This is a genomic window from Paenibacillus sp. S28 (assembly GCF_016624415.1).
GTDB lineage: Bacteria > Bacillota > Bacilli > Paenibacillales > Paenibacillaceae > Paenibacillus_AQ > Paenibacillus_AQ favisporus.
Genome location: NZ_JACVTM010000011.1, coordinates 115,343 through 201,466 on the forward strand (window position 1 = coordinate 115,343; position 86,124 = coordinate 201,466).

The 86,124-nt window shown below is 51.5% G+C and carries 69 protein-coding genes and 1 tRNA gene (1 of these 70 running past the window's edge); 11 read left to right on the top strand and 59 right to left on the bottom strand.

What is annotated here, in order from left to right:
* From IAE55_RS23935 to IAE55_RS23970, 8 genes are all read right to left on the bottom strand, one after another.
* Positions 1-2,043, bottom strand: partial view of a DUF7601 domain-containing protein gene (locus IAE55_RS23935; RefSeq protein WP_234489816.1) — the 5' portion only. 4,176 nt of this gene lie to the left of the window's left edge; only the first 2,043 of its 6,219 coding nucleotides appear in the window; the start codon lies at positions 2,041-2,043; its stop codon lies off the left edge, out of view.
* A gap of 478 nt (positions 2,044-2,521) precedes the next feature.
* Positions 2,522-4,645, bottom strand: coding sequence for a bifunctional metallophosphatase/5'-nucleotidase (locus tag IAE55_RS23940; protein WP_200634090.1), 2,124 nt, complete (start codon positions 4,643-4,645; stop codon positions 2,522-2,524).
* 457 nt (positions 4,646-5,102) lie between these two features.
* Entirely contained in the window at positions 5,103-5,339 is a 237-nt protein-coding gene (locus tag IAE55_RS23945; RefSeq protein ID WP_200634091.1) for an SDR family oxidoreductase, read from the bottom strand.
* A gap of 136 nt (positions 5,340-5,475) precedes the next feature.
* Positions 5,476-6,345 carry a deoxyribonuclease IV gene (locus IAE55_RS23950; RefSeq protein WP_200634092.1) on the bottom strand — a complete coding sequence of 290 codons (870 nt, stop codon included), beginning with the start codon at positions 6,343-6,345 and terminating at the stop codon, positions 5,476-5,478.
* 446 nt (positions 6,346-6,791) lie between these two features.
* Positions 6,792-7,274 (bottom strand): DUF2975 domain-containing protein, encoded by a 483-nt coding sequence (locus IAE55_RS23955; protein WP_200634093.1) that lies wholly within the window; start codon positions 7,272-7,274, stop codon positions 6,792-6,794.
* A 658-nt stretch (positions 7,275-7,932) separates the two neighbouring features.
* A complete protein-coding gene (gene rlmH / locus IAE55_RS23960) occupies positions 7,933-8,412 on the bottom strand; it encodes a 23S rRNA (pseudouridine(1915)-N(3))-methyltransferase RlmH (RefSeq protein WP_200634094.1) in 480 nt (159 codons plus the stop codon).
* A gap of 118 nt (positions 8,413-8,530) precedes the next feature.
* On the bottom strand, positions 8,531-8,698 hold the full coding sequence (locus IAE55_RS23965; protein WP_094597789.1) for a CxxH/CxxC protein: 168 nt from the start codon (positions 8,696-8,698) through the stop codon (positions 8,531-8,533).
* Between the two features lie 111 nt (positions 8,699-8,809).
* Entirely contained in the window at positions 8,810-10,063 is a 1,254-nt protein-coding gene (locus tag IAE55_RS23970; RefSeq protein ID WP_200634095.1) for a S1C family serine protease, read from the bottom strand.
* Between the two features lie 704 nt (positions 10,064-10,767).
* On the opposite strand from IAE55_RS23970, the gene IAE55_RS23975 reads away from it, so the two are divergent.
* Positions 10,768-10,974, top strand: a complete 207-nt coding sequence (locus tag IAE55_RS23975; RefSeq protein ID WP_105445384.1) for a hypothetical protein — start codon at positions 10,768-10,770, stop codon at positions 10,972-10,974.
* Here the strand turns inward: IAE55_RS23975 and IAE55_RS23980 are convergent.
* The 34 genes from IAE55_RS23980 to rpsF form a co-directional block, all read right to left on the bottom strand.
* Positions 10,943-11,749 (bottom strand): MBL fold metallo-hydrolase, encoded by an 807-nt coding sequence (locus IAE55_RS23980; RefSeq protein WP_145948223.1) that lies wholly within the window; start codon positions 11,747-11,749, stop codon positions 10,943-10,945. The genes IAE55_RS23975 and IAE55_RS23980 overlap by 32 nt on opposite strands.
* The gene (gene yycI / locus IAE55_RS23985) at positions 11,749-12,552 is read right to left on the bottom strand and encodes a two-component system regulatory protein YycI (RefSeq protein WP_076172427.1); all 804 of its coding nucleotides are present in this window, start codon (positions 12,550-12,552) and stop codon (positions 11,749-11,751) included. Before yycI ends, IAE55_RS23980 begins: the two co-directional genes overlap by 1 nt.
* 274 nt (positions 12,553-12,826) lie before the next feature.
* Positions 12,827-14,113, bottom strand: coding sequence for a YycH family regulatory protein (locus IAE55_RS23990; RefSeq protein WP_200634096.1), 1,287 nt, complete (start codon positions 14,111-14,113; stop codon positions 12,827-12,829).
* Positions 14,110-15,948 (bottom strand): cell wall metabolism sensor histidine kinase WalK, encoded by a 1,839-nt coding sequence (gene walK / locus IAE55_RS23995; RefSeq protein ID WP_145162308.1) that lies wholly within the window; start codon positions 15,946-15,948, stop codon positions 14,110-14,112. The genes IAE55_RS23990 and walK overlap by 4 nt, the downstream gene beginning before the upstream one ends.
* The gene (yycF, locus tag IAE55_RS24000; RefSeq protein WP_145162305.1) at positions 15,949-16,683 is read right to left on the bottom strand and encodes a response regulator YycF; all 735 of its coding nucleotides are present in this window, start codon (positions 16,681-16,683) and stop codon (positions 15,949-15,951) included. It abuts the gene before it with no gap.
* A gap of 254 nt (positions 16,684-16,937) precedes the next feature.
* A complete protein-coding gene (locus tag IAE55_RS24005) occupies positions 16,938-18,509 on the bottom strand; it encodes a peptidoglycan DD-metalloendopeptidase family protein (RefSeq protein ID WP_200634097.1) in 1,572 nt (523 codons plus the stop codon).
* A 246-nt stretch (positions 18,510-18,755) separates the two neighbouring features.
* Positions 18,756-19,496: a hypothetical protein gene (locus tag IAE55_RS24010; RefSeq protein WP_200634098.1), complete on the bottom strand. Its 741-nt coding sequence runs from the start codon at positions 19,494-19,496 to the stop codon at positions 18,756-18,758.
* 525 nt (positions 19,497-20,021) lie between these two features.
* Positions 20,022-21,302: an adenylosuccinate synthase gene (locus IAE55_RS24015; RefSeq protein ID WP_200634099.1), complete on the bottom strand. Its 1,281-nt coding sequence runs from the start codon at positions 21,300-21,302 to the stop codon at positions 20,022-20,024.
* 350 nt (positions 21,303-21,652) lie between these two features.
* Positions 21,653-23,014 carry a replicative DNA helicase gene (gene dnaB / locus IAE55_RS24020; RefSeq protein ID WP_105445379.1) on the bottom strand — a complete coding sequence of 454 codons (1,362 nt, stop codon included), beginning with the start codon at positions 23,012-23,014 and terminating at the stop codon, positions 21,653-21,655.
* 1 nt (position 23,015) lies between these two features.
* Positions 23,016-23,459: a 50S ribosomal protein L9 gene (gene rplI / locus IAE55_RS24025; protein WP_076172443.1), complete on the bottom strand. Its 444-nt coding sequence runs from the start codon at positions 23,457-23,459 to the stop codon at positions 23,016-23,018.
* Positions 23,456-25,459 carry a DHH family phosphoesterase gene (locus tag IAE55_RS24030; RefSeq protein WP_076172445.1) on the bottom strand — a complete coding sequence of 668 codons (2,004 nt, stop codon included), beginning with the start codon at positions 25,457-25,459 and terminating at the stop codon, positions 23,456-23,458. The genes rplI and IAE55_RS24030 overlap by 4 nt, the downstream gene beginning before the upstream one ends.
* Positions 25,460-25,469: 10 nt before the next feature.
* A complete protein-coding gene (locus IAE55_RS24035) occupies positions 25,470-26,381 on the bottom strand; it encodes a DUF2232 domain-containing protein (protein WP_234489821.1) in 912 nt (303 codons plus the stop codon).
* 11 nt (positions 26,382-26,392) lie between these two features.
* Positions 26,393-26,695 (bottom strand): MazG-like family protein, encoded by a 303-nt coding sequence (locus IAE55_RS24040; protein ID WP_076172449.1) that lies wholly within the window; start codon positions 26,693-26,695, stop codon positions 26,393-26,395.
* A 356-nt stretch (positions 26,696-27,051) separates the two neighbouring features.
* Positions 27,052-27,504 carry a CBS domain-containing protein gene (locus IAE55_RS24045; protein ID WP_116233205.1) on the bottom strand — a complete coding sequence of 151 codons (453 nt, stop codon included), beginning with the start codon at positions 27,502-27,504 and terminating at the stop codon, positions 27,052-27,054.
* A gap of 311 nt (positions 27,505-27,815) precedes the next feature.
* On the bottom strand, positions 27,816-28,835 hold the full coding sequence (locus tag IAE55_RS24050; protein ID WP_145162293.1) for an LCP family protein: 1,020 nt from the start codon (positions 28,833-28,835) through the stop codon (positions 27,816-27,818).
* A 364-nt stretch (positions 28,836-29,199) separates the two neighbouring features.
* Positions 29,200-30,204, bottom strand: coding sequence for an ABC transporter ATP-binding protein (locus tag IAE55_RS24055; protein ID WP_089549489.1), 1,005 nt, complete (start codon positions 30,202-30,204; stop codon positions 29,200-29,202).
* Entirely contained in the window at positions 30,197-31,225 is a 1,029-nt protein-coding gene (locus IAE55_RS24060) for an ABC transporter ATP-binding protein (RefSeq protein WP_145027543.1), read from the bottom strand. Before IAE55_RS24060 ends, IAE55_RS24055 begins: the two co-directional genes overlap by 8 nt.
* Positions 31,192-32,184 (bottom strand): ABC transporter permease, encoded by a 993-nt coding sequence (locus tag IAE55_RS24065; protein WP_234489817.1) that lies wholly within the window; start codon positions 32,182-32,184, stop codon positions 31,192-31,194. Before IAE55_RS24065 ends, IAE55_RS24060 begins: the two co-directional genes overlap by 34 nt.
* On the bottom strand, positions 32,181-33,152 hold the full coding sequence (locus tag IAE55_RS24070; protein ID WP_076172462.1) for an ABC transporter permease: 972 nt from the start codon (positions 33,150-33,152) through the stop codon (positions 32,181-32,183). Before IAE55_RS24070 ends, IAE55_RS24065 begins: the two co-directional genes overlap by 4 nt.
* A gap of 124 nt (positions 33,153-33,276) precedes the next feature.
* Positions 33,277-35,013 (bottom strand): peptide-binding protein, encoded by a 1,737-nt coding sequence (locus tag IAE55_RS24075; protein WP_200634100.1) that lies wholly within the window; start codon positions 35,011-35,013, stop codon positions 33,277-33,279.
* Between the two features lie 966 nt (positions 35,014-35,979).
* Positions 35,980-38,724 (bottom strand): alpha-mannosidase, encoded by a 2,745-nt coding sequence (locus IAE55_RS24080; protein ID WP_200634101.1) that lies wholly within the window; start codon positions 38,722-38,724, stop codon positions 35,980-35,982.
* A gap of 401 nt (positions 38,725-39,125) precedes the next feature.
* Entirely contained in the window at positions 39,126-39,335 is a 210-nt protein-coding gene (locus IAE55_RS24085; protein ID WP_200634102.1) for a hypothetical protein, read from the bottom strand.
* Between the two features lie 81 nt (positions 39,336-39,416).
* On the bottom strand, positions 39,417-42,533 hold the full coding sequence (locus tag IAE55_RS24090; RefSeq protein WP_200634103.1) for a beta-galactosidase: 3,117 nt from the start codon (positions 42,531-42,533) through the stop codon (positions 39,417-39,419).
* Complete coding sequence (locus tag IAE55_RS24095; RefSeq protein ID WP_200634104.1) at positions 42,530-43,849, bottom strand: glycoside hydrolase family 125 protein; 1,320 nt, start codon at positions 43,847-43,849, stop codon at positions 42,530-42,532. The genes IAE55_RS24090 and IAE55_RS24095 overlap by 4 nt, the downstream gene beginning before the upstream one ends.
* Positions 43,850-43,948: 99 nt before the next feature.
* The gene (locus IAE55_RS24100; protein ID WP_200634105.1) at positions 43,949-47,050 is read right to left on the bottom strand and encodes an alpha-mannosidase; all 3,102 of its coding nucleotides are present in this window, start codon (positions 47,048-47,050) and stop codon (positions 43,949-43,951) included.
* The gene (locus IAE55_RS24105; RefSeq protein WP_200634106.1) at positions 47,051-49,354 is read right to left on the bottom strand and encodes a glycoside hydrolase family 3 N-terminal domain-containing protein; all 2,304 of its coding nucleotides are present in this window, start codon (positions 49,352-49,354) and stop codon (positions 47,051-47,053) included.
* 39 nt (positions 49,355-49,393) lie between these two features.
* The gene (locus IAE55_RS24110; protein ID WP_076172477.1) at positions 49,394-50,314 is read right to left on the bottom strand and encodes a carbohydrate ABC transporter permease; all 921 of its coding nucleotides are present in this window, start codon (positions 50,312-50,314) and stop codon (positions 49,394-49,396) included.
* Positions 50,315-50,341: 27 nt separating this feature from the next.
* The gene (locus tag IAE55_RS24115; RefSeq protein WP_116233192.1) at positions 50,342-51,271 is read right to left on the bottom strand and encodes an ABC transporter permease; all 930 of its coding nucleotides are present in this window, start codon (positions 51,269-51,271) and stop codon (positions 50,342-50,344) included.
* 91 nt (positions 51,272-51,362) lie between these two features.
* On the bottom strand, positions 51,363-52,853 hold the full coding sequence (locus tag IAE55_RS24120) for an ABC transporter substrate-binding protein (protein ID WP_200634107.1): 1,491 nt from the start codon (positions 52,851-52,853) through the stop codon (positions 51,363-51,365).
* 349 nt (positions 52,854-53,202) lie between these two features.
* Positions 53,203-54,723 carry a response regulator transcription factor gene (locus tag IAE55_RS24125; RefSeq protein ID WP_145162269.1) on the bottom strand — a complete coding sequence of 507 codons (1,521 nt, stop codon included), beginning with the start codon at positions 54,721-54,723 and terminating at the stop codon, positions 53,203-53,205.
* On the bottom strand, positions 54,716-56,551 hold the full coding sequence (locus tag IAE55_RS24130; RefSeq protein ID WP_145162266.1) for a sensor histidine kinase: 1,836 nt from the start codon (positions 56,549-56,551) through the stop codon (positions 54,716-54,718). The genes IAE55_RS24125 and IAE55_RS24130 overlap by 8 nt, the downstream gene beginning before the upstream one ends.
* Before the next feature lie 325 nt (positions 56,552-56,876).
* Positions 56,877-57,149: a 30S ribosomal protein S18 gene (rpsR, locus tag IAE55_RS24135; RefSeq protein ID WP_076172485.1), complete on the bottom strand. Its 273-nt coding sequence runs from the start codon at positions 57,147-57,149 to the stop codon at positions 56,877-56,879.
* 21 nt (positions 57,150-57,170) lie between these two features.
* Positions 57,171-57,650 (bottom strand): single-stranded DNA-binding protein, encoded by a 480-nt coding sequence (ssb, locus tag IAE55_RS24140; RefSeq protein ID WP_145162262.1) that lies wholly within the window; start codon positions 57,648-57,650, stop codon positions 57,171-57,173.
* A gap of 50 nt (positions 57,651-57,700) precedes the next feature.
* Complete coding sequence (gene rpsF, locus IAE55_RS24145) at positions 57,701-57,988, bottom strand: 30S ribosomal protein S6 (RefSeq protein ID WP_200634108.1); 288 nt, start codon at positions 57,986-57,988, stop codon at positions 57,701-57,703.
* Positions 57,989-58,189: 201 nt separating this feature from the next.
* Here rpsF and IAE55_RS24150 point away from each other — a divergent pair, with 201 nt between their 5' ends.
* Positions 58,190-58,384: a YjzC family protein gene (locus IAE55_RS24150; protein ID WP_076172489.1), complete on the top strand. Its 195-nt coding sequence runs from the start codon at positions 58,190-58,192 to the stop codon at positions 58,382-58,384.
* A gap of 436 nt (positions 58,385-58,820) precedes the next feature.
* On the opposite strand, the gene IAE55_RS24155 is transcribed toward IAE55_RS24150, so the two are convergent.
* The 4 genes from IAE55_RS24155 to IAE55_RS24170 all read right to left on the bottom strand — a co-directional run bounded on the left by IAE55_RS24155 (position 58,821) and on the right by IAE55_RS24170 (position 60,396).
* Positions 58,821-58,911, bottom strand: a tRNA-Ser gene (locus IAE55_RS24155).
* Positions 58,912-58,978: 67 nt separating this feature from the next.
* Positions 58,979-59,197, bottom strand: a complete 219-nt coding sequence (locus tag IAE55_RS24160) for a DUF951 domain-containing protein (RefSeq protein ID WP_076172490.1) — start codon at positions 59,195-59,197, stop codon at positions 58,979-58,981.
* 2 nt (positions 59,198-59,199) lie between these two features.
* Positions 59,200-60,129 (bottom strand): mechanosensitive ion channel family protein, encoded by a 930-nt coding sequence (locus IAE55_RS24165; protein WP_438822538.1) that lies wholly within the window; start codon positions 60,127-60,129, stop codon positions 59,200-59,202.
* A 6-nt stretch (positions 60,130-60,135) separates the two neighbouring features.
* Positions 60,136-60,396, bottom strand: coding sequence for a DUF3343 domain-containing protein (locus tag IAE55_RS24170; RefSeq protein WP_105445569.1), 261 nt, complete (start codon positions 60,394-60,396; stop codon positions 60,136-60,138).
* Positions 60,397-60,540: 144 nt separating this feature from the next.
* Between IAE55_RS24170 and yyaC the strand changes: the two genes are divergently transcribed.
* On the top strand, positions 60,541-61,146 hold the full coding sequence (gene yyaC / locus IAE55_RS24175; RefSeq protein ID WP_076172492.1) for a spore protease YyaC: 606 nt from the start codon (positions 60,541-60,543) through the stop codon (positions 61,144-61,146).
* Here the strand turns inward: yyaC and IAE55_RS24180 are convergent.
* The 12 genes from IAE55_RS24180 to rpmH form a co-directional block, all read right to left on the bottom strand.
* Positions 61,121-61,621: a DUF4446 family protein gene (locus IAE55_RS24180; RefSeq protein ID WP_200634120.1), complete on the bottom strand. Its 501-nt coding sequence runs from the start codon at positions 61,619-61,621 to the stop codon at positions 61,121-61,123. The two genes, yyaC and IAE55_RS24180, sit on opposite strands and share 26 nt — an antisense overlap.
* 209 nt (positions 61,622-61,830) lie before the next feature.
* Positions 61,831-62,979, bottom strand: coding sequence for an aminotransferase class V-fold PLP-dependent enzyme (locus IAE55_RS24185; protein ID WP_200634109.1), 1,149 nt, complete (start codon positions 62,977-62,979; stop codon positions 61,831-61,833).
* A gap of 92 nt (positions 62,980-63,071) precedes the next feature.
* Positions 63,072-63,911 (bottom strand): ParB/RepB/Spo0J family partition protein, encoded by an 840-nt coding sequence (locus IAE55_RS24190; RefSeq protein ID WP_105445368.1) that lies wholly within the window; start codon positions 63,909-63,911, stop codon positions 63,072-63,074.
* Positions 63,904-64,665 carry a ParA family protein gene (locus IAE55_RS24195; protein WP_076172495.1) on the bottom strand — a complete coding sequence of 254 codons (762 nt, stop codon included), beginning with the start codon at positions 64,663-64,665 and terminating at the stop codon, positions 63,904-63,906. Before IAE55_RS24195 ends, IAE55_RS24190 begins: the two co-directional genes overlap by 8 nt.
* A 405-nt stretch (positions 64,666-65,070) precedes the next feature.
* Entirely contained in the window at positions 65,071-65,886 is an 816-nt protein-coding gene (noc, locus tag IAE55_RS24200) for a nucleoid occlusion protein (protein WP_145948237.1), read from the bottom strand.
* 744 nt (positions 65,887-66,630) lie between these two features.
* Complete coding sequence (gene rsmG, locus IAE55_RS24205; protein ID WP_200634110.1) at positions 66,631-67,353, bottom strand: 16S rRNA (guanine(527)-N(7))-methyltransferase RsmG; 723 nt, start codon at positions 67,351-67,353, stop codon at positions 66,631-66,633.
* A gap of 3 nt (positions 67,354-67,356) precedes the next feature.
* A complete protein-coding gene (gene mnmG / locus IAE55_RS24210; protein WP_145162243.1) occupies positions 67,357-69,243 on the bottom strand; it encodes a tRNA uridine-5-carboxymethylaminomethyl(34) synthesis enzyme MnmG in 1,887 nt (628 codons plus the stop codon).
* Between the two features lie 59 nt (positions 69,244-69,302).
* Positions 69,303-70,679 (bottom strand): tRNA uridine-5-carboxymethylaminomethyl(34) synthesis GTPase MnmE, encoded by a 1,377-nt coding sequence (mnmE, locus tag IAE55_RS24215; RefSeq protein ID WP_105445365.1) that lies wholly within the window; start codon positions 70,677-70,679, stop codon positions 69,303-69,305.
* 191 nt (positions 70,680-70,870) lie between these two features.
* The gene (gene jag / locus IAE55_RS24220; RefSeq protein WP_105445364.1) at positions 70,871-71,575 is read right to left on the bottom strand and encodes an RNA-binding cell elongation regulator Jag/EloR; all 705 of its coding nucleotides are present in this window, start codon (positions 71,573-71,575) and stop codon (positions 70,871-70,873) included.
* On the bottom strand, positions 71,572-72,465 hold the full coding sequence (locus tag IAE55_RS24225; RefSeq protein ID WP_200634111.1) for a YidC/Oxa1 family membrane protein insertase: 894 nt from the start codon (positions 72,463-72,465) through the stop codon (positions 71,572-71,574). Before IAE55_RS24225 ends, jag begins: the two co-directional genes overlap by 4 nt.
* A gap of 73 nt (positions 72,466-72,538) precedes the next feature.
* The gene (gene rnpA / locus IAE55_RS24230; protein WP_076172607.1) at positions 72,539-72,889 is read right to left on the bottom strand and encodes a ribonuclease P protein component; all 351 of its coding nucleotides are present in this window, start codon (positions 72,887-72,889) and stop codon (positions 72,539-72,541) included.
* Between the two features lie 357 nt (positions 72,890-73,246).
* Entirely contained in the window at positions 73,247-73,381 is a 135-nt protein-coding gene (rpmH, locus tag IAE55_RS24235) for a 50S ribosomal protein L34 (protein WP_068778604.1), read from the bottom strand.
* 847 nt (positions 73,382-74,228) lie between these two features.
* Between rpmH and dnaA the strand changes: the two genes are divergently transcribed.
* From dnaA to gyrB, 6 genes are all read left to right on the top strand, one after another.
* Entirely contained in the window at positions 74,229-75,575 is a 1,347-nt protein-coding gene (gene dnaA, locus IAE55_RS24240) for a chromosomal replication initiator protein DnaA (RefSeq protein ID WP_145162237.1), read from the top strand.
* A 198-nt stretch (positions 75,576-75,773) separates the two neighbouring features.
* On the top strand, positions 75,774-76,916 hold the full coding sequence (dnaN, locus tag IAE55_RS24245; protein ID WP_105445360.1) for a DNA polymerase III subunit beta: 1,143 nt from the start codon (positions 75,774-75,776) through the stop codon (positions 76,914-76,916).
* 31 nt (positions 76,917-76,947) lie between these two features.
* Positions 76,948-77,166: a S4 domain-containing protein YaaA gene (gene yaaA, locus IAE55_RS24250; RefSeq protein ID WP_200634112.1), complete on the top strand. Its 219-nt coding sequence runs from the start codon at positions 76,948-76,950 to the stop codon at positions 77,164-77,166.
* A gap of 56 nt (positions 77,167-77,222) precedes the next feature.
* On the top strand, positions 77,223-78,335 hold the full coding sequence (gene recF / locus IAE55_RS24255; RefSeq protein WP_116233178.1) for a DNA replication/repair protein RecF: 1,113 nt from the start codon (positions 77,223-77,225) through the stop codon (positions 78,333-78,335).
* Positions 78,336-78,351: 16 nt separating this feature from the next.
* Positions 78,352-78,603 carry an extracellular matrix regulator RemB gene (gene remB, locus IAE55_RS24260; protein WP_076172512.1) on the top strand — a complete coding sequence of 84 codons (252 nt, stop codon included), beginning with the start codon at positions 78,352-78,354 and terminating at the stop codon, positions 78,601-78,603.
* Between the two features lie 64 nt (positions 78,604-78,667).
* Positions 78,668-80,578 carry a DNA topoisomerase (ATP-hydrolyzing) subunit B gene (gene gyrB / locus IAE55_RS24265; protein ID WP_145162234.1) on the top strand — a complete coding sequence of 637 codons (1,911 nt, stop codon included), beginning with the start codon at positions 78,668-78,670 and terminating at the stop codon, positions 80,576-80,578.
* 99 nt (positions 80,579-80,677) lie between these two features.
* Here the strand turns inward: gyrB and IAE55_RS24270 are convergent, their stop codons facing one another.
* Positions 80,678-81,508, bottom strand: a complete 831-nt coding sequence (locus IAE55_RS24270; RefSeq protein ID WP_145162231.1) for a YheC/YheD family protein — start codon at positions 81,506-81,508, stop codon at positions 80,678-80,680.
* 578 nt (positions 81,509-82,086) lie between these two features.
* Between IAE55_RS24270 and gyrA the strand changes: the two genes are divergently transcribed.
* Together gyrA and IAE55_RS24280 are read left to right on the top strand one after the other, a co-directional pair.
* Positions 82,087-84,651, top strand: a complete 2,565-nt coding sequence (gene gyrA / locus IAE55_RS24275; RefSeq protein WP_200634113.1) for a DNA gyrase subunit A — start codon at positions 82,087-82,089, stop codon at positions 84,649-84,651.
* Between the two features lie 164 nt (positions 84,652-84,815).
* A complete protein-coding gene (locus tag IAE55_RS24280) occupies positions 84,816-85,919 on the top strand; it encodes an HD-GYP domain-containing protein (protein ID WP_105445357.1) in 1,104 nt (367 codons plus the stop codon).
* The last annotated feature ends 205 nt before the right edge of the window (positions 85,920-86,124 follow it).

Below are 86,124 nucleotides of genomic sequence, written 5' to 3' on the forward strand. Positions count from 1 at the left end.
ATATTGCTTCCAAAGCTGAGCAGTATTAACATTTGCTTTGATTTTTGCGATCGTTTCCGCGCTAACCTCTCCGGTTTCATCCTCAGCCTTGTCCAAAACATTCAAATCTCCGCCATGCACGAGTACATCATACACTACGGCATCCGGCAAAGCATATTGTGGCGTTAGATTGACAGTCCATGTGATGCCGCCGAGGTTGAAATCCTCCATCGAAATAGATCCACTCTTTGTGAAATCATGCGCACCGATCGTAACGATTGCCTCGTCAGTTACTGCGGCAGGTCTTATACCAGTTATCACATCATTGTTCTGAATACCGCCTGGTGTGTCCAAATTCCAGTTGGCACGTGGTTCTATTTTGAAGTTGGAACCGCTTGTTACCTTACTCTTAATCACTAGTTCCACTTTACCATTAATATCCCCAAAGGAATAAACGCTGTTATCATCTGGTGTAATTGGTTGTACCTCAGATGCAGTGCCATCCTCCCATGTCTGCCATGTGGCTGACTCAAACTTCAGCCCAGCAGGTAACACATTTGTGATGGTAAAGTTCTTTAAACCTTTTTTGTTATACTGGTTAACAGTGACTTTCCATGAAATGGTTTCATTCGGATGGTCATACGAGGCGCTGGCTTGAATCCAGTCTGGAGCAAAAGAAATCTCTTGACCTGCACTCACTAAAACAGTGTCATCGACCTCTTTTAATCTCACTAAGCCGTTCATGTCCCGATAGCTGCGCCCAAGATTCCCCGGTGGATTCTTGTATTCGTAATAGTAAGCTTCCTTTGGAATCCAAGTCTTAAACTCAACCTTTGGATCTATACCGGTACCCTTCGGGAAAATGTAGCTCAGTTTACCGTCAGCGTCGATATCCGGCTCTACCGCTATGTCGTTGACTTTGAAGGAGCCAGTCACATAGATACCACGGGCATTACCATTGCCAGTATTATAAGATGCAGGGTCCGTAAAAAACTTCTTCCCATCCAGCGGCAATTTGATTGTTTTATCAAACTGATCGAATGCAGATACGGTTGACTGCCAGGTAACCGCACCCTCAACAAATTGTGCGGGTTGAATTCCGCGATATCCATACTGATCCCACCTGATCATTCCGGGCGAGCTTAAAGTAATGCTATATGCTGCTGTAACATCTGGATTCTTTAACTCATACGCTCCCCCGAAAATCGAGATAGGCTTTGTATCGCCGTATTCAATTCCATTCAAATCCGAATTGGCGGTTGTTTCAAATCCGAAGCTAACCGCCTTTCCAATACCATTAAAAAAGCTGTCGTCACCATTAAATACAATCCTGATGCTATCCGGAGTGAAGGAGGCAATACCAAGCTGTTTCACACCCAATTCAGTTGTTGCCATCAAGGTTTTGGTAGCTGTCGGCAGCACCACTTCCTTGAAGTGGTCTTCTCTTTTTAGCTCAATCCAGTCACCCTTTTGTATGTATTTCTCAGGATCTGCATTAGTTGGATTTGGGTCATCACCATTCACTGGCAATTTTAGACCTTCAGATTTCAGCGTAAACTGCTGCCGGCCCTGAATCGTACCGCCTGGGGCAATGTCAGTTCCTTGCGTCACCTTCAGCGGAAAGGTTGAATTAGCCTCCATGAACACCGCCGTTTTATCCGTCGGAACTGCCGCCATAACTACGGAATTGATCGGCGTCTCAGTTACTGACGGCGGTTCTTCCACGCTAGGTGGTTGATCCGTGCCCGACGGCTCGTCCACGCTCGGCGGTTGGTCCGTGCCCGACGGTTCCTCCACGCTCGGCGGTTGATCCGTGCCCGACGGTTCCTCCACGCTCGGCGAGCCAGATTCACTAACTACTTCCGTTCCGGAATTGCTTGGCGCACTCTCCGCAAATGCGGCAGCAGAGAACACCACCGTCTGCAGGACTAGCATAATTGCCAAGCAGAAAGAGAGTATTGCTTTACCTATGCTGCGTTTTCGTTTCAAGACACTTTTGTCCTCCATTCCCAAAACTACCGAAAATTTTAGCGACTGTGAGATCATCAGTTCAATAACGTTCAAATGAATAGATATCTTCTATTTGCTCGATCCCAGCAGCCCTTTGCATCATCTAATCTTGCAGGCTTCCTCCTTTCCCCTCCTCCACAGATACTGATAGGCCTGTTGGTACATGTAGTTGTGCTCTCTTCTCTTCCTGTTATCTGAGTTTCGCTGTGATCTATCATCACGAAATCTCTTCAGGTGTAGTGCATCAACATATGACCAGCCCATTTAGTTCTGTCTAATTTTGGAGAATAAAGTCGACATGCGATGATTATACTCATTCCTTCTGAATAATTACTGAATATTAACAGAGTACGGATAAGGTGTTAGTCACGTAAGCATGAAAAAACACATCCTCAATTGGGATATAGCATTCTTCTAAATAAACCTACCTCTCCATGAAATGAGAGACTAATTGAGGTTCATCAATAGAAGAAGACTTTTACCAAAGGGATGTGTTTTTCTGTCTTAATATAAGCTATGAATCACTTCTACATTATGAAGCTTTTGCCGCGACAGCCTTTTGAATTAACGCTTTAGCATCGCTATTAGAAAGACCTTGTTTAGGTTGAAGCGTTTTTTTATCCGCTGCACTTAGAATACCTTTATCAATCAGAGTGGCCATAGATTTAATCGCGTAGGCAGAAACGGTTTTGCCATCTTCAAAACCTGCAATGATCGCAGCAGCGTTTTTATCAGAAACAGGATTGTTCAACAATTTAGCAAGAATGGTAGCCGCTTCTTCACGAGTGATGTCACGATCCGGATTGAAGTTACCGCCATAGCCTTGAATAAATCCGGCATGAGCAGCTTCAGCGATGGCATCTGCATAGGCAGCGTCAGCAGCAACATCCTTGAATGCAGGTGCTGTAGCTACTTCGTTTAGCTTCAACATGTCTACTAAAGCACTCACAAATTCAGCACGAGAAATGACATCTGTGGTTACAGGTGTTTCCGGTTGTTCTGTAGATGCACCCAGGTTGGTAATGCGTCCTTCTGTTTTAGCCTGAATAGCGCCACCTTTAAATTTATCTACAATGTACTGATAGAATACATCTAGATCGATCGGACCGGCTAAGGATGATTTAGCATCCACCAGCACTTTATAGTTATCTCCGCCTGCTGCCATAAAGTTGTTAACTACAGCCGTATATGTTTTTCCAGGATCAATCGGTGTACCATCTTCAAGAGTGAGACTAGTCACACGTTCTGCAACTGGCTTGCTGAAATCTGCCGTATACTTTAAGCCAGAGATTTGTAGTGTTTTGGTGTTCGGTGTACCGTCCGCGTTTGTACCCCATTGCTGCTGCAGCAAGGTTTGAATTTGTGCACCAGTCAGCTCCAGTTTCACCAAAGTATTGCCAAAAGGTTGGATTTTAGCAAGATCAGCAAAGGTCACGTCGCCTTGCGGCAGATCCGCACGAATCCCACCAGGATTCATAAATGCAAAGTCAGCAGCGCTGGCTTTATCACCAAAATCTGCTTGACGCATTGCATCTGCAATGAGGTTTCCAAGAGGCGCTTCGTTATTATAAGCATCTGTACGAGTGACTGAACCATCTGTCGTACCTACTGGCTTCGTTAGCTCAGGATGCTTGTCTAGTGATTTTTTAATAATAGCTAAAGATTCAGGGTCTTCTTTGACACCGTCTTGAAAAGTCGTTGTAACTGCAGCTGATTTTTCGGTTACGTCTCCAGTCGTAGGGTCAATCATCAGCTTAATATCTTCAAATGCCGTACCATAAGAATAAGCCTGAACGATCAATTTTCCATTCACTTCACCGTTAGCTAAAGCATGATTGTCACCTGCAACGATAACGTCAACAGGGGAATCGGCAGGCAAAGCTTTGGCCAAATCAGCTGCTTCTCCAGTGGTTACTCCTTCTTTGGTTGTTGCTGGATCATGTGCCAGAACGATGATCGTTTCTACACCTTGATCTTGTAATTCTTTTGCATATTTATTAACGGCTGCAACTTCTTCTTCTGCGCTTAAGAAACGCACGCCTGCTGTACCCGCTGGGGATACTTTAGAAGGTGTCGCTTTCGTCACTAATCCGATAAATCCGATTTTGACTCCGCCCAATTCTTTAACCACATATGGCTTAATCAATGGTTTGCCAGTGGAAGTTTCAATGACGTTTGCATTTACATAATCAAATTTGGCGCCAGCATGGGTTACCTTGCCTTCTTTTGGATCCAAACCACCAAAGATTTGTGCTTTTAATGCAGCGATACCTTGGTCGAATTCATGATTGCCCAAAGAACCTACATCAAAGCCCATCATATTCATCCATTCCATCGTAGGCTCATCACGATCCAAAGATGAGACGGGGGCGGATGCTCCAACAGAGTCTCCATTATGGAAGAGCAGGGAGTTTTCATATTTGGCTTGAGCTTCTTTTAAATATGTTGCTAGAATTGGAGCTGTTCCTACCTTTTTGTCACTAACTATCGATGTGGTGTCCAACTGACCGTGCAGGTCATTGATTCCAATCAAATGTACTTCGACATCGTTGCCTGCAGCAGAGACAGAACCTACTGCGCCAAACATTTGGGAAAGTAATAGAGCAGTCGTAGCCACACGAATGGTGCTTTTACCCAGAACTTTTTTCCATGACATGAGTTATAAAACCCCTCTCCAATTTCTGATCCGGAGATATTTTAACATAAATCAAATCATGGAAGTTGTAGAATATATCAAATCTGTGTAAAAAATTTTGGGAGATTGGTAGAGAAGGAAACATGCCTATATCTGGCCCAACACCAAAGTTAGTGCTTGCTTGAGTTTCGATTTATTCTGGTCGAAATTTCGTACCAAATTGGAAAAATATACGCCAAGGTGTTGTGATCTTTCATTCGTCATATTTCCCTTCCCACTTCAGAGATAAGGACTTCTCCGCTCCTACCAATCAGGTTCATCTACTCCTTTTAGAACCGGGTCAAAGCCAATCCCGTGTGAATCCAATATCTCATAGTCGTGGCCAGCCTCAGCAAGACCTTGAACGAAACGAGCCTTTGATCTCCACAAGGCCCGGCCATCGCTTTAACATCAAATTCTATTAATTTTGTTGCCTTTCTTAAAGATGATCTCCTACGGTGGCATCGATAAATTTCCCCGTGACCCATCTCGCTTCCTCAGATGCTACGAAGATAACTACATCAGCAACGTCTTTAGCGATGCCAATTCTTCCGAAAACAGACGCTGAAGCTGCTGCAGCATTAGCTTCTGAGTTGGCGAGCCAATCCTTGTTCATATCAGTATCCGTAACTCCCGGCCTTGCATATTGTAACGAACCCATTCCGACATCTGACATAACTCCTTCCCAACCGTCTTTTAATATATATGAGGCTAGCAGGGATAAGACGATTGGATGTGGAAGAACCAGAGAATCTGCAGTTCACAGGTTGGCGATTTTATGGCGCAGTAGTGATTATGTTTTGGCATCCTCATTACTTTTCTATTGGTTCTGTTAATTCTCTTCTCAGTAAAGCAATTTCATGTTTATACGGAGGGTTTTTGTATTTAATAGGCCCTATAGATGGTGTTTCAAGCAGTTTGGGGAGATTAGAAAGTTGAGGATGGTGAACAATGTAGTCCAAGGTAAGCAGACCTATAAATCCATGTCCGATATTCTCGTGTCGATCTTTTCGGGAGCCGCGTTCGTTCTTGGAATCATTTATGTGAAGCACCTTTAACCGATTGAGCCCAATGATGCGATCGAATTGATCGAGCACGCCGTCAAAGTCATGGACAATATCGTAACCGGCATCATGAACGTGGCAAGTGTCCAGGCAAATTGAAAGACTCTCATTGTAAGTTACTCCCTCTATAATGCGAGCCAATTCCTCAAAGCGAACGCCACATTCCGTCCCTTTACCGGCCATCGTCTCTAACGAGATTTGCACCTTTTCATTCCGGGTAAGAACTTCATTAAGCCCCTTAATAATCCTGTTAAGCCCTTGGCCTATTCCTTCTCCAACGTGTGATCCAGGATGCATAACAATCTGTTCCGAACCCAATGCTTCCGTCCGATCCATTTCATCGCGCATAAAGGCAATGCTATGACTGAATACTTGATTGTTCATGGAATTTGCCAAATTGACTAGGAAAGGAGCGTGAACAACAATATTGCTGATTCCATGCTCTTTCATATGCGAATGCCCCTCTGAAATCTTGTAATCAGAGATCGGTTTTCTTTTCGTATTTTGTGGAGCGCCGGTGTAAATCAGGAATGTATTCGCTCCATAAGAAGCAGCCTCTTTGCTGGCTTTAAGCAACATCTCCTTGCCGCCCATGGATACGTGACTTCCGATTAGCATGTACTATCCCTCCGAATTCCGTATTTCGTCAAACTGAATATTTTCAGCGTTTACGGGAAGAAAAGATGTTATACATCAAGCAATAAGCAACTGACAAACTGAAACGACAACTTTCGACCCTAATCCAAAACAGCCTATCCGGCTCTCCCCCTGACTTTCACCCTACTTATGGCGGTTCAGCGTATCATCTACAGAGCGAGATCGAAAGGCAGCCGCTTGTGTGCCTTATTCGGAAAGATTCATATTGATTCACACCCGAAGAAGCTCACGTTAGACGACAAGAATCACGTCGGCAGCGTCGAGCTAGCCTTCGACGAGAAAACATTCTGACACCCCTTGAATCCTTTCTTAGTGCACTTGAAAGTAATATTCCTACTGAGTAACTCGAATGAAAATAATATATTCAAATTATATTTCGCCCTACTTATCTTGTATATTTCAAAATGTTAATTGTTTTTAGGCTGTGAATCCAAGACATACTTTATAGGCTTTTGAAGTACGTCCACAATGGCTGCGATGATACTTGTTGCCAAAATGCCCATTAGACCTAGAGATATTGGACCTGCTGCATCATCACCTGTGAATTGTGCACGCACCCTTAAATAAACTATTGCTAACAAAATGAAAAAAATGACAGTAAAAGTGCATTTCTTTATTACCTCCAAAGATTGAAGAGATAACTCAGAGAATGCATTTTTCTTTTCGATGTAGTTTAAAAGTTTAAATACTTGATACAACGCCACAGAAAACGTAATACATATTCCATATGCACATATCAAAAGTGGATATAGCGAATAATCACCCGGACGCTCTATCGCATCTCTTCTGGCTGCTTCAGGCAAAAAAACTATACCCACGGCAAGCACTGCAATTCCAATCAGAAAAATTATTACCTTTAAGAAAGTGCTAGAACCTCGTTTAACATTCATTTTTAAACACCTCATTTATTTACTGACAATACGACTTTAACATAAAATATATCGTTTTGCGATAAATTAATATTGTTTTTTATTATATTATTATTGTTGTTGAAATATCCTTTTAATTTTAAACAAAATAAAAAGCATTCCTCATTACAAAGAAATGCTCTTACTTTAAAATATCAAATTTACAACTGCTTCAACAAAAAAATACCAGGTAAATTAATAATATCCATGCTTTATGCTCTGCTGTGTGCAAGACAAATTTGGTAAGAGCGGATGAAGCTGAAGCCTTCGTCTTCAAGAGAATTGAACAGATTACATCCAATCCAGATCTCTTAGAGAAATTGTAGGCAATGTAAACGGTAAAATTAGAACAGAAAAGTTGGTCTCATTGGAAGTTGAAAAGAAAAAGCTAATCCAGTAGAAGAAGGATAGGGAGTATGAACTCAACAGACCAACTATAAAAGAGGTTTCTTTTGAGCAGGTGCATCAAGTCTTAACAGGCTTCTCAACCTTCATTATGACGGTTGAGCCAGTGAAACAGAAGGACTTGCTTCACTCCATAATAAACAACATCACCGTAAACTCTGGTGATAATCTCGATCAGAGAAGCGCCAAGGACATTGAATTGTCTTTGACGCTTCAATTAACGACGACTTTGTGCTTATTTATGGTACGGTTCCCCCCGATTGATCTTCACCGCACGATAAATCTGCTCCACCAGCACCAGCCGCATCAGCTGGTGCGGCAGGGTCATGCGCCCGAAGCTCAAGCGCTGCTGAGCGCGGCGCAGCACCTGATCGGAGAGCCCGTGGCTCCCTCCGATCACGAACACGACATGGCTCGTCCCGTAGGTGCCGAGCCGGTCGATCTCGGCGGCCAGCTCTTCCGAGCTCCAGAGCTGGCCGCCAATGGCGAGCGCGATCACATGCGCGCTCTCTTTAATGTGCGCGAGGATGCGTTCGCCCTCGCGCTCCTTCACGATCGACACCTCGGCATCGCTCAAGGTGTCGGGGGCCTTCTCGTCCGCGACCTCCACCATCTGAAATTTGATGTAAGGCGTCAACCGCTTGGCGTATTCCTGGATGCCCTGCACCAGATACTTCTCTTTTAGCTTGCCGACGCCGATAATTTGAATCAGCATGAATACCCCTCCACCTATCTTTTTACCCTATCTATTCCCTGAAAGTAAAAAAGAGCGTGTCTCCACGCTCTCCTCATCGCTATTCATCTCTTCATAGCATTTCCTGCTAACCCTGCGGCTACACGACCAGGAACTTGGCCGGCTGATCGCAGTGCGCGCACTGCACGGGCGGGTCCCAATCGGAGAACTCCGTCTCCTTCAGGTCCACGATATCCGGCGCATCCTCGTATTCGTCGACGAACATATCGATCGCGAGCTCCACATGGTCTTTACAAACGACAAACATAAAATGGCATCCCCTTACAATTGCACACAATGTACGTATTTCTGGCTGGTCAATTCCGAAAACCTATGACTCTCATTATATCCGGTTTTGGGCCGGATCACACGTCCTATTTTAGGAATCCGGCTTGTCGGCGAGCTTGACGTCCACGGTCTCCTGCTGGCCTGCACGGTAAAAGGTGACCTTGAGCATGTCGCCGATCTTCACTTTGTCATACAGGTACTTCTTCAGCTCCAGCGTAGTTTTGATCGGGTCCCCGTTGAACTCCGTAATGACGTCGTTCAGCTTGAGCCCCGCATCCTTGGCAGGTCCGATAGCGTCCAGCACGACCACGCCGTCTTTCACGTCCGCCGGAAGCTTCAGCTCCTTGCGCTGGTCTTCATCCAGCGGGGCGTACGGATTGTTCAGGTCCACGGTGTACACGCCCAGGTAAGGACGTGAGATTTTGCCGTATCTCATCAGCTCATCCACTGTCTTCATCACCTGATCGACGGGGATGGCAAAGCCCAGGCCTTCCACACCGGCATCGGAAATCTTCATCGTGTTGATGCCGATCACTTTGCCGTTCAGATCAACCAGCGCGCCGCCGCTGTTGCCTTCATTGATGGCCGCGTCGGTCTGGATCACTTCCTGCTCCCAGTCGTACACGCCGTCCTGGTTCAGCGACACCGGCACGACCCGGTTGGTGTAGCTGATGATGCCGGACGTCAGCGTATCCCCGAGCCCGAGCGGGTTGCCGATGGCAAACACCGTCTCCCCTAGGCGCAGCTTCGTAGAATCGCCCATTTCCGCCACATCGGCAATGTTCTTGTCGTCCACCGACAAGACGGCGATATCCGTCACTTTATCGGTACCGACGAGCGTTGCCTTCTTCATGTCCCCGCCGACCGTCATCACTTCCAGATCCTGTGAGCCTTCAATGACGTGGTTATTGGTGATGACATAAGCTTTGCCGTTCTCCTTCTTGAAAATGACCCCTGATCCGAGCGCCGAATCCTCCAGGTCGGCCGTTCCCTTGTCCGCGTCCTTCGCATCTTTATAGTTCACGATGCTGACGACGGTCGGGCGGACTTTGGCCGCTGCCTGAACGAGCCGGTCGAACGGATCTCCGCTGCCGTCCAGCGGGGTTGAAGTAACCGCACTGACCGCCGCCGTCTCCCTTGTATGGGAAGGAAGGCCGGTGATGAGGCTGAACAGGAGCACCGCCACCACTGCACTGATAACGGAGCTGACCGTCGCCACGAACAGCGTGGACGTCCCCCGGCTGCGCCTGCTTCTGCCCCACACCCGCTGTGCGGGATATACTTTGCGAAGGCTTCGCCGTTTGGAAATTTTGGTCGAATAAAAATCGTCACGAAACAGCCCCATGTGATCCTCTCCCCTTTGTTGTAACGCATCCCGAAAATCTTGTGAGATTCATCCATACAGACGCCTTTGACGAGAAATGAAAAAATCTCCGTCACCAAAGGCCGATCTGTATAACTAATGACGTGGCGGCATGTTCTTATAAGCTTCTAATCGTTCAGGCTGCCTATACTATTAATAACTGCTTCCAGCTTACCAAGGTTGCACGAGGCAGACCCTTTATTTTTTACATCACCACATTGGGCTGAATCTAAGCATCAAATTTGAAGCGTCGAAGTCTCAGTCACTCACATTCGTATGTATGGAATTCGCCCACGTTGACTTCGGATTCTCTTTCTATATAGATTGAACTAAAGCTTTGCATTGAACTTCCTGCTATAACAGCCCAATGGGCGGCCTATAACATTCATTTCTTCAGCCTATTCTATACAGCACATGAGATTTATTTTCATAGAAACAGGAATGTTTCCGGCATATACAGACTAGAATAAAAGTAAAGCCTGATGAAACTATGAAAAAGGCGAAGCATGACCTGCTATGCTGCAGGCTGGACACCAGTCAAACCCGCTGTATGCAAGCCCTCGCGGACATTCATGCGGTATAGTTATTGTAACATAAGTGGAGCGGTTGCCCTAATCTTTTATCGCTTGCGTCATTGGTGGGTTATGGAATTGAAACGATGCTGAAAAACAAGGAGGAACGGACTCATGGAACGATTTCCGTCTTCGATGGACTATGTGAATATGATGGCCAAGCTGGGGGATTTAAAGGACGAGCACTACCGCAATACCCTTGCCTTAAGCACGATCATTGAACTGCTCATTGACAAGGGCATCCTCACCCGTGACGAGGTAGAGAGAAAAGCGGCGGAGCTCGACGCCTTTATGGCTCACTCACCTTATCCCACGGTGTAGGACGGTCGTAGTAGGTGTCGCACAGTTTAAATTCACTGTCTTTATAGAAGCATCCCCGGTCTTCCATCCCGGTACGCACGGTCATTTTGGCCAAATCCATCTGATTATGGTCCCGGCTTAAATGTGCCAGATACGTCCGCTTCAGGTCTCCCGTCAGCAGCTCGCTCATCGCCTCGCCTGCGGCATCGTTGGACAAGTGCCCAAGGTCGCCCAGAATGCGGCGCTTGGTGTTCCACGGATAACGGCCCATCCGCAGCATCTCAATATCGTGATTCGCCTCCAGCACGAGCACGTTCGAGCCGCTGATGGCCTGCTTCACCTTATCGCTCATATAGCCCAGGTCCGTCGCCACGCTCAGCTTCTCGTCCCCGTCGTAGAAGCAGTAGCCCACCGGCTCTGCCGCGTCATGCGATATTTGAAAAGACTCCACCCGCAGCGATCCGAAATCCCGCACTTCGCCGCTGTCCATCACGACACGGTTTTCCTCGGCGATTTTGCCGACGGACTTGTTGATCGCCTCCCATGTCTTCTCGTTGGCATAGATCGGCAGATCGTATTTGCGGGCCACGGCACCGAGCCCTTTAATATGGTCGGAATGCTCATGGGTGACAAGAATCCCGTCAAGTTCCTCTCCCGACAGCTCCCGCTGCTCCATCAGCTCGTCGATCCGCTTAGCGCTAAGCCCGGCATCGATCATCAGCGTCGTCTCTTCGTTTCTTACCACGGTTGCGTTCCCCGTCGATCCGCTCGACAGAACGGTAAAAGATATGCCCATCATCCCTGCTCCTTTCCCTCTTCATCCTTGGGGCTGTTCACGGTCACGTCACCGCTGATCCCCTGTACGTAATAAATTTCTCCGCTCTCCAGCGTGAACCGCCATGATGGCGCAGCCACCTGGCTCTCCGAGTTAAATACCTGGCCGTAATAGCCCAGCTGAATATCCTTTATGGACGAACCTTCCGGGATAAAAGCGTCCACCAACCGTTTTAGTGCCCCGGATGCCGGCAAAATCTTCTGCTCCTGCTCGTCCTCCATCGGGGCGATCTCCACCAGCGACTGGCGGTAGGACACGATTTTCTGCTCGCTGTAGTACAGCTCGAGCTGATCGTTGAACAGCGGCCATTTCCCGTCCACCAGCGTATGCATTACGAATCGGCCGGCGGCGCCGGCAACTTTCACCCGTTCCAGCTCCGCTTCCGTCATCTCCTGACTCGCCTGAGGATCATACCGGTAATTGCCGAACTCGGGAATCTGGTCACCCAAGGCGTCCACAAGGTCGGTACCCATAAAGATCAGCTTGCTCTCGACCGGCTTCTTCAGCGTGACCGGCTTGCCGATGCTTTCCCCGCTCACGTAGTGGTAGGAGATTTTGGGCAGCGCGGGCGTCATGCTCGGAATCGGGCACAGCAGCTGAATCGATTTTTCCTCCATCGCCTTCTGCGTGCTGTCCGCCAGGGAGGCAAAGTCCAGATTGGTATCCGCCTGTTCGCGCACGTCGGCCCACAGCTGGTAACCCAGCACCAGGTTCAGCAGCAAAAAAGCGTAGATCAGCACATTTTTGGCCCGTCCCCAATCCATCCCTTGCCCTCCTTTAACCGAAATTTGATCCCGCATGGTTCCCCATAGCTTCGGCTAACCCATCATTCCCAAGCTTCGACACGCGATCCATCCGATCGTTATGAAAATGGAGCTTTGCTCCTTCTAATCGACCTTTCATGCTAGATGCTGCATCCGTTATTGCCCCTAAATACAGCAGCAAGATATAGATTGGGAGGCAGAATTCCCTGCTACTCCCACCTTACGCCACTCTTTTCCATCGGTCAACCCGCATCATGCCAAGCCTGGCGTCCTTTTAGCGGATCACCGTCACGGCGCCGCTCTCCTGCTTCACCGCCCAGACCGGCGTCAGCTTCAGTCCCGTTCCGGTCTTGGTCAGCTCCGGCAAATACGCCGGATATAGATCCTCGATCGCCGAGTCCTTGTTGATCCGGCTCAGCTTCTCCTTGAGCTCGGCACCGCCCGGCAGCTTCACCATCGTCTTATGCTGCTCTCCGGATTTCATATAGATCAGGGAGCGCTCATAAGCCGACACGGTGCCCTGCTGCAGGTTCAACCGGATCGTGCCGTAATGGAAATTAAGCGTGTCCAGGATCGGATAGGCGCCGTAATACTGCTGGAACACGATTTGGCTGCGTTCCTCTCCGGTACCCGACTGACCGAGCCGGTAGGTTCCGTTCCAGCCGCCATGCTCGTTGACGAAGTCAACGGCGGCCAGCGCATCCTTCCCGTCGCTGCTCTCGCCCGCCGGCGGCGCGGCCGGATCGGTGTAGCTGATCCACTTCTGCTCCTGCCGCACCTGGAGGCTCCGCTTGCTGTCCGTATAAATCTCCGATCCGTCCTTTTCCTGGATGTAACGGGTAATGCCGGGGTCGAAGAAGAGGCTCTGCTGCATCTGTTCCACCGTATATACGCCGATATTGATTTCAGCCTCCACCATCTGGATGGACGACTGCGGCACATAATACTTGCCTCCCGCCTCCGAGGAGTAGGCCGTCCATTCCTTGCCAAAATCGACATGCTGCTGCACGTCCTGCACGGTCAAGTCAACTTTGCCGGCTTCATAGACGACATCGCCTTCCGTACTGAAGAACATCGCATGCGTCTTGGAATCGTTTGGCGATGTGTAAATCCAGATCCGGTTGATCCGCTCGGCTTCAAACAGCGAGTCCGGCGCGATCTGCATGACGCGCTGGAGCAGCGATACCGGGATCCCTGATCCGAAGGTCAGCTCGATCCCGGGATCCTCATTGCGGATCTTGTTCCAGTCCGTGTTCTCCACCGGACGGCGCTGGAAGCTCTCGAAGCTGCGTCCCTTCAGACGCGAGTAGATCAAGTTGTAGAACGTGGAGTTCGGGTAGAAGACCGTATGCTTGCCTTCTCCCATATGAATCTGCATTTTATCTGGATAAATCAGGTTCTCGGCGCTCTCCTCCGGTCCCATGTTGTCCGTCTTGATATAATTGTTTTCCGTTTTGGCGATCGAATCCCCGCCTGGCAGCCGGTAAATCAGGTAATAGCTCTGCACCAGGCTGCCGGCAACGAGCAGCGCCAGCAGGATCGATTTCATCTTCTCCTTCATGAGGCGCTCCCCCCTTCGTCACCCAGAGGCAGCGTAAACGTCACCTTCGTGCCCTGTCCCAGCTCCGACTGAAGGGAGATGGTGCCGCCGTGGGCGAGCACGATCTCGCGGGCGATGGACAGTCCGAGTCCGGTGCCGCCCATGTTGCGGGAACGGGCCTTGTCCACCCGGTAGAAGCGCTCGAAGATCCGGTCCAGGTCCTTCTTTGGAATGCCGATGCCGGAATCCTGCACCGAAATGGCGAGCAGACGGCCTTCGGTCAGCGCTGCTTCCATCGTGATGCTGCCGCCGGAAGGCGTATATTTGAGCGCATTGGATACGAGGTTGTCCAGCACCTGATCGATCTGGTCCCGGTCGAACGGCGCCTTCTGAACCCCTTCCTCCACGCGGACTTCCGCCAGAATGCCCTTCTGCTGCATTTGAAAAGAAAAGCGATCCGACACGTCCTCCAGCATTTCGAGCACATCGGTCGGCTGCTTGCGCAGCAGGGCCTCCTTGTTGTCCAGCCTGGACAGATGGAGCAGGTCCGTCACGAGCCGGATCATCCGCTCCGTTTCGTTCTGGATGACCCCGACAAACCGTGCCGCCAGCGGCGGATCGTCCAGCGCCCCGTCATCCAGCGCTTCGGTGTAGCTCTTGATCGTCGTGAGCGGTGTGCGCAGCTCATGCGACACGTTCGCCACGAACTCACGGCGTGACGCCTCGAGCTTCTCCTGCTCCGTTACGTCCTGCAGCACGGCGATCGTGCCCGTGATGCCGAATTCGCGGCGGTGAATCGGAGTAAAGGTCACGCGCACCATGTAATGGCGCGATTTCTCCTTCTCCTCTTCCGGACTGATCTGCAGCAGCATCGTCACGTACGTTCCTTCCGTGAACGTGTCCGCCTGCTCCGGCGTCAGTCCCAGCACTTGCGCGATATCGCTTCCCGCCAGCTCATCCTCGTCCACGCCCAGGATCGCCCCGGCGCGGCGGTTCATCAGGATGACCTTGCCGGCCTCGTCCGTGGCGATCACGCCGTCGCTCATGTTGGTCAGGATCGAAGCGAGCTTCTCTTTCTCCTCTTCGTTCTGGATCAGCGCTTCGCGCAGCCGCGAAGTCATATAGTTGAACGCCTCGCTGAGCTGGCCGATTTCATCGTTGCCGAATACGGGCATTTTCTGGTCGAAGCTGCCCTCGGCCACCGCGGTGGCGTGGTTGGTCATTTCCTTGATCGGGTGAGTGATCGTATGAGCCAGAATGACGCCGAGCACGCAGGTCATCCCCAGCGCCAGCAGAATCCCGGAAATAAAAATGTTGTTCACCCGGCCCATCGTATCGTACAGCTCCTTCATCGAAGCGACGATGTAGATGGCGCCGACGATTTTCCCGTTGTTCATGACCGGCTTCGCCACGACCTTCTTGCGCACATTGTCTTCATCGATGACGTATTCCTCGTTGTCCTTGATGCCCTGCAGCGCCCGGCTCACGACCGTCTGCGTGTTCTTCTTCCCGACATAGTCGGCATGCGAAGGGTAAGACGTGATCAGCACCTTGCCGCTGGCATCAAGCACCTGGATTTCCGCCCCGTTCAGATTGAACAGGTTGTTGACGATCGCCCCCAGGCTCTCCACCGGGTTATTCTCTCCCGTATCCCCGGTGCCGCCCAGCTTATCCGCCGCAAGCACCGACAGCAGCTCCGCCCGCTCCTGCAGGTCCTTCGTAAAGTTGCTGGTCAGGGAATTTTTCATCGCGCTGACAAAATACACCCCGATCAGCTGCATCGCGATCAGGATAAGCAGCACATAGATGATGATCAGCTTCGCCTGGATCGTGCGGAAAAAGGAGGGCCATTTCATTTACAGGCCCCCGTTTTTGGGACTTCGCATGACGTAGCCAAGCCCCCTCCGGGTAAGGATGTATTCCGGCTTGCTCGGATTCTCCTCAATTTTCTCGCGCAGACGCCGGATCGTCACATCGACGGTGCGGACATCGCCGAAGTATTCAAATCCCCATACCGCCTGCAGCAGATGCTCCCGTGTCATGACTTTGCCCGCATTTTTGGCCAAGTAATACAGCAGCTCGTACTCCCGGTGCGTCAGATCCAGCGCTTCGCCGTCCTTGTACACCAGATACATATCCGTATCGATAAACAGGCCGAACAGCTGCACGCCCTGCTTCGGCGTCTCCGCGGCAGGCGCGGCGGCCGCCTCCGTACCGCTCGGTTTGTTCTGGCGCCGCATCTGCGCCTTGACCCGGGCCAGCAGCTCGCGCGTGCTGAACGGCTTGGTGACATAGTCATCCGCCCCAAGCTCCAGCCCCAGCACCTTGTCGATCTCCTCGTCCTTGGCCGTCAGCATAATGATCGGCAGCTCCATCCCGGCGGCGCGCACCTCGCGGCACACGTCCATGCCATCCTTGCCGGGCAGCATCAGATCCAGCAGCATCAGGTCCGGCTGCGCAGACAAGGCCATTTCCACGGCGCTCACGCCGTCAAAGGTACAGATGACCTCGTATCCCTCTTTTTCCAAATTGAATTTCAAAATATCGGCAATCGGCTGTTCATCATCCACGACCAAAATGGTTCCCTGCATCGGCTGACCCCACCTCTTTTTCTCTCCGTACTTGTTGACACTGTCCTTTTTATTTTACCATACCTGGAAGCCTGTCACATCCCGCAGAGCCGCAGTTTTGACAGTAATCCTTTCCTTTTCATGAAAATTTCTTGCAAACCTCCGCCATCCCATTAAAAAAAGCACGGCCTCCCTCAGGAGACCATGCTTTGAATATAAATATATGATAGCTGTATCCGGTTATGATCTTATGCTAATCCTTACCGCAGACCAACTCAGTTCAAATATTTCATCGGGTTCTGAATCGAACCGTTCTTGTGGATCTCAAAATGCAGATGGGTGCCGGTCGAATGTCCGGTGCTGCCCATGATGCCGATTTTTTCGCCTTGGCTTACTTTTTGACCGCTGTGAACCGAGATGCTGTTCAAATGTCCGTACAGCGTTTCATAGCCGTTGCCATGACTGATGATGATGGCGTTGCCGTAGCCGCTGATTTGGCCCGTAAAGGTTACCGTGCCGTCGTCAGCCGCCATGATCGTCCGGTTGCCGGATACCATGTCGATGCCCTTATGCATTTTGCCCCAGCGGGTCCCATAGGAGCTGGATATGACATGGCCACTCACCGGCCAGGCGAACTGTCCGGAGCCTCTGCCCGGTACCTTCGTTCCCTGCAGGACGACCTCTTTGAGCGAAGACTTCACGACCGTTTGTCCGAGCCACTCCTCGCTGATGACCTTTCCGTTCTCCTTCGTCACCTGATAGGTCATCACCTTCAGGCCCTCCTGTCCGGGCCGAACAACCTTGGTCTTGCCGGCCGGCAGTTCTTTGCTCTTGCGGATTTCGATTTCCGGCGCAGTCGATACCTGCTCGGTCACCTTCTCGACCGTCTTCACCGTAATCGGCGGCTTCGGCACCGTCAGCTTCAGCTGATCGCCGATCTGCAGGTACTTTTCCTTCACACCCGGATTGTTGCTGTAAATCTCCTTCTGGCTGATCTTGAACTGGCTCGCGATCGTGCTGATCGTATCGCCTTCCTCCACCGTGTACACCAGCGGCGCTTCCTGCCCGGTCGTCAGCAGCTTAGCCGCTTCCGCCGCGGACAGCACTTTGTTCGGGTCGGCTTTGACCGGCGCTACCGTCACTTTCTCCTTAATAGACACCTTTTGGACCGAAGCTCCCGGCGCCGACGCGGTTTTCGCAGAGGAAGTGGTAGCTGCCATCTTCTTCAGCTTCGTTTCCGCCTTGTCCTTCCCGCTGGCCGCAGTGACTGCAGCCTTCGGCGCGAACTTCATCTGCGCCTGTTCCAGTGCAGCATCCACCGTGGCCTGGTCCTTCACGATCCCGACGACCTTGCCGTTTACTTTCAGCTCCACACCTTCGGCATATGCCTTAAGCATACCGTCCAGCTTCTTGAGCGTGTTATCCGTATCGGGCTTAGCCTGAAACGCCTTCTCGACCTTCGTCGTGATGCCGTCCGTCTGGAGCACCATCTCCACACCCGGATATTTATCTTGATATTCCTTCTGCTTTTGGCTGAACAGCTTATCGATTTGAGAGGGATCCTTGACCGTCCCGATTTCCTGATTATGTACAAGGACATGATAATACGGGACCATATTGGCATTGACGTACTGATTGCCTGCATACACAAGTCCTGCGATCACGATGACCGCACCGGCCGTACCCGCAATCCATTTCCGTGGAGCGCTCCATTTCCGCCCTTGAGATTCGGTTCCAGGCGTCGCAACGCCCATATGCTGATGTTCATCCTGCTTTCCGGAGAGTTGCGCGGAATTTGTCGAAACTTGATTATTCTCCTTCCAGCGGTTATCCTTAAAACCCTTCATAACTCTCTCCTTGTTTGCTTTGTATGCTTTTTCAAAAATGACGAAAAAGTTAAAATTTTGATACCTTTTTACACAATCTATACTTTAACACAACGTTTACAAACAATTCAACTCTCGGCGCACAGCAAAAAACCCGCGTCCGACGCGGGTTTGTGTTATTTACCTATAAGTGGATTGCGTTGCTTTAATTCATTAAAAGGTTACAACTTCCTCCGTTGGGTTTGATCACCCAGTGTTTCCAGCCGCCTATTGCTCCAGCAGTTTACTAAGCACGGCATATTCTTCCTTCGTCAAATACTTGGAGATCGTGTCTTCTATTGTCGATAATTCTTGCTCGGTCAGGCCGTCCTCCATGGCGGCCGAAATTTTTTGCATTTCCGATTGCGGCAGCTTTTTCATCAAAATGTTAAAAATCTGCTCCTTCTCCGTTGTAGTCAGCTCTTCTTTCTTCTGGATCATTTCGTCCGGGCTGATGACGACCTGCTGATCGGCTGCGGACTGGCCGCCCATGGCTGATTCGCTCAGACCCTGCCCCATAACGGGCAGTGCGTCGTCCGATGCATCCGCGCCCTCGGCGTCTGCAGTTCCTCCCGTCTCCGTACCGGCCGTGCTCCCGCTCCCCGATCCCGCCTCACCAGCGTTGGTTCCAGTCTGGGACCCGGCTCCGGCCGTTTCTCCCGCTCCCTCCGTGCTGCCTGTTCCGGTTTCTGCCGTAGTCGTGCTTCCATCCGTCGACTTGCTGTCGTCCGCCGTATGAGCCGTGCTGGCCGCCTCTTTATCGGGCTCCTTTTCCTTGGTGGTGTTCAAACCCAGCATTCCCTTCATCATGCCACCAAAGCCCGTCGGCTGGCCCTCGAGCTGAATGTTAAAGCTGGCCAGCAGCGATTGGACATACATATTCACGACAGCTCCCGTCGTAAGTACCGTCAGGCCGCTGATCAGCACCACAGTCAGCACCGTTTTAAGCAGCCATTGCGCAATCTTCATGGCGCACCTCCTCCTTTGCCCTTCCCGTCTCATAGCCGGGTTGTTTTCCGGCATTCTAGCCGTTATTCTTTGTGACGACCTGTGACGACCTATCCATGCCAATACGTATGATTGTCTGTTATTAGAGCGTAATCGCTACGGGCCAGGCCGCCCCCATTCTGCACCGTTCCGACTCTATCAAAGTCACGGCCGCCGAACTCTATGAAACGGCGCTGCTCAATAGAATGAACTGAAAACTTTCAGTAAAATTTCAATTCAATCTATATATCTAGCAGTATTGACGGGAAGCGGAGGATTCAATCCTGCGGTACGCAAAATAGCCCCAACAAAGTGGGGCTTATGCTTCGATGCTTATTCCAGTACTTTTACGCAGACTCCACAACAAGGAAGCTGACTCCGCGTGGTTTGTACTTTCATTACATCATCAAAAAAAGGCCACCCTGACGCACTTGGCGTTAAGGTGACCTCATCGATCAAAACGGATATCTATCCGCCTGCTTCCAGGTATTGTACGCTGATTACTGATTAATAGATCGGCAATACCTGATTGGTCTGGTTCCGGTTGCGTCCTACCGAGAAGATGGCAATCGGAATGCCTGTAAGCTCAGATACGCGGTTAACGTAGTTGCGTGTCGTTTCCGGCAGATCGTCCAGCGTCTTCGCGCCGGAAATATCTTCGTGCCAGCCCGGCATTTCTTCGTACACCGCTTCGCATTCGCCCAGCATTTTCAGGCTCGACGGGTAGTGGGTGATAATTTCCCCGCGGTATTCGTATCCGGTGCAGATTTTAACCGTATCGAGACCTGTAAGCACGTCCAGGGAGTTCAGCGATAGTCCTGTCAGGCCGCTGACACGGCGCGCGTGGCGGACCACGACGCTGTCAAACCAGCCAACGCGGCGCGCACGACCGGTTACGGTACCGTACTCATGGCCCTTTTCCCGGATATAATCGCCGATCTCGTTGTTCAGCTCGGTCGGGAATGGTCCGTCACCTACACGGGTCGTGTAGGATTTGGCCACGCCAATAACCTGCTGGATTTTGGACGGCCCTACGCCCGATCCGATACATACGCCGCCCGCGGACGGGTTGGACGAAGTTACATATGGGTACGTGCCTTGGTCGATATCCAGCATGACCCCTTGCGCACCCTCAAACAGCACCTTGCGGTCTTCGTCGATCGCGTCGTTCAGGACGACCGAGGTATCGGTAACGTACTTACGGATTTGCTCCGCATAGTCCAGGTACTGCTTCAGCACTTCCTCGACGTCCAGCGGCTCCCCGCCGTACATTTCGATGACCTGGTTCTTCTCTTTCATCAGATGGCGGAGCTTCAGTTCGAACTCCTCGGGATCCATCAGGTCAGAGATCCGGATGCCGTTACGAGCCGCCTTGTCCATGTAGCATGGGCCGATCCCTTTCCGGGTCGTGCCGATCTTGTTCGGCCCTTTGCGGTCTTCTTCCAGACCGTCCAGCACCATGTGATACGGCATAATGACATGCGCGCGATCGCTGATTCTCAGATTGTCCGTCTTAAATCCGTTGTCGTGAATGTATTGGATCTCTTCGAGCAGTGCCGCCGGGTTGATCACCATCCCGTTGCCGATGACGCAAATTTTATCGGAATAAAATACGCCGGATGGAATCAGGCTGAGCTTATATTTTTTACCGTCAATCAGAATGGTATGACCGGCATTGTTGCCGCCTTGATACCGGGCCACCACATCGGCGCTTTCCGCAAGATAATCCGTAATCTTGCCTTTGCCCTCGTCTCCCCATTGTGTTCCCACAACGACTACTGTTGACATGTTCATTCCCCCGCTTGGTGTGTACCACCGCATTTTAATTACAAGCTTATTTCATTATGTTTACCTGCAAGTATGATTATGCACCATTACAAAACTGCCATTGTCAAAGGGCATGTAAAACCCTCACACGTTCCAGTGTCCCCCTCCATGAGACGAGCGCTGGACTGTGCTAAAGCAGCATTACCAGTGTAACAGTCCCCATTTTTAAAGTCAAATAAAAAACGAACAATTGCACTAACTAAAGTACAATTGTTCGGAAATAAGACAAGCATTCTTAAAAATATGGATAACCATTTATAAGATCGATTGGATCTATCTATCTGTTCTCGCGAACATCATCGCCGGCTTCGCTACATCGCGAATGCGTCGGTGTGCGTCCGCTCGTAATTGACGAACTTATTGAAATTCTTCATGAAGACCAGTTCGACGGTGCCCACCGGACCGTTACGCTGCTTGGCGATAATGATCTCGATGATATTTTTCTTCTCCGTCTCCTGGTTATAGTAGTCGTCGCGGTACAGGAACGCAACGATATCGGCATCCTGCTCGATGGAACCCGACTCACGAAGGTCACTCATCATCGGACGCTTGTCCTGCCGCTGCTCTACGCCCCGGCTGAGCTGGGACAGAGCGATAACCGGTACGCTGAGCTCACGCGCGATCTGTTTCAGTGTACGGGAAATTTCGGATACTTCCTGCTGGCGGTTCTCGCCGGCTTTGCCACGTCCCTGGATCAGCTGCAGGTAGTCGATTACGATCATCCCGAGCCCTTTCTCCTTCTTCAGACGGCGGCACTTGGAGCGGATATCCGCAACGGTAATGCCTGGTGTATCATCGATGTAAATTTCGGCCTCCGCCAGGGAAGCGATCCCCATGGTCAGCTTGGCCCAATCCTCATCGGTCTTGAAATCACCGGTACGCATCAGGTTGGCATCCAGGTTGGCTTCGGCACAGATCATCCGGTTGACGAGCTGGGGCGCTGACATCTCCAGACTGAAGATCGCGACCGTTTCTTTCGCACGCACCGCCACGTTCTGGGCGATGTTCAGGGCAAATGCCGTCTTGCCGACGGAAGGACGGGCGGCCACGATAATCAAGTCGGAACGCTGGAAGCCATTCGTCATCCGGTCCAAATCGACAAAGCCTGTCGGTATGCCGGTGGTGCTTCCGCTCTGCTGGTGCAGCACCTCAACGCGCTCGAACACTTCCATCAGCACGTCGCGGATGGCGACAAAGCCGCTGCCGCTGCGCCGGTTGGAAATCTCCAGGATGCGCCGCTCGGCGTCGCTCAGCATGCCGGATACGTCTTCGCCGCCGGTGTAGCCTTCGCTGACGATCTGCGTCGCTGTGCGGATGAGCCGCCGCAGCATGGATTTCTCTTCGATGATCTGAGCGTAATACTCCACATTGGCCGCTGTCGGCACCGCATGTGCCAGCTTCGCCAGGTAGCTGACGCCCCCGATTTCTTCCAGCTGTCCTTTGTCCTGCAGACGCGAGGTTAAGGTAATGAGATCAATCGGCTGGTTCTCTTCTCCAAGCTGGATCATCGCCTCATAAATCAGCTGATGCGGCACATCGTAGAAATCCTCGGGTGAAACCCGCTCCATCGCGGTGATCATAGCCTCGCTCTGCAGCAGAATCGCACCTAGAACCGCCTGCTCCGCCTCCAGATTTTGCGGGGGAATCCGGTCGAAAAAGAGCTCTCCGCCCATCTTATTCCTCCGTGACCTGGACCTTCAGCGTAGCTTTGACATCCGGATGAAGCTTCACGGTCATCTGCGTCACGCCCAATGTCCGGATCGGCTCATCCAATTCGATCTTTCGTTTGTCGATCTTGATGCCTTGCTGCGAAAGTGCATCCGCGATTTGCTTGCTCGTGATGGCCCCGAACAGCCGTCCGCCTTCCCCGGCTTTCGCTTTAAGCTGTACGGTCATCTCTTCCAATTTTTTGCCGAGAACCTGTGCTTCCTCTTTCTCCTGCTCCTTGCGCTTCTGCTCGGCCGCGTTCTGGTTCTCCAGCGTCTTCATGTTACCCTCGGTTGCCACACGGGCGAGACCGCGCGGAATAAGGAAATTCGTTGCGTAGCCTTCCGATATATCTTTAATGTCCCCTTTTTTGCCTTGACCCTTAACATCCTTGATAAAAATGACTTTCATTCGAACAACCCCTCTTTCTCCTCAATTTGTGCAAGAACTTCGAGCAGCTGGGCCTCCGCTTCCTTGACGGTGCCCTTCAGCTGCACGGCAGCATTGGTCAGATGGCCTCCGCCGCCGAGGCGCTCCATCACGACCTGCACGTTCATCTTCCCGAAGGAACGGGCGCTGATCCCGATCAACCCGTCCGGACGTTCACTGATCACGAAGGAGGCCACCACATCCGTCATGTTCAGCAGCGTATCCGCCACCTGCGCAATGAGCAGCTGCGGGATGACCGTTCCCGGATCCGTTACGGCCAGAGCGATATGATCATATACCATTTTAGCACGCTTAATGATATCTGACTTTGCCAGATATTCCTGCAGGTCTTCCTTCAGCATCCGCTGGATCTGGATCGTATCCGCTCCGCTCCGGCGGAGGAAGCCTGCCGCCTCAAATGTCCGGGAACCGGTATGCAGCGCAAAATGCTTCGTATCCACCGTAATCCCGGCCAGCAGCATGGTCGCTTCCAGCGGCGTGAGCTGGATTTTCTCATGGATATACTGCAGCAGCTCCGTCACCAGCTCACAAGCGGATGAAGCGTACGGCTCCATGTACACGAGCACGGCGTCGTTAATGAATTCTTCGCCGCGGCGGTGATGGTCGACCACGACGACCCGGCTGGCGTGATGAACCAGCTTCGGTTCGATTGTCATGGACGCCTTGTGCGTGTCCACCACGACCAGCAGGCTGTGCGGGCTGATCAGCTGCAGCGCCTGCTCCGGTGAGATGAAGCGCTCGACGAGCTTCTCGTCCTTCTGGACCTGGGTCATCATCCGCTCAATGGACGGGTTCGTGCCCGGGAGCACAATGTACGCTTCCACATTGTACATCTGCGCCGCCTTCAGCACGCCGATGGAGGCTCCGATGACGTCCATATCTGGCATCTTGTGCCCCATAATGAACACCTTGTCGCTCTCCTGCATCAGGTCGCGCAGTGCATGCGCGATGACGCGCGCCCGGACCCGCGTGCGCTTCTCGACGGCGTTGGACTTGCCGCCGTAGAAAGACAGCCGCTGGCCGGCCTTGACGGCCGCCTGGTCGCCGCCGCGCCCGAGCGCCATGTCGAGCGACGACTGCGCCAGCTCGCCCAGCTCGCTGATGCTGTCGGGGCCAAAGCCCAGCCCGATGCTCAGCGTCATCGGTACTTTCAGCTCCGCGGTCATTTCGCGGACCTCGTCAAGAATGACAAAGCGGCTTTTCTCCAGCTCCTGTAGCGATCTATAGTTCAGCATCATTAAATACCGGTCGGACGACAAGCGCCGCAGATACACTTCGTAATGCTTCGCCCATTCCGTGATTTCGCTGGTCACCTTCGCAATGAGCGACGTGCGCTGCTGGTCATCCATGCCCTGGGCCGCTTCGTCCAGGTTATCCATCATAATAATGCCGATCGCCAGCTTCTCGGCCTCGTATTTCTCCCGGAGCACGACCATCTCCGTTACGTCGTACAGATAGATCAGCCGCTCATCGGTGTTCAGGATCAAATGATAGTGCAGCTCGCCCACCTGGATTTCCGTCTCGATCTCCTTGGGCCCGTCCTTATGCGCTTCCCGGCCGCCGTCCCTTTTCTCGGCAAGCAGCGGCATCAGATCAGGAAACAGCTCGGATAGGCTAGCGCCCACAAGCGATTTTTGACCGAACATGGTACAGACGAACCGGTTATTCCATTCAACCACGCGGTCCTCGCTGTACAGCACGATCCCAAAGGGCAGCGTATTGATGGCTTCCCCTTCGACCCGTTTCACCCGGAAGGAGAGGCCGTTGATGTATTCAAGCAGTTTTTTGCGGAAGTCCATTTCCTTCTTCAGCACCGCATAGCAGAGCGCGACGACAAGGCAGAGGCTGACGATTCCCAGCGCCCAGTTATACCGGGTCACAATAATGACCAGAACCAGCATCAGCGCAAACGCCCAGACGGTATAATAGCCGTGCCAGCGTTTCTGTAGAAATTTAGGCATGACACCCACCCTAACGTTTTGATTTGGTCATAAATTGACGAAGCGGAAATGCAAGATCCAGAATGCCGATAATCCGCATCGGCGGGAACAGCAGAATGGGAATCGCGAACAGCAGCGGGATGACGGGATGCCATTTCCGCTTGTGCCCCAAAAAGAAGAAGAAGCCAAACGCTTGAATCATAAAGCAAATATGCAGAAGCGGCAGCAAGTTCGCGGCAATCATGTCGAGAAAGCTGTTCTTTGATCCGCTTGCGAAAATTTCAATAATGACACCAATCAGATAATACCAGATCAGGGATCTCGGCAGCATCCACTCGCGGGCCGGCTTCAGCCTTGGAACAGAGAAGCCCATGCTGTCCATGATCGGACGAGCAAGCGCGTGCGTGATCACCGCCATCATAAAGGAACTGACTATCATGGCAAAAGGAATCATTTGCACCGTGGCGTCGCTTACCATCTGCATCTCCTCGGGAGACCAGGCCATATCCGAAATCAGCGGGTTGCTTCCGCCCACATCACGCAGCGGAGACATCGTCATTTTGACAATGTCATGGACATAGCTGGACAGATCAAAGTGGAAGAACGCCGTTCCGACCAACAGCAGGAGCAGCAGTTCCGCCAGAATGGTACCCGCACCCAGCATTAATGTGCGTATAGCCGGCACCCTTCTCTTGTAAGCCCGCCCCATAATCAGGGCAGGAATCATAAAATAAACGGCGAGCAGCAAATACACCGGATGTACAAGGTAGGCAATCAGCCAAACCGGGAGCACATGCAGTATGAACGATTTGACGTTAAGTGTTGTGAATAGGATTGCGGCCGGCAGGATGAGAAAAAAGACGGTCACAATCGAGAAGGGAGATAGTAAAGATAGCAGCAGGAGCAAATAGACGACACTCCAGACTACCGACGTCCAGCGCATTTTCAATGTGTTCACCTCTTACGCATATGTTCTTCCAGCGCGGAAATATCCTGGTACCAATCTTCAAGCTGGTGACCTTCCTGTTTATGCTTCTTCAATTTGTCGAGCAGCAGATCATCCATGTCCCGGTAGGACATGCCGAGCCTGCGGGCCAGTATGTAAGAGCTCATAATCAAGCTGGCGAGACTGTCACCCACCCGGGTGGTGCTGCCTTCCCACAAGGCTTTGAAAAGACGGGATACGTGGTCTACGACTTCGGTTTTCAGCCATTCAATAACTTTAGCACGTTTGGCTACATCCAAATCCTTTGGCATGCCTCTAGGTCACACTCCCTTAAATAACCCCACGATGTGGGGCTTTATCCTCCGATGCCTATTCGGTTTCTCTTCGGCGGCCCAATATCAGCAAATACGCCTTTTTTTGATGAAAAAGCTTTATTCTCCATTATAGCATAAATAATAGCCTCTCACGAAAAGCCCCCCTGGCCTAAAACGGCGGCAAACATCCAGCAAAGTGGCGTTATTAACCTCTGCCTATGTTCCTGCCTACGAACGGATAAATGAATAAATGATAAGGCAAAAAAGACCTGCCATCCCGTACATCTCAATCCAAGCAGGTCTTTTGCCATTGCTTATTCAAAATCTTTGCCCAGCTTCCTCAAACCAGCGGATTAGCGGGTCTCTATGGATGCCTTGGTCTCCTCCGAAGCTTTGGATTCTCTGGAGACGAACTTCTCGCAGTATTCGATAATCTGGCTTCTGCGCACGATGCCGATAAACCGGTTCATATCATCCACCACCGGCACGAAGTTCTGCACTTTCGCCAAATTAATCAGATCTTCCATATTGGCGTCGATGGACACCGGCTTATTATGCACTTTGAGCGGAACTTCCTTCAGCAGAAATTTGGACGTATTCTCGAACGTCACCTTTCCGCCGGAATTCTTCATATACCAGAGCAGATCGCCTTCCGTGACCGTTCCTGCATATTCCCCGTTCTTCCCGACGATCGGTACGGCCGTATACCTGTGATACTCCATCCGTTCCAGCGTTTGCCGCAGCGTGGAGTCCATGGTAACACTGACCACTTCCTGTTTAGGGAGCAGAAAAAACGCTATATTCATGAAAATTGATCCTCCTCTTACCCTTTTTCAAGGTTCCCCTAACTCCATACGTTTCAAACCGTCCAATGTCTCAGTAGGGACACAAAATCAGCAGCCGAACCTGTGGCTGCCGATCATGCCCCGCATTTCTGATCCCGCAAAGGCACACTGCTGCTTGTTGCGGTTTGGTTTTCTCTATATGCGAGCCAATAGGCACGCTTTTTTGATATAAGATAGCTTAATCTTCGGGGACTCAGCATCCTTATATCGCAATAAAAACTTCCGCTAAATGCGGTCTGGCTTCTTAGAATGTTCGTCGATAAACGTTTTTGTTACTTTACAGCAGTCGTTTCTTCCTTCTTATCCAACATATCCGGCGTCAACAGCTGATCCGAAGGGGTGTCCGGATTCTCCCAGCTGTCGATCAGCTTCTTGGCGTTCTGCACATCCTTCTTGATCGGATCATCATAATAAACGCCGTCAATCTTCATGCCCTCACCCATGATGGTATAGGCAGTCATCTCAGCCTTATCACCGGCCAGCACTTGTTTCGCTAAATTGATAATGAAATTGGGCTGCATATCGGTTTTGAAATTGTCACCCATAATTTCGAGCAGCTCCGGAATTTTGGAAATTTGATTCAGGTTCAGCATCCGGTTGGCCACCGCATCCAAAAAGACCTGCTGGCGCTTCGTCCGGTTAAAATCGCTGTCCTCCCGGTAGCGCACATAGTTGAGCGCTTCTTCACCGCTGTAAATAGGCTTATTGGCTTTGACCGTAAATTTCTCATGATCCTTGCCTTTGTTAACAATATCTTTGCCGATCGGCAGCTCCACGCCGCCCAGTGCGTCAACCGCGTCCTTCAGACCTTTGAAATTGATGGTGGCATAATAATTGATATCGTGGTTCAGGAACGCCTCGACGGTATCCTTGGACATCTGCTGACCTCCAAAGGCATACGCATGGGTAATTTTATCTTTTTTACCTTTGCCGACAATCTCTGTATACGTGTCCCGTGGAATCGAAATGAGCAGCACCTTGGAATCCTTTGGACGTACGACCGAATAAATGATCGTATCCGAACGCGACGGTTCGTTGTCACGCTGGTCGGATCCGAGCAGCAGCACCGAGAACGGCTTGCTTTGGTACGCAATCTTCTCCACCGGCTTGCTCGGCACGTTGTCCTGGGACGTCAACGGCTGATACGATTTCTGCAGCGAGCTTTCCACTTGCTTGGACAGGAACAGGTCAAAGGCCATGACTGCGAGCTGCTTGCGGAAGAGATAAGCCCCTCCGGCCAGAAGCAGCAAAATCACAGTTAACGTTATATATGTTTTTGTTCTCTTTTTCATTAAGGGATTCCTTCTTTAAATTTAGAATAAAAAATGAATTATAGCCAGGTCGCGCCTGTACTTCCATCCCTCCCTTCTATATTTACACGAGGGGCGAAGGCTTGACGCACAAGCTTGCCCGCTGCCATTTGGGTATAAAGTCACAGCCAAACGACATTTACATTGTAAACGCAAACGAAACAAAAGAAAACCTTAAAAAGGTAACAGTGTTACCGGAAAGAGGATATTTCCAAGTTGTTTTCTTCCCTCAAAAAAAGCCCCGCCTCGGCTGAACACCGCAGGCAGGGCTGTATATGGAACGCTCAGAAGGACCCCAATCCATCCTGTATACGCAGCATATGAGCTCTAATCATCGAATACAATATTACTTCAGGCTGTTCAGGTCCGAACCGCCTTCCACGCCGATCGGGAAGTGGCAGGCAACCTGGCGCCCAGGAAGCACTTCCGTCAGGGCCGGTTCCACTTGGCTGCATTTCTCCTGAGCAAACGGGCAGCGCGGATGGAAACGGCAGCCGGACGGTGGATTGGCCGGAGACGGCACATCGCCCTGAAGGACGATCCGGTTGCGTTTCTTCGTTGGCGTCGGCTTCGGAATCGCGGACAGAAGCGCCGCGGTGTAAGGATGAAGCGGGTTGGCGTACAGCGTTTCCGTTTCGCCGACCTCAACCATTTTACCGAGGTACATGACGCCGACGCGGTCGGAAATGTGCCGGACGACGTTCAGGCCGTGGGCGATGAACAGGAACGTCAGGCCCATTTCGCGCTGCAGCTTCATCAGCAGGTTGATGACCTGCGACTGGACCGACACGTCAAGCGCCGATACCGCTTCGTCGGCCACGATGAATTTCGGATTCAGCGCGATAGCGCGAGCGATCCCGATCCGCTGACGCTGACCGCCGGAAAATTCATGCGGATATCGGTTCCGACGGGAAGCGTCCAAACCGACCAGCTCCATCAGCTCAATGACGCGCTTTTCGATCTCCGAAGAAGACATCTTCGTATGGACCTTCAGCGGTTCGCCGATAATATCCTTGACCAGGAAACGAGGGTTCAGGGAACCGAACGGATCCTGAAAAATAATTTGCATTTCCTCGCGCATTTTGTTCAATTCCTTGGAGCCCATGGAATGAATATCGCGCCCGTTAAATTTAACGGCACCAGCAGTAGCGTTCTGCAGCCGTAAAATGACCCGGCCCAGCGTCGACTTGCCGCATCCGGACTCGCCGACGAGTCCGAAGGTTTCGCCTTCGCGGATCGTAATGGACACGTCGTCGACCGCTTTGACATTGCCCACAACGCGGTTCAGCAGTCCTTTATGGATAGGGAAATACTTCTTCACGTGCTCTACTTCGATCAAGTTCTTAGCCATTGGCATTTCCCCCTATTCCACCGCTTACCGAGACTCCGTTACGATCCTTGTCTTCGTACAACCAGCATTTCGTGCTGTGTTCTTCGCCGATCTGAATATCGCCCGGCTCTACCTGACGGCATTTATCCATCACATGCGGACAGCGCGGGTTAAAGCGGCATCCTTTCGGCAGGTTGCCCAGACCAGGGATGGTGCCCTTGATCGTGTACAATTCGTTGCCGCGTTTACCTTCAAATCCCGGAATGGACTGCAGCAGACCAACCGTGTATGGATGGGAAGGGTTCGAGAAAATCTCTTCAACCGTACCCTGCTCGACGATCGAGCCCGCATACATAACGGCAATATGGTCAGCCACCTCGGCAGCCACACCCATATCGTGTGTGATCAGCAGAATCGCCATACCGAGTTCTTCTTTCAGTTTCATAAGCAGTTCCAGAATCTGTGCCTGTACCGTCACGTCCAATGCGGTCGTCGGTTCGTCCGCGATCAAGAGCTCCGGTTTGCAGGCCAGTGCCACCGCGATGACGACGCGCTGACACATACCGCCCGACAGTTCGTGCGGATACTGCTTGGCTCGCATTTCCGGAGCCGGAATACCTACCAGACGAAGCAGTTCGATCGCTTCTTTCCAGGCTTCGCTGTGGCTCTTGTTCTGATGCAGACGCAGGCTCTCCGCGATCTGCTCACCCACGGTAAAGACGGGGTTAAGCGCAGACATCGGGTCCTGAAAAATCATCGCGATCTTGTTGCCGCGGATCGATCTCATCTGGTCCTGCTCTTTAGTTGCAAGGTCGTCGCCATTAAACCGGATGTTACCTTCCAGTATACTGCCCCCTGCATAATCTATCAGACGCATGATGGATAAAGAGGTAACACTTTTTCCGCTGCCGGACTCGCCGACGAGGCAGAGCGTCTGTCCTTTTTCGATATTGAGTGAGATCCGGTCCGTCGCCTTGACGAAACCATTCTCGGACATAAATGCCGTGGTCAGATTCCGGATTTCGAGTAGTTTTTCCGCCATTTGTCCAGCCTCCTCCGGGAAATCTTCTTCTTCTGTCTAGGGTCCATCGCATCGCGGATACCGTCGCCGATGAAGTTGACGGCAAGCACGACCGCCAGGATACAAACCCCTGGATAAATGGCCTGCAACGGGTCAATCAGCATAAACTCTTGCGAGTTGCTCAGCATAAGTCCCCAGCTTGTGGCCGGTGCCTGGATACCCAGACCCAGGTAGGACAATCCGGACTCGGAAAGAATCGCGCCCCCTACCATCAGGGTAGCGTTTACGATAATCGGAAAGCTTGCGTTACGAAGCAAATGCCTGAAAATAATACCTGTCTTGGAAACGCCGATGGCGCGGGCAGCTTCCACGTACTGCATTTCACGAAGCTGCAGGTACGTACCGCGAACGAGTCGGGCCACGCCCATCCAGCTTGTAAAGGCCAATATCATGATCATATATTGGATTTTCGTTCCGAAAATCGCCATAACCAAAATGTTTAGGAACAGCGTCGGTATCGAGTTCATGACGTCAATCAGACGCATGAAGATCGTATCGATCCAGCCGCCGAAGAAGCCGGAAATCGCGCCGACCAATGTTCCGATGATGACGGAAATGGCCGCGACGGAAAAGCCGACCGTCAGAGAAATCTGACCGCTGTGCAGCAGTCTTGAGAAAATATCGCGCCCCAGTTCGTCTGTGCCCAGAAGGTGATCGCCAGTGCCTGGCTTCAAGTTGGAGTTCATCAGATCGATTTTAGCAGGGTCGTAAGGCGAAATAACGTTTGCCAGTACGGATATCACGACAAAAAAGAGCAAAACAATAAGCCCGGTTACGGCATAAGGATTACGAAGGAATTTCTTCACGACCGTCATCCACGGGCCCGGAGGCTTCTTGGAAGGGGGAAGTGGCGCGCTGGCCGGTTCCGGATGCTCAGATGCCTGAACATTGGGAGCTGTCTCGATGTTCATGTCACTCATGCCGATTTTCCTCCTTTACTTCCAAGTTTCACGCGTGGGTCGACGATCTTATACAGAATATCAGCGATAAAGTTACCGGCAACGACGACCACAGCCGTAATGAGCGTAATCGCCATTAACACGGAATACTCACGCGAACGTGCCATTTCGACGAACAACCGTCCCATGCCCGGCCAGTTAAACACGCTTTCCGTCAGCGTCGCACCACCGACCAGAATCGGCAGATCCAGGCCAATGATCGTAATGATCGGAATCAAAGCATTACGCAGCGCATGCCGGAAAATGACCTTGCGCTCAGGCACGCCCTTCGCACGGGCCGTACGGATGTAGTCCTGCTCCAGCACTTCAAGCATACTGGAACGCGCGTATTTGGAGTATGAGGCCAAGAAACCAAGCACCAAGACGGAGCAAGGCAGAATCAAGTGATACAGCAGGTTGCCGAAGTTCCCTTGCTTATCCATGTCGTACATGTCGGACAGCGGGAGCCAGTCTAGCTTTAGGGAAAACAACTCCTGCAGGATGATCCCGAACCAGAACGCAGGCATTGCAAAGCCAATGTAACTGACAAAGTTAGCCGTCTGGTCGGAAATGCCGTACACTTTCGTACTGTTATAAATCCCCCATGGAATGGCGATGAGCAGTGAGATAAACCAAGCGAACGCCATCAGTTTGATCGTGTTGCCAACCGTTGGCCACAACACTTCGCCAACCGGCAGGTTGTTCTTGAACGTGTGACCCAAGTCGCCTTTCAGCATGTTCGTCAACCAAATAACATACTGGGTAGGAACCGGCTTATCCAGACCCAGGTTATGGGCTTGGATCTTTGCGGTTTCGGGTGATACTCCAGGGGCCATCATCATCTGTGTTGGACCGCCTGGCGCAGCGTGAATAAGGCCGAATGCAACCAAAGAGATCAGAAAGAGTACAAGAATGGATTGCAGTAAGCGGCGGATGAAGTATTCAGTCATTGTTGATCCTCCTAGAGATGATACGGACACGGACGCCTAACCATCATCCTTTTTTAAACACAAAAAAGGGTGGAGGGGAAGTTTCCTCCCCCTCTAGCACCGTTGTTACTTCCTATGTTGTCTATTATTTTGCGTCTACCCACCAGTTGATCAGGTGGAAGAAGTATCCGTAAGCCAGGGAGGATTCAGGAGCATCCTCTTCCGCAAATTTCACCTTGCTGCTGTTATACGCGGTTGGCGTACCGTATTGGTACATGAACACGTATGGAAGGTCCGTCGAAATCTCTTGACCGATTTGTTTGTAAATCTCTTTACGCTTCTCTTGGTCTACGACAGCCGTTCCCTCTTCCCACAGCTTGTCGAGTTTTTCGTTCTTATAGAAACCTTGGTTCTGACCAGCCGGCGGGAAGTACTTCGAGCTGAACGTTGTTTCTCCGTCCGGATCCGGGTTGTTCAGGGACCATCCCATCAGGATTGCCGGGTATTTACCTGGAGTCAGGTTTTGGTCAACCCATGCAGCGAAGTCGAGCGCTTTAGGAACAACTTCAATCCCTACATCCTTCAGGTTTTGTTGGATTACGCTCGCCACTTGCTCACGGCGGCTGTTACCCGAGTTGTATTGAAGTTCGAAGGAGAAACGGTGTCCGTCTTTCGTCAGGATGCCGTCGCTGCCTGCAGTCCATCCGTCTTCAGCCAGCAGCTGCTTCGCTTTTTCCGGATCAAAGGCATAGTTGACCGCCGCATCGCCCGGATCTGCCCAGGAACCTGGCAGGAACGGAGCGTTCATCAGCTTGCCTGTACCTTTCAGAACGTTGTCGATCATGCCTTGACGGTTAAGCGCGTAAGCAATCGCTTGTCTTGTTTTTTGTCCAGCCCAAGGAACAAACTTGTCCTTGAAGTTGTCCGGGTTGAAGTTGAATCCGAGGTACTCGTATTGCGGACCTGGCTCCTGGATAACAGTCAAGCCGTCTCTGCTCTTCACGGCGTCGACTTGGGTTACCGGGATACCGCCCAGAAGGTCAACGTCGCCTTTGATAAGGGCTTGAACTTCTGTGTTTTGGTCGGCATAGATTTTATATACGATCTTGTCGATATGAGGTTTAGGACCCCAGTAGTTCGGGTTTCTTTCGAAGGAAAGGTACTGCTTCTGCTTCCACTCTTTCCATACCCAAGGACCGCTGGATACCGTTTTGGCCGGATCGGTTCCGTATACGTTCTTTTGCAGCTCTTCAGGCTTAACGTCCTTCAGGATGTGCTCCGGAACGATTTGGGTAGACAAAACATATTGGAATGGAGCGTAGACTTGTTTCAGCGTAATTTTAACGGTAAGGTCATCCACTTTCTCGATTTTCGTTACCTTGTCAAATCCGGACATTCCAGGGGATCCGACTTTAGGGTCCTTAATCGAATTGAATGTGAAGACGACGTCGTCGGCCGTAATCGCTTCGCCGTCGCTCCATTTCGCCGAATCTTTCAGCTTGATGGTATACGTAAGTCCATCTTCGGAAATCGTCATCGGCTCAGCGGCAATAGACCAAGGCTCGGCTACGACTTCACCTGTACGGTTAATGTCATACAGCTTGGCATACATGAACTCCGCAGCATCACCAGATGCTGTATCTTGAACGAACAGTGGGTTTACGCTAACGATGTCGGAGAAACTTCCGTAAGTCAGCGTTCCGCCGTCCACCGGACCGGTCGCCTCTTTAGTTCCCTCCGTGCCCGTAGTCGCAGACGAATCGGTGTTACCCTCGTCTTTAGGTGTGCTGCTTGCTTCATCCTTGCTGCCGCATCCTACGAACAGCGTGCTGACTACCGATAATGAAACGAGTAATGAGAGCCATTTTTTCTTGCTTGTCATGTACCATTTTCCTCCCCTTTATGATTTGAAAAATAATGGCGTCCCGCATAAGATACGAGAACAACCCAAGACCTCTCCAATGGTCTCAAGCGATCTGGCCGCGAAAACCATTAGGGACTTTACACCTACTTCGGTTACCGTAACCGACCCCCGAATGACGTTGAAACAATTCCCCCTCTTGTAGACCTTTCATATTGCAACAAGACGACGGTAGCAAGGTAAAGCAATATATTAAAAAATAATATATCCAGAAGTAAGGCAGGACCGATGCGGGATCGTGCAGCAATAAAGGACGGTAGATTCCGCGACGTGGACGCGCAGTGCATTATAGCGCAATAAAGCATTAATGCTTTAAATGACCATCGGTCAATTTGAATCAGCAAAAAGGACTATATATGAAATGGTTAAAACTTCCTAATAAATTTAATGTAAATAATACGTGTAAATTAATATCACGTCAATATTTTTTTTGGGCGGTTTTAATATATTTTTTAAAATGGCTCAATATTAGCTGTATCAATGGGATTTTGATGAAAGAGGCGATCCGTTTTCACCAAATTTAAATGTTAAAAACAGGAAGGTTTGACGTCTGGAATATCCAAGTTCTCAAAATGTTCAAAGTATAAACCGCTTACATTGAGAATACATAAAAATGCATGTTAGGTTCTGTGACACAGTAGCGAGGTTTCTTGTAAATTATGGAAGCCACAGGCTAACAGCATAGGAATCTTCCGCGTCATCTCTTGCAAATCAACAATTGATTACGTTCAAATTTACTGGAACATAAATCATCTGTCAATTATAAAAATAGCGGGTAATTCTGGTAAGTAGATGGGAATTGGAATGTTTAAATTGTCAAGGAGCCGGGGTTGCCGGAGGGGGAAAAAAGCCCCCCTCACACCCCTATTATAAATCACTTTTTGAATAAATCTATGAATACTAAATTATTCCATCTAGTTAAACATACTAGCGCTCAATGCCTATCGTCACGATTTCGCAAGGTCCCGCTTCCAGCTCCAAAGACTCAGACAGCTGTTCTACCGAAGCGCCTTCCGTCTCTTCCAGAATGGTCGTTTTATATGCACGGCTCACCGATTGAGGCCATTCTAACCGAAGGCTGGCAGGCTGCTGTTTCATGTTGTACCAGCGAAGCATATGGTCTCCGGAATCCTCGTTAACGGTCCACGCCGAGAAGGCGACTCCCTCACCGCTCCAGGCAAAAGGAGCATGTACCGCAGACAGATCGCCGGTATGAATTCCGGTTTGCACGCTTGTCCACGGAATTTGGAATTGGTAAGCTTCCGCGTAAGCTCCGGACTCCTCCCCGCGGCCGTCATGCGGAATGATTTCAAGCTGAACGGCATGTTCGCCAAGGCATTGAGCCTCCGGCGTCGGGAACCAGCCCCAGTCGCCCAATTCTCCGACCGAACGAAGCAGCGTGACCGCGATAGTATTCCGGCCGTCCCGCAGCACTTCATACTCGTTCAAGCCGAGGTTGGCTACCGCCAGGCCGGCTGTCTCCCCGCTCACATCGACAAAAGCCTGCTGATGCTGGGCGTTGCTCGGATTCTGCCATTCGATCGCGGGCTGATTATCCCGTGTCACGATTTCAAACATGGAGTCCACGCGGTGCCGGCTGGCTTCAATGTCAGTCGGGAACAATGCGCGGACGCGGTGATCCTTCGCCTGGTTGTTAAACGAGGCCTCCACTTTAACGCCCTTGCCATCCTTCTCCAGACGTACCAGGGTACGGATCTTCATCGGCACGGTTTCTTTCACCCGTTGAGCTTTGCGCTCCGGATAGTAGACCACTTCGATCTGCTCCTTCTGAAGAAGCTCATCCGCCGATGCCGGTACCTCCCAGTCATGAACGATTTCGAGCGTAGCGCGGAAAGGCGTATCTTCCACAACCCGGATCGATGCTTGCAGATCGCGCGTCGTCAGCGGAGCTTCACCTTCAGGCTGCTTGTACATGTATTCGTTGCCGATGTCCCCGGTATCCTCGTAAACGAGCAGGTCACGGTATTCGCGTCCGTTTCGCTTGTCGGTTACCGTAAGGCTTCCGTTCGGCTGAGCTGCTACCCGCAGGATGCTATTTTCCATCACGTTGTTCCCGGTGATCAGCGATGCTGAAGCATTGTCCGAGTGCTGCGCCGCTGCCTGGCCAGACACGAGTGCATAGGCCCGGAGCCCGTGCGCCGGAACGGCGTTAGCCTGCAGCGTAATTCGCACGGCACGCGCCATATATGGCTGACGGAACCGGTCATCCGGCAGATCGTAGCCGAAGCGCTGGCCCAGATCCTCGAGCGTAAAAGGCACCGGCTTTCCGCTCGGGTCCAGCACCACACGCTCACCAAGCTCGAGCGCCTGAATCCGGCGGCTGATTTCGTCCAGCGGGATGCCGTCTCGGAAGTAAATCCGCTGTACGTCCAGCTCAACGGATACGGTGCCGGTCCGCTCCCATCCGGTAGTGTTAAACACCACAAACGGCAGCGCATCTTCGCCATACTGCGCGAAGGATGACGTATCCACCGCATCGGCCACCGCCCGCTTGCTGTCTTCAATGATCGATTCCGCCACGTCGCGGCTCTTCGCAAAGCGGGTTACCATCTCGCGGTGAACCTCATCGACGCTGCAGCCGCAGATGCTGTCATGCGGATGGTTCTGCATCAGCGTTTTCCATGCATACGTAAACAGGTGGTGCGGGTAGGCCTGACCGGTCAGGTGGGCATACGCCGCCAGCGGCTCAGCTACCTTTTCCAGCAGCGCCTGGCCATGCTGGTTCATCTGCTTGAGATATACGCGGGCAGACGCCGTGTTCACAAGCGTCCCCCATCCGTCGGTCCGCTGGCTACGAAGCTCGCCGCGCACGACGGACAGCTCGTTCTCTTGATGGCCTTTGACCGATTCCAAATACTGCGGGAAATTCGAGTGAACGAACTCCGTGTCCGGATACAGCTTGCGCGCAGTCTCCAGCGCCTCAGCCAAATCGGTCTGGATCGGCTGGTGGTCGCAGCCGTTCATGAAGAGGAGCTCTGGCGTCGACGCGTACTTCTCCGCGTCCGCCAGCTTCCGGTCCCAGAACGCCTTCGCCTCTTCGGGATCGGCCGGAATTTCGTTGCCGTTGCTGTACCAGTTGGCAAACAGAATGCCGAGCACCTTGGAGCCGTCCGGACCTTCCCAGATGAGCTCCGAGAAGGAAGACTCATACTCAGAGTCGGCAACAGTATTGTTAAAGCCGGTCGGCTTGACGCCGCGGCCGAACAAGGCGTTATCGATGCCGGATTGGCGCATCAGCTGCGGCGCCTGGCCGACGATGCCAAAGGTGTCGGGGAAATATCCCACCTTGGAAATTTGCCCGTAACGGCGGGCGTCCTTATGGCCGATTTGCATGTTGCGGATGTTGGCCTCACCGCTGGTCAGGAACGCATCCTGCAAAATATACCACGGGCCGATAAAAATGCGGCCTTCGCGGATGTATTTTTCATGCCGTTCCTTCTGCTCGGGACGCACCTGAAGGTAATCCTCCAGAATAATCGTTTGCCCGTCCAGGTAAAAGCTCTTGTACTCCGTATCGTTCTCCAATGTATCCATCAGCACGTCCATCAGACGGATGAGACGGACATGATGTTTTTCATAGGGCAAATACCATTCCCGGTCCCAGTGAGTATGGGAGATGATATGCGCCGTTCGTTTCGGCTTGTTTGACATAAAAATCGGGTCTCCTTTCCTTGGGCGGCTTGTTCCCGATCGGAACTCTCATCCCCTGCTTGCAGATCAACATATTGGGCTAAGGTCCAGCTCATAGCCAAACCCTGCCCTGGATAAATTTGCACTGTCATGGATGGCCGGACGCTGGCATGGATGACTTACGGATATAAGCATCTCCTTCCGCAAGTGTCCATCCATCGCGTACAAATTAACATTCAAAGTAAGTCTTAAATATAACCTATATATAATAGAAGAAAAAAATTTGGCGATCCGTACATCAGACGATTTCTGCAGGCCTGAACCTTCGATTGAAAGTTTATAAAAAACCCCTGCCGATTGCCCAGTTTTGGCGATCAATCCCAAAAAACTCCCCAAATAGGAGGACGCCAGGGGCCCAACATTCAAAAGCCGGCTATTGCTGCCAAAAGCCCTTTTGCCCAATAAGACAGCGGGCTTCCTGCCGGAATAACACCGGCCCCTAAAAACAAGTGTCCATTCACAGTGGACAGAATCCTTGCCTCCGGTACAGCAGTGAAAAGGGGCAGGATCCCTGGATCCCGCACCAAAATTATCCTTTTCCCCTGCCCTGCAAGGATTGGTTTGATGCCCATCCCGTTTGCTCCGATGGCCCCACCTCTGCAAAAGCTCCTGACGATCGCCTACACCTTATTGTACAAATCAACTCAACGTGTTTAGTCTACTTGGATGTCAACCTCGTCCGGCCGGTACACGGCCGTAATGCGGCCCTCCCGGTCGGCGGCAAACAACACGCTGCGGTCGCTCTCGAGCGTAAAGCTGTAGACGGCTCCGGTCTGCGGGTCCTTGACCTGAACCGGGGCATCCCAGCCGTACTCGGAGACGAACACGTACAGGCTGCCGTCCTTGAAGCTGAGCTTCCGGCCGTACACGCCAGGCAGGTCTCCGCCGGCCAGCCACTCGAGCTCGCGCTCCACGCCGGCTGCGGCAGCCGCGTACCGGTACAGCTCGAGGATCGGCTCGTCCCGGCCGTTCAGCTCGAGCGGCAGCGGGCTCCAGATGAGCCGGCCCTTGCCCAGCGGCACGTCCACGAGCGCGTCCATGATTGCGCCGGTCCCTGCGGCCGGGATTTCCTTGGCCACCTCGGCGATCCGCCGGTGCCCGAAGGATACCGGCAGCAGCCGGCCATTCACGCCGAGCATTTCCTCCCGGCGCACATTGGCAAGCCGGCGCTCGCCGAGGACGGCATCAAGGCGTGTCGTCGGACGCCAGTAGGCGTCCAGGCCGAGCGGGCCGGTGGCGAGCAGCGTCGCGCCGGTCTCCTTGACGAGCTCCAGCAGCTCGTCCAGCGCCCGGCTGTCCATGTTATGCGGGCTCGGCAGCAGGATCAGTTTCGGCGCCTTCTGCCGCAGCGCGTCCAGATGGTATTCCGACGCCGCACGGAATGGCAGCTTCAGATCATAAGCCAGCAGCCGTGTCAGCCGGGTCGTCGACTGGAACGCAAATGCGCGGTTCGAGAAGTCATTGGAGTACGGGAAGACGGCGACGATGTCCTCGAGCTCCCGGTCCGTAAACAAGTCCCGCGTGGCCGCGATGAAGCGTCCAAAGTCGTAGGATACACCCGCTTCCGGCTTCTCCGTGCCATCGGCGCGGAGGGCTCCGATATGCGATTCATTGGCGTTGTCCATATAGAAGTTCGTATTCCAGATCCAGTGGATCGCACCGGCCCCCCCGGTAGAGAAGGCGTAGGCGTATTTCCGCTCCAAAATGCTGCGCAGCTCGGCTTCGGACCGCTTGGCGCGGCCGTCCGGCGTTTCTACGTACATAATGCCGGTTTCCTGAATCAGGTTCGGTTTATCCGGCGTTTTCGTGAAGATGCCGTCCCATACCAGATAGTCGTTCAACCACCAGGAGTGCACCGTCGTATAATCGACGGCCGGCTCATAGAAGAACGGAGACGGACGCTGGGCGCCGAGCGCTTCGTCCTGCCCAACGGTGACCAAATGGTCCGGGCACAGCTCCTTGATCGTGCCGACGAGCTGCTCGGCCCACCGGTTGTGCATATCCATCGAGAACAGGCAGTAATCGAGCCATCTCGTTCCCTTCTTGGCTTTGTGCATATCCTGCACGTCGAAGTTGATCTCTTCCGCTTCCGGAATGGATGCCGAAGCAAAGTCGGGCAGCTGGTCCGGCGTCATGTTCCATGCTTCCTGGAGGCTGCGAATATCGCCGTGACGGCGCTTCAGCCACTCCACGAACGCCTGGTGCTCAAACGGATCCCGGGCGGAACGCGGTCCCTCCGAGAAAATCCGCGGCGGATCAAACATCGACGGTTCGTTAATCAAATCCCAGTCCACATGCGTCGTGGCCGTATGTCGGCTGACGATGCTGCGGATGAAGCGTTTCTGGGCCTCAACGCTCTGCGGGTCGAGATAAGGGTTCAGCCCTTCCCACGTCTCCGGTGTGAAGGAGAAGAACGTAAACGTCACCTGCAGGCCGTGGCGCTTGGCCGTCAGGAAGAAGGCGTCGATCGCGCGCAGCACTTCCTCCGAGGCATGGCCGTCGACTTGCATAATATTCCGGTAAGCCGTCCAGACGCCGGTGCGGATCCAGTTGATGCCCGCCTTGGCCATCTGGGCCATGTCCCGCTCCCATACGTCCACGTTCGGCAGGAACAGGAACTTGCGCGCCACGTCGGAGGTCATGTACGTCATGCCCACAACGGGCAGCGGCCGCCCGTCTTTGATGAAATAGTCGCGGCTGCGGGTAATCGGCGAGCCCTCGGCCAGAAGGAGGTCGTCACGGCCCCAGAAGCCCTGGCGCAGCACGCGAATCTCGCCGTCCGGTCCCTCTGCGCGGCATACGATGCGGTGCAGCCCGCTCTTCAAGGCCAGAGGCACCGGAATGCGCACGAAGTTCTGCTCCTTCGTCACCTGCGCCTGGAACCGGTGGCTCCAGACCTCTCCGCTTCCGCCCTCATGGCTTACTCCCAGCTCGAAGCTCCACAGCTCAGGCGCCGCACTGCGCGATTCCCCGCGCTGCAAAATCTGCGTCTGCAGCGTCAGCACCGCGTGTTCCCCGGCTTCGTACGAAGCATAATTCGGCTTCAGCGACAGCTCGGTCACGCCCCGCGCGCAGAAACGCGCCCAGTCGACCAGGTGCGCAGCGCCATTGCCGTTCCAGAACGCTTCGGTCAGCGGCAGGAACACGAACATCCAGCGCGAGCCGGCGAACGTCACGCGGGAGTTCTCCCACAGCACGATCGGCGCGGCGATCTCGCGCCCTTCGGCGCTGAGGCCGGTAAGCAGCGGATAGATCTGCGTGCTCATCGGTCCGGCTGAGCCCATCTGCTGCGGCAAATCGGCGCTTTTGGTCGTATGCGGCACCAGGTTCCAGGCATCTGCCAGCTCAAACAGGCCTTCTTGGCCGTTCAGCAGCGGGATGCGGTCCGAAACGGCGAGTTTCGTGACTTTGCCTGTGTCCACCCGCAGCGCTTCGTGAATATAGAGTTCCTGATGATAGGCAGTTTGCTCGGTCTCCGACACCCAGGACCCGTTATCCCGTACTACAGGAATTTTAAAAGGCGCCCCGCCTGCACTAATCAGGCTGCCTCCCCGATGCAGGAAGGCGGAAATTTCCGTCCAGGCAGCCTTTGGAAAATAAGGCGCGTGCAAATTGACAAAACAACCTTGATCCACTCCGCGAAGTGCGTCAGCCAGTTCTTCGGCGCGAACGACCGCTACTTCTGCGGCATGCTGGAAGTCTCCGGCCTGCGGGAGCTTGCCCGCAGCCGGGAAATCCGGATCGCACAGAATGATGATATGCCGGCTCATAGCAGACCATCCTTCATGGCCTTATACACGAGCTGGGAGAACAGGCTGTTGGACCAGGCGAACCATTTTCGCGTAAAAACGGTCGGATCGTCAGCGTGGAACCCTTCATGCATGAAGCCTGTATCCGCATCGGTAGCTTCCAGCATGGCGATCATCTCCAGCTTCTCTTCGGCCGTCTGCGCGGTCAATCCCTGCATGGACAAGGCCATATGCCAGATATAGTCCTCCGGCGTGTGCGGGCTGCCGATGCCCTTGGCCGCTTTGCCTTCGAAGTAGAACGGATTTTCTTTGCTGAGCGCAAACCGTCTCGTATTTTGATAAATCGGATCGTCCGCCGTTGTGTACCCCAAGTAAGGGATGGACATCAGGCCCGGTGTACCGGCGTCGTCCATCAGGCAGTAGTTGCCGTAGCCGTCGGTCTCGTAGGCGTAAATCGGCCCGAACTGCGGATGGCGGTAAATGCCGTACAGCTGAATACCGTAGTTGACTTCGATCTCCAGCTCTTTGAGCTCGGCGAGCATGTCCATGTCACGGAAGACCCACTCGGCGAACTCCTGCATTTGGCGCAGCGCCACGACCGCAAACATATTGCCCGGAATGTTGTAATGGAAGTCGCAAGCGTCGTCGCTGGAGCGGAAGCCCGACCAGATCATACCTGTGTAGTTAACCGGCATGCCCATTCCGTTATTGCGCAGGGAGTCGGTCAGGATGCCGTTGTTGCGCGTAAAGCGGTACGGAGACTTCTCAAAGTGGTGCTGCTCCGTTTTGAACACGTCGATGATGGCGCGCATGGCCTTTTTGAAATTGGCATCGAAAATATCGGTCAGCTCGGTTTCCTTCCAGTACAGGTACGCCAGACGAATAACGAAGCACAGCGAATCGATCTCGAATTTGCGCTCCCACACCCATGGGGACATGTCCGTTTCGTCCGTCGTATTCCAGTGCCAGTCATTGGCCGACTCATTGAACGCATTGGCGTACGGGTCGATCAAGACGTAGTGAACATGGCGTTTGATCAATCCGCCGATAATGCGCTGCAGGTCCTGGTCTTCCTTGGCAAAAGGCACGTAATGGACGACCTGCTCCACGGAATCGCGCAGCCAGGAGGCCGGGATGTCTCCTGTAATGACGAAGGTCGTTCCGTCATCCATCAGCTTAGTCGTCGTTTCCAGCGTATTTGGAAAGCAGTTTTTGAACAGCTGCAGCAGCTTCGGCCGGTGGACCAGCTTCTGCTCGGCTTCTTTAATCACGTCCTGGATCGCCTGCGGCATCTCCAGCGCCGGCATCGGTATTTTAGGAAGTCTGAATTGTTCCAAAGCGATACGCCCCTTTACTTGGCTGAATTGTAGAGTGTAATGATGTCACATCAAATCATGTATTGTTATACGATCTATACCAAACTTCTATATATGGCGTTAATCAACCTGCTTTAGCAGGACGGTTTTAATTTCATAAGGGGCAAAAGACAATTGCAGTTTCCCCTCCTGAAGCTGCAGCGGATGGGCCGGCTCCTCCAGCGCGTTGGACAGATAAGCCTCTGTGATGGCACCCGGCCATGTCAGCTCGATCTGTTCGCGTCCACCGGTCGATTCATAGAACCGCAGGATGACGCCGTTTCCGTCCTCGGACGGTTTCACCGTGTCGAGTACGACGTGTCCACCGGATAGGGTGATCAGCGATCCCGTTGACGGACGAGAGCCTTGTGCACCGGACTCCGTCTGGCGAACCGGCATGTCCACGTTCAGCTCCGCCGCCTGACGGACGGTGTGTGACTCCCTCCAGCCGCCTTGATGCGGCAGCAAAGAGTAGGTGAAGTCATGCTCGCCAAGGTCTGCCGTCACGTCCGGCCACTTCGGCGCCCGCAGCAGGGACAGACGGATCGTGCTGCCCTGAACGTCATAGCCGTATTTGCAGTCGTTCAGCAGGCTGACGCCGTATCCATGCTCCGACACGTCCACGAAGCGGTGTCCGCATACCTCGTACTGCGCCTGCTCCCAGCTCGTGTTCCGGTGGGTGGCGCGCTCAAGCGAACCGAATGGAATTTCGTAGGTCGCCTTATCGGTGACCACATCGACCGGGAAGCCCACTTTCAGAAGCTTGTGTGCCTCGTTCCAGTGGACATGCGTTTTGAAATCGATCCGCCGGTCATGGTGATAGAAGATCATGTCCTGCGTGATTTCGGACTGGCCGATCTTCCAGCGGAAGCGGAGCACATCTTTGGTGCGTCCGGCCAGAACCAGCCGCTTCTCGAGCAGCTCCGCCTCACCGGCCGGCTGCTGTTCGTAGCGGGTGTCAATGTCCCAGGCATCCCACAGCGTCGGACGGTCGTGGAAGAAGTGGAACCGGTTGGCGCGTTCCCCTTGCTTCACGACTTCCCGGCCGGCAGCCTTATCCAGCAGGCTGGTGATTTCGCCCCGCTCGTTGAACCGCACGAGGTAAGCGAAAGTCTCCCACGTATCGCCGAACGATTGAACTCCGGCGGAGTCAGTATTCACAGCGGCCTCCGGCTTCACCCACACGGTTTTATAACCCAGTGCCGGTACGTCGGGAACCCGCACGGAGATTCCGCCTTCGACAGCGTCCGTCTCCAGGCGCGTGCCGTGCTCGTCATAAGCGGCCAAGGCGCCTTCGCCTTGTTCGGCTTCGATATGAACCACAGCGCTCCGGCTCCATCCGAGACTGTTGAAGACAACGTACGGAGTGCCCTCCTTGCCGGAAGTGTTGATATCCGACACCAGCGTGTTCAGCCCTTCGTTCAAGGCATGTTCTCCCTTGGCGAAAATTTCGCCGTATTCCTTGTCCGACGTTTCATACGTTTCGGTAATCGCCGAGCCCGGAATGATGTCGTGGAACTGGTTCAGCAGGATCAGCTTCCAGCCGTCATGCAGCTGCTGCGTCACCTCTGTACGGTTGGCCGTATCCATGTTCGGCCCAGCCAGCGTGTTCCACAGCTCGGCTTCCCGGTACAGCACCTCCGCCTTACGGTTGCTGCGTTTGTTGCGGGCATGCGTCGTATACGTGCCGCGGTGCAGCTCCAAGTAGAGATCGCCGCGCCACGTCGGAAGCACCGGACCCGCATGCTCGATGCTCTCGAAAAACTTGGCCGCCGTACTGTAACGGCTTGCCGGCTGCCCGACCATCAGATCAGACCGGTCGATGTACTCCAGCATCTCGCGGGTGACGCCCCCGCCGCCGTCCCCGTGCCCGTACAGGAGCATCTGCTCGGGATGCAGTGCCTTTTCCCGATAGGACTGCCAGTGATCGTGAACATCCTTCGGCAGTGTGTGTTCGTTCACGCCATGGTTCAGATAAGACAAAATCGGTGTTCCATCGATGCCGACCCAATGGAACAAATCGTATGGGAACAGGTTGGTGTCGTTCCAACCTAGCTTGGTCGTCATGAAATAATCCACTTTGCCGTGCTTCAAAATTTGTGGCAGCGATGCGCAGTAGCCAAACGTGTCCGGCAGCCATTCGATATTCGACATCCGGCCGAATTCCTCCTGGTAGAACCGCTGGCCGTACAGCATCTGCCGGATCAGTGATTCGCCGCTCGGCAGATTCAGGTCGGGCTCGACCCACATGCCGCCGACCAGCTCCCAGCGTCCTTCCACGATCCGCGCCTTGACCCGTTCGAACAGCTCGGGGTCGTTTTCCTTCAGAAACGCGAAGAGCTGCGGCTGGCTTTGCGTGTACCGGTATTCCGGATATTCCTCCATCAGCCGGTCGACGGTCGAGAACGTGCGGCTCGCCTTGCGTACCGTTTCGCGGACAGGCCACAGCCAGGCGATATCGATGTGCGACTGGCCGACCATATGCTCCAGCCCCTCGGCATTGCCGCCCACTTCCTGGACGTCTGCTCTAAGCGCTGCCTCAATATCGGCAACGGCTCTGCCATCACGGATGGCCGCCGAATCCAGGTTCACGAACCGGTCCATCGCCCGGTACAGCACTTCCATCAGGCGTACGCGGCGGAAGTCTTCCTGCGGCAGCAGCACCAGCGAGTCACGCACGACGGTGACTGTATACATCAGGCTCAGCACCGCATGATTCGGCCGCACGAGCAGACTCGTGACCGACGTGATCGGCGGGTTAATAACGGCCTGCTGATTCAATGGATCGACCGGTTCCGGAACCGGGTCAAACAGCTCGATTTCGAGTTCCGGCGTCTCTCCGATCACGGCAGGATCGAGCGTTACATACGTATGATTGCGGTCGAGGCCTTGGTAGGAAACCCCGTTGACGCGCAGAAGCCCTTCTCCGCCCGAAGCGAAGACGAGCCCGAATGGCTCGGATGGCCAGCCTTCCGGCAGCTCAAGCCGGGTCCGGAAGAAATATGTCGTTCCTTGCTTGCTTGGAAAAGAGGCCAGCCCCTTCCCTTCCGGGTAAGGAGCCGTATTCTCGTATTCGCCAGGCAATTTGTAGTAAGAGCGGGTGATGTCCCAGCTGCGGAGCTCAGTCTGCTCCAGCCAGCGGTTGTCCGATAATTCACGGATAAAGCGTCTGATCCGTTCCATTTATTTACCCTCCCGCACGGCCAACTCCGTGCTCATCGTGTCGTTTACATGTCTGCCGACATGGATCCGGAACAGCCCCGGTTCCACGACGGGCTTCAGGTCCCTGCCCACGTACTGCAGCTGTTCCCTGCCGATCTTAAATTCCACGGTCCGGGATTCACCCGGTTCAAGTTCCACTTTCGTAAACCCTTTGAGCTCCATCAACGGACGGCTTGCGGCGCTCACTCTATCTGAAATGTACAGCTGGACGACTTCCGCTCCGGTACGGCTGCCGGTGTTCGTCACGTTCACCGATACGGTTGCCGTTTCGTCTTCCGTTATCGAATCGGCGCTGATGCGGAGCTGATCGTAACCAAAGGTCGTATAACTGAGGCCATAGCCGAACGGGTAACGCGGCTTCGAGTCCTCTTCCATATACCGCTTGCCCCGCGAGCGTTTGCCGTTGTAATACACCGGCAGCTGGCCGACATGCTTCGGAATCGATACGGTGAGCCGTCCGGACGGATTGACGTCGCCGAACAAAATGTCCGCCACCGCGTGTCCGCCCTCCTGCCCCGGATACCAGGCTTCCAGAATCGCGTCGGCATGCTCGTCCACCCATGGTTCGGCAATCGGACGGCCATTAATGTACACCACGATGAGACGCTTGCCTAGTTTGTGGATCTCCTGAATCAGTTCCAGCTGCACGCCCGCCAATCCCAGCGTCATTCGGTCGATGCCCTCGCCACACTCCATGTCGTTCCAGGAGCTGTCCGACACCTTCGAGGCGCCGGTCTTCAGGTCGATCGTCCCTTCGCCAAAATCGCGGGCACTCGATCCGCCCATCACCATCACCACGGTGTCGGCCTGAGACGCGTAGGACAGCGCCGTATCGAATCCTTCCCGGGAATCGCCTTTAATCCGGCAGCCCGGCGCATACAGCACCCGGCCGGATTCGGCGCCGAGCTTCGCCCGGATGCCCTTCAGCACGGTCGCCACTTTGTCCGCCGGCTGCGGCGACGTGTAATCGCCAAGCTGGTTATAGCCGTGGTCTGCGTTCGGACCGATCACGGCAATGGTGCCCGCCCGCTTGTCCAGCGGCAGCGCATCCTTCTCGTTCTTCAAGAGAATGATGCCTTCCTCCGCCAGCTTGCGTGCCAGCTGCACATGCTCGCTTTGGCCAATGACCTGCTCAGCCCGCTCCGGATCCACATATGGCCGGTCGAACAAGCCCAGCTTGAATTTGAGTACCAGCACCCGCAGCACCGCCCGGTCCAGGACACCAATGCCAAGCTTGCCCTGGCTGACCGCCTCCAGCAGATACCGGCCGAACATTTCGCCGGACATCTCCATGTCGATGCCCGCTTTGATGGCCTGAACGGTGGCGTCCATGCCGTCTTCCGCTACATCATGACCCGCGGCCAGCATGTCGATGGCCCCACAGTCGGTGATGACCATGCCGTCGAACCCCCACTGCTTGCGGAGGACGTCCTCCAGCAGTTCCGTGTTGACCGTGCACGGCACCCCGTCAATTTCGTTATACGCCGGCATGATGGACACAGCGCCGGCTTCCACTGCTTTCTTAAACGGATACAGGTCCACCTCAAGCAGCTCGCGCCAGCCCATATGCACCGGGCCGGCGTTGCGTCCGCCTTCGGAGCTGCCGTATCCGACAAAATGCTTCAGCGTCGCGGCAACGCTCGCGTCGCTGTCCAAAGCATCGCCCTGAAGCCCCTGGACCGATGCGGCGGCAAATTCGCCGATCAGGTAAGGGTCTTCGGCGAAGCACTCCTCCGTGCGCCCCCAGCGGGGATCGCGCACGACGTCCAGCACCGGCGAGTACGTCACCGCCCCGCCCTGCGCCCGCGTCTCCGCGGCGACGGCGCGGCACATCTCGCGGTACAGGTCGACGTTCCACGTGCTCCCGAGCAGCAGCGGCACCGGATACACCGTGCCGTCGATCGCCATATGCCCGTGCGAGCACTCCTCCCCGATCAGGATCGGAATGCCGAGCCGGGAATTCTCAATGGCATAACGCTGAATTTCGTTAACCGCCTCCGCACCTTCCTTGGCGGACAGGCCGTTCTCCAGCGTGACGCCGGTCCACGGATCGGCGCGCAGTACCCCGTACAGGGAACCGACACCGCCATTTTGGACCTGCTGCTTAAAAGACTCCGTTAATTCAATCTTCCCATCTCTATGTTCATAGGTTTGCCAGCCGAACGGCTGCACGAGCTGGCCAACCTTTTCTTCCAAAGTCATCAGACCTAGCAAATGCCGGGCCCTCTCCACAGCTGGTTTCGTCTTGTCTTTGTAAATCAACATCTCGACTTCTCTCCTGTCTCCCTAAAGTGATGTTGTTTATTATTCTTTGACGGCACCTACGGTAAGTCCTTGTACAAAATAACGTTGGAAGAACGGATATGCAAAAATAATTGGCAGCGTAGCGAGCACGACCATCGCCATACGGGACGTATCCTGCGGAATGGACTGCAGGGCAGCCATGCTGAGCGAGCTGTTGGCCGAGTTTTGCTGAATGAACTGAATGCTGGATTCGATCCGCATCAGCATCGATTGCAGCGGCACCAGGTTCGGATTGTCGATATAGAGCAAGGCATTAAACCAGTCATTCCAATACCCTAGCGTACTGAACAGTCCGATCGTCGCCAGACCTGGCAAAGACAACGGCAGCACGATGCGGAGGAAAATGTAGAAATCGCCCGCGCCGTCGATCCGGCCCGATTCGATAATCGCCTCCGGTACGCTGGTGCTGTAGAACGTACGCAGAATCATGATATAAAAAGCGTTCATCGCGAGCGGCAAAATCAGCGCCCACAGCGTATCTTTCAATCCGAGCAATTGCGACACAACCATATACGTTGGAATCATCCCGCCGTTAAACAGCATGGTAAGAATCGCGAATACGGAGAAAAATCTGCGGTAGCGGAAGCTTTTCCGTGAAATCGCATAGGCGTACAGCGAGATCAGGATCAAGCTGACGAGCGTACCCACGACGGTAACGAGGATCGTCACGCCATAGGAACGGAGCAGCGTGTCGCCGCTTTGAAATACGAATTTGTAAGCCTCGAAGCTCCATTTGGCCGGGATCAGACGGTAGCCGTCCGTTGCCAGCGTTTTTTCATCGGTTAACGAGATAATGACGACGAACAGAAAAGGAAATACGCACAAGAAGGAAAAGATCGCCGCAATCGTATGAAGAACAGCGTTCGCGCCGCGCGAAACATGATGAAAATCCCGTTTTTTTCTTTGAATGACCTCCGCCATAACCTGACACTCCCTTCAAAAAATGATTTAGAATAATGCGCTGTCCTTGTCGATTTTGCGGACGACAAAGTTGGACACGATAACGAGTACAAAGCCGACAACCGATTGATACAGGCCTGCAGCGGTACTCATACCGATTTCGCCAGTTGTTTTCAGACCGCGGTATACGTACGTATCGATAACGTTGGTTACGGAGTACAGCGTACCCGAGTCTCTTGGAACCTGGTAGAACAGACCGAAGTCGGCGTAGAAGATCCGGCCCACTGCGAGCAGTGTCATGATAATGATGATCGGCGAGAGCATCGGAATCGTAATGTTCTTGATTTGCTGCCACTTGCTGGCCCCGTCGATCATGGCCGCTTCATACAGGGATTTGTCGATGCCCATGATGGAGGCGAGATACACGACGCTGTTATAACCGACGGATTTCCAAAGACTGACGAAGACAAGGATATACGGCCAATATTTTGGATCGGAATACCACTGAACCGGCTCGGCGCCGAACCAGCCGAGGATTTGGTTGATCATCCCGCGGTCCATGCTCAGGAAGCTGAATGCGAAGTATCCGACGATAACCCAGGACAGGAAGTAAGGAAGGAACATCCCGGTCTGATAAATTTTTGCCATCGTTTTGCCGACCAGCTCGGAGAGCAGGACTGCCATGAATACGGACAGGATTAATCCAAGGATGATAAAAGCCAGGTTGTACAATAACGTGTTACGCGTAATCGTGTAGGCGTCATTGGTGCTGAACAGGAACTTGAAGTTGTCCCAGCCTACCCACTCACTCTTGCTGATACTGGCCCAGAAGCCTTCCCGGTTGAAACGGTATTGCTTGAATGCCACGATCGTACCCACCAGCGGCAGGTAGGAAAAGAAGAAAAACCAAATGGCACCGGGCAGCACCATAAACAGCATGACTTTGTTTCTAATGAGGTTTTTGAAAAATGCGGCCATTCTGTTTCCCTCCCATGATTGATTGGTTATACATTGAAAAAGGACCGGGCGCTAAGTCACCCGCCCGATCCTTTCTGAATTTTTTTCTACATTACTTGTTGTTTGCAGCTTTCCAGGCGTCAAGCTGAGTTTGAGCTTCAGCGATGACCTTGTCCAGGCCGGCTTGCTTGAAGGCCGCAATCGCTTTTGGCAGGTAGGTTTCCGGATCAACGGTACCAGTCATCAGGGATGCCCAGAACTGTTCCTTCACGTTTTGTACAGCTGCCATTTCGGTTGCTACTTTCGTGCTGTCGAAGTTGAAGCTCAGGATTGGAGAATCTTTACCTTCAGCGTTAAATTTCTTGAATTGCTCCCACTTGTCATCCGGGTCATTCGGGTTCAAGTAGAGCAGCATGTTGTTGCCGAGGGAGTACGACGGCATGTCGTAGTTTTTGCCCTCTGGAAGGTTTTCAATGTGCTTGTCGTCAACCTTCTTGTAGTGCGTTCCTTCGATACCGGAATCCACCATGTTGCGAAGAACCGGATCCGTATTCAGCAGGTTCAGGAATTCCATTGCTTTCTCCGGATGTTCGGAGTTCGCGGAAATCGCCATGATCGAACCTTGAACCGAAGTATTTGTGATAATGGCATCACTTGCCGGTGTCGATTTAACCGGATAGCCATAGCTTGCAGACCAAGTATTGTCAGCCAGTGGCTGGGTTTGCGCACGGTCCATGAACCAGTTGCCGGAAGTCATCAGATCGCTAGTGGAGCCTGTTGTTGCTGCTTCCGGAGCCACATAGCCGGCTTGATAATATTTGTGCATCGTTGTCAGCGCCTGCTTCATTTCTGGCGTTTCGAGGATGTCGACGATTTTGTAATCGGTCGTATCCAGCTTCACGGCCATTGGCAGATTCTGAATGATGTAGTCATAAGGAACATAAGGAACGTAGTTCTTGTCCATCGCGAACGGTGTTACGTTCGGTTCTTTTTCCTTAATCGCTTTCAACAGCGGCTCAATGCTATCCAGGGAACGTACATTGGAGGTATCCAGTTTGTACTTGTCCACCAGGTTTTGGTTGAAGCGCCATACTTCTTGCTGAGGAAGCTCTTTGTTGGCCGGAATGCCGTAGTTGTGTCCATCGACTTTGGAGCCTTCCAGGAAAGCAGGATCGATGGTATCTTTGATACCTTGTCCATATTTTTCAAGCAGATCGTCGAGTTCCATGAACGCGCCTTTTCTTGCGTTCTGTACGTAATCGAATCCGCCTGCGGATGTGAACATGATGTCCATCGGTTCGCCGGAAGCTACGTTTACCTGCATTTTTTGCTGGTAGTCGCCCCAGTCGATCATTTTCATGGTGACGGTTGCATTAATTTTCTCCTGCGTATACTTGCTGACCTCGGCCATAACCTTGTCAACGTCTTTTTGCGGCGTGCCGATCGTGTACCAGATCAGGTTTACCGGTTTCTCGGAGCTTCCCGAAGATCCGGAACCACTGCTTTCCGCGTCTTTGTTGCCCCCACCGCACGCGCTGAGTACAAGCGCGAAGGCCGTCAACATGGCCAGTGCGAACGAGAAGCTTTTCTTACCCTTGCTCATGTGTGTTCCTCCCTTTTTGTGTTGCAGTCAATGTTGTCTAGCTGTCTGCCCACCAAGCGGCCAAACCGGCTTTTTCTTTTATTGTTTCCGGCTCGGTTTGTTTAACTAAGATAACCTTAACGGATGTAAGCCGTTACAAAAAGAAGATAAACTAAATAAAACCGTGTACAAATTAAAGAAAAGGTTTACTTTTTGTCTAAATTTGTCATTTTTTCAGTGAAACGCTTACTTTTATTGTTTTTCTTTCATTTTCATTCGGTTTTTTCTGCATCAAACGTCACAAAAAAACCCTAAACCGGATGAGATGGTAGGTGTTTAGTCTCATCTGATTCAGGGTGTTTCCAGCCGGTCAACCCAGCCCCTTGTAATCCGTCGGCGAGATCCCGACATATTTCCTGAACTGTTTATAAAAATATCCGGTCTCCCAGTAGCCTACGTTCCGTGCAATCTCCTGCACCTTGAGGTTCGTGTTCTTCAGCTGCTGCTTCGCCTTTTCGATCCGGAACTTGTTGATGTATTCGGCGAACGTTTCCCCGGTTTCCTTATGAAACAGCTGTCCCAGGTACACCGGATGAATATGATACTGTGCCCCCAGTGTCTTCAGCGACAGTTCGTCCGCATAATGATTGTGAATATGGACCAGCACCTGATTCACGACGGGGTTCTTCATATCCTGAAGCAGCGACTGGACCGCAGCCCCAGCCACTTCCTGCAGTGCAGTAATGAGATCCTGCAGCGAGGAACTGTCCCGAACCCTGCCTAAGGCGTTCTTGAATATATCCGACTCATCCGTATGCTTGATCTGCTCAAGCTCCATTTTAAAGCGAATCACCAGCTCCAGGGCCGCGTTCAGCAGATCCTCCGGACGGATATGTCCCGCCTTCTGCATCTGCTCAAAGTCGTCTTGGATTTTTCGATTCAGCCCGGCCTCATCCCTCGCCAGAATCAGCTTGGCGTATTCGTCCCAAGCGATGGCGATATGCCGCTCCGGGCCGCCGCTATTCTCCTCCAGGCTGGTGTAGTCGATGATCCGCCGATCCGGAAATACCATAAAATACTCCAGCGACTGCTTGGCCTCCTTGTAGCTGACAGAAGCCTCTCCAGGCAGTCTCACCGCCGAGCCGACACCGATATGCACCGTGCAGCCCTGCCTCGCTAAATCAGCCTCCAGCTGCTCCAGTGCTGTCATCAGACGAGCCTTCCCCTCCTGTGGGTTCTCCAGACTTCCAATAATGACAGTATCTCCATCCACATCGCGGAACAGTGTCAGCTCCGTGCTGTCTTCCAGCAAATCGTCAACCTGCCCGAACAACGCCTCATCGGCTGCGGTCCGAAGCACCGCCACGGCCATATAAGGCCGGTCCAAGTTCACGCCGAGCAGATCGGCTCTTTCTATAAATTCCGGAGGGGCGATCTGCCCGTTCATCCAGCGATAGAGCGTATTGTCCTTCAAAATTTGCACATCAAAAGCGCTGTACAATCCGCTCGCCCTCGTACTGTCCAGTTTGGACACGGTATTGCGGAGCGTCGATTCCAGCTCCTCCACATTGATCGGCTTCAGCAAGTAGTTTTCGATACCGAGCCTCATCCCCTGCTTCAAGTAATCGAACTCGTTGTATCCGCTTAGGATGATCACCTTGAGGTCGCTGCGGGTTTTGCGTGCCTCGCCGATCAGACTCAGGCCGTCCATCACCGGCATGGAAATATCCGTAATCAGTACATCCACGGGCGTAGACGCCATCACCTCGAGCGCCTGGCGGCCATTCTCTGCGTGCCCGACGATCTCCAGCCCCAGCGCTGCCCAATCCAAAATATCGTACAGCCCTTCGATAATGAACGGCTCATCGTCCACAATAAACACTTTATACATCTTCAGCATCCGTCCCTTCCCGGTTAGGATAACGTACGGTGACAACCGTACCGACTCCAGGCCGACTGTCAATTTCCACCCCGTAAGCCGGACCGTACAAAAACTGCAGCCGGCTGTGCACGCTGCGCAGCCCAAACATTTCGCCGGACTCCTCCGGCTTCCCGAGCTCATCATGGATTTCAGCCAGACGCTCAGGCGTGATACCTTTGCCATTATCCATAATCACAGCCACCAGCATATCGCCTTCTTCCTTCACCCGAATGTCCAGATGATTATCGTCGCGATTGGTCTGGATGCCGTGAACGATATAGTTTTCGATCAGCGGCTGCAGCGACAGCCTCATGACCGATTTGCCATGCAGCGCCGGGTCTGAATCGATCGTATAGCTGAACTTCTCCTTATAACGGATCCGGAACAGCTCCAGATACAAGCGGCATGCCTCCAGCTCATCCTTGAGCGTGTAGATCTTTTTCTGCTTCACCAGGCTTTTGAAAAGCACGGACAAGCTATAGATCATTTCCCCGACATCTTTAGCCCCTTGGGAAATGGCCCGCATCCGAATCACTTCAAGCGTATTGTACAGAAAATGTGGATTGATCCGCGCCTGCAGCGCCACCAGTTCCGTCTGCTTCTGTTTGATTTCGGCCTTGTACACCCGCTCGATATACAGGTTCAGCTCGTCCAGCATGTCGTTAAAGCTCCGGGAAATCTGGCCAAGCTCGTCTTCTCCCGGGTTATCGATCCGTGCGGACAAATCCCCGTTTTTTACCTTGCGCGTAATCCTAATAATCCGGTTCGTCCGGTTGGCGAAATTAATCACAAAGAAGGCCGGGAAAAAGATTGCAAACAATATACAGATCCCGCTGATCGTTATAATCGTTTTCCGGATACCCGAATAGCTGGCCTCTACGTCCTTTTTCGGAACTGCACCAATCACGACATACCCGTTGTCAGCGGAAGTCAGCTTGTTGATATACATTCGGCTGCTGACCTCAGCCGGGCGGGTATTTCCACCGTCATACAGCGAGTCGGTCACATCCATATACGGATAGGTCTTCCCATAATATTTCCCTTCCGAATCATACAAAACCTTGCCGTCCGCCGAAAGCACCGCGATATCCCCTTTGAAGCTGTCCTTATAGCTGGTCAGCGCATCGGTGATACCGCCCGAATCCAAATAAACGAGAAACTGTCCCGCATTTTTGAGCTGACGGTTATTGATCGGTACCCGTATGGCGTACAGCTCCGGCGCCCACTGGTCCGCTGCCTTCCGGATCCAGTAATTCGGAGCGGTGATGCCTTTATAATCCATCGCCATAACGTCCGGAATATAGGAGTGGGTCATATCGGTGGTCAGCTGCTTATACTGCTTGTTTGGCTTGAACACAGACAGAAACTGCTTCTCTGAACTGTACAGCATGATATTGCGGATATCTCCGTTTTCGTCCATCACCTGCTGGAAATACTGCAGCGGGTCCGTCGAGTCATTGTTCGTTTCGTTGTAAAACTGATCCATCCGATGCTGGACATATTGCGAATAAGGATGCTCCATCAAAAAGGAAATGTTCGAGAACAGCATTTCGTTCCGGTACATATCCCTGGCAATATTCTCTACCGACTGGTAACGCTGATCCAGATACCGGCTGACATTTTCCATCGCAGCCTTCTGGTTGTTGAGTTCCTTCTCCACGATCGATTGGGATAGGGAAGAGAACATCAGATAGGACAGAATCACGATTGTCAGAATGGCAATGATCGTGAAAATCAGCAGAATCCTCATGAACATGTTATTTTTAAAATAATTCCTGTAGATTCTGCCCAGTCCCATGGTAATCCCCCTTTTCGCCGTTTTCCCATTATATCATACCCTCGTTGATCGTTAAGGAACACGCTGTTTACGAAGCCTGTTTGCGAATCAATCCAGCAGGAACTTCACTATCATGAAATTGCCCGGGAAATGGAAAGCTGTGCCCTGCCCTTTCTACGGGTACGCTTACAACCTTACCGCCACTGCTTGATGCAGCAATACCACTATGATAACTTTTTCGTTTCCCGTAAGACAAATGGAATAATTTTGAACATGTTCATCACAGCAAAAAAGCCAGCACCTGGGATGTCCAAGGTACTGGCTTTCTCGCTCGCCATGATACAGATTACTCTGTAGTGTATGGCAGCAATGCGATTTGACGGGAGCGTTTGATCGCAATCGTCAGCATGCGTTGGTATTTTGCGCTAGTGCCGGTTACACGGCGAGGCAAAATTTTACCGCGTTCGCTGATAAATTTCTTCAGCAGATCGGTATCTTTATAGTCAATGTGAGTAATTTTGTTCACAGTGAAGAAGCACACTTTACGACGTTTATTACGGCCGCCGCGGCGAGCCGGTCTTTTATCGTTGTCTCCGCCTTCTCTTTGTTTAAAAGCCATGCTGTTTCAGTCCTTTCCTTATTAAAATGGCAAATCATCATCCGAAATATCAATCGGTTTTCCGTCATCGGAAAAAGGATCCTGATTGGAATTGTTCCGCGAGTAGCTGTTACCGCCACGTCCGCCGCCTCCATCGTAGGAAGGCTCCTCACGCGGGGTGCTTCCGCCTCCACCGCCTTCACGGTTGGATTCCAGGAAACGTACGTTATCGGCAATGACTTCGGTGACGTATACACGTTTACCTTCGTTATTCTCGTAATTCCGTACCTGGATGCGCCCTTCTACAGCCGTCAGACGGCCTTTGCGCAGATAATTGGCGCAGGTCTCAGCAAGCTGTCTCCATGTGACCACCGGAATAAAGTCCGCCTCACGCTCTCCGCCTTGCGCCGTAAACGGGCGATCTACAGCGAGCGTAAACTGCGTTACGGCTACCCCTGAAGGTGTATAGCGCAGTTCCGGATCCCGGGTCAACCGGCCGATCAAAATAACACGGTTCAACAATCGAGTCCCCTCCTTTGAGCGAATTTCATCACTAATTCCGTAAACGGATATTAAGCAACAACGTCAAGCGTAATGAGATAACGAATTACTTCGTCAGAAATTTTCATGAGGCGCTCAAGTTCGGCTACAACTTCAGGGTTGGCGCTGAAGTTAACCAGAACAAAAGTACCGTCACGGAATTTGTTGATCTCATACGCAAGGCGGCGTTTACCCATCACTTCATGCTTAGTGATTTCTCCACCGTTGGAGATGATGCCTTGGAATTTTTCGACTGCGGCTTGAACAGCATCTTGTTCAATGTCAGGACGAATAATGTACATCACTTCATATTTGCGCATATGTTTCACCTCCTTATGGACTTCGGCCCCTGATCATGTCAGGAGCAAGGAACGAGTCTAAACTCGCACCATATTAATATATCAAATTGGCCCAATGATTGCAAGTACAATGCCGTATTGATCCTGTTCCACACATGATTCTCCGCCAAGGGTACACACTACAGAGGCAGTCCATTTTAACGATTAAAGGAGGCCTTGTCCATGGGTGAAAGAACCGAATTCGAACCAGGCGACAAAGCGCCGAACCCCGGCGTATACATGGAGGTTGGTGAAAACAGCTTCCATACTGAAATCACGGATCCGCAGCGGGTCGAGCTGGCTAAGGGCGATACCTTTCCAGAGACCTCGAAGAAAGACCGCAAATGGAAACGGATGACGAAAGCGCGGGTCCACTAATTTTACAAATGGATGCATAAGCGCCCGAAAACTGCGCATATTACAATCAGGCGGTGCTTGAGAGAGGTGTGGTTCCGTTGGACATGATCAACGCAACAAAGCACAGGAAGTCAGAAACAGCACGTTCAAGAAGCGGAGGGAAGTGCTAAAAACACTTTATTGTCTAAAGCAAAGATTTGCTAAAGGCTGACCCGAGTTTCACTTACTGAAGTGTTGTGTGGATGAATTCCAAAAAATCATGGCATCGCCTGCCAAATCGGAGGACCTTATGGGTCCTCCTTTGGTTTGTATATAGCCGTAATGCCGCTTCCCCTCTTATTATGAAAGCAAAGGATCATAAAGGGAAACGCTCCAACAACTAAGAAAACCTCCAGTTTCTTCAACTGAAGGTTTTCGCCGTATGTATTCTATGCGCAGTCACTTAAATAAGGGAATGTGGCGGAAAGAGAGGGATTCGAACCCTCGCACGCCTTGCGACGCCTAACTGATTTCGAGTCAGCCCCCTTAGACCTCTTGGGTACCTTTCCGCAGCAAAATTGATTATAGCACATGTCCATCATTTGTGCAAGCCCTTTACCCCAAAGCTATTTATTTCTAAGCCTGCCCTTCCATTCCCTCTTCCGATTTCGAACGAAGCACCTTTTTCATGTTTTTCTCAAACTTCGCCCGCGGGATCAATACACTGTGCTGACAGCCGACACATTTGATCCGGATATCCATTCCCATGCGGATAATTTCCATTTCGTTGCTGCCGCATGGGTGGTTTTTCTTCATTTGGACGATATCTCCGAGCTGAAACACTTTACGTTCCACCATTATCCTTCCCCCATTTCGTTGTTCCCTTCTTTACCTGCCGCAAGCTCCGCCTGTGCCTGTTTCATCGTGTCCTCGTATTCCAACGCCTGCTTCACGTCGGCCTGAATCTGCCGTTCGACATCGCCTTTGGTGTTTGGCATACACTCGGCTACGATCCGGATGACGTATTCACTTGTGTTCAAGGATTGCACCCCGAGTACATTCGGCACCGAAATGACATTAGGATCCCGCTGCTGAATGCCGGTAAGCGCCTGTTTAATCAGGGCTACGGTTTCTTCCAGGTTTCGCTCGTTTTTCAAGGGAAGGTCAACAACCGCGAGCGCATTGGATAAGGAGTAGTTCGTTACGCTGGCGATGGAACCGTTAGGCAAAATATAAACTTCCCCGGTAGGGCTTACGATGCGTGTGGTCCGAAGGCCGATCATCTCTACGGTGCCTTTGAAGGTCCCTGTCTGAATAACGTCCCCTACCGCAAATTGGTCTTCTAATATAATGAAGAATCCGGTAATCACATCTTTAACCAAACTTTGCGCGCCAAAACCTATGGCCAAACCAAGCACCCCTGCTCCCGCAAGGAGCGGCCCCAAATGAAAGTTGAACTCCGACAGAATCAGGAGCACCATAATAAAATTACAGGTGACCGCCGTTACGTTTTTCAGCAGTTCGGCTACCGTGGCGAACCTCCGCGGATTGACGTTCATCCGGCTCTGTTCTTGTCTCGCCAGCGACTTGTCTATAATTTTGGATACAACCCGTATAATGACGCGGGAAACAAAAAACAGAATGATGATCCGAATGCCTGAAAACAGCACGCTGGTCCACATATCTACATTGGTTACCCAGTCCAAAAATTTATCGCCGATACTTACCGCCTGCTTGACAGCCTGCTCTGGATTGGGAATGGTATCCTCCAGCCAAAACTTACTCAATCAACTCTACCTCCTATCTTCGATGCTCTTATAGCCCTCTGTGCTGTCTTTGAAGTAGATTCCTCGAATCTCCACCTGCTCCTGCTGGATGATCGTCTGTACGCTATCCAGCTGGTCCGGCGGGAACTGGATCGATAGTGCGCAGCCCGCTGTTATTTCCTTTGGTGTAGGAAATAAATCAATTTCAATCTCCGCATATTCAAGCAGCATCTCGGCGCGCAGCGCCTGCTGTGTCGAATCAAAAGCAATCAGCATCCAGGTTTCCATCTCCGCCACCATCCGTTTATCCCCCACCTTGATTTGTGCTGCATTCATTCGCATTACTTTTTCTATGGAATTCCTGCATGAAGTATAAAAACCCTCTTCCTTCCATATACTAGTTACTACCAAATGCAAGGAGAGGAAGATTCTATGACTCAGTGGCCAAAAACGTCTCCCAAACAGGAGCCTACATGCTTAAAAATACCACATACCGACCCTGAAATCCATTCCGCTATTATTCATCGTCTTCTGTTTCATCTCTCTCAAGCCGGGGAAAATCAACAGGTTATCGTTGTATGTATCGGTACCGACCGGTCCACGGGCGACTGCCTCGGTCCTTTGGTAGGCACTGCATTGGCCCGGTATAAAAGTCCATGGTTTCACTTGTTTGGCACGCTGGACGAGCCTGTGCATGCCGTTAACCTCCAGGAGACGCTCTCCTCGATCTATTCGCTGTATGACAATCCATTTGTCATCGGCATCGATGCGTGCCTTGGACAATCCTCCAGCGTAGGCTGCATTCAAGTCGCCAACGGCCCGCTCAAGCCCGGTGCAGGCGTACATAAAGAATTACCGCCGGTTGGCGATATCCATTTGACGGGTATCGTTAATGTCGGCGGCTTTATGGAATATTTTGTATTGCAAAACACCAGGCTGAGCTTGGTGATGCGTTTGTCCGAAATTATTGCCTCAAGCCTTCATTCCGCTATTAAGGAATGGAAAGCCCGTACTACGCTTTTTGCAAGGCTAGAGTAATTGCCTCTACCTCTTCCGGTGAAAGGGGATAAGTCGACTGCCCGGCTTCTACCGGCTTGGCATAAACATAGGAGCTGTCACGGCTGTACAGCGCAGTGATGACGACTCCACTTCTATCAGCATCTACGATCGCAATCGAAAAGCTTAGATCGCTCCCTCGTTCGCTGAATGCATTGTAACGTTTAATACCGATATTACCCTTGATCGTTTGAAGCTTGTTCAATGCCAGCGACAAGGATTCACGCTGCTGCTGCTGCTCATCCTCCACGCTGTCCACCTGTGTCTTTAGATCGATGAGCAGTGTTTCTAAATCCTCCACCCCGCTGCCGGCCATCATCGTTTCGTATTTGTGGCGAACTTTTCTAAGCTTTGCCCCTTGTGTCAGCACCAACACGAGCAAGATCAAAATGAGGAGTACGATCCCGCCAATGATTCCTGGTAATTGTTCGCTGATTAAATCATTCAAGTCCGACATGCTGTTCATTCCTTTTCCTCAATCTTGACCTACCCGTTCCCAAGACGTATCGTGATCCCACATATTCATGGCCCTTGATACTATACAGTTAAAAATTCCAAACATCTACTTCTGCCGGTTGTCCCTCAGCTTCAAGGGGAGAACCGGTTTTGTCTTGCCATCGAGGTTTGATTACAAATAGATTTCGAAGCTTGCGTCAGGCCATCTAGTTAACGAACCAGCTCGCGCATCGCTTCAACCATCCGTTGAACCTCCTGCTCCGTGCTGTTCGCACCCACACTCGCCCTCACTGCTCCGGTCTTATCCGTTCGCACCGCATAATGAGCCAACGGCGTACAGTGCATCCCCGCTCTGACTGCGATTCCATATTGCCGATCCAAGCGGAAGGCGATTTCCGTAGAATCCCGGCCCTCGATCGTAAAGGCCACGATTCCGGTCCTTTCCTTCCCTTGTGCCGGACCAAGCAAGTTCATACCTGGCAGACCCTTCAACCCATCGATCATCATTTGGGTCAACGCCCATTCATGCTCATAAATCCGCTGAGGGGTTGCCTTAAGCACATACTCTACCCCTGCTCTTAGCCCGGCAATTCCGACCGTGTTCAAGGTCCCCGCTTCATACCGGTCCGGCCTTACGCTGGGCATTTCCTTTTCCTCCGATTGGCTGCCCGTTCCTCCGTGGATCAGCGGCTCCAGTTCGATCTCCGGCGATAAGTAAAGCCCTCCCGTCCCTTGCGGACCGAGCAGCCCTTTATGGCCCGGAAAAGCCAACATGTCGATACAGCAGGACTCCACATCAATGTCCAGCACCCCGGCGCTTTGTGCAGCATCTACCAAGAATACTGCCCCACTGCTGCGTGCCAGCTCACCAATTCGCTGGATTGGCAGAATACTCCCCAACAAATTCGAGCTATGGCTGCAAACCACCAGCCTCGGATTTTTGGATAAGCATGCCTCCAGCTGCTGCATGTCCAGTTCTCCTTGATCATTTACCCCAATGTAATCTACTTGAATATCCAGTGTCCGCATTAAATATTCCAACGGTCTCCGTACGGAGTTGTGTTCGATCATCGTCGCAACGACATAGTCACCGGACTTCAAGATCCCTTTGATCGCCATATTCAATGCCTGGGTTGTGTTATGGGTGAAAATGATGTTATTCGGGTTCTTCACCCGAAACAACTGAGCTAGCACCCGGCGGGTCTCAAAGAGAACCCTGCTCGCTTGCACAGCCATTTGATGGCTCCCTCGTCCTGGATTCGCCGCCGCTTCCTCCATCGCCTTTTGCATGGCTGCCAGAACACCAGGCGGTTTCGGCCAGGAAGTCGCTGCATGATCCAGATATACAACTGCGTTCATATCCCGTTTCACTCCGATCCAAGGAACAAAGAATGACGCATCGTCGGTCCTTTTCAGGAATCACCTAGACGCGTCATCCCATCCACTGATCTTTATTGCAACAACTCCAGCAGCCGTTCCAGGTCCTGTTTGCTGTAATAGTTCAATTCGATTTTGCCTTTATCTTTGTTTTGCTTGATTTTCACTGTCGTTCTAAACCGCTCCCGCAGGGACTCTTCCAAGTTATCGATATAAGGATCGCGCTTTTTGACTTTCACCTTGTTCTTATCCGCCGGTTTCCGGTCGAGCTGTTTCACAGCCTCCTCAAGATCCCGTACGCTCCACTCATTGTTGACGCATTGCTTCGCCAACTGCTTGATGAGGGATGAATCCTTGAGACCAACCAACGCTCTCGCATGGCCCATGGAAATTGTTCCACGTGAAACATAGTCTTTGACTTCATCCGGTAAAGCCAACAAACGAAGGAAGTTTGCTATATGGGATCTGGATTTCCCCACTTTCAACGACAGCTCTTCCTGCGTCAGTGAGTATTGATCCATCAAGCCCTGGTAAGCAACAGCCACTTCCATCGCATTTAAATTCTCGCGCTGCAGGTTTTCAATCAAGGCAATCTCCATCACCTGCTGATCGCTGAATGTGCGAACCACAGCCGGGATGGTGGCCTTGCCGCAGTATTGCGAAGCTCTAAAGCGCCGCTCCCCTGCAATAATTTCGTATCCTTTGAGCACGCTGCGTACAATAATCGGTTGAATGACCCCATGCTGACGAATCGATTCGGCCAATTCCTGAATTGATTCCTCATTAAAGTCCTTGCGCGGCTGGTAAGGATTGGCACGAAGTTGGCTGAGTGGGATTTCTACGATTTTGTCATCTTCATTAATCGAAAGTGAAGGAATTAAAGCATCGAGCCCTTTACCCAATCGTTTACTCATACGAAATCACTTCCTTTGCCAACTCTAAATATACCTCAGCGCCTTTCGAACGCGGATCATACGTAATGATCGACTGACCATGGGACGGAGCTTCACTAAGTCGAATATTTCTCGGAATGATCGTTTGGTACACTTTTTCCTGAAAGTATTTCTTTACTTCCTCAATCACCTGAATCCCCAAATTTGTCCGAGCATCCAGCATGGTAAGCAGAACGCCTTCAATTCGGAGCGAAGTGTTCAAATGCTTCTGGACGAGACGAATCGAATTCAGCAGCTGGCTTAATCCTTCAAGGGCATAGTATTCGCACTGGATAGGAATAATGACCGAGTCAGCGGCAGTAAGTGAGTTAATAGTAAGTATACCAAGAGAAGGCGGACAATCGATTAAAATATAGTCATAATTTGCTTTCACCAACTGAAGCGACTTTTTGAGCCGAAGCTCCCTTGAAATGGTCGGTACCAGTTCAATTTCCGCTCCAGCCAATTGAATCGTTGCCGGAATAATATGAAGTCCTTCGATTTGCGTTTGCAGGATCGCATCTTTGGGATGTACATCATTGATAATCACATCATAAATGCAGTTCGCTACATCCGCTTTATTGACACCCACCCCACTGGTTGTATTGCCTTGGGGATCGATATCGACGAGCAGCACCCTTTTTCCGAGCGAAGCCAATCCTGCACCGAGATTGACGGAGGTTGTCGTCTTGCCGACTCCGCCCTTCTGATTTGCTATGGCAATAATTTTGGACACTCAATTCACCTCTATGTGTATGAAGACTCTTCTTGTAGGTCGCGGGATTGTGATCATCAGCAAAACAAACGGCTGCAAATACCTGTATGCTCCCGGCGGTAAATCAGAAGTACCGGTGTTTCAAGGATACAGATACGCAGAAACGGCTTCGCCCTGCAGTAGTGCGCTTCCCCTTGCTGGAATAACAAGAAAAACCTTTACTCAATTATTCGGACACCATCAATGAACAACTTTGACTTCAGAACATTGACGAGAAAAATGGGAGATGCGAACTTTCCCCCTCCCCCTCTATTCTTCCATCTTATGAAATTCAGCTGCCTGGAACCTATGATTTCATGGTTTAGAGCATAAATTCATTATGACTTTCTAAAAAAAGCGGCCGCTCAGCCGCTAAGCTCCATCGTATTAGCGCTTAGGAATTTTGATCACGATCTCATAATGATCCTCATGGTCGTTTTCCTGCGTTTTAATGGCCATCCCGGATCCAGACACCATATCGATGGATTGGCGAATCGTGTTCAACGCCAACCGGACGTCCTTGGAGTAAGAGATGCGCTTTGCCTTTTTAATTTTTGCCGATTCCTTGTAAAAGGCAACTCTAGCCTCCGTTTGTTTCACGTTCAGCTCTTTGGATACAATCTCAGCCAGCACTTTCAGCTGCAGTTCCTCAGTATCGAGGGACAGTAACGCGCGGGCATGCCGCTCCGTAATTTTGCGCTCCATCAGTGTATTTTTTACTTCCTCCGGAAGATGAAGCAGCCGGATTTTATTGGCAATCGTTGATTGGCTTTTCCCAAGGCGCTGCGCCAAGCTCTCCTGCGTAAGCTGATGAAGGTCAATGAGCTTCTGATAGGCAACGGCTTCCTCGATGGAAGTCAGGCCTTCACGCTGGAGGTTCTCGATCAATGCAATGGAAGCAGCTTGGGAATCATTGAATTCACGGACAATGGCGGGAATGGTCTCCAAACCGAGTTTGGAAACGGCACGCCAGCGCCGTTCACCGGCAATAATCTCGTATTTGGCATTACGGATACGAACAACAATGGGCTGGATCACCCCATGCGTCTTGATCGTTTGACAGAGTTCGTCGATTTTATCGTCATCAAAAATGGTCCGGGGCTGGTAAGGACTGCTTACGATTTCCGCCACCGGAATTTGCTTTACTTCATCCCCATTGCTTCGTTCCGTCAAACCAAACAATTTAGAAAATTGTTCTTTCATTCCGTATATTACCACCTAAATTCGTAATAGCACCGCTAGAGCACCTAACAACAATCTACAGGTCATCGAAACATCCACGTTGGATATGGGTAACAACTAACCCTTGAGCTTAGACAGCTGCAATCCAGACATAGAGAGTCATTCAATGACTTCAAAATGGAAGATGAGAATCGTCAGATCCGAACGCAATTTATGTATAAGGTTCACATGACTGAACGGTCTGACAGTCAGACCACTTACCAACGATCATCCCTCTCTATCATACCATTTGAAGCCAGTTCATAGAATACAGTTTATACTCTATTCTACCACTTTTCTTCATATAATCCTATTCTCCAAAGTTCCCGATTTTTCCTGCCATTTATCCATTTTTTCACATCGGGAAAAGCATTTATCGATGGAACGTCAAAGAAGACAAACCACTTCTAACAGAAGCATTTCTTGCGATTTTACAGTGATTCGGCACCGTTATATTTATAACTCTATAATCTTAGTAGTGCGACTATCGCTGCATCTTTATAGAGGACAGACCGCGTATTTCAGAAGTTTTCTTGAAATTATATAGAATCCAACAGCTCCGCTGATAATTTATATTTTTATAATCTAAAAAAAGAGGACTGTTCCACGTGAAACAATCCTCTTCATTTTATAAATATGACTTGGTTTCAGACAGTTCGTTGATAGGAAGTCAGTCGACTGCACATCCCATAGGGTCTGATACAGCTTGCCGAAACCAGTTTTTTCTTATACTAAAGGCGATTTAATTGCAGTTCCGGCCTTTCTCGGATATTTGCCCGGGGTAGGCGCAGTCTTTCGGATCTGGACAATATGGCGGGCCGATTCCTCTACAGGTAGCAAGAAGCGTTCCACTTCGATCACCTTGCCCCGCAGTTCCTTCAAGCTTTTGGCTGCCTCCTGTACTTCCTCCGCCGGATCGCTTCCTTTCATCGCCGCAAACAGACCGTTCACTTTGACAAAGGGGAGACAGAACTCATTCAGGACGGCCTGCCTGGCCACTGCTCGGGCGGTAACGAGATCGAAGTGATCACGGTACCCCGCCTTCCTTCCCCAATCCTCGGCCCGGCCATGGAGAAGTTCTACATCCTTAAGTCCAGTCTCCTGCACAATGTGCTGCAGGAAGGAAATGCGCTTGTTTAACGAGTCGATGATCGTCAGCTTCAAGTGTGGAAAACAAATCTTCAGCGGGATTCCCGGGAATCCCGCCCCCGAGCCGATATCCGCTAGTGTTCCGATCTCCCCCATGTTCACATAAAACGCCAGGGAGATGGAATCATAGAAATGCTTGGTGTATACTTGCTCCCGCTCGGTAATCCCGGTAAGGTTCATTTTCTCATTCCATTCAACCAGTTCCTTGAAATAAATTTCAAATTGTTCCAACTGGGATGGTTCGAGCGTAATGCCATGTTCTTTTAAACGCTGTACAAACTGCTCTTGTATCGGATCCATTCGTTAACCTCTTGCCGCTGTAACGCGATTATAGTGTTCCAGATATACCAGCAGAATCGAGATATCCGCCGGCGTCACGCCGGAAATGCGTGAAGCTTGACCGATCGAAATCGGACGGATGCTGCTGAGCTTTTGACGAGCCTCGATGGCGATACCTTGAACATCGTTATAGTCGATCGATTCCGGAATCTTCTTCTTATCCATCTTTTGCAAACGTTCCACATGAATCAGCTGCTTTTCGATATACCCTGCATACTTGATTTGAATTTCCACCTGCTCCTTCATTTCTTCCGTTAGTTCATATGGCGAAGGTGAAATTTGTTCAATATGGCTGTGAGATACTTCTGGACGGCGCAGAATGGTAAGCAGGTTACTGCCATCCTGAATCGGGGCGGAACCGATCGATTCTAACAGTGCATTCACATGGGAAGGACCCACCTTCGTTGAACGTAGGCGTTCGATTTCCAGCTCCACCTTTTCCTTCTTATCCAAAAACTTCGCGAACCGTTCCTCCGAGATCAGACCGATCTCATGCCCTACCGGTGTCAACCGCAGATCGGCATTGTCATGGCGAAGCAGCAGTCTGTATTCCGCACGGGAAGTCAGCAGACGGTAAGGCTCGTTGGTACCTTTCGTCACGAGGTCGTCGATCAGAACTCCGATATAGCCCTGCGAACGGTCCAGAATGACCGGCTCCTTGCCCTGTACTTTGCGCGCAGCGTTAATGCCGGCCATGATGCCTTGACCTGCAGCTTCTTCGTAACCGGAGGTTCCGTTAATTTGACCGGCGGTGAACAAGCCCGGCATCTTCTTCGTTTCCAGAGACGGCCACAGCTGCGTCGGAACCATAGCGTCATATTCGATGGCATAACCGTTGCGCATCATTTCAACCTTTTCCAAGCCAGGGATACTGCGCAGCATCGCCAGCTGAACGTCTTCAGGCATACTGGTGGACAGTCCTTGGACATAATATTCAGAGGTGTTCTTGCCTTCCGGCTCGAGGAAAATTTGATGCTTCGGCTTGTCGCTGAAACGCACGATCTTATCCTCAATCGACGGGCAGTAACGTGGTCCTGTTCCTTCAATAATACCGGAGAACATCGGCGCACGGTGCAGGTTCTCATTAATAATGCGGTGGGTTTCCACTGAAGTATACGTCAACCAGCAAGGAAGTTGCTCATTATCGGAAGACTCCGTTTCATAAGAGAAAAATTTAGGTTTTTCATCCCCCGGTTGAATTTCCGTCTTGGAAAAGTCAATCGTGGACTTGTGTACACGCGGAGGCGTACCAGTCTTGAAGCGAACGAGATCGAAGCCCAGCTCGCGCAGATTTTCCGCCAGCTTCACCGAAGGCTGTTGGTTGTTCGGACCGCTTTCGTAGGTCAGCTCACCCATAATGACTTTACCGCGAAGATACGTGCCGGTAGTCAGCACCGTAGATTTAGCACGGTACGAGGTGCCGGTTTTCGTCACCACGCCGACGCAGACGCCGTCTTCAACAATCAGCTGTTCCACCATGCCTTGACGCATCGTCAGGTTCGGTTCTTTCTCCATCGTTTCCTTCATCGTTTGTTGATACAGGAACTTGTCGGCTTGTGCACGCAGCGCATGCACCGCCGGCCCCTTCCCTGTGTTCAGCATCCGCATTTGAATAAACGTTTTATCAATATTACGGCCCATTTCGCCGCCCAGCGCATCGATTTCACGGACGACATGCCCTTTGGCCGGTCCCCCGATCGAAGGGTTGCACGGCATAAATGCGACCATGTCCAGATTGATGGTAATCATCAGTGTGTTGCAGCCCATCCGCGCTGCGGCCAAAGCAGCTTCACAGCCGGCATGACCTGCGCCGATGACGATAACATCATAGCTGCCTCCATCATAACTCATCGGACAAACCTCCTTTATTATTCTGAAACTAAATACGTGAATCTATATGAACGAACGACTTATTTACCTAAACAGAACTGGGAGAAAATTTGATCCAGCAGCGTTTCGGCCGCTGTATCGCCTGTGATCTCACCAAGCTGTTCCCAAGCAAGACGGACATCGATCTGGATCATGTCGATCGGAATGAACTGATCCGCCGCTTCGTAGGCATCCTGAAGCGATTTGTACGCCTTTTTAAGGAGAGCGATATGCCGAACGTTGCTGACATAAGTCAGATCGCCCGACTCCAGCTTCCCGCTGAAAAAGAGCGATGAAATCGCTTTTTCCAAAAGATCGATCCCCTCTTCGGTCATTACCGACATCGGGACGATCAATTCATCCGGATAGTACCTGGACAGCAGATCTCTGTCCAATTGCGAAGGTAAGTCCATTTTATTCATAATGACGATGGATTGTCTACCACGGATTTGTTCCATTAATTCCAGTTCGTCCTCATGCAGCGGTTCGCTTGCATTCAGCACGAGCAGGATGAGATCGGCTTCTGTGACCGCATGCTTCGAGCGCTCCACACCGATTTTCTCCACGACGTCCATCGTTTCCCGAATTCCTGCCGTGTCCAGCAGCTTGAGTGGAATGTTGTTGATCGTGACGAACTCCTCGATGACATCCCGCGTCGTGCCTGGAATATCGGTCACAATGGCACGGTTCGTATGCGCCAGCGCATTCAGCAGCGAAGACTTGCCCACGTTTGGACGTCCGACAATCGCCGTGGTGATGCCCTCGCGTAAAATCTTCCCTTCTTCAGCAGTCTTCAGCAGCTTCTGAATGCCTTCCATAACTTCGCTGCTTTTCTGCTTAATGAACTCTGCCGTCAGCGATTCCACATCATGCTCCGGGTAATCGATATTGACTTCGATGTGAGCCATCGTTTCCACCAAGGTGTGGCGCAGCTCCCCGATTTTCTGGGACAAAGATCCCTCTACCTGCTTCAATGCGATCGAGAAGGCACGGTCCGACTTGGACCGGATTAGGTCAATCACCGCTTCGGCCTGGGAAAGGTCGATCCGACCGTTCAAAAAGGCCCGCTTGGTGAACTCGCCCGGCTCGGCCAGACGGATCTCCAGCTGCAGAAGCAGATCCATCACCCGTTTGACCGAAATCACGCCGCCGTGCGTGCTGATCTCCACCACATCTTCCGTGGTAAAAGACCGCGGCGCCCGCATCACGGTGACAAGCACCTCCTCCACCCGCTCCTGGGTGTCCGGGTCGACGATATGCCCATAATGAACCGTATGCGACTCCGCCTTCGTTAACGCCGTTTTGCTGTGAAAAATCCGCTCGACCTCAGAAATCGAGTCCGGTCCGCTCACGCGGATAACGGCAATTCCCGCTTCCCCTACAGCTGTCGATATCGCTGCGATTGTATCTGTAAGCAAGGCTGTCACCTCTTTTTTCTATATTAAACGTTCATCCGTTTCTGTTAGCTCTATTGTTGCCATAACAAGACGTATCAAGACCTGCGACGGCTGTACCCGGTGCCTCCCGGTGAACCCATTCAAGATTCAAAAAAAACAATGACTTCATAAGCTAAAGGTAAGCTCAATAAAGTCATTGTACAGGTCTCTCTTTACTTTATCGTAATGACTACGCGCCGGTTGGGCTCTTCCCCTTTACTGTAGGTCTTCACCTGCGGATGATCCTGCAGCCTGGAATGGATCACCTTCCGCTCCTGCGGGGACATCGGTTCAAGAACGACTTCTTTATGGGTCCGAATCACCCGTCCCGCCAACCGGTCGGCCAAATCCTCCAGGGTCTTCTTCCGGCGCTCCCGGAAGTTCTCAGCATCGAGCACAAGCCGCACGTAACTGCTTGAAACCCGGTTCGCCACAATGTTGGCCAAATACTGCAAGGCGTCGAGGGTTTGTCCTCTTCTGCCGATGATCAGTCCCAAATCGGGACCGAAAATATGAAGTGTCGTAGCATCCCTCGCGTGCTGGATTTCAACGCTCACATCCAGTCCCATGCTCTTTCCGACGTCAATGATAAACTCGGCAGCCGTTTCGTAAGGGTCTTTCTCTTCTTCCTCTATGGAAGCTTCGGGTTCATGTAAATCTAGTGGCAAAGGTTTCGCCGTCTCCACTGGTTCCGGTGCGGGCTCAGGCAGCAGTGTAAGTTCCACCTTTGCTTCCTTGACACCGATCAGTCCCAGGAATCCTTTTGACGGCTGCGATACGATTTGGACCGTGACCCGGTCGCGGCTTACCCCAAGCTGGGCCAGCCCTTGGTTTACAGCATCTTCAACGGTTTTTCCTGAAGCGACGACTTTGCTCATTTAGATTTTTTTGCCCCCTTCTTCCCTTTGCTATTTCCTTTACCGCCTTTGTTGCTACTGCCTTTGTTGCCAGACTTGGCATTTGCGCTTCCTCCAGCAGAAGAAACGGCGGCTACGTTCGCAGTCGTATTGTTGTTACGATACAGGAAGTAGTTCTGGATAATGGTGTACAGGTTACTGTAAATCCAGTACAACGGCAGTGCGGATGGGAACTGGTAAGACATGAAGAAAATCAAAACCGGATACACCAGCATCATAAATTGCATGGCACCCTGCTGCGGGCTCGGGTTCATCTTCATCATCATGCGGGACTGCAGGAATGTCGTTGCAGCAGCCAGCAGCGGCAGGATGAACGTATGGTCCGGCTTACCCAATTGGAGCCACAGGAACGAGTGGTCACGAAGATGCGAGTTGTACACGATGGAATTATAGAGTGCGATAAAAACCGGCATTTGGATAATCAGCGGCAGACATCCCGCCATCGGATTAACCTTGTTCTCCTGAAACAGCTTCATCGTTTCCTGCTGCTGTTTCTCCGGCTGATCCTTAAACTTCTCTTTTATCTTTGCAAGTTCAGGCTGAATCGCTTGCATCGCCTTGGAACTTCTAACCTGCTTAATGGATAACGGCAGAATAATCGTACGGACGATAATCACCATCACGAGGACGGCTAAGCCGTAAGCTCCGCCAAACCAACCGGCGAACGTATCTAATGCGAGCGAGAAATAATAAACGACGTTAGCCTGCCAAAAGCCGCCGTTCTTCATTTCTTCTGTAGTATGCGTCACAGTGTTGCCTGTTCCGCACCCAGCTAAAACAACCACTGCGAGCATCATCACAGCGATGAGGAGGATCCATTTCCTGCCTCGGCTAGTCTTAAGTAGCGACACTTCATAACCCCTCTCTTAACGCTTCCATTCACCGTAAATCATACCATAATTAATTGGACAAAGAAACCAGCATTCAGCGCCCCGGAGGCTTCAGCAGCGACGCTTTCCGCAGCACGTGCAGAACGCTTTTTTCAAGGTCTTTATAGGACATTTCAACGGCGCCTTTTCTTACAATAAATACAAGATCGACATGCTCGATCAGCTTGTCTTCATGGTGGCGCATAATCTCCTTGACCAGTCTTCGCATCCGGTTGCGTACAACGGCGTTGCCGACTTTCTTGCTGACGGATATGCCGACGCGGAACTTCTCTACCTCTTTTTTGCGGAACCAATACACGACGAATTGGTAATTGGCAAATGACTTCCCATGCCTATATACGCGGCTGAAGTCAGCCCGGTTTCGTAAACGTAAACTTTTATGCACGAATATCCCCTGCTTGCTGCCCGCCATCCCGATGTACAGCGGCCTTTCCTTCAAAAATATCAGCATTCGAAATTTTGCTTCATATAATATATAGCAATATTCCACTTCCTAGTATGGTCATCATTTGTGAGATATAAACCACAATAAGAACCGTGAGCACTTCTCTGAGCACGGCCCGTCCTCTTTCATTTCTTCGGGATCGGGACGTATCTACATCTTCTACTCGGCGAAAAGGTCCGCTTCTCCCTCTTTTTCTAGAAAAAATCTGTAGAAATGAAAGGGAAAACTCATTTTTGTACGCCGATAGACGTTTTCTTATGAAAAAAAGACCACCTCGGTGGTCTTCATGTACGAAATTTACGCGCTTAGTACTTTTCTGCCCTTCTGACGACGAGCTGCCAGCACTTTGCGGCCGTTTTTCGTGCTCATTCTTTTCCGGAAACCATGCACCTTTTTGCGCTTGCTTACATTCGGTTTAAATGTCGGTCTCATGTATTGCACACCCCCTTACAGGATTTCATAACCTTTATGGTTAAATATTCATTTTCATTCAACACAGAAAATGCCTTTATACATTTAATCATGAACAGGCCCAAAAGTCAACTCAAACCTGCTCCCCCACTTTCCGGAATTTGAATCCCTGCGATCGCTCTTCTCCCTCTTTTTACTGCTTCTCTCTCCCACTTCTCGATCCGTCTGATCTGGAACGCCAGCTTCACCGCTTCATCCCCATCTTCGTCAGCAGCGTTAAACGCTCCATCCTTCTTATCGCCTTTGGATTTCTGTGGACACCTTCTCCTGGCATTCCCTTGTCATTCGATGGCATTTCGTTAAACTACATCATCTCATTTTAAAATCCAGCAATCCGAGTTTCCCACAGCCCCCGGCCAACAAACCTGAAAAATCCACAATTCGGATTTATCCACTTGTTCACATCGTTCGCAATAAAATTCTAAGATCCGGCATAACCTGTGCACAACTGATTTTTTATTTTGGGAGATGCTGTCGAAAATTAAACACGTTATAAACAATATATAGTGGTGTGAATAATAATTATACACAACTTATTGAATTTGTGGATAATTTCAGCCATTTCATTGATAAACGGGCGTTCTTTTGCTATGATTATATTGTTTTTGGATGTGAATATGTGATTTCACCCCATATATTATCAACAAGCTGTGGATAAACTTGTGAACAATTTCAATTTGTCCACTTTTTTTATTTTCCCCCCGTTTTTGAAACTGGGGATATATTCTGCACCATTCATCTTTTTTCGACATTTCCACTCATGGCTCGATCCCAGCCACATTTGGAAGATTTAAAGGAGTGACAGTCTGTGGACAGCCATACTTCCGAATTATGGCAGCAAATCCTATCAATTATTCATACCAAGCTCAGCAAGCCGAGTTTTGACACCTGGTTTAAAGCAACCAAAGCGATACAAATGAGCGAGCATTCCATCGTAATTTCCGCTCCAACCACATTTGCTGTCGAATGGCTGGAAAGCCGCTACACAAAACTCGTTAGCTCCACCATCTATGAAGTGTTGGGGAAGCAGGTTGAAGTGAAATTCGTTATCGAGGAGAACAAGCCTGCCGAACTCACCCCACAGCAGCCCGCGCCCATGCCTCAGGCGACCCCTGACGAGGCTCTAACCCATATGCTTAACCCGAAATATACATTTGACACATTCGTCATCGGTTCGGGCAACCGGTTTGCGCACGCGGCCTCTTTGGCTGTCGCGGAAGCGCCGGCGAAGGCGTACAACCCTTTGTTTTTGTATGGAGGGGTAGGGCTTGGCAAAACCCACTTGATGCATGCGATCGGACACTACATTCTGGAGCACAATCCCGCCAGCCGGGTCGTATATATCTCTTCCGAGAAATTTACGAATGAATTCATCAACTCAATCCGTGACAACCGGGCCGAGAGTTTCCGCAACAAGTATCGGAACGTCGACATTTTGCTGATTGACGATATTCAGTTTCTGGCGGGCAAGGAGTCGACACAGGAGGAATTTTTCCATACGTTCAACGCCCTGCATGAGGAACAGAAGCAGATCATCATCTCAAGCGACCGGCCGCCCAAGGAAATCCCGACGCTGGAGGATCGGCTGCGCTCGCGCTTTGAATGGGGGCTGATTACGGATATCCAGCCGCCGGACCTGGAGACGCGGATCGCGATCCTGCGGAAGAAGGCCAAGGCTGAGAATCTCGATATTCCGAATGAAGCGATGATGTATATCGCCAATCAGATCGACACGAACATCAGGGAGCTAGAAGGGGCGCTGATTCGCGTTGTCGCCTATTCCTCGCTGACCAATCAGGACGTGACCACGCATCTGGCTGCCGAAGCGCTGAAGGATATCATCCCGTCCAGCAGACCGAAGATGATCACCATTCAGGACATTCAGCAGAAGGTCGGGGAGTACTACAACTTGAAGCTTGAGGATTTCAAAGCGCGGAAACGGACTAAGGCCGTCGCTTTTCCAAGACAGATCGCCATGTACTTGTCCAGGGAACTGACAGATTTCTCGCTGCCCAAAATCGGCGAGGCCTTCGGGGGAAGAGACCATACGACCGTCATCCATGCCCACGAGAAAATATCCCAGTCTCTGAAAGAGGACCAGGATCTGTTCAAAGTCATCAATAACATCACGGAAAAAATCAAAAATCCAACCTGAACAAGTTCAAAGCCTATGCACAATCTATACACATGTGAATAGGCTTGATTTTATTGAGGTTTTTGAACTTATCCACAAATTCAGTGCGCCTACTGCTATTACTATATTATTTAAATAAAATAATATTCATAATAGGCTGCACGCAGCCGGCATACCGGAGTAGTCTTGCAATCCGAATTTCCTGCTAGGAGTGAAACTATGAAAATCAGCATCCTTAAAAACGTTCTTAACGAATCCATCCAGCACGTATCCAAGGCGATATCAAGCCGAACCACCATTCCGATCTTGTCCGGCATCAAGCTGGACGTGAATCATTCGGGAGTTACCCTCACAGCCAGCGACACCGATATTTCCATTCAGTCCTTTATTCCCGTGGAAGATAGCGAACGCACTATCGTCACGGTTGAACAACCGGGCAGCGTCGTGCTGCCGGCCAAATTTTTCGTGGAAATTATCAAGAAGCTGCCTTCTCAGGAAATTCAAATGGAGGTCAAAGACCAGTTTCAAACCTTTATCTCCTCAGGAGCCACCGAAATTCAGATGGTTGGACTGGATCCGGAAGAATTCCCGGTGCTGCCTGATATCGAGGGGAACCAAACGGTTTCCCTGCCGGGAGCGCTTCTCAAAAACATGATCCGCCAAACCGGTTTTTCCATTTCTACGCATGAGACGACGCCGATCCTGACGGGGGTTCTGTGGAACCTGGATCAAAACGAGCTGAAGTTTACCGCTACCGACCGACACCGCCTGGCCACCCGCTCCGCTCATTTGGAAGGGGCCGACGAAGTGAAGTTTCACAATGTCGTTATTGCCGGTAAGACGCTGAACGAGCTGAGCAAAATCATTCCCGACCAGAATACGCTGGTCGATATCGTCGTGGCCGACAACCAGGTGCTGTTCAAGATCGACCGGGTCCTGTTCTATTCCCGCATCCTGGACGGCATTTATCCGGATACTTCTAGGATTATTCCGACAAACTACAAAACAGAACTGGTTTTGGACACAAAAAAATTAAGCGAGTCGATCGACCGCGCTTATTTGCTCTCCAGAGAGGAGAAGACGAATATCGTACGCCTGCAGACGATGGAGCATGGCGGTATCGAAATTTCTTCCAGCTCGTCGGAACTGGGTAAAGTGCGCGAAGAGCTGGACGTGATTGATTTTAAAGGGGAACCTCTGAAAATCTCGTTTAACTCGAAATATATGCTGGACGTGCTGAAAGTGGTGGAAAGCGAGCAGCTCAAAATTGCCTTTACCGGCATCATGAGCCCGATCATTCTGAAGCCGGTGGATGACAGCCAAAGCCTGTACGTTATTCTTCCGTATCGGACCACCAACTAAGCAAAACTTGTCCACAGCGAAAGGATTCCTGATGAACAAAATAGTTATCCACAGTGAATATATTAAGCTTGATCAATTTCTGAAGCTCGCCACCTGCGTATCCACAGGGGGGATGGCCAAAGCTCTGCTGGCGGAGAACATGGTGACTGTAAACGGGGAGCCGGAAGACCGCCGGGGGCGGAAGCTGTATCCGGGCGATCAGGTCAAAGTGACGGACTGCGGCGAATTTGTGGTAGCACAAGAGGCATAAAGTGCCCCCAGGCCGCTGCTGTCGGCGGCGGCCGGCGAAGATGGGGAGGATAAGGCGTGTTTGTTAAAAATATCAGTCTGCAGCATTATCGCAACTACGAGAAGCTGCAGCTGGATTCTTTTGGAGACGTAAATCTGCTGATCGGACAAAATGCCCAAGGCAAAACCAATTTGCTGGAGGCTATTTTTGTGTTGGCATTAACCAAAAGTCACCGGACCTCCAAAGATCGGGAGCTGATTTCGTTTGAAGGAGGAAGCGCGCATCTGTCCGCGGTTGTGGATAAGAAGTACGGTCCGCTTACCCTCGATTTGACGATGTCCCCACAGGGGAAGAAGGCGAAGATTAACGGACTCGAGCAGCGGAAGCTGAGCGATTTTATCGGTGCGCTGAACGTGGTGATGTTTGCCCCGGAAGATTTGGAAATTGTGAAAGGCACACCGGGCATCCGCCGGCGGTTCCTTGATATGGAGATCGGCCAGGTCCAACCGGGATATCTCTATCATTTGCAGCAGTACCAGAAAGTTCTTAACCAGCGGAACAACCTGTTGAAACAGATGTGGGGGAAAGACAGCGTGAAGCCGGGCATGCTGGAAATCTGGGATCAGCAGCTCGTGGAGCACGGTGTTAAAATCATCAAAAAGAGGAAACAATTCATAATAAAGCTGCAGAAGTGGGCGGAAACGATCCACCAAGGCATCACAAGCGGCGGGGAATCGCTGAAGCTTGTCTATCAGCCGTCGTTTGGCGACGCCGAGGAGGAAGATGAAGCTTATCTTTTTGAACAATTTATGTTAAAGTTATCACAAGTGAAGGATCAAGAAGTGCGCCGCGGGATGACCCTTGCCGGGCCTCACCGCGACGACATGGCCTTTTTCATTAACGGCAAGGAAGTTCATACGTACGGTTCACAGGGACAGCAGAGAACGACCGCTCTGTCTCTTAAACTGGCTGAAATCGAACTGATCCAGGAGGAGATCGGAGAGTATCCGGTGCTCTTGCTGGATGATGTGCTGTCCGAGCTTGATCCTTACCGGCAAACGCAATTGATTGAGACTTTTCAGAGCAAGGTTCAGACCTTTATCACGGCGACGGGAATCGAAAGTTTGAATGCCGATAAACTGAAGAACGCGAACATCTATCATGTTCATGCGGGACAGGTCAATTCTTAAGGAATGGGGAATGGTTATGTATATCCATCTGGGCGGTGAAAAAATCATCCGTTCTGCAGAGCTGGTTGCGATCTTTGACATTTCGATCGAGAAATCCTCCAAAATATCCAAGCAGTTTGTAAGCCATGCCCGGCAGGAAAAGAACGTGGAGTACATTGGCGAAGAGGAAGCCAAATCCATCGTCGTGACGAAGAGCACCGTCTATTACTCTCCAATTTCCTCATCCACGCTTAAGAAGCGGGCGAATGTCTTCTTCGCCAACGCTTAGGACACTGTGAACGCAGGTACACTCCAATCAGCAAACGTAGAATATATAGAAGTAGGTGACAGGCATGTCTATGAATCAACCGCAATATGATGAGAGTCAGATTCAGGTTCTGGAGGGTCTGGAAGCCGTCCGCAAACGGCCGGGCATGTATATCGGATCGACCAGCGTCAAAGGACTCCATCACCTGGTCTGGGAAGTGGTGGACAACAGTATCGACGAGGCGATGGCGGGCGTATGCGACCATATCGAAGTCATTGTCCACAAGGATAACAGCATCACGGTTGTCGACAACGGGCGCGGTATTCCGGTTGGTGAGAACGAGAAATTGAAAAAGTCGACCCTTGAGGTCGTCATGACCGTGCTTCATGCCGGTGGTAAGTTCGGCGGCGGGGGATATAAGGTATCCGGCGGCCTGCACGGCGTTGGTGTATCCGTCGTTAACGCACTATCCACCAAGGTCGTTGTCCAAGTAAGGTTGAATGGGCATATCTATCAGCAGGAATACCATCGCGGCGTGCCCCAGTATGACGTCAAAGTCATCGGGGATACCGACGAGCACGGTACGACCGTTACCTTCCTGCCCGATCCGGAAATTTTCACGGAGACAACAGAGTATGACTATAATACTCTCTTGACGCGGATTCGCGAGCTGGCCTTTTTGAACAAAGGCATTGCTTTGACGCTGACCGATGAGCGCACGGGGGCTTCCAACTACTTCAAGTACGAGGGCGGTATTATCGAATACGTCAAGTTCCTGAATGAGAAAAAGGAAGTTCTTCATGAAACGCCGATCTATGTAGAGGGCTCGCGTGACAACATTCAGGCGGAGATCGCGCTGCAGTACAATGAGAGCTACACCGAGAACATTTATTCTTTTGCGAACAATATCAATACGCATGAGGGCGGAACCCACGAATCCGGCTTCAAGAGCGCCTTGACCCGGATTATTAACGAATATTGCCGCAAGAGCGGCCTCGTCAAAGACGGCTCCAATCTGTCCGGCGACGATGTGCGCGAGGGCCTGACAGCCATTATTTCGGTCAAAATTCCGGAGCCGCAGTTCGAAGGCCAGACGAAAACCAAACTCGGCAACAGTGAAGTCCGCGGCATCGTGGAATCGCTCTTCTCCGAGAAGCTGTCCGAGTTCCTGGAAGAGAATCCTGCCGTATCCCGGCGGATCTTGGAAAAGGCGCTGCAGGCATCCCGTGCGCGCGAAGCTGCACGTAAAGCCCGTGAGTTGACGCGCCGCAAGAGTGCGCTTGAAGTCAGCGCCCTTCCCGGCAAGCTGGCGGACTGCTCCTCGAAGGATGCGTCCATTTGCGAGCTGTACATCGTCGAAGGGGACTCTGCCGGCGGATCCGCCAAGCAGGGACGCGACCGGCATTTCCAGGCGATTTTGCCGATCCGCGGTAAAATCCTGAACGTTGAGAAGGCGCGTCTTGACCGCATTTTGTCTAATTTGGAGATCCGGGCGATCGTAACGGCGATGGGTACGGGCATTGGCGACGAAGACTTCGACCTCAGCAAGGCTCGGTATCACAAGCTCATTATCATGACCGACGCCGATGTCGACGGCGCGCACATTCGCACGCTGCTGCTGACCTTCTTCTACCGGTACATGCGCCAGCTGCTGGAAGCGGGATACGTATACATCGCGCAGCCGCCGCTCTTCAAAATTGAGCGCAACAAGACGGTCCGTTATGCCGGTTCCGAGAAGGAGCGCGATGAAATCATCGCTGAGTTCGGAGAGGGATCCAAAATTAATATCCAGCGGTATAAAGGTCTGGGAGAGATGAATCCGGAACAGCTGTGGGAGACAACCATGGATCCGGAGAGCCGCACCATGCTGCAGGTGACGATTGAAGACGCCATGCAGGCAGACCTTATTTTCGACACCCTAATGGGTGACAGCGTTGAACCGCGGCGTGATTTTATTCACGAACACGCAAAAACAGTTAAAAATCTGGACATTTAAGCTTGAAGCCCACCTTAACTTGTTGGTGAGTCCAGCCCAAGATGATATAGACAGACAAAACAAGAGAAGTTTCCGGAACCGGAGCTTCTCTTGTTTTTGTTAATAGCTGCCTCTCCGTTTACTTCTGCCGGGGAGCCTCCCATAGTTGATCGCATACCGTTCTATGCGGCGGTAAATGCTTTTATCCTTGAAGAACTTTTTAAACGGAAAGATGGCCGGGAGCGTATTCACTTCAAGGATCCAGGGGTTGAGCTGCTCGTCGATGGCTACGTCGAGGCCAATCTCCTTGATACCGGGGAATTTGGTCTGCAGCTGCTGTGCAGTGGCTACACCCAGCTCATAAAGCTTTCGTTCCAAGTGAGGAGCTTCTTCAGGGCTTACGTTCCCCTCGAGCAGTTCGTTCAGCAGGCGTACGGAACCTCCACCGTGGTAGTTCGTGATGATCATGTCCTTAGCGGCCACCCGGCCGATGATCCCTGTCGTTTCCCAATTGCGGTATGGTGTTCTTTGGGTCAGGATTCTCAGATCAAACTGGCGCTCCTCATACTTCAAAGTCACGATTCCCTGCTGAATAATATAAAACTTTCCTCTTGTGTGCCTGTGTATGGCCTGATGCAGCGCATCAAGGTTCGCGTACGTCTCGGAGCGTATGCCGTAGCGCAAGGTATATTCCACTCCAGTGTGGGGAGATCCCTCGGCGGGCTGCTCGCCAGCTGGAGCGTCAGGTTCACCGTGCCGCTGTACGTTCATGACCCCGTTGCCGTATGTGCCGCGGTCCGGCTTAATGTATACAAGAGGTGTGTTTTCAAGCATATTACCCAGCGTAGCGCGTGTATATTTTTGCGTTAAGGGAATGTAAGGAGATACCTGTTGATTCTGTAAAAGGACCTGGGTTTTCGCCCATTTGCTTGCAACACGTTGAATCGCCAAGAAATATCATCCTTTCTACGTGATTGGCCTTGTTATGTGCTTGTCGGCCGGAGCTTCTTCTCCGCGGTTCACAGGCGTAAAACATAGGACAAGCAAGCAAAACAATGGTATAATATAAAGATGTGGTGTTTTGTTTGCTCAAAACAGCACTAGGCGTCCCTATTGCCCTACCAGTATATGTGGAAAAGGCACAGAAGGCCGGGCGAATCCCTAGAGAAACGGAACTTGGGCAGCTGCGGAGCCAGTGGCGCTCAAACGTTTAATTGTGCTCTTTTTGTGAAAGTAATATAATAAAGGTTGGTGGGTTTGCGGATTCTCGTCCGTTGATTTCACCTTTTCTGCCCTGCGGTTATGCGCTTTTCGTTTCGCTCGGGCAAGAAGGAATTGAACTTTAACAGGCTTTGCATAAGCCTGAAAGTTATGGGAGCTTTTGCGGAAGTACGGGCGCTAGGCCCAGCCTGCAAAGACTGTACGTCGATAGACGTTTTTCCTCATATATTGATTTTTTATTTGCTGTACTAAATGAATCGTCTGCAAAGACATGTTAGTGGTTTGATAGAAATTGGAGGAGGTCCACCATGGCGGAAGAAAGAGGCTCGCAAATCAAAGATCGGGACATACGCGACGAAATGCGCGAATCCTTTATGGATTATGCGATGAGCGTCATTGTTTCCCGGGCTTTGCCGGATGTGCGGGACGGGATGAAGCCGGTTCACCGGCGTATCCTGTACGCGATGTCGGAGCTCGGTATGTATCCAGATAAACCATTTAAGAAATCGGCGAGAATCGTGGGTGAGGTCATCGGTAAGTATCACCCGCATGGTGACTCGGCTGTATACGAGACCATGGTTCGTATGGCACAGGATTTTTCGATGCGTTATATGCTTGTTGAAGGCCATGGAAACTTTGGTTCCGTTGACGGTGACTTTGCAGCCGCCATGCGTTACACCGAGGCTCGTCTTTCCAAGATCGCCATCGAGATGCTGCGCGATATCAACAAAGAGACAATTGATTTTACCGAAAACTATGATGGCGAGGAACTGGAGCCGGTTGTGCTTCCGGCACGTTATCCGAACCTGCTGGTCAATGGGGTATCGGGAATCGCGGTCGGCATGGCCACCAATATTCCACCGCATAACTTGGGTGAAGTGATTGATGGCGTGCAGGCGCTCATCAAGAACCCCGACATTACGTCACTGGAATTGATGGAATATATCAAGGGTCCTGACTTCCCAACCCGGGGCTTCATTTTAGGTCGGCAGGGAATCCGTCAGGCATATGAGACTGGCCGTGGATCCGTCACGATGCGGGCCAAAGCCGAGATTGAAGAAGTCAACAATAAGGCGCGTATCATTGTGACCGAGCTTCCTTACCAGGTCAATAAAGCTCGTTTGGTCGAGAAAATCGCCGAGCTCGTTCGTGAGAAGAGAATCGAGGGTATTACCGATCTGCGTGACGAATCCGACCGGACCGGTATGCGAATCGTCATCGAGCTGCGCCGTGACGTCAATCCGAGCGTTATGCTGAATAATTTGTACAAACACACGGCGCTGCAATCCACGTTCGGCATCAACATGCTCGCGATCGTGAACAAGGAGCCGAAGGTTCTGACGTTGCGCGATGCGCTGTACCATTATTTGCAGCACCAGATTGAAGTTATCCGCCGCCGGACCGAATATGATCTGAAAAAGGCGGAAGCCCGCGCTCATATTTTGGAAGGCTTGCGAATCGCACTCGACCATCTGGACGAAGTCATCTCGATTATTCGTTCTTCTCAGACGACGGAAATTGCCCGTGACCGTTTGATAGAGCGTTTCAGCCTAAGCCTTGAGCAGACCCAGGCCATTCTGGAAATGAGACTCCAGCGCCTGACCGGTTTGGAACGCGAGAAGATCGAGGCCGAATACCAGGAGCTTATGGTGAAGATTGCCGAGTACCGCGAAATTCTCGCGAATGAGCAGCTTGTTCTGGACATTATTACGAATGAGCTTCAAGAAATCAAAGAGCGCTTCGGCGACGAGCGCCGTACCGAAATTACCGTTGGTGAAGAGAGCATTTTGGATGAAGATCTGATTCCGCGTGAAGAAGTGGTTATCACGATCACGCATACCGGATACATCAAACGCTTGCCTGCTAACACCTATCGCAGCCAGAAACGCGGCGGACGTGGGGTAACAGGGCTTGATATGAAGGATGAGGACTTTGTCGAGCATCTCTTCGTCACCAACTCGCATAATTACCTGATGTTCTTCACGGATCGGGGTAAGGTGTACCGCCTGAAGGCGTACGAAATTCCTGAACTGGGCCGTACCGCCCGGGGAACGGCGATTATTAACCTCATTCAGATCGAACAGGGAGAGACGATCAATGCCGTGATTCCGGTCTCCGAGTTTGAGGATGACAAATACCTGTTCTTCGTTACCCGCAGCGGGGTTGTGAAGAAGACGCCTCTTGAGGATTACGTGAATATCCGCAAAGGCGGCCTAATCGCGATCAACTTGCGCGAAGACGACTGCTTGATTGAAGTCAAGCTGACGGATGGTAAGCAGGAAATGATCATGGGTACAGCCCACGGCATGTCTATCCGCTTCTCTGAGCATGATGTGCGGTCGATGGGGCGCGGAGCGACAGGGGTTAAAGGGATTACCCTGGATGAAGGCGACTCGGTGATCGGCATGGACGTCATCGATAAAGAGCTGGATGTCCTGATCGTAACGTCCAAGGGATACGGCAAGCGTACCCCTGCCAGCGATTACCGTTCGCAAACGCGTGGCGGTAAGGGGATTAAAACCATCAACGTCACGGACAAGAACGGACCTGTGGTTGGGCTGAAGGTCGTGAAGTCCGAGGAAGACCTGATGATCATTACCACCAGTGGCACGTTGATCCGAACCAGCATGGAGGGAATCTCCACGATGGGACGCTACACGCAAGGCGTGAAGCTGATTAACATCCGTGAGGATGATGCTGTAGCGACCGTATGCCGCGTCGATAAGAGCGACGATCCGGACGATGAAGACGTAGTCTTGATCGAAGGGCAAGAGGTCGGCAACGGATCGGAAGAAGGCGCGGAGCCTGACGACACCGGAGCACCTGCACCTGAAATGACGGATGCTTCGGATGAGGCACCGGACGAAGAATAATTCCGTTAATACGGCAAACGCTAAGAGCATGAGTCTGATTCCATCAGATTCATGCTTTTTTTTCTTGGCTTCATATGGAAAGCAGGCGATTGTACAGCGTTCTTATCCGTAATATAATTGGTGTATATTACCACCATATGAGTCGGAAATGAGTGAATGGATCAATGGCCAGCGTATCGATTACAGAAATCAAACCCGGTTTTAAATTATCCAAGGATGTTCACACGCCATTGGGCGGATTGCTGCTACAGAAGGGAACGGTACTGCTGCCGAGAGACCTAGAAATCCTGCGTGCATTTATGGTGCAGTCGGTTGACGTTGACAACGGAGAGCAGGAAACGAAGAGTTCCGCTGACAGCAGAGCGGCGATACCGCAGCGGAGCGTCCCTTCAGTTCAGGCCGGAAAGGACTCAGTCACAACCGTCCAACGTTCCAGTTTTCTAGAGGAATATGACAGAATGATTCAGCTGGTAAAAAGCACATACCCTTCCGTTATTGCGGCAGAGATCCCGATCTTTGAACTCAGAGGCCAACTGGAGGCACTTATTTCACAGATTAAGGACTATAATTTATTAACCTTTTCGCCAAGAAGCATGAGCGAGTATGACTATATTTATCACCACGCGGTCCTTTGTGCATTGTCATCCTATCAGCTGGCCAGATGGGTCGGGTTACAGCAGAAGGATTGGATGCAGGCTGCTTTTGCAGGCTTATTCCATGATATCGGTAACTTCAAAATCGATCCGGCCGTATTGTACAAGCCACAGCCTCTTACCGCAGAGGAAGTTGGAGAGATGAAGAGACATACCACCTACGGCTATCAACTGCTTAAAAATGTAACAGCCATTAATGAGGGCGTACGCTTGGCTGCTCTGCAGCATCATGAAAAAGTAGACGGCACAGGGTATCCTCTCCGGCTGGATGGAGGCAAGATTCATATCTATGCGAAAATTGTTGGCATCGTTGATATATTCCACGCCATGACGCTGAATCGCGTATACCAGAAAGCCCAATCTCCGTACCTGGTGCTGGAGCAAATTCATGCAGAAGCTTTTGGTAAGTTGGATCCAAGTATCGTCAGCACTTTAATCAGCAAAGTTACAGAATTTCATAACGGTACCGTTGTCCGACTAAGCAATGATCAGATAGGAGAAATCGTCTTCACGGACCGCAATCATCCGACACGGCCTATGGTCTCTGTCAACGGACAGATTATCAATCTGATTCAGCAAAGACAGTTATGTATCAACGAAATTATTTCTTCGTAAATAGTTGACTTCATATTAATGGCTGTGTTATATTATTTCTTGCCCTCTTAAAGCAGGATGTTGATAACACAGCTTTTTAAAAGAAATATAAAAAAAGCTTGCAAGCTTGCTGAGAGCATGATATACTATAAAAGTTGCTGAGGCGATGAGCTTCCGGTAACGAAACGAAGTTTGATCTTTGAAAACTGAACAACGAGTGAGTATA

Coding starts and splice junctions, on each gene's coding strand:
- IAE55_RS24280 (WP_105445357.1), top strand. CDS start 84,816: ATGGCCAGCGTATCGATTACAGAAATCAAACCCGGTTTTAAATTATCC.
- IAE55_RS24005 (WP_200634097.1), bottom strand. CDS start 18,509: ATGAAGGGTTTTAAGGATAACCGCTGGAAGGAGAATAATCAAGTTTCG.
- IAE55_RS24050 (WP_145162293.1), bottom strand. CDS start 28,835: ATGAAAAAGAGAACAAAAACATATATAACGTTAACTGTGATTTTGCTG.
- IAE55_RS24150 (WP_076172489.1), top strand. CDS start 58,190: ATGGGTGAAAGAACCGAATTCGAACCAGGCGACAAAGCGCCGAACCCC.
- remB (WP_076172512.1), top strand. CDS start 78,352: ATGTATATCCATCTGGGCGGTGAAAAAATCATCCGTTCTGCAGAGCTG.
- rpsR (WP_076172485.1), bottom strand. CDS start 57,149: ATGGCTTTTAAACAAAGAGAAGGCGGAGACAACGATAAAAGACCGGCT.
- rpmH (WP_068778604.1), bottom strand. CDS start 73,381: ATGAGACCGACATTTAAACCGAATGTAAGCAAGCGCAAAAAGGTGCAT.
- IAE55_RS24120 (WP_200634107.1), bottom strand. CDS start 52,853: ATGAGCAAGGGTAAGAAAAGCTTCTCGTTCGCACTGGCCATGTTGACG.
- noc (WP_145948237.1), bottom strand. CDS start 65,886: ATGAAAGAACAATTTTCTAAATTGTTTGGTTTGACGGAACGAAGCAAT.
- IAE55_RS23955 (WP_200634093.1), bottom strand. CDS start 7,274: ATGAATGTTAAACGAGGTTCTAGCACTTTCTTAAAGGTAATAATTTTT.
- rplI (WP_076172443.1), bottom strand. CDS start 23,459: ATGAAAGTCATTTTTATCAAGGATGTTAAGGGTCAAGGCAAAAAAGGG.
- IAE55_RS23940 (WP_200634090.1), bottom strand. CDS start 4,645: ATGTCATGGAAAAAAGTTCTGGGTAAAAGCACCATTCGTGTGGCTACG.
- IAE55_RS24115 (WP_116233192.1), bottom strand. CDS start 51,271: ATGGCCGCATTTTTCAAAAACCTCATTAGAAACAAAGTCATGCTGTTT.
- IAE55_RS24105 (WP_200634106.1), bottom strand. CDS start 49,354: ATGTTGATTTACAAAGACAAGACGAAACCAGCTGTGGAGAGGGCCCGG.
- IAE55_RS23975 (WP_105445384.1), top strand. CDS start 10,768: ATGGAACGATTTCCGTCTTCGATGGACTATGTGAATATGATGGCCAAG.
- IAE55_RS23950 (WP_200634092.1), bottom strand. CDS start 6,345: ATGCTAATCGGAAGTCACGTATCCATGGGCGGCAAGGAGATGTTGCTT.
- IAE55_RS24180 (WP_200634120.1), bottom strand. CDS start 61,621: ATGTCGGACTTGAATGATTTAATCAGCGAACAATTACCAGGAATCATT.
- yycF (WP_145162305.1), bottom strand. CDS start 16,683: ATGCAGGGAACCATTTTGGTCGTGGATGATGAACAGCCGATTGCCGAT.
- walK (WP_145162308.1), bottom strand. CDS start 15,948: ATGAAATGGCCCTCCTTTTTCCGCACGATCCAGGCGAAGCTGATCATC.
- gyrA (WP_200634113.1), top strand. CDS start 82,087: ATGGCGGAAGAAAGAGGCTCGCAAATCAAAGATCGGGACATACGCGAC.
- IAE55_RS24060 (WP_145027543.1), bottom strand. CDS start 31,225: ATGGCGGAAAAACTACTCGAAATCCGGAATCTGACCACGGCATTTATG.
- mnmG (WP_145162243.1), bottom strand. CDS start 69,243: ATGAGTTATGATGGAGGCAGCTATGATGTTATCGTCATCGGCGCAGGT.
- IAE55_RS23945 (WP_200634091.1), bottom strand. CDS start 5,339: ATGTCAGATGTCGGAATGGGTTCGTTACAATATGCAAGGCCGGGAGTT.
- IAE55_RS24085 (WP_200634102.1), bottom strand. CDS start 39,335: ATGGGCATCAAACCAATCCTTGCAGGGCAGGGGAAAAGGATAATTTTG.
- IAE55_RS24015 (WP_200634099.1), bottom strand. CDS start 21,302: ATGTCAACAGTAGTCGTTGTGGGAACACAATGGGGAGACGAGGGCAAA.
- IAE55_RS24055 (WP_089549489.1), bottom strand. CDS start 30,204: ATGGCTAAGAACTTGATCGAAGTAGAGCACGTGAAGAAGTATTTCCCT.
- IAE55_RS23970 (WP_200634095.1), bottom strand. CDS start 10,063: ATGGGGCTGTTTCGTGACGATTTTTATTCGACCAAAATTTCCAAACGG.
- IAE55_RS24185 (WP_200634109.1), bottom strand. CDS start 62,979: ATGAACGCAGTTGTATATCTGGATCATGCAGCGACTTCCTGGCCGAAA.
- IAE55_RS24080 (WP_200634101.1), bottom strand. CDS start 38,724: ATGTCAAACAAGCCGAAACGAACGGCGCATATCATCTCCCATACTCAC.
- IAE55_RS24075 (WP_200634100.1), bottom strand. CDS start 35,013: ATGACAAGCAAGAAAAAATGGCTCTCATTACTCGTTTCATTATCGGTA.
- IAE55_RS24030 (WP_076172445.1), bottom strand. CDS start 25,459: ATGCCTAAATTTCTACAGAAACGCTGGCACGGCTATTATACCGTCTGG.
- dnaN (WP_105445360.1), top strand. CDS start 75,774: ATGAAAATCAGCATCCTTAAAAACGTTCTTAACGAATCCATCCAGCAC.
- IAE55_RS24130 (WP_145162266.1), bottom strand. CDS start 56,551: ATGGGACTGGGCAGAATCTACAGGAATTATTTTAAAAATAACATGTTC.
- IAE55_RS24110 (WP_076172477.1), bottom strand. CDS start 50,314: ATGGCGGAGGTCATTCAAAGAAAAAAACGGGATTTTCATCATGTTTCG.
- gyrB (WP_145162234.1), top strand. CDS start 78,668: ATGTCTATGAATCAACCGCAATATGATGAGAGTCAGATTCAGGTTCTG.
- IAE55_RS23980 (WP_145948223.1), bottom strand. CDS start 11,749: ATGGGCATATCTTTTACCGTTCTGTCGAGCGGATCGACGGGGAACGCA.
- rsmG (WP_200634110.1), bottom strand. CDS start 67,353: ATGGATCCGATACAAGAGCAGTTTGTACAGCGTTTAAAAGAACATGGC.
- dnaB (WP_105445379.1), bottom strand. CDS start 23,014: ATGGGCGGAGAGCTCTTTTTCGACCGGATTCCCCCGCAAAATCTGGAG.
- IAE55_RS24100 (WP_200634105.1), bottom strand. CDS start 47,050: ATGGAACGGATCAGACGCTTTATCCGTGAATTATCGGACAACCGCTGG.
- IAE55_RS24170 (WP_105445569.1), bottom strand. CDS start 60,396: ATGGAAACCTGGATGCTGATTGCTTTTGATTCGACACAGCAGGCGCTG.
- IAE55_RS24045 (WP_116233205.1), bottom strand. CDS start 27,504: ATGAATATAGCGTTTTTTCTGCTCCCTAAACAGGAAGTGGTCAGTGTT.
- IAE55_RS23965 (WP_094597789.1), bottom strand. CDS start 8,698: ATGTTTGTCGTTTGTAAAGACCATGTGGAGCTCGCGATCGATATGTTC.
- IAE55_RS24065 (WP_234489817.1), bottom strand. CDS start 32,184: ATGAGTGACATGAACATCGAGACAGCTCCCAATGTTCAGGCATCTGAG.
- yaaA (WP_200634112.1), top strand. CDS start 76,948: ATGAACAAAATAGTTATCCACAGTGAATATATTAAGCTTGATCAATTT.
- rlmH (WP_200634094.1), bottom strand. CDS start 8,412: ATGCTGATTCAAATTATCGGCGTCGGCAAGCTAAAAGAGAAGTATCTG.
- IAE55_RS24090 (WP_200634103.1), bottom strand. CDS start 42,533: ATGAGCCGGCATATCATCATTCTGTGCGATCCGGATTTCCCGGCTGCG.
- IAE55_RS24070 (WP_076172462.1), bottom strand. CDS start 33,152: ATGACTGAATACTTCATCCGCCGCTTACTGCAATCCATTCTTGTACTC.
- IAE55_RS24035 (WP_234489821.1), bottom strand. CDS start 26,381: ATGCGCTGGACGTCGGTAGTCTGGAGTGTCGTCTATTTGCTCCTGCTG.
- IAE55_RS23990 (WP_200634096.1), bottom strand. CDS start 14,113: ATGAAGGAGAAGATGAAATCGATCCTGCTGGCGCTGCTCGTTGCCGGC.
- yyaC (WP_076172492.1), top strand. CDS start 60,541: ATGACTCAGTGGCCAAAAACGTCTCCCAAACAGGAGCCTACATGCTTA.
- IAE55_RS24040 (WP_076172449.1), bottom strand. CDS start 26,695: ATGCCAAAGGATTTGGATGTAGCCAAACGTGCTAAAGTTATTGAATGG.
- IAE55_RS24190 (WP_105445368.1), bottom strand. CDS start 63,911: ATGAGTAAACGATTGGGTAAAGGGCTCGATGCTTTAATTCCTTCACTT.
- rpsF (WP_200634108.1), bottom strand. CDS start 57,988: ATGCGCAAATATGAAGTGATGTACATTATTCGTCCTGACATTGAACAA.
- IAE55_RS24125 (WP_145162269.1), bottom strand. CDS start 54,723: ATGTATAAAGTGTTTATTGTGGACGATGAGCCGTTCATTATCGAAGGG.
- jag (WP_105445364.1), bottom strand. CDS start 71,575: ATGAGCAAAGTCGTCGCTTCAGGAAAAACCGTTGAAGATGCTGTAAAC.
- yycI (WP_076172427.1), bottom strand. CDS start 12,552: ATGGATTGGGGACGGGCCAAAAATGTGCTGATCTACGCTTTTTTGCTG.
- IAE55_RS24010 (WP_200634098.1), bottom strand. CDS start 19,496: ATGAAGATTGCGCAATGGCTGCTTAAAACGGTGCTGACTGTGGTGCTG.